This window comes from Bradyrhizobium sp. STM 3843 (genome assembly GCF_000239815.1).
Taxonomy (GTDB): Bacteria; Pseudomonadota; Alphaproteobacteria; order Rhizobiales; family Xanthobacteraceae; genus Bradyrhizobium.
In genome coordinates this window covers 1-114,254 of the sequence record NZ_CAFK01000299.1, presented here as the reverse complement: position 1 = coordinate 114,254, position 114,254 = coordinate 1, and the positions used below count along the sequence as shown (strand labels likewise).

At 62.5% G+C, this 114,254-nt stretch carries 106 protein-coding genes (1 of these 106 running past the window's edge); 57 read left to right on the top strand and 49 right to left on the bottom strand.

Features of this window, described 5'->3' with window-relative positions; all coding sequences use genetic code 11:
* From BRAS3843_RS30890 to BRAS3843_RS30865, 6 genes are all read left to right on the top strand, one after another.
* Positions 1-37 carry the 3' end of a molybdopterin-dependent oxidoreductase gene (locus BRAS3843_RS30890; protein WP_008973104.1) on the top strand. It extends 2,276 nt beyond the left edge of the window, so 37 of the gene's 2,313 nt are visible here — the last part of the coding sequence; its start codon lies beyond the left edge, outside the window; the stop codon is at positions 35-37.
* Positions 38-51: 14 nt separating this feature from the next.
* The gene (locus tag BRAS3843_RS30885) at positions 52-621 is read left to right on the top strand and encodes a peroxidase-related enzyme (protein ID WP_035983418.1); all 570 of its coding nucleotides are present in this window, start codon (positions 52-54) and stop codon (positions 619-621) included.
* Between the two features lie 260 nt (positions 622-881).
* The gene (locus tag BRAS3843_RS30880; protein WP_008973102.1) at positions 882-1,574 is read left to right on the top strand and encodes a class II aldolase/adducin family protein; all 693 of its coding nucleotides are present in this window, start codon (positions 882-884) and stop codon (positions 1,572-1,574) included.
* 32 nt (positions 1,575-1,606) lie between these two features.
* Positions 1,607-2,569, top strand: coding sequence for a sugar kinase (locus BRAS3843_RS30875; RefSeq protein WP_008973101.1), 963 nt, complete (start codon positions 1,607-1,609; stop codon positions 2,567-2,569).
* Between the two features lie 50 nt (positions 2,570-2,619).
* On the top strand, positions 2,620-3,366 hold the full coding sequence (locus BRAS3843_RS30870) for an SDR family NAD(P)-dependent oxidoreductase (RefSeq protein WP_008973099.1): 747 nt from the start codon (positions 2,620-2,622) through the stop codon (positions 3,364-3,366).
* A gap of 696 nt (positions 3,367-4,062) precedes the next feature.
* Positions 4,063-4,770, top strand: a complete 708-nt coding sequence (locus tag BRAS3843_RS30865; RefSeq protein ID WP_008973098.1) for a L,D-transpeptidase — start codon at positions 4,063-4,065, stop codon at positions 4,768-4,770.
* Positions 4,771-5,280: 510 nt separating this feature from the next.
* On the opposite strand, the gene BRAS3843_RS30860 is transcribed toward BRAS3843_RS30865, so the two are convergent.
* Positions 5,281-6,171 carry a LysR family transcriptional regulator gene (locus BRAS3843_RS30860; protein ID WP_008973097.1) on the bottom strand — a complete coding sequence of 297 codons (891 nt, stop codon included), beginning with the start codon at positions 6,169-6,171 and terminating at the stop codon, positions 5,281-5,283.
* Between the two features lie 94 nt (positions 6,172-6,265).
* Here BRAS3843_RS30860 and BRAS3843_RS30855 point away from each other — a divergent pair, with 94 nt between their 5' ends.
* The 4 genes from BRAS3843_RS30855 to BRAS3843_RS30840 all read left to right on the top strand — a co-directional run bounded on the left by BRAS3843_RS30855 (position 6,266) and on the right by BRAS3843_RS30840 (position 9,031).
* Positions 6,266-7,129, top strand: coding sequence for a pirin family protein (locus tag BRAS3843_RS30855; protein ID WP_008973096.1), 864 nt, complete (start codon positions 6,266-6,268; stop codon positions 7,127-7,129).
* 76 nt (positions 7,130-7,205) lie between these two features.
* Entirely contained in the window at positions 7,206-7,610 is a 405-nt protein-coding gene (locus BRAS3843_RS30850; RefSeq protein WP_008973095.1) for a DoxX family protein, read from the top strand.
* A gap of 76 nt (positions 7,611-7,686) precedes the next feature.
* A complete protein-coding gene (locus BRAS3843_RS30845) occupies positions 7,687-8,508 on the top strand; it encodes an SDR family NAD(P)-dependent oxidoreductase (RefSeq protein ID WP_244425513.1) in 822 nt (273 codons plus the stop codon).
* Positions 8,509-8,572: 64 nt separating this feature from the next.
* Positions 8,573-9,031, top strand: coding sequence for a nuclear transport factor 2 family protein (locus BRAS3843_RS30840; RefSeq protein WP_008973093.1), 459 nt, complete (start codon positions 8,573-8,575; stop codon positions 9,029-9,031).
* A 159-nt stretch (positions 9,032-9,190) separates the two neighbouring features.
* Here BRAS3843_RS30840 and BRAS3843_RS30835 read toward each other — a convergent pair whose 3' ends face one another.
* Positions 9,191-10,096 (bottom strand): LysR family transcriptional regulator, encoded by a 906-nt coding sequence (locus BRAS3843_RS30835; protein ID WP_008973091.1) that lies wholly within the window; start codon positions 10,094-10,096, stop codon positions 9,191-9,193.
* A 126-nt stretch (positions 10,097-10,222) separates the two neighbouring features.
* On the opposite strand from BRAS3843_RS30835, the gene BRAS3843_RS30830 reads away from it, so the two are divergent.
* From BRAS3843_RS30830 to BRAS3843_RS30810, 5 genes are all read left to right on the top strand, one after another.
* Complete coding sequence (locus tag BRAS3843_RS30830; RefSeq protein ID WP_008973090.1) at positions 10,223-11,107, top strand: alpha/beta fold hydrolase; 885 nt, start codon at positions 10,223-10,225, stop codon at positions 11,105-11,107.
* 66 nt (positions 11,108-11,173) lie between these two features.
* On the top strand, positions 11,174-11,803 hold the full coding sequence (locus BRAS3843_RS30825) for an NAD(P)H-dependent oxidoreductase (protein ID WP_008973089.1): 630 nt from the start codon (positions 11,174-11,176) through the stop codon (positions 11,801-11,803).
* A 26-nt stretch (positions 11,804-11,829) separates the two neighbouring features.
* A complete protein-coding gene (locus tag BRAS3843_RS30820; protein ID WP_008973088.1) occupies positions 11,830-13,011 on the top strand; it encodes an MFS transporter in 1,182 nt (393 codons plus the stop codon).
* A 34-nt stretch (positions 13,012-13,045) separates the two neighbouring features.
* Positions 13,046-13,480, top strand: coding sequence for a nuclear transport factor 2 family protein (locus tag BRAS3843_RS30815; RefSeq protein WP_008973087.1), 435 nt, complete (start codon positions 13,046-13,048; stop codon positions 13,478-13,480).
* A 69-nt stretch (positions 13,481-13,549) separates the two neighbouring features.
* Complete coding sequence (locus tag BRAS3843_RS30810) at positions 13,550-14,473, top strand: alpha/beta hydrolase (protein WP_347379596.1); 924 nt, start codon at positions 13,550-13,552, stop codon at positions 14,471-14,473.
* Positions 14,474-14,665: 192 nt separating this feature from the next.
* Here BRAS3843_RS30810 and BRAS3843_RS30805 read toward each other — a convergent pair whose 3' ends face one another.
* Entirely contained in the window at positions 14,666-15,148 is a 483-nt protein-coding gene (locus tag BRAS3843_RS30805) for a MarR family winged helix-turn-helix transcriptional regulator (protein WP_008973085.1), read from the bottom strand.
* Between the two features lie 187 nt (positions 15,149-15,335).
* On the opposite strand from BRAS3843_RS30805, the gene BRAS3843_RS30800 reads away from it, so the two are divergent.
* The 8 genes from BRAS3843_RS30800 to BRAS3843_RS30765 are packed head-to-tail and all read left to right on the top strand — an operon-like array spanning position 15,336 to position 24,361.
* Entirely contained in the window at positions 15,336-16,664 is a 1,329-nt protein-coding gene (locus BRAS3843_RS30800; protein WP_008973084.1) for a Rieske 2Fe-2S domain-containing protein, read from the top strand.
* A 4-nt stretch (positions 16,665-16,668) separates the two neighbouring features.
* Complete coding sequence (locus BRAS3843_RS30795) at positions 16,669-17,718, top strand: ABC transporter substrate-binding protein (RefSeq protein WP_008973083.1); 1,050 nt, start codon at positions 16,669-16,671, stop codon at positions 17,716-17,718.
* A gap of 53 nt (positions 17,719-17,771) precedes the next feature.
* Positions 17,772-18,896, top strand: a complete 1,125-nt coding sequence (locus BRAS3843_RS30790) for an amidohydrolase family protein (RefSeq protein ID WP_008973082.1) — start codon at positions 17,772-17,774, stop codon at positions 18,894-18,896.
* Positions 18,893-19,999 (top strand): amidohydrolase family protein, encoded by a 1,107-nt coding sequence (locus BRAS3843_RS30785; protein ID WP_008973081.1) that lies wholly within the window; start codon positions 18,893-18,895, stop codon positions 19,997-19,999. The genes BRAS3843_RS30790 and BRAS3843_RS30785 overlap by 4 nt, the downstream gene beginning before the upstream one ends.
* Positions 19,996-20,409: a Rieske 2Fe-2S domain-containing protein gene (locus tag BRAS3843_RS30780; protein WP_008973080.1), complete on the top strand. Its 414-nt coding sequence runs from the start codon at positions 19,996-19,998 to the stop codon at positions 20,407-20,409. The genes BRAS3843_RS30785 and BRAS3843_RS30780 overlap by 4 nt, the downstream gene beginning before the upstream one ends.
* A gap of 42 nt (positions 20,410-20,451) precedes the next feature.
* A complete protein-coding gene (locus BRAS3843_RS30775) occupies positions 20,452-21,462 on the top strand; it encodes an extracellular solute-binding protein (protein ID WP_139025018.1) in 1,011 nt (336 codons plus the stop codon).
* 11 nt (positions 21,463-21,473) lie between these two features.
* Positions 21,474-23,231, top strand: a complete 1,758-nt coding sequence (locus BRAS3843_RS30770; RefSeq protein WP_008973078.1) for an iron ABC transporter permease — start codon at positions 21,474-21,476, stop codon at positions 23,229-23,231.
* Between the two features lie 11 nt (positions 23,232-23,242).
* Entirely contained in the window at positions 23,243-24,361 is a 1,119-nt protein-coding gene (locus BRAS3843_RS30765; RefSeq protein ID WP_008973077.1) for an ABC transporter ATP-binding protein, read from the top strand.
* A 222-nt stretch (positions 24,362-24,583) separates the two neighbouring features.
* Here BRAS3843_RS30765 and BRAS3843_RS30760 read toward each other — a convergent pair whose 3' ends face one another.
* The 3 genes from BRAS3843_RS30760 to BRAS3843_RS30750 are packed head-to-tail and all read right to left on the bottom strand — an operon-like array spanning position 24,584 to position 27,474.
* A complete protein-coding gene (locus BRAS3843_RS30760) occupies positions 24,584-25,459 on the bottom strand; it encodes an ABC transporter permease (protein ID WP_035983415.1) in 876 nt (291 codons plus the stop codon).
* Complete coding sequence (locus BRAS3843_RS30755) at positions 25,459-26,322, bottom strand: ABC transporter permease (RefSeq protein WP_008973075.1); 864 nt, start codon at positions 26,320-26,322, stop codon at positions 25,459-25,461. Before BRAS3843_RS30755 ends, BRAS3843_RS30760 begins: the two co-directional genes overlap by 1 nt.
* Before the next feature lie 3 nt (positions 26,323-26,325).
* Entirely contained in the window at positions 26,326-27,474 is a 1,149-nt protein-coding gene (locus BRAS3843_RS30750) for an ABC transporter ATP-binding protein (RefSeq protein WP_008973074.1), read from the bottom strand.
* 154 nt (positions 27,475-27,628) lie between these two features.
* Here BRAS3843_RS30750 and BRAS3843_RS30745 point away from each other — a divergent pair, with 154 nt between their 5' ends.
* The 4 genes from BRAS3843_RS30745 to BRAS3843_RS30730 all read left to right on the top strand — a co-directional run bounded on the left by BRAS3843_RS30745 (position 27,629) and on the right by BRAS3843_RS30730 (position 32,737).
* On the top strand, positions 27,629-28,315 hold the full coding sequence (locus tag BRAS3843_RS30745) for a GntR family transcriptional regulator (protein ID WP_008973073.1): 687 nt from the start codon (positions 27,629-27,631) through the stop codon (positions 28,313-28,315).
* A gap of 116 nt (positions 28,316-28,431) precedes the next feature.
* Positions 28,432-29,781, top strand: coding sequence for an aspartate aminotransferase family protein (locus BRAS3843_RS30740; protein WP_008973072.1), 1,350 nt, complete (start codon positions 28,432-28,434; stop codon positions 29,779-29,781).
* On the top strand, positions 29,778-31,508 hold the full coding sequence (locus BRAS3843_RS30735) for an acetolactate synthase catalytic subunit (RefSeq protein ID WP_008973071.1): 1,731 nt from the start codon (positions 29,778-29,780) through the stop codon (positions 31,506-31,508). The genes BRAS3843_RS30740 and BRAS3843_RS30735 overlap by 4 nt, the downstream gene beginning before the upstream one ends.
* Before the next feature lie 8 nt (positions 31,509-31,516).
* Entirely contained in the window at positions 31,517-32,737 is a 1,221-nt protein-coding gene (locus tag BRAS3843_RS30730) for an ABC transporter substrate-binding protein (RefSeq protein WP_244425512.1), read from the top strand.
* 154 nt (positions 32,738-32,891) lie between these two features.
* On the opposite strand, the gene BRAS3843_RS30725 is transcribed toward BRAS3843_RS30730, so the two are convergent.
* Positions 32,892-33,782: a hypothetical protein gene (locus BRAS3843_RS30725; protein WP_008973069.1), complete on the bottom strand. Its 891-nt coding sequence runs from the start codon at positions 33,780-33,782 to the stop codon at positions 32,892-32,894.
* A gap of 480 nt (positions 33,783-34,262) precedes the next feature.
* Entirely contained in the window at positions 34,263-35,264 is a 1,002-nt protein-coding gene (locus tag BRAS3843_RS30720; protein WP_035983412.1) for an ABC transporter substrate-binding protein, read from the bottom strand.
* Positions 35,265-35,688: 424 nt separating this feature from the next.
* Here BRAS3843_RS30720 and BRAS3843_RS30715 point away from each other — a divergent pair, with 424 nt between their 5' ends.
* From BRAS3843_RS30715 to BRAS3843_RS30705, 3 genes are all read left to right on the top strand, one after another.
* Positions 35,689-36,801: a TAXI family TRAP transporter solute-binding subunit gene (locus BRAS3843_RS30715; protein WP_139025017.1), complete on the top strand. Its 1,113-nt coding sequence runs from the start codon at positions 35,689-35,691 to the stop codon at positions 36,799-36,801.
* Between the two features lie 19 nt (positions 36,802-36,820).
* Positions 36,821-37,633 carry an ABC transporter ATP-binding protein gene (locus BRAS3843_RS30710; RefSeq protein WP_347379595.1) on the top strand — a complete coding sequence of 271 codons (813 nt, stop codon included), beginning with the start codon at positions 36,821-36,823 and terminating at the stop codon, positions 37,631-37,633.
* A gap of 224 nt (positions 37,634-37,857) precedes the next feature.
* Positions 37,858-39,000 (top strand): hypothetical protein, encoded by a 1,143-nt coding sequence (locus BRAS3843_RS30705; protein WP_008973065.1) that lies wholly within the window; start codon positions 37,858-37,860, stop codon positions 38,998-39,000.
* Between the two features lie 57 nt (positions 39,001-39,057).
* Here BRAS3843_RS30705 and BRAS3843_RS30700 read toward each other — a convergent pair whose 3' ends face one another.
* Complete coding sequence (locus tag BRAS3843_RS30700) at positions 39,058-40,665, bottom strand: GMC family oxidoreductase N-terminal domain-containing protein (RefSeq protein WP_347379594.1); 1,608 nt, start codon at positions 40,663-40,665, stop codon at positions 39,058-39,060.
* Positions 40,666-40,923: 258 nt separating this feature from the next.
* Here BRAS3843_RS30700 and BRAS3843_RS30695 point away from each other — a divergent pair, with 258 nt between their 5' ends.
* Both BRAS3843_RS30695 and BRAS3843_RS30690 read left to right on the top strand, forming a co-directional pair.
* Positions 40,924-41,706: an ABC transporter permease gene (locus tag BRAS3843_RS30695; protein ID WP_008973063.1), complete on the top strand. Its 783-nt coding sequence runs from the start codon at positions 40,924-40,926 to the stop codon at positions 41,704-41,706.
* A gap of 88 nt (positions 41,707-41,794) precedes the next feature.
* Positions 41,795-42,784, top strand: a complete 990-nt coding sequence (locus tag BRAS3843_RS30690) for an ABC transporter substrate-binding protein (RefSeq protein ID WP_008973062.1) — start codon at positions 41,795-41,797, stop codon at positions 42,782-42,784.
* Between the two features lie 277 nt (positions 42,785-43,061).
* Here BRAS3843_RS30690 and BRAS3843_RS30685 read toward each other — a convergent pair whose 3' ends face one another.
* Positions 43,062-43,430 (bottom strand): LysR substrate-binding domain-containing protein, encoded by a 369-nt coding sequence (locus BRAS3843_RS30685; RefSeq protein WP_083841468.1) that lies wholly within the window; start codon positions 43,428-43,430, stop codon positions 43,062-43,064.
* Positions 43,431-43,900: 470 nt separating this feature from the next.
* Between BRAS3843_RS30685 and BRAS3843_RS30680 the strand changes: the two genes are divergently transcribed.
* The 3 genes from BRAS3843_RS30680 (at position 43,901) to BRAS3843_RS30670 (ending at position 48,117) form a co-directional block, all read left to right on the top strand.
* Positions 43,901-45,304: a cytochrome ubiquinol oxidase subunit I gene (locus BRAS3843_RS30680; protein WP_008973060.1), complete on the top strand. Its 1,404-nt coding sequence runs from the start codon at positions 43,901-43,903 to the stop codon at positions 45,302-45,304.
* 2 nt (positions 45,305-45,306) lie between these two features.
* Entirely contained in the window at positions 45,307-46,338 is a 1,032-nt protein-coding gene (cydB, locus tag BRAS3843_RS30675; RefSeq protein WP_008973059.1) for a cytochrome d ubiquinol oxidase subunit II, read from the top strand.
* 66 nt (positions 46,339-46,404) lie between these two features.
* A complete protein-coding gene (locus BRAS3843_RS30670) occupies positions 46,405-48,117 on the top strand; it encodes a ubiquinone-dependent pyruvate dehydrogenase (protein WP_008973058.1) in 1,713 nt (570 codons plus the stop codon).
* A 12-nt stretch (positions 48,118-48,129) separates the two neighbouring features.
* Here BRAS3843_RS30670 and BRAS3843_RS30665 read toward each other — a convergent pair whose 3' ends face one another.
* Both BRAS3843_RS30665 and BRAS3843_RS30660 read right to left on the bottom strand, forming a co-directional pair.
* Positions 48,130-49,149 carry a LysR family transcriptional regulator gene (locus tag BRAS3843_RS30665; RefSeq protein WP_008973057.1) on the bottom strand — a complete coding sequence of 340 codons (1,020 nt, stop codon included), beginning with the start codon at positions 49,147-49,149 and terminating at the stop codon, positions 48,130-48,132.
* Between the two features lie 706 nt (positions 49,150-49,855).
* Positions 49,856-50,572, bottom strand: coding sequence for a TetR family transcriptional regulator (locus BRAS3843_RS30660; RefSeq protein ID WP_244425511.1), 717 nt, complete (start codon positions 50,570-50,572; stop codon positions 49,856-49,858).
* Between the two features lie 51 nt (positions 50,573-50,623).
* Here BRAS3843_RS30660 and BRAS3843_RS42365 point away from each other — a divergent pair, with 51 nt between their 5' ends.
* From BRAS3843_RS42365 to BRAS3843_RS30650, 3 genes are all read left to right on the top strand, one after another.
* Entirely contained in the window at positions 50,624-50,935 is a 312-nt protein-coding gene (locus BRAS3843_RS42365; RefSeq protein ID WP_008973054.1) for an FAD-dependent monooxygenase, read from the top strand.
* Between the two features lie 20 nt (positions 50,936-50,955).
* Positions 50,956-51,762, top strand: coding sequence for an FAD-dependent monooxygenase (locus BRAS3843_RS30655; RefSeq protein ID WP_008973053.1), 807 nt, complete (start codon positions 50,956-50,958; stop codon positions 51,760-51,762).
* 64 nt (positions 51,763-51,826) lie between these two features.
* The gene (locus tag BRAS3843_RS30650) at positions 51,827-53,413 is read left to right on the top strand and encodes an FAD-dependent oxidoreductase (RefSeq protein WP_008973052.1); all 1,587 of its coding nucleotides are present in this window, start codon (positions 51,827-51,829) and stop codon (positions 53,411-53,413) included.
* Positions 53,414-53,615: 202 nt separating this feature from the next.
* On the opposite strand, the gene BRAS3843_RS30645 is transcribed toward BRAS3843_RS30650, so the two are convergent.
* Positions 53,616-56,387: a hypothetical protein gene (locus tag BRAS3843_RS30645; RefSeq protein WP_008973051.1), complete on the bottom strand. Its 2,772-nt coding sequence runs from the start codon at positions 56,385-56,387 to the stop codon at positions 53,616-53,618.
* Positions 56,388-56,697: 310 nt separating this feature from the next.
* On the opposite strand from BRAS3843_RS30645, the gene BRAS3843_RS30640 reads away from it, so the two are divergent.
* Positions 56,698-57,333 carry a class I SAM-dependent methyltransferase gene (locus BRAS3843_RS30640; protein WP_008973050.1) on the top strand — a complete coding sequence of 212 codons (636 nt, stop codon included), beginning with the start codon at positions 56,698-56,700 and terminating at the stop codon, positions 57,331-57,333.
* A 22-nt stretch (positions 57,334-57,355) separates the two neighbouring features.
* Here BRAS3843_RS30640 and BRAS3843_RS30635 read toward each other — a convergent pair whose 3' ends face one another.
* Together BRAS3843_RS30635 and BRAS3843_RS30630 are read right to left on the bottom strand one after the other, a co-directional pair.
* The gene (locus BRAS3843_RS30635) at positions 57,356-58,384 is read right to left on the bottom strand and encodes a hypothetical protein (protein ID WP_139025016.1); all 1,029 of its coding nucleotides are present in this window, start codon (positions 58,382-58,384) and stop codon (positions 57,356-57,358) included.
* Between the two features lie 25 nt (positions 58,385-58,409).
* Positions 58,410-58,661 (bottom strand): hypothetical protein, encoded by a 252-nt coding sequence (locus BRAS3843_RS30630; RefSeq protein WP_139025015.1) that lies wholly within the window; start codon positions 58,659-58,661, stop codon positions 58,410-58,412.
* 164 nt (positions 58,662-58,825) lie between these two features.
* On the opposite strand from BRAS3843_RS30630, the gene BRAS3843_RS30625 reads away from it, so the two are divergent.
* A complete protein-coding gene (locus BRAS3843_RS30625) occupies positions 58,826-62,128 on the top strand; it encodes an adenylate/guanylate cyclase domain-containing protein (RefSeq protein WP_083841467.1) in 3,303 nt (1,100 codons plus the stop codon).
* Between the two features lie 147 nt (positions 62,129-62,275).
* On the opposite strand, the gene BRAS3843_RS30620 is transcribed toward BRAS3843_RS30625, so the two are convergent.
* The 6 genes from BRAS3843_RS30620 to BRAS3843_RS30595 all read right to left on the bottom strand — a co-directional run bounded on the left by BRAS3843_RS30620 (position 62,276) and on the right by BRAS3843_RS30595 (position 69,220).
* A complete protein-coding gene (locus BRAS3843_RS30620) occupies positions 62,276-63,640 on the bottom strand; it encodes an FGGY family carbohydrate kinase (protein ID WP_008973046.1) in 1,365 nt (454 codons plus the stop codon).
* 86 nt (positions 63,641-63,726) lie between these two features.
* Positions 63,727-64,842 carry a substrate-binding domain-containing protein gene (locus tag BRAS3843_RS30615; protein ID WP_008973045.1) on the bottom strand — a complete coding sequence of 372 codons (1,116 nt, stop codon included), beginning with the start codon at positions 64,840-64,842 and terminating at the stop codon, positions 63,727-63,729.
* Positions 64,843-64,888: 46 nt separating this feature from the next.
* A complete protein-coding gene (locus BRAS3843_RS30610) occupies positions 64,889-65,881 on the bottom strand; it encodes an ABC transporter permease (protein WP_008973044.1) in 993 nt (330 codons plus the stop codon).
* Positions 65,878-66,864: an ABC transporter permease gene (locus BRAS3843_RS30605; RefSeq protein WP_008973043.1), complete on the bottom strand. Its 987-nt coding sequence runs from the start codon at positions 66,862-66,864 to the stop codon at positions 65,878-65,880. The genes BRAS3843_RS30610 and BRAS3843_RS30605 overlap by 4 nt, the downstream gene beginning before the upstream one ends.
* A complete protein-coding gene (locus BRAS3843_RS30600) occupies positions 66,861-68,411 on the bottom strand; it encodes a sugar ABC transporter ATP-binding protein (RefSeq protein WP_008973042.1) in 1,551 nt (516 codons plus the stop codon). The genes BRAS3843_RS30605 and BRAS3843_RS30600 overlap by 4 nt, the downstream gene beginning before the upstream one ends.
* Positions 68,408-69,220 carry a DeoR/GlpR family DNA-binding transcription regulator gene (locus tag BRAS3843_RS30595; RefSeq protein ID WP_008973041.1) on the bottom strand — a complete coding sequence of 271 codons (813 nt, stop codon included), beginning with the start codon at positions 69,218-69,220 and terminating at the stop codon, positions 68,408-68,410. Before BRAS3843_RS30595 ends, BRAS3843_RS30600 begins: the two co-directional genes overlap by 4 nt.
* A 185-nt stretch (positions 69,221-69,405) precedes the next feature.
* Between BRAS3843_RS30595 and BRAS3843_RS30590 the strand changes: the two genes are divergently transcribed.
* Positions 69,406-71,502, top strand: a complete 2,097-nt coding sequence (locus tag BRAS3843_RS30590; protein WP_008973040.1) for a bifunctional rhamnulose-1-phosphate aldolase/short-chain dehydrogenase — start codon at positions 69,406-69,408, stop codon at positions 71,500-71,502.
* Positions 71,499-72,797, top strand: a complete 1,299-nt coding sequence (gene rhaI / locus BRAS3843_RS30585) for an L-rhamnose catabolism isomerase (protein ID WP_008973039.1) — start codon at positions 71,499-71,501, stop codon at positions 72,795-72,797. Before BRAS3843_RS30590 ends, rhaI begins: the two co-directional genes overlap by 4 nt.
* Before the next feature lie 143 nt (positions 72,798-72,940).
* Here rhaI and BRAS3843_RS30580 read toward each other — a convergent pair whose 3' ends face one another.
* From BRAS3843_RS30580 to mdcA, 7 genes are read right to left on the bottom strand one after another with little or no spacing between them, the layout of a single operon-like run.
* Positions 72,941-73,870, bottom strand: a complete 930-nt coding sequence (locus BRAS3843_RS30580; protein WP_008973038.1) for an acyltransferase domain-containing protein — start codon at positions 73,868-73,870, stop codon at positions 72,941-72,943.
* Positions 73,870-74,718, bottom strand: coding sequence for a triphosphoribosyl-dephospho-CoA synthase MdcB (gene mdcB / locus BRAS3843_RS30575; RefSeq protein WP_008973037.1), 849 nt, complete (start codon positions 74,716-74,718; stop codon positions 73,870-73,872). The genes BRAS3843_RS30580 and mdcB overlap by 1 nt, the downstream gene beginning before the upstream one ends.
* Entirely contained in the window at positions 74,715-75,362 is a 648-nt protein-coding gene (gene mdcG / locus BRAS3843_RS30570; RefSeq protein ID WP_008973036.1) for a malonate decarboxylase holo-[acyl-carrier-protein] synthase, read from the bottom strand. The genes mdcB and mdcG overlap by 4 nt, the downstream gene beginning before the upstream one ends.
* Positions 75,355-76,095 carry a biotin-independent malonate decarboxylase subunit gamma gene (mdcE, locus tag BRAS3843_RS30565; RefSeq protein WP_008973035.1) on the bottom strand — a complete coding sequence of 247 codons (741 nt, stop codon included), beginning with the start codon at positions 76,093-76,095 and terminating at the stop codon, positions 75,355-75,357. Before mdcE ends, mdcG begins: the two co-directional genes overlap by 8 nt.
* Positions 76,082-76,999 carry a biotin-independent malonate decarboxylase subunit beta gene (locus BRAS3843_RS30560; RefSeq protein ID WP_008973034.1) on the bottom strand — a complete coding sequence of 306 codons (918 nt, stop codon included), beginning with the start codon at positions 76,997-76,999 and terminating at the stop codon, positions 76,082-76,084. Before BRAS3843_RS30560 ends, mdcE begins: the two co-directional genes overlap by 14 nt.
* Positions 76,996-77,313, bottom strand: a complete 318-nt coding sequence (gene mdcC / locus BRAS3843_RS30555) for a malonate decarboxylase acyl carrier protein (protein ID WP_008973033.1) — start codon at positions 77,311-77,313, stop codon at positions 76,996-76,998. Before mdcC ends, BRAS3843_RS30560 begins: the two co-directional genes overlap by 4 nt.
* A 10-nt stretch (positions 77,314-77,323) precedes the next feature.
* Entirely contained in the window at positions 77,324-78,970 is a 1,647-nt protein-coding gene (mdcA, locus tag BRAS3843_RS30550) for a malonate decarboxylase subunit alpha (RefSeq protein ID WP_008973032.1), read from the bottom strand.
* A gap of 191 nt (positions 78,971-79,161) precedes the next feature.
* Here mdcA and madL point away from each other — a divergent pair, with 191 nt between their 5' ends.
* The 12 genes from madL (at position 79,162) to BRAS3843_RS30490 (ending at position 90,620) form a co-directional block, all read left to right on the top strand.
* Positions 79,162-79,602 (top strand): malonate transporter subunit MadL, encoded by a 441-nt coding sequence (gene madL / locus BRAS3843_RS30545; RefSeq protein WP_008973031.1) that lies wholly within the window; start codon positions 79,162-79,164, stop codon positions 79,600-79,602.
* Positions 79,599-80,363: a malonate transporter subunit MadM gene (gene madM, locus BRAS3843_RS30540; RefSeq protein WP_008973030.1), complete on the top strand. Its 765-nt coding sequence runs from the start codon at positions 79,599-79,601 to the stop codon at positions 80,361-80,363. The genes madL and madM overlap by 4 nt, the downstream gene beginning before the upstream one ends.
* Positions 80,364-81,059, top strand: a complete 696-nt coding sequence (locus BRAS3843_RS30535) for a GntR family transcriptional regulator (protein WP_008973029.1) — start codon at positions 80,364-80,366, stop codon at positions 81,057-81,059.
* Positions 81,060-81,267: 208 nt separating this feature from the next.
* Complete coding sequence (locus BRAS3843_RS30530) at positions 81,268-81,669, top strand: PRC-barrel domain protein precursor (fragment) (protein WP_008973028.1); 402 nt, start codon at positions 81,268-81,270, stop codon at positions 81,667-81,669.
* 362 nt (positions 81,670-82,031) lie between these two features.
* Positions 82,032-83,807 carry a thiamine pyrophosphate-requiring protein gene (locus tag BRAS3843_RS30525; protein WP_008973027.1) on the top strand — a complete coding sequence of 592 codons (1,776 nt, stop codon included), beginning with the start codon at positions 82,032-82,034 and terminating at the stop codon, positions 83,805-83,807.
* Positions 83,807-84,904 (top strand): enolase C-terminal domain-like protein, encoded by a 1,098-nt coding sequence (locus BRAS3843_RS30520; protein ID WP_008973026.1) that lies wholly within the window; start codon positions 83,807-83,809, stop codon positions 84,902-84,904. The genes BRAS3843_RS30525 and BRAS3843_RS30520 overlap by 1 nt, the downstream gene beginning before the upstream one ends.
* Positions 84,905-84,912: 8 nt before the next feature.
* Entirely contained in the window at positions 84,913-85,884 is a 972-nt protein-coding gene (locus BRAS3843_RS30515) for a hypothetical protein (protein WP_008973025.1), read from the top strand.
* A complete protein-coding gene (locus BRAS3843_RS30510) occupies positions 85,877-86,545 on the top strand; it encodes a gluconate 2-dehydrogenase subunit 3 family protein (protein WP_008973024.1) in 669 nt (222 codons plus the stop codon). The genes BRAS3843_RS30515 and BRAS3843_RS30510 overlap by 8 nt, the downstream gene beginning before the upstream one ends.
* Positions 86,535-88,247, top strand: coding sequence for a GMC family oxidoreductase (locus BRAS3843_RS30505; protein ID WP_008973023.1), 1,713 nt, complete (start codon positions 86,535-86,537; stop codon positions 88,245-88,247). Before BRAS3843_RS30510 ends, BRAS3843_RS30505 begins: the two co-directional genes overlap by 11 nt.
* A gap of 27 nt (positions 88,248-88,274) precedes the next feature.
* Positions 88,275-88,655, top strand: a complete 381-nt coding sequence (locus BRAS3843_RS30500; RefSeq protein WP_008973022.1) for a sensory rhodopsin transducer — start codon at positions 88,275-88,277, stop codon at positions 88,653-88,655.
* A gap of 155 nt (positions 88,656-88,810) precedes the next feature.
* Complete coding sequence (locus BRAS3843_RS30495) at positions 88,811-89,608, top strand: Crp/Fnr family transcriptional regulator (protein WP_035983339.1); 798 nt, start codon at positions 88,811-88,813, stop codon at positions 89,606-89,608.
* 79 nt (positions 89,609-89,687) lie between these two features.
* Entirely contained in the window at positions 89,688-90,620 is a 933-nt protein-coding gene (locus tag BRAS3843_RS30490) for a cytochrome c (RefSeq protein ID WP_008973020.1), read from the top strand.
* A gap of 6 nt (positions 90,621-90,626) precedes the next feature.
* Here BRAS3843_RS30490 and BRAS3843_RS30485 read toward each other — a convergent pair whose 3' ends face one another.
* From BRAS3843_RS30485 to BRAS3843_RS30450, 8 genes are read right to left on the bottom strand one after another with little or no spacing between them, the layout of a single operon-like run.
* A complete protein-coding gene (locus tag BRAS3843_RS30485) occupies positions 90,627-91,037 on the bottom strand; it encodes a c-type cytochrome (protein ID WP_035983336.1) in 411 nt (136 codons plus the stop codon).
* Positions 91,018-91,908, bottom strand: coding sequence for a cytochrome c oxidase assembly protein (locus tag BRAS3843_RS30480; protein WP_008973018.1), 891 nt, complete (start codon positions 91,906-91,908; stop codon positions 91,018-91,020). The genes BRAS3843_RS30485 and BRAS3843_RS30480 overlap by 20 nt, the downstream gene beginning before the upstream one ends.
* Positions 91,896-92,201, bottom strand: coding sequence for a hypothetical protein (locus BRAS3843_RS30475; RefSeq protein ID WP_244425510.1), 306 nt, complete (start codon positions 92,199-92,201; stop codon positions 91,896-91,898). Before BRAS3843_RS30475 ends, BRAS3843_RS30480 begins: the two co-directional genes overlap by 13 nt.
* A gap of 26 nt (positions 92,202-92,227) precedes the next feature.
* Entirely contained in the window at positions 92,228-92,830 is a 603-nt protein-coding gene (locus BRAS3843_RS30470; RefSeq protein ID WP_008973016.1) for a cytochrome c oxidase subunit 3, read from the bottom strand.
* Entirely contained in the window at positions 92,827-94,740 is a 1,914-nt protein-coding gene (ctaD, locus tag BRAS3843_RS30465) for a cytochrome c oxidase subunit I (RefSeq protein ID WP_008973015.1), read from the bottom strand. The genes BRAS3843_RS30470 and ctaD overlap by 4 nt, the downstream gene beginning before the upstream one ends.
* A complete protein-coding gene (gene coxB / locus BRAS3843_RS30460) occupies positions 94,737-95,747 on the bottom strand; it encodes a cytochrome c oxidase subunit II (RefSeq protein WP_008973014.1) in 1,011 nt (336 codons plus the stop codon). The genes ctaD and coxB (BRAS3843_RS30460) overlap by 4 nt, the downstream gene beginning before the upstream one ends.
* Positions 95,744-96,304 carry a cytochrome c gene (locus tag BRAS3843_RS30455; RefSeq protein WP_008973013.1) on the bottom strand — a complete coding sequence of 187 codons (561 nt, stop codon included), beginning with the start codon at positions 96,302-96,304 and terminating at the stop codon, positions 95,744-95,746. Before BRAS3843_RS30455 ends, coxB (BRAS3843_RS30460) begins: the two co-directional genes overlap by 4 nt.
* A gap of 49 nt (positions 96,305-96,353) precedes the next feature.
* Positions 96,354-97,484, bottom strand: coding sequence for a DUF305 domain-containing protein (locus BRAS3843_RS30450; RefSeq protein ID WP_008973012.1), 1,131 nt, complete (start codon positions 97,482-97,484; stop codon positions 96,354-96,356).
* 138 nt (positions 97,485-97,622) lie between these two features.
* Between BRAS3843_RS30450 and BRAS3843_RS30445 the strand changes: the two genes are divergently transcribed.
* Positions 97,623-98,408, top strand: a complete 786-nt coding sequence (locus tag BRAS3843_RS30445; RefSeq protein ID WP_008973011.1) for an SDR family NAD(P)-dependent oxidoreductase — start codon at positions 97,623-97,625, stop codon at positions 98,406-98,408.
* A gap of 20 nt (positions 98,409-98,428) precedes the next feature.
* Positions 98,429-99,157, top strand: a complete 729-nt coding sequence (locus BRAS3843_RS30440) for a DUF4396 domain-containing protein (protein ID WP_008973010.1) — start codon at positions 98,429-98,431, stop codon at positions 99,155-99,157.
* A gap of 36 nt (positions 99,158-99,193) precedes the next feature.
* Here BRAS3843_RS30440 and BRAS3843_RS30435 read toward each other — a convergent pair whose 3' ends face one another.
* The 9 genes from BRAS3843_RS30435 to BRAS3843_RS30395 form a co-directional block, all read right to left on the bottom strand.
* On the bottom strand, positions 99,194-100,129 hold the full coding sequence (locus BRAS3843_RS30435; RefSeq protein WP_008973009.1) for an NADP-dependent oxidoreductase: 936 nt from the start codon (positions 100,127-100,129) through the stop codon (positions 99,194-99,196).
* Positions 100,130-100,150: 21 nt separating this feature from the next.
* The gene (locus BRAS3843_RS30430) at positions 100,151-101,137 is read right to left on the bottom strand and encodes a cytochrome c oxidase assembly protein (RefSeq protein WP_008973008.1); all 987 of its coding nucleotides are present in this window, start codon (positions 101,135-101,137) and stop codon (positions 100,151-100,153) included.
* On the bottom strand, positions 101,128-101,568 hold the full coding sequence (locus tag BRAS3843_RS30425) for a hypothetical protein (RefSeq protein WP_008973007.1): 441 nt from the start codon (positions 101,566-101,568) through the stop codon (positions 101,128-101,130). The genes BRAS3843_RS30430 and BRAS3843_RS30425 overlap by 10 nt, the downstream gene beginning before the upstream one ends.
* Positions 101,561-102,172 (bottom strand): cytochrome c oxidase subunit 3, encoded by a 612-nt coding sequence (locus tag BRAS3843_RS30420; RefSeq protein WP_008973006.1) that lies wholly within the window; start codon positions 102,170-102,172, stop codon positions 101,561-101,563. The genes BRAS3843_RS30425 and BRAS3843_RS30420 overlap by 8 nt, the downstream gene beginning before the upstream one ends.
* A complete protein-coding gene (locus BRAS3843_RS30415) occupies positions 102,172-104,109 on the bottom strand; it encodes a cbb3-type cytochrome c oxidase subunit I (RefSeq protein WP_008973005.1) in 1,938 nt (645 codons plus the stop codon). Before BRAS3843_RS30415 ends, BRAS3843_RS30420 begins: the two co-directional genes overlap by 1 nt.
* Positions 104,110-104,117: 8 nt before the next feature.
* Positions 104,118-105,065, bottom strand: a complete 948-nt coding sequence (coxB, locus tag BRAS3843_RS30410; protein ID WP_244425509.1) for a cytochrome c oxidase subunit II — start codon at positions 105,063-105,065, stop codon at positions 104,118-104,120.
* A gap of 162 nt (positions 105,066-105,227) precedes the next feature.
* Positions 105,228-105,860 carry a c-type cytochrome gene (locus BRAS3843_RS30405; protein ID WP_008973003.1) on the bottom strand — a complete coding sequence of 211 codons (633 nt, stop codon included), beginning with the start codon at positions 105,858-105,860 and terminating at the stop codon, positions 105,228-105,230.
* A gap of 1 nt (position 105,861) precedes the next feature.
* Positions 105,862-106,713: a substrate-binding domain-containing protein gene (locus tag BRAS3843_RS30400; protein WP_008973002.1), complete on the bottom strand. Its 852-nt coding sequence runs from the start codon at positions 106,711-106,713 to the stop codon at positions 105,862-105,864.
* Positions 106,697-108,577, bottom strand: coding sequence for a methanol/ethanol family PQQ-dependent dehydrogenase (locus BRAS3843_RS30395; RefSeq protein WP_008973001.1), 1,881 nt, complete (start codon positions 108,575-108,577; stop codon positions 106,697-106,699). Before BRAS3843_RS30395 ends, BRAS3843_RS30400 begins: the two co-directional genes overlap by 17 nt.
* A gap of 205 nt (positions 108,578-108,782) precedes the next feature.
* Between BRAS3843_RS30395 and BRAS3843_RS30390 the strand changes: the two genes are divergently transcribed.
* Positions 108,783-110,543: an SDR family oxidoreductase gene (locus BRAS3843_RS30390; RefSeq protein ID WP_008972999.1), complete on the top strand. Its 1,761-nt coding sequence runs from the start codon at positions 108,783-108,785 to the stop codon at positions 110,541-110,543.
* A 114-nt stretch (positions 110,544-110,657) separates the two neighbouring features.
* Here BRAS3843_RS30390 and BRAS3843_RS30385 read toward each other — a convergent pair whose 3' ends face one another.
* The 4 genes from BRAS3843_RS30385 to BRAS3843_RS30370 all read right to left on the bottom strand — a co-directional run.
* Positions 110,658-111,212: a DUF4142 domain-containing protein gene (locus BRAS3843_RS30385; protein ID WP_008972998.1), complete on the bottom strand. Its 555-nt coding sequence runs from the start codon at positions 111,210-111,212 to the stop codon at positions 110,658-110,660.
* A 184-nt stretch (positions 111,213-111,396) separates the two neighbouring features.
* Positions 111,397-112,461, bottom strand: coding sequence for a UDP-glucuronic acid decarboxylase family protein (locus BRAS3843_RS30380; RefSeq protein ID WP_008972997.1), 1,065 nt, complete (start codon positions 112,459-112,461; stop codon positions 111,397-111,399).
* Positions 112,458-113,591: a glycosyltransferase gene (locus BRAS3843_RS30375; RefSeq protein WP_008972996.1), complete on the bottom strand. Its 1,134-nt coding sequence runs from the start codon at positions 113,589-113,591 to the stop codon at positions 112,458-112,460. The genes BRAS3843_RS30380 and BRAS3843_RS30375 overlap by 4 nt, the downstream gene beginning before the upstream one ends.
* A partial coding sequence (locus BRAS3843_RS30370) for a glycosyltransferase (RefSeq protein ID WP_035983332.1) occupies positions 113,588-114,254 on the bottom strand: 667 nt, incomplete at its 5' end. The genes BRAS3843_RS30370 and BRAS3843_RS30375, both read right to left, overlap by 4 nt.

Sequence of the window (114,254 nt, the reverse complement as noted above, 5' to 3'; positions counted from 1 at the left end):
CTATCAGGAATCGCTCGTCGCGCTCGCGGCGGTCTAACAGGAGATTTGAACGTGTCTGCGCCCGCCATCAGCCGCTTTCCCGTCCCCGATATCGCGACGCTCCCCGAGGATATCCGCTCGCGGATTGAGGCGGTTCAGGAGAAGTCCGGCTTCGTCCCCAACGTCTTCCTGACGCTCGCGCATCGCCCGGACGAGTTTCGGGCGTTCTTCGCCTATCACGACGCACTGATGGACAAGCCCGGCCCGATCACCAAGGCCGAGCGCGAGATGATCGTCGTCGCGACCAGCAGCGCCAATCAATGCCAGTATTGCGTCGTCGCCCACGGCGCCATCCTGCGCGTGCGGGCGAAGAATCCGCGGATCGCGGACCAGATCGCCGCCAACTATCGCAAGGCCGATATCACCGCGCGGCAAAGGGCGATGCTCGATTTCGCGATGAAGGTCTCAGCGCGAGCCTACGAGGTGGACGACTCCGACGTTCAGGATCTCAAGGAGCACGGATTCGCGGAGGAGGACGTCTGGGACATTGCGGCCATCGCTGCATTCTTCGGCATGTCGAACCGTCTCGCCAACGTCACCAGCATGCGTCCGAACGACGAGTTCTTTGCAATGGGACGCTGAACGCCTCGGACGAAGACCGCGATGGTATCGCTTGTCATCGACAGACGATTCTGGGGGCCCGCCGAACTCCGGCAATGGAGATGTCTCGCCAAGCACGTCGCCGCAGGCGCCAAAGTGACATTGTGCGCCCTACCACCGCCGGAGCGGCCGCTTTCTGAGTTCGCACCAGGAGGTGTTGGCCAAAGCAAGAACCACTCGGCTACTGATCGACCTGCAGGTTCAGTTCGGAGCAATGGCATCAACGAGAGTGGGAGCAGCGTATGACCAGCCGGGAAGCAGAGCGCGAACTTCGTCAGTCCATCATCGACGCCTGTCGCGAGATGGCAGCGCAAGGTATCAACCAGGGAACCTCTGGAAATATCAGCGTCCGAACCGATGATGGCATCCTGCTCACGCCGTCCGGTCTTCCATACGACCGCATGAAGCCCGAGGACGTCGTGGCCATGAAGTGGGATGGTTCATGGACCGCGTCGGCCGGCAACGTTCCATCGACGGAGTGGCGTTTTCACCTCGACATCCTGAAATCGAAGCAGGAGGTCGGCGCCGTCGTTCACGCGCATCCAATCTTCTGCACCATCATCGCGATCATGAATCGATCGATCCCCGCGATCCATTACATGATCGCCGCGGCCGGCGGTAACGACATCCCCTGCGCGCCGTACGCGCAATACGGCACGGCCGAGCTGTCGCAGGCGGCCTTGGACGCGCTTCGCTATCGCCGCGCCTGCCTGCTCGCACATCACGGTCTGATCGCCATCGGTCCCAACCTGCGCAAGGCCATGTGGCTCGCGGTGGAGGTCGAGGTGCTCGCCAAGCAGTATCACGGTTGCCTTCAACTTGGCTCTCCTCCGCTGCTGCCGGACGAGGAGATCGACAGCATCCTGAAGCGGTGGGGGCAGTACGGCTTGCGCGATAGCGACGACACGCCCAAGGCTCCCCAGGACTCGAACTAGATCACGATCAAACCACTGTCCCGCGAGAATTCATGGCCCACACTCACGACGTCAGCGTCTGCGGCACTTATATCATGGATATTCTGGGCGTCCCGGTGACCGAGATTCCGCCCGGTGGCGGCCGCTTGCTGATCGAAGAAATTCGGCTCGCGGTCGCCGGCACTGCCGGCGGAACGGTCGTCCCTTGCGCGCGTCTGGGACTGAAGGCGCTCGCGGTTGGCGCCGTCGGCTCCGACGAGAAGGCAGACTGGGTGTTGAACGCGCTGGAGCGTGAAGGGATCGACATCTCTCTCATGGAGCGAATGGCCGATAGTCCGACTTCGGCCACGATCCTGCCGATTCGACCCGACGGCTCGCGTCCAGTCATGCACGCAAGAGGCGCTTCCGCTCGCTGGCGGATCGCACCCGAAACACAAAAGGCTGCTTGTCGGAGCAAGATTCTGCATCTTGGTGGGGTGGGCTCACTGCTTGCGATGGACGGAGCGCCTTCTGTCGCGTTGCTGCGGGACGCGAAGGCGGCCGGTTGCACGACGACCCTGGATCTCATCCAGGCGCGCCGCGAAACCCTGGCGCTGGTCGAGCCGTTGCTGCCCTATGTCGACTTCTTCATGCCGAGCATCGACGAGACCAATGCCATGGTCGGAACCGACGATCCCGCCGCGTGTGCGCGGTTCTTCATCGACAAGGGGGCGGGGGCCTGCGCGATCTCTCTCGGTGGCGACGGCTCATTCGTGATGACGAGCGACGGACGTCAGTTCACGGTGCCGGCGTTCGAGGTCGCGGTCCGCGATACTTCGGGATGCGGCGATTCCTACACCGGTGGCTTCATCGCCGGGCTGGTTCGCGACTGGGACCTGCTCGACTGCGCCAAACTCGCGACTGCGACGGCCGCGATCGTCGCGACGGGGCTGGGTTCGGGCGCCAATCTCGTATCGTTCGAGGAGACCGTGCGGGCCATGAACACGCTCCCGGTCCGCAAGCCTGCTCGCGCCTGATCTTTTCAGACCATCAAAGAGTTCATCCGAACAACAGGGGAGAACGCAACATGGCCCGACATGCGATCGTGACTGGAGCAAGTCGCGGAATTGGGCGCGCGATAGCCATTGGTCTTGCGGGGCGCGGCTACGATCTGGCGCTGACCGACCTGGCGGCCCAGGAGAGGTTTCTTCTTGATACTGTTGCTGAGGTCAGAGAGCTTGGCGGCCGCTGCATTCCAGTGCTGGGCGATGTCAGCGACATCGACGATTGCAGGCGGGCCGTGGCTGATGCCGTGCAGGGTCTCGGGCACATCGATGTCCTCGTCAACAATGCGGGGATCCTCAGGCTGGCGACCATCGAGGAACTGACGGCCGATACTTGGGACCAGACGTTCGCCGTGAACACGCGCGGCGTCTTCCAGATGACCCAGGCCGTAGTGCCGCATATGAAGGCGCGCAAATACGGACGGATCGTCAACATCGCCTCGCTTGCCGCCCGAACGGGCGGTCCGGGACAGTCGCACTACGCGGCGTCCAAGTCGGCGGTGGTCGGCTTCACGCGAGTTTCATCCATGGAGTTCGGGGGATACGGCATCACTGTTAATGCCGTATGTCCGGGCATCATCGCGACGGAGATGGGACTGAACAATCTCCGCGATCCGGAGCGGGTCGCCTATTTCGAGAAGGTCACGGACCTGCACCGGCTCGGGCAACCGGAGGATGTCGTCGGTCCCGTGGCGTTCTTTGCGTCAGACGATTCTGCCTTTGTGACCGGCCAGGCCTTGAACGTGGATGGAGGTATCTTCTACAGCTGACAACCGGGGGTGACTGTAACCTGTTGCGATCTCGAGGGTCGCTTTCTCGCGGCTTCTCGGAGTTCGTGTTGATCCGTGTAGCGGACTGCGCAGCTTTTGATCCCGCTGTTCGGAGGTTTGTTTAAGGCAAAGTTCCTTCCCAATCCAAGTCCTTGCAGTTGGCCTCGGTTCTTCATTTTGGAAGTCAGCATTTGGAAGCACCGCCCGGTCGGGGACCACGGCCAATGTACGGTTGGATGTTTGCTGTAGCCATTGATCTGCAATGATCGGCTCTTGCTGCAGTTGGGAAAATCTCTTGTAAAATCAACAGCGGCCGCGCGTCTCTTAATCAGCGGGTCCCAGGTTCGAGCCATGGTGCGCCCACCAAACCTTTCAAGGACTTACACGAAGCCACCGTTTGAGAGTGCCGAAGTCACGCCGCCCCCTGCACTTGGCGAGAGCCGTCTGCAACACATAGGCCGGCTGGATGTTTGGGCGCTCTCGTTCGCAACACGGTTCCCATTGCCTTCGTCATCGAGGTTCTCTCCGACGCTGGGAGTGAATCAGGACTACGATATTTGCGAGCGTTCGACAATCAGCAGTTGGATCGGGAAATTACTCGGCTCCGCGACATAAGACCATTCCGACTTCTCCTCCCTCCTACTGTATGCCAAAGTCTTCTCTAACCGCACAACGGGACAAGGGGAAATCCGAATCATGATCATGGATCGTGGAATTGCCGATCCCGACGCGATGGGCGAGGGGGCTGTGGCTGGGCTTCCGTCGCGGCTTCTCAATCGCCGGGCGTTTCTGTTCGGCTCCGCGGCTGGTCTCGCCGCATTGGGCCTGGCCGGTTGCGCATCCGACTACATGAGTCTGGCCGAGGCGGGGAAAGTGTACGGACCTGTGCCCGACGAGAAATTCCCGATCCCTGCGGTCGATGTTAGCAAGATCAATCCGAAATATTTTCGCAAGACAGTGCGCTACGACAGCAATGAGGCGCCCGGTACGATTATCGTCGATCCCGGCAAATACTATGTTTACCGCATCGAAGGCGAGGGAAACGCTACCCGCTATGGCGCCAATGTCGGCCGCGATGGGTTTCGATGGAGCGGGGAGGCTTATGTCGGGCGCAAGGCCGAATGGCCTACCTGGACGCCACCGAAGGAGATGATCGCGCGCCAGCCGGAGGCGGGAAAATATGCTCGCGGCATGCCGGGAGGTCTCGACAATCCCCTTGGTGCCCGCGTGCTCTACCTCTATCAAAATGGGGTGTACACGCTTTACACGATCTATAGCACCAGCGACCCCGAAACGATCGGGAACGGCATTACGAGCGGCTGCACCGGCCTCCTCAGTCAGGACATGATCGATCTCTATTCGCGAACGCCCGTCAAAACGAAGGTGATCGTGCTGCCGGCATAGGCAACCGTCGGCCGCCGGTCCACGTGCCACCTGCTAGTCCCCGGCACCGCCAGCATGGCAGGGCAAAGACCGGGGACTCCGTTAGGGTCGTGCGGACAAGTTATTCATTGTTTTCCGAGCGAATTCGCACCGACGGACTTGCACGCTCGCGCCGCATGCGCACGGGGGTCGTTGCTTGAGTATGCTTGCCACTCTGATGTCCCGAGCGGTGGCATCCCAATGTGGCGAGCCAAATACTTCGGTCCGAGCCCCTCGCCTCTGGCGGACAGGCCTGCATCCTAAAGCTGGATAAGTAAGCCGAATAAGATCGTAGGCTCCTTCTAGAAAAAAGAGATCACGTGCACGGTACGGCTGCAGGGTAGCCATAGCGTACAAATAGGACGGATCTGGTTGTCCCGGTGACGTGGCCAGAGAGCGCATTTTTGGTTCGTGCGTGTTTCGGCTACGCTGGCGAATGATACGAACAGAAAGAAGTGGGATCGTCACGATTCAAAACGGCGATCCCAGAACTCAAACCTGACTTGCCAATCGATCGATCAGCCATTGAGTCGCGGGACCCGGTGGCGTTTGCACGCGCCAAATTGCCTGTAATGGATACAGCGCATCACTGGAGCCCGGTATGTCCAATTCGACCAGCCGTCCTGCCTCCAGATCGCCGCGGACCACGAATTCAGGCATCAAGCCCCAGCCGACAGCGGCCAGCAGCAACGCATGCTTCACGCCGAGATCCGCCAGTCGCCATGTCTTCTTGCTGAAGACACCGAAATCCTGGCCTCGCGTGAGTGGCGAGCGATCGCTCAGAACGAGCTGGATATGTTCTCGCAGATCACTTGGCGAATGCCGCCGCGCGCGCGCCAGCGGATGCGCAGGCGACCCCACCGGGATCAGCCTGACATGCCCGATCAGCTGCCTCTCCATGTCATCCGGAAGCGGATGCATCGCGCAGTTGATCCCCAACCGCGCGATACCGTCGGCGACGAGCTGGGTCACCGCGCCAAGCGCCTCGACGTGCAATCGCAACTGAACTGTCGCGTATGCAACTTGGAATCCTTGCAAAGCGTCGACGAGGCGGGCCGTCGGAAGCATCACGTCAGTTACCAGCGAGACCTCGGCTTCCTCGCCCTCGCGCAGGCTCGCAGCCTTCGCGCGCATCTTCTCCACGCCCTGAAGGACTGAGCGTGCGTGGGCGAACAGCGCGCGCCCCGCGTCGGTCAATTCAGGCTTCTTCGTTCCGGAGCGATCGAACACAGCGACGCCGAGTTGCTCCTCGAGATTGTCGATCCCGTAAGCGATCGCCGAGGTGGCCCGGTTCAATCGCCTACCGGCCGCTGCGAAGCTGCCGCACTCGACCACTGTGGCCAGGATCTGCAGCTGATCCACTGTGGGAGTGCCAACTCTCATTTCTAATATCCTGAATAGCCTATTCTATATTATCCGCATTTCCTGAAATGTGGAAGGTGGGTATCGCTGGGTCGCTGTTCAAACGGGACCGCCCATGAATACCCTCACACCCGCCCGCGAGCGCAAAATCGCGACACTCCATGCCGCCTTCCACACTATCGAGGGGGATGGCTTCGAGGTTCGCCGCGCGATCCCGTCATCTGCCTTTGAAGCCATCGGGCCCTTTATCTTCCTTGATCATTTCGGTCCGATCGAGGTGCGCCCGGATGAGGCCAAAGGCGCCTCGGCCCATCCTCACGCCGGCATCGAAACGCTGAGCCTGCTGCTTGAAGGGCGGATGGTCCACCAGGACAGCCTCGGTAACATCAGCGCGATGGGGCCGGGCGAGGTGCAGTGGATGCGCGCTGGACGTGGCGTCATCCACGATGAATTGCCCGACGAGATCCTGCGTCGCGAAGGCGGCCATCTGCACGGCGTGCAGTTGTGGATCAACATGCCGAAGGGCGCCAAGCATATCGAGCCCGCCTATAGACATGTGAGGGCGCAGGAAATTCCGCGACTGCCGCAGGGCTCAGGAACGGTTCGCCTGGTTGCAGGGCGGATCGGCGATGTCGCCGGTCCCGTCCGGACCTCTGGCAATGCTTTCCTCGTCCACGCCAGCTTGAACGGCGGCGATAACTTGCAAATCGATGTCTCGAATCCCCGTGAGCTGGCCCTTTATGTCATGACGGGCGGGGTCGCGATCGACGAACAGGCCATAGAGCCGGGGCAGCTTGCCCGCCTTACACCGGGCAACACGCTTCAGGTCACAGTGAAGGACGAGAGTGAGCTGCTGCTGGTTGGCGGCGATCCGCTCGACGCTCCCGTCCTACGCCACGGTCCTTTCGTCATGAACACCATTGCTGAGCTCGAACGAGCGGTCCGTGACTATCACGCGGGCCGGATGGGAAAGATCTGACGTGCCCCATCGCGTCCATCTTCATCGTCGGAAACCTCCATCAACCGAACTGTCTCACAACAGAAAGGATTCATCCATGTCCACGCCTGCGTACGTTCCTGCACTCGGTCGGCTGCTCATCGCACTGATCTTCGTCATGTCCGGTCTGTCAAAGATTGCTGCACCAGCCAGCACAGTGGCCTACATCCAGTCCGCCGGTGCGCCATTTGCTCCGGCCGCTTTTGCGATCGCTGTGATCGTGGAGGTGGGATGCGGGCTCGCTCTTCTGCTTGGTTTTCAAACCCGCCTTGCGGCCGCGATACTGGCAATCTTCACACTGGCGACCGCTGTGTTGTTCCATAACAACATGGCCGACCAAAACCAGATGATTCATTTCCTGAAGAACATCGCGATCACGGGTGGCCTTCTGCAAGTTGTCGCCTTCGGCCCAGGCGCATTCAGTCTGGACAACCGTCGCAAGTCCATTTCCGTCCCGGCTTGAAGCTGTCCAGTCGTTATTTTTGTGAGGAGGATTTCTCATGTCCAGTGCATCTGTCCAAAACAGAGGTTCGGCCGCGGTGACCGGAGCCGGCAGCGGCCTAGGTCGCGACATTGCGCTGGGTCTTGCCGCGATGAACTACCGCGTATTTGGAACGGCCCTTTCGGCGGACGAAGTCGCCGATCTCGAGCAGGCTTCCAACGGCACCGTCAGTCTGACCGTCTGCGATATGACTGACCAAGCCGCGGTCAACAGCTGGGCTCGTGAGGTCGATAGCCGGACAGAAGGGCTCGATCTGCTGATCAACAACGCCGGTATCTTGACGCCAGGGCCGGTGGAGGTGCTGTCGCTTGGCGCTATCCGTCGCGAATTTGAGGTCAACGTCTTCGGAGCTCTCTCGGTTATCAATGCGTTTCTGCCGGCCTTACGCAAGGCGCGCGGCCGCATCGTCCAGGTTAGCACCTGGACGGCCAGCTTGCCGCTGCCGTTCAACGGACCGTCCGGAGCATCGAAGGCTGCCATGGAGGCGTTTGCGGCCGTGTACCGCGCAGAGCTCAAGCCGTTTGGCATCGATGTCGTGGTAGCCGCGGCCGGCAACATGAAGACCGGCGGGCCGGTCAAGACCGCCGCTGCGCTCAAGCGCATCGCCGACGGCATGACTCCTGAGCAGCAGCGCTTGTACGGACCGACTTTCGGGATGTTTGCGGACAAACTGAACAGCATGCAGGAGAGCGGGCTGGAGTCGGCTGCGGCGGCGATGCGCGTCATTGAGATTGCCGAGCAAGTCCCTGCGCCTAGCAAGGCTGGCGTCGGTCAGGATGCCGAAGAAATACTGCGCTTCGTCCGCGAACGTTCCGACGCCGAGCAGGACGCCCGTCGCCTTCAAATCGTCGGCCTGTAGCAAATTGATCCGCTCGTCGGATCGCTATCACAGCCGCCATGACAGAAACCCGAGGAGCTAACCCATGCTCGTTATTGTCGATCTCAAAGATGACCGCGCTATCAGGAACAAGGATAACATCCTCGGAATGTATGATCTGATGATCAACAAAGGGAAACCGGAGGAGGGGGCAGCAAGGTTCATGGCGCCTGCTTACATCCAGCATAATCCGCTCATTCCAGATGGTGCAGACTCCCTTGGAAAGTTCTTCGCTCAAATCATCAACGAGCGTATGCGAGCCAGGGTCGATGTCCACAAGATCATCGCTGTTGGTGATTACGTCTGGTCGCACGTGAATTTCCGCAATTTGTTCAATGACGACCCGCAAGATACCGGCATCGCCGGGGTCGACATGTTCAGAATGGACGCCGATGGAAAGGCCATCGAGCACTGGGACGTGTTGCAGGTCGTGGGCACTCCAAAAAGCGCCGCCAATTGGTATGCGCCGAACGTACCCGCTGCAAACCCGAACGGCATGTTCTAAAGCGACAACTAACCCTCAACATTCGCTTTTCGCGGCGTAGCATCTCAGCCCCGCTCCCACTGCTGCGAACTGCGTCATGCGGAAGATTGGATAAGATATCGTGCTTCTGATGATCGCGGTCGAGACTCCGGGCATGAATTGCATTCTCCGTCCGGATCTCTAAAGAGCTGCGTCTATCAATCGCTCGCGCATGCGCGGGACAACGAAATCGACGAAAGCGCGCAGCTTTAAGGGCAGCCGGTTCTGTGTGTCGTAGACGAGATGCACGGGGCGTGGCGCAGGCTCGAAGGATTCGAGGACGAGTTTGAGCCGGCCGCTGCGGACGTAGTCGACGATCTGGTAGGACACCGCGCGGACCAGGCCTGCCCCAGACAGCCCAGCGTCGATCGCCGCATCAATCGTGTTCACGCTGAGACGCGAGCGGAATGAGGCCGTGATCTCGGCGCCTTCGGACACGAAATCCCAGGAACTCAACACCGACACGCTCTGAAACGAAATCACGCTGTGCCGTGCGAGGTCGTCGGGCGTGGATGGGATGCCGTTCGCAGCGAGATAGTCGGGACTTGCGCAAATCACGTGTCGCACCGTGCCCAAACGCGTCGCGATCAGGCTCGAATCCGGTAGAGGGCCGATCCGCAGCGCGACATCGACCTGATCATCCAGGAAGTGCGCGACCCGATCGGTCATGACCAGCCCAACGGAAACGTCGGGGTACGCAGCCAGGAAGCGTGTCACCACCGGCAGCACATGCAACCGTCCGAACATGATCGGCGCGGTGACCACCAAGTCCCCCTTCGGCTCGGTGTATTCGCCCGCGGCTGCGCGCTCGGCTTCGGTCACCTGCTCGAGGATCGCCTTAGCGGCGCTGACATAGGACCGGCCCGCCGGCGTCAGCTCCAGCCCCTTTGCGGATCGGATCAGCAAGGTTGCATTCAGGTATGCCTCAAGCTCCGCGACTTTGCGACTGACCGTCGCCAGCGGAAGCCGGAGATCGCGGCTCGCTTTCGAGAGGCTGCCGCTCTCCGCCGCCGCAAGCAGCACCGACATGGCGTCCAGGCGATCCAATGGGCTTCCATAAAGCGAGAGGTTTCCTCCCAAACTTAGCGACTGCCGCAAATTTTTGGAAGGCATAAACGACAGGGCGGCGCCACACAGACTGCCCGCGGCGTCCGAACCGTCGAGGAGAGACCGATGACCACGACCCGCGCCCACCACCGCAGCGCAACCGTAAAAGGCCACAAGATCTTCTACCGAGAGGCCGGCGACCCTTCCGCGCCCACCATTCTGCTGCTTCATGGCCTGCCGACCAGCAGCCAGATGTTCCGCGACCTGATGCCGCTGCTCTCCGACCGCTTCCATCTGATCGCGCCTGATTACGTCGGCTTCGGTCATTCGGACGCGCCGTCGCGGGATGCGTTCACCTACAGCTTCGACAACCTGGCGTCTCATGTCGCCGGCCTGATCGAGGTGTTGAAGCTCGATTCGTACATTCTCTACATGCAGGACTATGGCGGGCCGATCGGCTTCCGCCTGTTCACGCGAGCCCCCGAGCGGGTGAGGGGCTTCATCATCCAGAATGCCAACGCCTACATCGAAGGCGTCGGTGATGCGCCCAAAAAGGTGCTGCTGCCGCTCTGGGAGAACCGTACGCCGGAAACGGAAAAGGCTGCGCGCGAGTTCGTCAGCCTGGAAGGCACTAAATTTCAGTGGCTGGTCGGGGCCAGCGATCCCGAAGCGATCAACCCGGACAACTGGATTCTCGACCAGGCGCTGCTCGATCGTCCGGGCACGCAGGACTACCAGATCGATCTGCTCGAGAACTACAAGACCAACGTCGCGCTTTATCCCGAATGGCAGGCGTCTTTCCGCGCGCACCGACCGAAGACGCTGATCGTCTGGGGCAAGCACGACCCGTTTTTCATCCCGCCGGGGGCGCGCGCCTACCTGAATGATCTGCCCGACGCGAAGCTGGTCTGGCTCGATGCCGGCCACTTTGTGCTCGACGAAAACGCCCCGCAGGTCGCCGCCGAGATCAAGACGGTCTTCGTTCCCGAAGCCAATTCCGCCGCCGGCTGAGCGAGCCCGTCGTCGACGTCCGTCGCCCATCTGCGATCAAACCCCCTCCAACCAAGAACCTCGACCATGACCAAATTGCTATACATCAAAGCTTCGCCGCGCGGCGCCGCCTCCAAGAGCAGCGCTATCGCCGATGTTTATGCAGCTGCGCTGCGCGAGCGGTTTCCCGATCTTGTCGTCGACACACTTGACCTTGCGCAGGAAAAGCTTCCCGACTTCGACGGTGACAAGGTCGCCGCGAAGATGGCGGTCATCGCTGGTCAGGCCCAGGAAGGCCGCCAGAAGACCGCCTGGGACGAGATCACGGCGGTTGCGGAGCGCTTCATCTCCGCGGACCGCTATCTGATCGCAGTCCCGATGTGGAACGGCGGGATTCCCTACCGCCTGAAACAGTACATCGACGTGATTCATCAGCCAGGCCTGCTATGGAGCCTTGATCCTCAGACGGGTTACGTCGGACTGCTGAAGCACAAGAAAGCGGTGCTGGCGCTGACGAGCGGTGCGTTCGGCCCATCGATGCCATCTCCGGCCTTCGGTGTCGACCATCACTCGACCTATCTGCGGGACTGGCTGAACCAAGCCGGCGTCACCGACATCGAAGAGATCCGCTTCCAGCCAACCATTCTCAACCCAGATCCCGAGGGCAGCTTCGAGGCCGCCGCAGCGATAGCTCGGTTCCTCGCGGCTCGCGCCTGACACAGCGAAAATCGAGGAGAATAACCATGGACCGCCGCCTCCTGGTATTGGCGATCGGCATGTTTGCGCTTGGCACGGACAGCTATGTCGTTGCCGGCGTGCTGCCGGAAATCTCGCGCGCTTTCGATGTGAGCATCGGAGCCGCTGGCCAAATGACAACCGTGTATTCGGTCACCTTCGCCTTGCTCTCGCCGACCATTGCCGCGATCGCAGCGGCGATACCGCGCAAGCGCCTCCTTCTTTCGGGGGCCGCTATCTTCGTGCTCGCCAACCTGGCAACTGCAGTGGCTCCGAGTTTCGGGATCGCACTGTTGGCACGGGCTTTCGCTGGTCTGGGCGCGGCGATGTTCTCGCCGACGGCCACGGGATCGGCCGCTATGCTCGTTCCCGCTGAGCGGCGAGGCTTTGCTCTTTCCGTCGTCGTCGCCGGGCTCACCCTGTCCACCGCGCTCGGCTCTCCGACCGGCGCCGTCATCGGCGGCCTCGGCGACTGGCGTTGGACCATGGCCTTCGTGGCCGCTCTCGGCACCGTTGCCGGCCTCGGCGTCTGGGTCTTCCTGACCGACGTGCCGCTGCCCCCGGCGGTCTCCTTGAGCCAGCGCCTCGCGCCGCTCGCCGATGTGCGTGTCGGATTGACGCTCGCGACGACCTTTCTTGGTCTGACCGGAATATTCACGGTCTACACCTACTTCGCCGTCGCTTTCGACCGTGCGATCGGCGGAAACGCCGTGGTGCTGGGAGCGCTGCTTGTGTTGTGGGGGGCGGCCGGCACCTTCGCGAACCTCGCCTCCGGACGGCTGATCGATCGGATCGGCTCGCGCAAGGTGATCCTGACGATGTTGATCGTGCTCGCGATCGACAGCGCGCTGATGCCGTGGACCGGCAGGGAGCTTTGGACCGCTGTGCCCGCGATCGTGATCTGGGGCGCCGCCGGTTGGGGGCTGCTGGTGCCGCAGCAGCATCGGCTGGTTGGTCTCGCGCCGTCGATCGCGCCGGTGCTGTTGGGCCTCAACACGGCAGGCTCCTTCTTCGGCATCTCCGCCGCCGGCGTTGTCGGTGCTGCGGGAATCCAAGTCCTCGGCGCGCATAACCTCGGAATCATAGGGGCTGGATTGGCTGTCATCGCACTCATCGTAGCCGAGCTCGCAACAAGCCGCATCGCAGCCGCAAATGTCTCACGCTCGATAAGGCTCTCTGCCTCGATCTGACATTCATGTCGTCAGCCAAAAGGAACAACAATCCATGAGCAAAGCAGTTCAAACCGTCCGAGCCTTTTACGACGCCGTATCACGGGCCGACGCAACTGCGGTTGTAAGCTTGTTACATGCCGATCTGCACTGGACCGAGGCCGAGGGCTTTCCCTATTACAGCGGCACCTGGCGCCACCCGCAAGACGTCCTCAATAAGCTGCTGGTCCCGCTGGCGCGCGACTGGGACAATTTCTCCGCCGTTGCTGACGATTTCATCGTTGAAGGGGATCGCGTCGTCAGCCTCGGTGCCTATTCCGGGGTCAACAAGGCGACGGGCAGGGCTATGCGCGCACCCTTCGCGCATGTCTGGCGCGTTGCCGACGGCAAGCTCGCTCGTTTCGACATGTATACGGATACGCTGTTGATTGATCGGGCCATGCAGCAGCGGCACGCCAGTGGCAGCGACGGCGCGCAGCTCAGCTCATAGCTCGCATGCAGCAATCCAATGAAAGCGAGTTGACGAGGAAGGAATACAATGATGAAAATTCTCGCTGTTGTGGCAGCTGCGGTCGCCTCGATCGTTGCCCATGCTGTGGAGGCCGCACCCATGGAGTCCACCTCTGCAACCACGACCTATCACCGCGCGACGGTCGATGGCGTCGGCATCTTCTACCGCGAAGCCGGTCCGAAGGATGCGCCAACGATCGTGTTGTTGCACGGATTTCCGTCCTCCTCGCGCGAGTTCGATACGCTCATTCCCTTGCTTGCCACCCGTTATCATCTGGTGGCACCGGACTTTCCGGGGTTCGGTCAGAGCGAGGCTCCGCCGCCATCATCCTATGCGTACACCTTCGATCATTTGGCGGCGACGACGAATGGCCTGCTCGATCAGCTCAAGATCAGCAAATGCGCCTTCTACCTCCATGACTATGGCGGGCCGATCGGTTTCCGCATGCTCCTGACGCATCCGGGGCGGGTGCAGGCTCTCATCATCCAGAATGCAAACGCCTACAAAGAGGGCCTCGGCGCGAAGTGGACCGCCATCGCGCAGTATTGGGCCGATCCAAAGGCGCATCCTGAAGTGTTCGACACGTTCGTATCACAGGCCGCGACCGGACAGCGTCATACGCTTGGCACCTCGCATCCTGACCGTTACAACCCGGATACCTGGACCGATGAGTACGCCTACCTGTCGCGCGTTGGCCAACGCGAGATCCAGGCAGATTTGCTCTACGACTACCGGACGAATGTCGCCTCATATCCTGCATGGCAAGCGTGGCTGCGGGAGCACAAGCCGCCGACCCTGGTGGTCTGGGGACGGAACGATCCCTCGTTCATCGCCGCTGGGGCAGAGGCGTACAAGCGCGACCTGCCAGACGCTGAAATACATTTGGTCGAAGCCGGCCATTTCGCGCTCGACGAGAAGAACGATGAAATCGCGGGTCTCATTCTCGCATTCCTGGCCAGTCACCCCATTTAACGGAGCGCTACGCCGTGCCGCGCCTCAAATCTCGTCCCCGATGGCCGGAAGGCTCGCAGCTTTGGGAAGACCCGATATTACTCGCTTTCGTGCGATCCGATCTTCGTGCTCGAACCCGTCTTGCATGTTGATTGGTCTCTTGGATTCGCACACGTTGAGCGGAACCGTGGATATGGGCTACCTTGCGCACGCTTATTTTTGAAACTTTTCCCAGGAATGTACGCCGATCCTGGTCTCGAACTGCCGATCGAGCTTATCGAGAAGTTGTCGCAACATTGCAGTTTCGGCCTGGTCAAACTCGGCGGTCAGCTCTTGCTCAAGACGCATGGTAAACTTCTCGACGTCCTTGTAGACCGTGCGTCCCTCGGACGTGAGGCTGAGGCTTGCGCGACGTCTATCGTCTTTGTCGACGTCGCGCCGGATGAGCTTGCGGCGCACCAATAGTTCGATGGCGCGGGTGACCTTGAAGGCATCGGTCGACGTCAGCGTCGCGAGCTCCTTCGCCGTCAACGGCTGATACCGGGCGATGACGGCAAGGCAGCGCCACGCCGGCATCGTCAGGTCGTGGCGGGCCACATACATCTGAGCAACGTAGTTGCCCACGCGAGCTGCGATACGACTGAACCGATAGCCAATCCAATGTTCGAGCGGAATGATGGGGGCTTTGCTCTTCATGGGTTGGCAGCATTCCTTTGGCTTCGTGGACAGCGATCGCGGGAAACTATAACGACGCCCGGTTTGCGTCTCAATGAGCGCGCCGCGCGCCCGAGAGCAGCGATGTCATTGACGTGGATCAAAATAATTGCATAATGCAATTAATTTGAAATCGTGCAGCGCACGCAAAAAAAATCGGGAGGAAAGCATGTCCAAGGCGACGGATGGCCATGATTTGACGCGCGTCGGGCCGGGCACGGTCATGGGCGAGATGATGCGGCAGTACTGGATTCCGGCCGCGCTTTCCTCGGAGTTGAAAGCCGATGGCGACCCGATGCGGCTGATGCTGCTCGGGGAGGCGCTGATCGCGTTCCGTGACAGCGCAGGCCGGGTCGGCGTGCTCGATCATCAATGTCCGCACCGCCGCACCTCGTTGTTCCTTGGCCGTAACGAGGAAAATGGAATCCGTTGCGTCTATCATGGCTGGAAGTTTGACGTCGATGGCCACTGCCTGGAGATGCCGAACGTTCCGCCGCCGCAGGATTTCAAGGAGAAGGTGCGCGCCAAGAGCTACCGGGTCAGGGAGCAGGCAGGGCTGATCTGGGTCTATATGGGCTCGCGCGCCGAAGCACCTCCGCTGCCGATGCATGAAGCCCTGTTTGTCCCCGAGCAGGACCTGACCATCACGATGCTGCAGCGCGAGGCCAACTGGCTGCAGGGCCTGGAGGGCGATATCGACACCTCGCATTTTGGTTTTCTCCATGCTGGCCATATCAAGGCGGAGGACTTCGAGGAGGGGCATCCGGCTCGCCATACCGTGGCCAATCGCGCCCCGGAGTACAAGATTGCCGACACTGAATGGGGCACGATGTACGGCGCTTACCGGCCCGACCCCGACGGCAGAATGCACTGGCGCATGGCGCACTTTTCTCTCCCGTTCTGGACGCAGACGCCGAACGCGGACTTCTCCGATCACGTTGTGGCGAAGGCATGGGTGCCCATGGACGACACCCATACGATGCTGATCTCGATCTATGGCGGCCGAGCCAAGGGCGCGACCTATTCGACGTCGAAACTGAAGTCGGGCGGCGGTATCGGTGGTGCGGACCCTCTGGAGTATCTTCCCAATAGCACTGATTGGTTCGGGCGCTGGCGGCCGGTGCAGAACGCCGGCAACGACTGGCAGATCGACCGCGAGGCGATGCGCAGCAACCTGATCTATTCCGGCATCCGCAACATCGTGATGCAGGATCAGGCCGTCACCGAGAGCATGGGGCCGATCGTCGATCACACCAAAGAGCATCTTGCGCCAAGCGATATCATGATCTCGCGCACGCGCCGCCGGCTGCTCAATGTGGCACGCGCCTTCGCCGAGAATGGCACTGTGCCGCCCGGGGTCGACGACACCGAGGTGTTCTGGAAGGCGCGCGCCGGTTCGTTCTATGCCGATGCGGAAATCGATTGGCTGGAGGCGTATCAGGAGCAGTTGAAATCGGCCATTCGCTGGCCGGCGCCCGCTCAGCAAGCCGCGGAGTAAGACGATGTCATTGGGCGATCGGGCGTACCCCTTGATCACCCGGCGCGCGGCTCTGCTCGGCATCGCCGCCGGGTCCGCCATGCTCTCATTGCCGCAATCGGCACGCGCGGAGGATGAGTGGGGCAAGCTGGTTGATGCTGCGAAGAAGGAAGGTCACGTGGTGCTGTACAGCGCCTTTGTTGGCCTTGCTGCGCATCAGCAGCTGAAGAAGGATTTCGAGGCGAACTACGGCATCACCGTAGACATCCTCGAAGCGCGCGCCAGCGAGGTGCGCGAGCGGATTCGTATTGAGCAGGCAGCCGGCCGATTTGTCGCCGACGTATCGGAAAACGGGCGGACGACGACCACGTTGCAGATCGCGCAGGACCACGTGTTCGATCCGTATGGCTCGCTTCCAAGCCTCGGTCATCTGAAGCCGGAGTTCAAGAACGACGAGATCCGCCTGCCGGTGTTCGCGATTATCTATGGAATCCTTGTCAACACCAGGCTCGTAAAGGCCGACGACGAGCCCAAGAGCTGGCTCGATCTCGCCGATCCGCGCTGGAAAGGCAAAATCCTCAGTGACGATTTCCGCGCCCTCGGCGGCGGCGGGGTGCTGTTCTATGTTCTTCACGAGCATTTCGGTCGTGAATTTCTCGAGAAGCTCGCAAAGCAGGACATCAAGTTCAGTCGCGAAATTCCGGCCAATGAGCGTCGGATCGCTCGCGGTGAACTCCCGATCTATGTGCCGGACAGCCTGACCTCGATGCCGGAGCTCAAGGGATTGCCGGTCAAGCTCCTCGCGCCAAAAGAGGGCATGCCCTATATCGGCTACGATCTGGCGCTGCTCAGGAACGCACCCCATCCAAATGCCGCCCGGCTGCTGATGGAATATTATCTCGGCCAGAAGATGCAGCAGGGCTTCGCCAATCTCGGTCTGCTTCCGGTCACGACGGACACGTTATCCGACGTCAATCCTGCGATGACCGAACTCGAGAAGAGCAAGCTGCTCGGCACCACCGACGCGACAAAGATGGACAAGATGTTGGCGCTTGCACGGGAGATCTTCCCGTAACGGCTGGACCGACTCGCTCGGTGGACGCTGGAAGATCAAAGAGGTGGACAGCCATGACAGGAAATGCAGCCAGCGCTGATCGCGTCAGCCGATATGCCGGTGCCATCGATTGCGATCTGCATCCCGCCGTTCCCGGGATGAACGTTCTCTTGCCCTATCTCGACGACTACTGGCGCGAGATGATTACTGTCCGCGCGCTCGACCGCCTGAACCTCAGCCTCACCAGCTATCCGCAGAATGCACCTCTGTCCTGTCGTCCCGATTGGACACTCGGCGAAGCAAACAAGCCGGGTTCGTCCCTCAGGGCCATGCAGGATCATGTCCTCGATCGTTATCAGGCACGATACGGCATTCTCAACTGCCTGTACGGCGCCCAGGTTTTTCACAGCGAGGACATGGCGGCGGCATTCTGCCGGGCGACCAACGACTGGATCAGAGATGAGTGGCTCAACCGTGATCCGCGGCTTCGCGCCTCGATCGTCATTCCCGCGCATAATACCGAGCTTGCGGTTGCGGAGGTCGAGCGCCGGGCCGACGATTTCCGCTTCGTTCAGATCATGATGTTGGTGTCGGGCGAACTCACGCTCGGTCGCCGTCAGCATTGGCCGATCTACCGGTTGGCGGAACGGCTGGGGCTTCCGATCGGCGTCCACGCCGGCAGCGCCTATCGTTATGCGCCGACCCCGGTGGGATGGCCGTCGCATTTTGTCGAGGACTACATCGCGCAGTCGGCCGCCTTCGAAAACCAGCTGCAAAGTATGATTGCCGAAGGTGTGTTCGCGAAGTTTCCTGATCTGAAAGTGGTCGCCATCGAGTCGGGCCTGACCTGGCTCAGCGGGTTCATCTGGCGCGCGGACAAGACCTGGAAGGGCGTGCGCGCGGAGGTGCCATGGGTGACGCGCGCGCCGTCCGAAATCGTTCGCGATCACGTCCGCTTCACGGTCCAGCCGATCGATGCTGCCGACGAACGCGAGGCGATTGCCCGCCTTGTCGATCACGTGAAGTCCGACAGCCTGTTCCTATTCTCGACCGACTATCCGCATTGGCAGTTTGATGGCGATTCGGCACTTCCGCAGGATCTGCCGGCTGACCTGTTCCGCAAGATCCTGAGCGAAAACGCGCTTGCCACCTATCCACGTTTAGCAAAGGCCAATCAGACCATGGAGATTGCGCTATGACCATGATGGACGTGGAACGGAGCCAATCAGCTAAATACAGGCTCCAGGTCATCGATTGCGACATTCATCCGGCGATGACCTCGTGGAAGGAGATCCATCCTTATCTGGAGAAGCGCTGGATCGACCATCTGGCAGTCTACGGCAGCCATCTTCGCCACGCCTTTTCCGAGGCACTGTCGCATCCGCGGATGTCGCCGGATGCCGCCCGCGTCGATGCCTATCCGGAGGAGGGCGGGCCTCCGGGATCAAGCCTCGACTTGTTGCGGAAGCAGCATCTCGATCCCAACGGAGTCGAGATCGGGATGCTGATTCCGTTGCGCTGGAATCCCGGTAGTCAGCGCAATCTGGACCTCGGCGTGGCGCTGACGCGCGCGATGAACACGTGGCAGGTCGAGCGCTGGATCCGGCAGGAGCCGCGCCTGCGTGCATCGGTCTTGGTTGCGCAGGAAGACACGGAAGGTGCCGTTGCCGAAATCGATGCGCGCGGCGGTGATCCCAACTTCACGCAAATCCTGCTCTTGCCGCGGACCGACGAGCCACTCGGGCGCCGTCGATACTGGCCAATCTTCGAAGCCGCCGTTCGCAACAACCTGCCGATCACGATCCACGTCGGAGGAACGGGCGGCCATCCCTCTACCGCCGGCGGCTGGTCGTCCTATTACATGGAAGAGCATCATATGGTCGCACAGGCCATGCAGGCGGTGCTGGCGAGCCTGGTGTTCGAAGGTGTGTTCGAGCGTTTTCCGACGCTGCGTATCGTCATCATGGAGGGAGGCCTGGGCTGGATCCCGTCGTTCACCGCGCGCATGGACAAGCACTGGAACAGGCTGCGCAGCGAAGTTCCCCAAGTGAAGCGGCCGCCGTCCGAATATGTCCGCGAGCAGGTGTGGTTCACCACGCAGCCGATGGAGGAGCCGGGGAGCTCTGCCGCCCTGATCGACCTGTTTGACCGGATCGGCTGGGATCGGCTGCTCTTTGCGACCGACTATCCGCACTGGGATTTCGACGATCCGCGCACCGCGTTCAAGGCAAACCTGACCGAAGCGCAGCGACACCAGTTGCTCTATGGCAATGCTCGGACCTTCTATGGATTCGACCAATGACGCGGCACGTCGTTGCAACCGTCGACCAGATTCCGCCGGGGCAGCGGCTCTTGGTGACCCTGGCGGGTCGGGAGATCGGCATCTTCAATATCGCAGGCGAGTATTTCGCAGTTGGAAATCGCTGTCCTCACAATGGCGCGTCTTTGTGCAAGGGACGCGTCGTCGGTCTCGTGGAGGCCAGTGAGCCCGGCTCTTATCAGTTTAGCCGGCGTGGCGAATTCGTGCGCTGCCCATGGCACGGCTGGGAGTTCGATCTGCGGACCGGCAAGTCGCGCTGCGAGCCTGACCGGACCAAGGTGCGAAGCTACGATCTGAAGGTCGAACCGGGCGGAGCGCTCACCGATGACACGCTGCGAGCCGAGACCTTTTCGGTATCGGTCGAGCAGCAATATGTCGTGGTCGAGATTTAGCGATCAGCGCCGCAAAAAAGATAGGGGAGGGGTGGAGAGGTGATGATGAACATGCTCCGGGTCGCGATTGTCGCGTGTTTCGCGAGCCTTGCTGTGCCGGCGTGTGCGCAAGACGACTGGCAGGGCGTCGTCGACGCGGCGAAGAAAGAGGGCAAGCTCGTCATCTACGACATGGCGCTTGGCGCGCCTTATTTCACCGCAGTTCTGAAATCCTTCGAGGCCAAATATGGAATTCCCGTCGAGAGCCTCGATCTGCGGGCCAGCGAACTGGCGGAGCGGATCCGGACGGAGCAATCCGCTGGCCGCTATCTCGGCGACCTGGAGATTATCACCACGACCATGATCGAGGAGCAGCGTCAGAACGGCGATTTCATCGAGAAGCTGCCGCAGATTCCGAATGCCGCCAATCTGCGTCCGCCATTTCGCGCGGACGAATACAGCGTCCCTGCCTACGTTCAGCCGATGGGTATCCTGATCAACACGCGACTGGTGAAGGATCAGGACATCCCGACAAGCTGGGACGATCTGATCAATCCAAAGTGGAAAGGAAAGATACTGTCCGATGACATGCGGCCGCTCGGCAGCGGCAACACCATGTTCGCCATCCTGCAGCATCGGATGGACGCCGGCTTCAACGAGAAGCTGGCCGATCAGAAGCCGGTGTTCAGCCGGGACATGCGCAATGACGCCCGCCGCGTCGCGCGAGGTGAATACCCGATCTACGTCCCACAGATCTTTGCCTTTACCTCGGACCTCAAGGGCCTCCCCGTCAAGGTCGTCATACCCAAGGAGGGCGCTCCCTATGCGGAAATGGATCTGGCGGTCCTCAAGAACGCGCCGCATCCGAACGCCGCGCGCCTGTTCATCCAGCATTTTCTGTCGCTGGAATCGCAGCTCATCTATGCGAACGCCTGGATGCCTCCTGTCGTCGCGGGGGTGGCCGAGCGCGCCAATCCTGACGCTCAACCCTTCGCCAATGCCAAATTGATCGGTCCGGCGAAGCTGTCGGAGCGGCCGTCGATGATGGCCTTGGCCAAGAAGCTCTATCCATAGAGTTCCGGCACATGGCGATCTCGACGGATGACCGGGTGAGGGAGGTAAGCGGGACAGCAGGTGGGAGCCTGCTCTCCCAGCCCCGTTGGCTGCAGTCGAATTCGGCGAGCCGGACGGCGGCCCTGCTCGTGCTCGGGTTGGTGCTCGCCTTTCTGTCCGTCTACCCACTGTCGATGCTGCTCTATGGGAGTCTCCATTCGACGCCACCGGGCATGGCCGGGACATTCAATCTGGACGGCTATCAGGACGTCCTGACCCGGCAAAGCCTGGTCACGCTCGCAAACACCATCGGCATCTCGCTCGCGAAGACGGTGCCGTCGGTCGTGCTTGCGGTGCTCCTGGCCTGGATCCTGGCGAGGACCGACACACCGTTCCGCGGCACACTTGAAGTTCTGGTCACGCTACCGTTCTTCATCCCGCCAATCCTAACTGCCATGGCCTGGGGCATGCTAGGCAATCCTCAGGTCGGGCTTCTCAATCAGCTCTATCAATGGATCACGGGATCGAGCGACTCACCGATCAACGTCTATTCGTATGGAGGCGTGGTCTGGCACATGATGCAATATTCAGTGCCATTTTTGTTTCTTCTGATTGTCGACGCGTTCCGGGCCATGGATCCGGGCCTCGAGGAGGCGGCACGGATGTGCGGAGCATCGCGGTGGCGCACATTCCGTACGGTGACGCTCCAGTTGATGCTACCCGCCCTCACCAGCGGGGCGATCTTGAGCTTCATTCGCGGCATCGAGAATTTCGAGTCGCCGCTGTTTTTCGGGACGCCGGCCGGCATCCACGTCATCACGACCGAGATCTACGATTCGATCAACCAGCGCTCGCCGCCGCAATATCAATACGCAACCGCGGCCAGCTTCGTCATCATGGCGCTGATGTTTCTGATCGTGCTGCTGCAATGGCGCCTGCTGCGCGGCCGCAGCTTTGTGGCCGTCAGCGGGAAGGGTTATTCTCCAGGCGTGATCAAGCTGGGGCGGTGGCGGTGGGTCACGTTCGGCTTCTGCGTCCTGTTCTTCGTTGCGACGGTCCTGCTGCCCGTCGGTCAGCTCCTGATCGGATCCTTCTTCAAGTTCTTCGGGTTCTATGAATGGGAGATGCTGACCCTCGACCATTACCGGGAAGTGTTTGGCAGCAGCGAGTTCTGGCGCGGATTTGGCAACACGATGCTGCTTGGCTTGACCGGGGCCACGCTGACGATGGTGCTCGGCGGCGCGGTGGCCTACGTATCCGTTCGCACCAAATGGCGCGGCCGCGCGCTGATCGACGCCATGGCCTGGCTGCCGTGGATGATGCCGGGAATTGTACTTGGCGTCGGATTCCTCTGGGGCTTTGCCCTGCTGCCGCACGCAATTCCGATCTACGGGACGATCTGGGCGCTGCTGCTGGCCTACCTCTCGTTAGGGACGCCTCTCTCCGTACGCGTGATGTCGAGCGCCTACGCGCAGCTTTCCTACGATCTGGAGGAGTGCTCACGCGTGCACGGCGCGAGCTGGCTGCAGACCATGTGGCGCATCATGCTCGCGTTGGCCTGGCCGTCCTTTGCGGTCGGGTGGGTCTTGGTCTTCTTTGGAATCATGCGTGAGCTCAGCGCCTCCGTGCTGCTTTATTCGGTCGGATCGGAGGTCCTGTCGGTCGTGCTTTTGAAGCTCTGGGCCAATGGCAATGCGGAGCAGGTCAGTGTCATCGGGCTTCTGATGATGCTGCTGGTCGTCTTGTTTCGATGGCTGCAGCTCAAGATGCTGAAGCGCGTTGTGAGGTAGGAAGTTCCACCATGTCCAACGTCGTTCTTGAAAAGGTCAGTCGGAATTTCGGGGATTTCGCTGCTGTCAGCAACGTGGATCTCCGGGTGAACGAGGGAGAGTTCGTGACCTTGCTGGGTCCGTCCGGCTGCGGCAAGACGACGACGCTCCGCATGGTCGCAGGCCTCGAGCAGAACAGCGGCGGTCGCATCAGCATCGGCAATGACATCGTCAGTGATGCCGCACGCGGCATCTTCGTGCCGTCGGAACGGCGACGTCTCGGCATGGTCTTTCAGTCCTACGCGATCTGGCCGCACATGACCGTTTTCGAGAATGTCGCCTATCCTCTGCGTGTTCGGCGGCGGCCCAATGCCGAAATACAGCAGGCTGTCGCAAAGACCTTGCGCCTTGTCGAGATGGAAGGATTTGCGCAAAGGCCGGCACCGGCATTGTCGGGCGGACAACAGCAGCGGGTCGCAATCGCACGAGCGCTCGTCTTTGAGCCGAAAGTTCTCTTGCTCGATGAGCCCTTGAGCAATCTCGACACGAAGCTTCGTCTGCAGATGGGTGACGAGTTTCGAGCGATTCAAAAGCGGCTCGGCATGACAACGCTCTACGTGACGCACGATCAGTCAGAAGCCATGTCCCTGTCGGACAGGGTCGTTGTGATGGATCGCGGTCGTATCCAACAGATCGGTGCACCGGAGGAGATCTATCGGTTTCCCGCAAACCGCACCGTCGCGGCGTTCTTCGGGACACCAAACCTGCTGGACGCCCAAGTCACTGGCTGCTCGCGGATCAATGGCCGTCGCGTGCGGCTCGAGGTCGTGGGACGGGGCTGGCGCGGTCCATGTGAAGCCGCAAACGAGGTGCAGCCTGGACAATCCGTCACGGTCATGGTCCGTCCGGAAGACGCGCGCATTGCGTCAGCCAATGTGACCAACGCAGAGCAGGGGTTGAGATGGTTCGGCCGGGTGACGCATACGACGTTTCGCGGAGCGACCCGCTCGATCATCGTGCAGACCGAAACGGGAGAGTTCAATGTCGATGCGTCGGCCATCAACAATTACGCGATTGGTGACGATGTCACCGTTGTGGTTCCGCGGCAGGTAGCGTGGGCCGTCCCCAATCCGAACGAGCTGAAAAGTTGAACGACAAGGGACATCATAAGCGCCTCTCCTTGCGGCATGCGCGGATGGGGAGCGCTCGCGAGGTACCAAATTCGGCGTTTGCCGCAAGCTAATCCATGCCGGCGCCACTTGTCGCCGGAGCCCTCGAAGTTCGACGACACCAGCACTAGTTTGATCGAAGACGACCCGACGGGCGAATATCTCGACACTGAGCCGGGTCCTACAACGGCCTTCCGGCGCAGACTACTTCGGCGAATTCACCGGGCGATCGGCGCTGCGCGAACGCAGCCACTCGACCCCAGCCATCAAGGCGAGCGAAACGACGACCATGACTGTCGAGGCGGCAGCGATCACCGGCGTTAGGTTGTAGTCGATATCCTCGAACAGCTTTCGGGTGATGGTCTTGCCCTCGACACCGGAAATGAAGAAGGCGACGGTGGCCTCGTCGAATGACGCCAGGAAGGCGAAGACGGCGCCGGCCGCAACGCCGGGAGCGATGTTCGGCAGCACCACGTGCCAGAAGGCCTGCGTACGACTGGCTCCGCAGCTCAGGGCGGCAAGTTCGAGCGCCGGATCGAAGCGCTGCAGGGCCGCGGATATCGTCAGCACCACAAAAGGCACGGACAGCATCGTATTCGCGATCGCAAATCCCGCGAAATTGCCGGTCAGGCCGATCGGAGCGAAGACGAGATAGAGCGCCACCGCCAGGACGATGTGTGGAACGATGAGCGGAGCAAGTGTCAGCGCCTGCAGCGCGCGCGCCCCTGGAAGATTGCCTCGCACCAGAGCGAAGGAGGCCAGTGTTCCGATCACCGTCGCCCCGATTGCGGTCGCGAACGCGGTCTTCAGGCTGAACCAGGTCGCGCCCATCCAGTCCGGGTCCGAGAAATAAGCGTGGTACCATTTCAGCGTGAGGCCCTTCGGGGGAAACTGGATGTAGGAGGCTTCCCCCAGCGACATGGGCACAACGATAAGCGTCGGCAATAACAGGAAGGCCAGCACAAGACCGACGAAGCCGTTCAGCAACCACCGGCCGAGGTCCGGTGAAAGATGTCCACGACTGGGGGCCGGGACGGAGCGCAGCGCGCCAGCAGTGCCGGTTTCGGATATGGTCGACATCATCCGGCCTTTCCAAAGCTCAGCACGCGCCTGAACACGGCGACGAGGCCGAGCGTCACCGCGAGGAGCAGGCCCGCCAGCGCCCCAGCGAACGGCCAGTTCAACAGCTCGGTCGTCTGCTGGCCAATCAGCGTCGCGATCGTCAGGTTCTGCGGCCCGCCGACGAGCGCCGGCGTGACGTAGAAGCCCAGCGACAGGATGAACACCATGATCGCGCCTGCATAGACGCCGGGCAGGCTGAGCGGCAACGTGACCATCCTGAAGCTGGTCCACGGGCCGGCGCCGAGATTGCGCGCCGCCCGATCGAGCTCCGGCGGAATTGAGCGCAACGAGGAGAAGATCGGCAGGATCATGTAGGGCAGCAGCACATGCGTCATCGCAACGATGACCGCGCCTTCGGTGTAGATGAGCCGCAACGGCTGATCGATCAATCCCCAGTTCAGCAGTGCGCTGTTGATGATGCCCGTTCGCTGGAGCAGCACGATCCACGCGTAGGAACGCACCAGCACGCTTGTCCACAGTGGAATAAGGACGCAGGCTGCGATCAGCATCGCGCCGCGGCCTTGCTGCCTCGACATCACCAGCGCCACCGGATAGCCGAGGAGGAATGCCAGAACGGTAACGATGGCCGCGGTCTGCACAGTGCGCAGCAGGATGCGCAGGAAGATCGGTTCCTGAACGATGCGCAACCAATGTTCCGCCGTTAGGTTCGGAGCGAAGACGCTGCCTGCCAGCAGCTTCGCGACCGGCACCACGAAGGCGAAGCCGAGCAGCAGAACCAGGGGCAGCGCGAGAGCAAGCGAAGCGGGCCGGGAGAGCTGGCCTACAAGGGATCGGTCCGTCGCGGCAGTGGCATCGGCCATCGGTCAGCCCTCGGCCCCGAACACGCGAAGCGCGCCGGGCTCGAGTCGGAGGAATGCCATGCCGCGCGGCTCGTCCGCCGCAGCCAGCCTCGCGAACGGAAGCTGGACCTGAAGCTGCGTTCCGTCCGTCGTCCGCGCGACCAGAGTGCGGTGAGAGCCGAGAAATATCGAGGTCTCGACTTCGACAGGGATCGCGTCATCGCTCGCCTGCACCAGGGCGATGCTCTCTGGCCTTGCGGCGACGCGGACAGCCTGCCCACGGCCGAGCTCGCGACGCCCGCCGAGCTGGGAACGCGCGACGGAGACCCGCTGGCCGGAGACATCGATCTCGATCCGGCCATCGTTCAGGCCGGCGACGGTGCCCGAGAGGAAGTTCATCTTGCCGATGAAATCGGCCACGAAGCTGCTTTCCGGCTCGTGATAGAGCGCGACGGGACTGCCAAGCTGCTGGATGCGCCCCTTGTCCATGACTGCGATCCGGTCCGACATCGTCAGTGCCTCTTCCTGATCGTGCGTCACGTAGACGATCGTGACACCGAGGCTGGCGTGGAGGGTCTTGATCTCGATCTGCAGCTCTTCGCGGAGCTTCTTGTCGAGAGCGCCGAGCGGTTCGTCCATCAATAGGACCGGCGGCTGGAAGACCAGAGCGCGGGCGACCGCGACGCGCTGCTGCTGGCCGCCCGAGAGCTGGCTGGGCATGCGGCCGCCATAACCCTCCAGCCGTACGCGGGCGAGCGACTGCTCGACCAGCGGCTCGGATTCGGCCCTGCTCATGCCGCGCATCTTCAGAGGAAACGCCACGTTCTGCGCGACACTCATATGCGGGAAGAGGGCGTAGCGTTGGAATACCATGCCGATTCCGCGCTTGTCGGGTGGGACACGGGTGAGATCGCGCGCACCCAGCGAGACGGTGCCCGAGCTTGGCGTCTCGAAGCCCGCGAGCATCATCAGCAGGGTCGTCTTGCCGGAGCCCGAGGGGCCAAGCAAGGAAAGGAACTCACCCGCTTCGACCCGAAGGTCAACGTGATCGACACCGACGACCGAGCCGAACCGTTTGGACAGGCCGCTGATGGTGATCGCCTCGCCTTTCAGGGCCGCAGCGGACGGAGGCGGGTCCCAGTCTGCGCGACCGATGATCGATGTCTCGCTCATGTTTCTCCTTCGAACGCCTCATCCCGCTCTCGCGGGTCGCACCAGCCGTCAGGGTCGAATTTGATGTTTGGTGCATCATTTGTCAACTCCCTCGACGGCTGGTGCTCCGGCCGACTCAACGCTAATTGGTGCATCACGCAACAAGGAAAACCCCATGTCGGAGCACCTGCTCGCCAATGTTGTCACGCCGATCGCCCGGCAGTCGAACCTCGGTGAAATCACCTATGAGCGGCTCAAGGAGATCATCGTCGCGGGCTCCTTTCCGCCGAACGAGAAGCTCACGGTGAGGTCGGTCGCCGCCGCGCTGGGTGTCAGCACCACGCCGGCTCGCGACGCGATCAACCGGCTCCTGTCGGAAGGAGCTCTCGTCAACGAGGGTCCTAAGACGGTCGTGGTGCCCTCGTTGACGCTCGATGCTCTCGACGAGATTACCGCGACCCGGCTGGCGCTTGAAGGACTCGCTGCGGAGCGCTCGGTCCTCGCCGTTTCGGCTGCCGACATTGCCACTCTCCAGCGACTGCAGTCCGCGATCAATGCCGGCCTCGACGCCGCAGATTACCGCGAGGTTCTCCGAGCCAATCGCGAATTCCACTTCCTGATCTATCGGCTTTCGGGATGGCCCCGGCTCGTCGCGATGATCGAATCGCTGTGGCTGCGCGTCGGCCCCTCGCTGAACGAACTCTACCCGGATTTCGCACAGAACCGGCGGGGCGTCTCCAACCACATGGCGGCCATAAAAGGATTGCGAGCAAGGGATGGTGGGAAGGTTCGCTCCGCGATGGAGCAGGACATCCGCGACGGCTATTCCCGGCTCAAAGCCATGATCGAAGCCCGACGCTAGGTAGCCGTTGCAAGGGCCAAGTCTGGGCTTTCCTCAAAATTTTGTTGCATCAAACACCATAATAGGCTTTATGGTTGCGGAGGTTTGGCGATTTTTGCGAACTGAGATGGGTGCGGATGACGGGGACAGAAGGTCACAACTCCATTGGGCGGGCGTCCCGCGAAGCGTTCGAGCGTTCCCGGCGAGTCTTTGTCGACGGCACAACTCGGGTCACGATCGAGCGCGATCCAATTCCCCGCTACGCTGCGCGCGGTGCAGGCGCCTATCTCTTCGACCTCGATGGTCGCCGCTTCCTGGATCTCAATGGCAACTTCACCACCCTGATCCACGGCCACGGCTTCGCGCCCGTCATTAGTGCCGTGACGAGCCAGCTCCGTTCCGGAACCTGCTTCGCCAACCCGACCCTTGCTGAAATCGACCTCGCCGAGCTGATCTGCGGGCGCGTTCCGGGCGTCGAGACGATCCGCTTCGTGAACACCGGCTCCGAAGCGGTCATGTTCGCGATCAAGGCCGCGCGCGCCTTCACCGGCCGCGCGTCGATCGCCAAGATCGAAGGCGCCTATCACGGTGCTTATGACTGGGTGGAGGTCAGCCAGGCGAGCACTCCGGACGACTGGGGACCGGAGAGCGATCCGGCTAGCGTGCCCTACTATCGGGGCATGCCGGCTTCCGTGCTGGATGAGGTCGTGCCGCTGCGCTTTAACGACGCTGCGCGGGTCGAACAGCGGATCGCCGAGCACGCCGACCGGCTGGCGGCGATCGTAGTCGATCCGATGCCGAGCCGCGCCGGCCTGATCGCGCCGACGCCGGAGTTCGTCGCCGCGATCCAACGAGCGGCGGCGCGCCACGGAATCGTGCTCATCGCCGACGAGGTGCTGAGCTTTCGACAGGGGTTCGAGGGCGCGTCGGCCCGTTACGGCCTGAAACCCGACCTCTTCACCTTCGGCAAGATCATCGGCGGTGGGCTGCCGATCGGCGCGATCGCCGGCCATCGCGAGGTGATGAAGGTGTTCGACGCTTCCGGCGGCAGGCCTCTGCTTCCGCAGGGTGGCACCTTCTCGGCCAACCCGCTCTCCATGGTCGCCGGCCTCGCCTCGATGACGGCACTCGATCAAGCGGCGTTCGACCATCTGGAAACGCTCGGCGATCGGCTGCGGACTCAACTCGGAAGCGTGATCGCTCGGCATCGGGCTCCATTCTCCGTTTCCGGAGTGGCATCGCTCTTTCGGATTCATCCCAAGGCGACCCTCCCGCGTGACTTCCGCGAAGCGACCCCGAGCGCCGCCGAGGCCCACGTCATGAAGGAGCTCACCCGTTCATTTGCCGAGGCCGGCATCGTCCTTCCTGTTGGGGCAGCGGCATGTCTCTCGACTCCTATGACGACCGGCGACATCGACCTGGTCGCGTCCGCGTTCAACGATTTCCTCGCCACCCGAACCGACCTGATCGAAAGCCTCGCAGCATGAAGCCCAGCCAAACCGTCGCGCAGGCGATCGCCCGCGCTTTGCAACGCCACGGGGTGGAGGTGATCTTCGGCCAGAGCCTGCCGTCTGCCGTCATCCTTGCCGCCGAGGCCATCGGCATCCGCCAGATCGCTTATCGCCAGGAGAACATGGGCGGTGCCATGGCCGACGGTTATGCTCGTGTCTCCGGCCGCGTCTCGGTTGTGGCGGCCCAGAACGGGACGGCCGCGACGCTGCTCGTGCCGCCTCTCGCCGAGGCGCTGAAGGCGAGTATCCCGATCGTCGCGCTTGTTCAGGAGGTCGAACGCCACCAGGTCGACAAGAACGCTTTCCAGGAACTCGATCACATTGCCCTGTTCGCCTCCTGCGCGAAATGGACTCGCAGGCTACCCGGCGCAGACCGCGTTGACGACTACGTGGATGCAGCCTTCGTCGCCGCCGCGAGCGGCCGGCCCGGCCCCGCAGTGCTGCTGCTGCCCGCCGACCTACTGCGCGAGCTGGCGACCGCGCCGGCGGTCGCGCGCAAAGCTAGCTATGGCGTCTTCCCACTCGATCGGACCCGTCCCGCACAGGCTGATATCGAGGTTGTCGCCGGGATGATCGCCGGAGCTTCCAATCCCGTGGTCATGGCAGGCGGAGGCGCGCTGTCGCGGGATGCTCCGGCAGCGCTGGCCCGTCTCCAGGATGTCGCCGCACTGCCTGTCTTCACCACCAACATGGGCAAGGGAGCCGTCGACGAGCATCATCCGCTGTCCTGCGGTGTTCTCGGCGCGCTGGTCGGCCCAACTTCGCTCGGCCGCCATAGTCGCACTCTGCTCGCCCAATCAGACCTGATCCTGCAGGTCGGCACACGCAACAACCAGAACGGCACGGATAGCTGGCGGCTCATTCCCCCGAGCGCGCGTGTAGTCCAGATCGACCTCGATCCGCAGGAGATCGGGCGCAACTACGAGGCCATGCGTCTCGTGGGGGAAGCCGTTGAGACGCTGAATGCGCTGGTTGATGCGCTGGGGAAACAAGATTTGACCAAGCGCATCATGGCGCGAAGCGGCCTTGAAGCACGAATCGCCGATGCCTGGCGGCGCTTTGACGCCGCGCGCACTCCGCTGGTTCAGCACAATACGAGCCCGATCCGGCCCGAGCGCGTCATGGCGGAATTGCAAACCCTGCTGACGCCCGACACCATCGTCGTTGCTGACGCAAGTTATTCCTCGATGTGGATCGTCGGCCAGTTGCGCGGGCTCGCCCCAGGCATGCGTTTCTTGACGCCGCGAGGCTTGGCGGGGCTTGGCTGGGGACTGCCGCTCGCAATCGGCGCCAAGGTGGCGCAACCTACGGCCCCGGTCGTTGCGCTCGTCGGCGATGGCGGTTTCGCCCACGCCTGGGCTGAGCTTGAGACCATGGTCCGCATGGGCATCCCGATCACCGTCATCGTTCTGAACAACGGTGTCCTGGGCCACCAGAGGGACGCCGAAACCGTGAAGTTCGGCGCCTTCACCACTGCCTGCCATTTCGCCGTCGTCGACCATGCTGCGATTGCCCGCGCCTGCGGCTGCGGCGGAATCCGTGTGGAGACGCCTGCCGAGATCCTGCCGAGCCTGCGCGAGGCGCTGCGGGGCGATCGTCCGACCCTGATCGAGGTGGTGACTGATCCCGGTGCCCATCCGGCGATCTCCCTTTACGACGGCACGCTCGACAAGCCAGCGCCAGCCGAGGCGGAGCTCGTCTGATGGCTGTCTTGCGGCCCGTTGCGGTCATTTCGGGCGACAGCTCCGGCCGGGCTCTTCGCTATCGGCGGCGGCATCGCGGGCCGGTTACCGATCGTCCTTCAACCAACGCAGAAGAGGGAAACTTCAGGATGACTGGGATCCAGAAGCGCCGTTGCGCGCGACATTTCATCGGCCTGGGCATCGTCGCAAGCATCGCCCGACAGATGGGGCTCGCGCTTGTGCTCGTGTCGGCTGCCGCCGCGCAATCGGGTGAGGTGGTGGTTGCCACAACCGGCGGCGCCTACGATCGCGCCTTGAAGGAGATCTGGTTCGCGCCCTTCACCGAGGCAACCGGGATCAAGGTCGGCACGGTGACTGCGACGGACGCCGAGCAACGCACGCGCGCTCAGGCCATGGCAAGCGCCGGGCGGGTGACTTGGGACGTCATCAACAACGTCGACATCATCGCGGAGTCCGCGCAAAATCGTGCCTTCACACGCGACCTCACCGCTTTCTGCAGGCAGTTCGAAGCCCGCAAGGATCTGGTCGAGAAAAGCTGTAATCCCGCTGGCGTGCGCATCTCGTTCAATGCCACCCTGCTGGGCTTCAACACTCAGCGCTTCACGAATGGCGGGCCGAAGACCTGGGCCGATTTCTGGGATACTGCTCGTTTTCCCGGGCCCCGCGCACTCCCGAGCTTCAATGACCCGTGGCGCGTCTTCGCCGCGGCGCTGCTGGCCGATGGCGTGCCGGCGGACAAGTTGTTTCCTCTCGACATCGACCGCGCACTCAAGAAGCTCGACGCCATCAAGCCGCAGATCCAGCTCTGGTGGCGCACCGGCGACCAGAGCCAGCAGGGCTTCCGCAACGCCGAGTACGTGATGGGCATGATCTGGGGCACGCGTGCGTCCGCGCTTCGAGCGGAAGGGCAGCCCGTCGGCACCTCCTATGACGGCGCTTTCTTGCTGGCCGACACCATGCAGATCCTGCGCGACGGTCCTAACTCGGCCGGAGCCGAAGCTCTGTTGAAATTCTATCTGGATCAACCGGAGGTGCAGGCGAAGCTAGCCGAGCGGCTCAACGTCACGCCGCCCAGCCTGGAAGCCATCGCTAAGATGAGTGAGGCGGCGCGCGCGAATATCCCGAACTCGCCGGAAGCCTTCAAGGGCATCGTCAAGCATGACTCTGCCTGGATCGCTGCGAACCAGGCCAGAATGCTCGAAGCCTGGAACGCCTGGATCCAGCAGTGACGCTGGCGTCGGGTCGGGCTTCCCGACCCGGCTTCGGCTTTCGTCAGATACGCCCAGCAGGCATATCAGAGTTCGATCGCCCGAGCCCTCGCCAACGCGCGCGACACGGCTTGCTGTTCCAACAACCGGACAGCTCATCGTGAAAGGGCATCGCTCATGGTAGGCCACGCGCGTCGAGCTGGCCGATGAGCTGACGCAGTCGTCCATGGAGATCGACACTCGTTCCGTCCAAATCAAAGACTGACGCCGGATTTCCCGGCTGTCCGATTACGGCAGCGCGCGGGCAATGCCCCGCTTCGCAGAGAAGTGCTCTGAACCTTTCGCTTGTGGATCTGAGATCCGGCGCATCGCTCGATGACCAGGCGAGCACGATCGGGATTTTGATATTGGATAGCCCGCGCTCGATCGAACGGTCGGACTCGCGGAAGGCCGGCGACACCAATATTAGACCCGCAATGTCCGCGCCCTTTAGTTGAAATTCCTTATCGATCACGATGCTCAATAAACGGGACGCGCTGGGCCCGCAACCGACCGGGACGATCTCCGAGACATTGGCCGCGAATAAATCGGCATTCTCGGTCAACCAAGATATGGCGGCAGCGATATCCTTTGTGCCCTCGGACCATTCCTTTTCGTTCTCGCGGTAATAAACTTGAACGGCAACTAGACCGTGCGCAGCGGCGAAGCACATAGCCGAGCGGATAACGTCGGTTGACAGCGACAATTGTTCCTCCGCTGCGGCGCGAAAGAACACAACCACCGGCCGTCTGGCGTCCGGCGGGGCCGGCGCGGTCGCGACGTCAAGGACAGTCGAAGCGTCGTCCTTATATCTTAGCGCCCGCGTGAACGTAATCTCGGTCGGGCAGGAACGATCAATCTGTCCGCCGCCTGTCCCCCGCGGGGCGACGCCATCTGGTGTGGTCTCCGACGACGTTGGGTTGTAAGACAGACCAGCCGAAAGGAAGCTCAGTCCGTCCGGGACAGGAAGATGCGTAACATTGGAAATCAATGTCGTCAGCATGATAACGGCCGAGCTTTTCATCATGGTCGACCTTTCAGAGTGGTTGAGCCGAGAATCTCGACAGCAGAGAAAAATATAGGAGCATCTGCCGACTAAGACAGAGAGCCGGCAATGCAAGCCGATCGTTCTGAGGGGAACTCCGGCAGAGCTTTATCTAGCGGAGCCGCGTCCGTTATGTTCAGTAGTGACAGTTCCTCGTTAGCAACTGCGGCAATTGATCCGACGTCGCGGCTTTAGCGAACGAAAGAACATAAAGAGCTGCTAAGTGGTGTGATTCACCGGCATGAAAAGCTTGAACTGCGAGGCAGGTGGTGCACTGATTAGGCGATGTCATCACGGTCCGCGAGGTCAAGCTGCTCATCAAGGCTGCGCGAGCTGATAAGCAGCGACAAATCAAAGGCAGCACAGGCTCCAATGACTCCTTATTGTCGCGAGCGCGGCTCAGCCGCGATATCGATGTTCCTTTCCGGCCTGCATCGCCGCCGACCCTAGTCCTTACCGATTCTAGTCCTTGGTGACCGACAAGAAGATGCTGGGATCGAAATATTGTGCCGCTGGTACGGGATTGGCGATCTTGGTCACCCGTGCGTAGAAATCGGTGACTTGCTGCAGCCATTCGACAATGGTGCCGTTGCTGTAGAGCCGGCGCCAGACCGCGGTCGGAAATACGCGCATTGCGCCAAACTGCTCCTTGATGTCGCGCAGCGGAACCTGCGGATAGTATTTGTCGTGCAGGATGCCGAGCGCCTCGTTGGTGCGTGCCATCAGCATATCATTGGCTTCGATCCAGGCCCGGACGACGCGCGCGAGCACGGGCTTGTTGGCCGCGTAGTACGTGTTCGAGGCCGCCCAGCCGTCGACCACTGCGGCGCTCGGATAGAACACGCCCGCATCGAGCAGCATTTTGGCCTGCGGCACCTTCTCGCGCACGGCGATGTTGAAAGGTACCCATAGCGCGACGGCGGGCACATTGCCCGTGATGAACGCGTCCACCGCCTGGGGCATCGGCATGCCCGCGAGATCGATGTCGGCCGCCGTCATCTTGTTCTCGCGTAGCGCGTTGTCGAGGAACACATGGGCAGTCGTGCCGGCTGTGGTGGCGACCCGCTTGCCGCGTAAATCTGCGAACTGCCGCACGCCCATGTCTTCGCGCACCCAGAGCTGGGCTGTGGCGTATTCGATTGAGTTGGCCAAAAACATCTTGCCCTGTCCACGTGCAGGAAAATTCGAGACCACCGCACCGGTCGCAAGCATGTCGATGTCGCCAGCCCCCATCGCGTTGAACAACTCGATGCCGGTCTTGTACTCCTTGAACTGCGGATCGAGCCCGTTGCGCGCCCAGGCGCCGAGATGGTCGGCGAGCCAGATCTGCTCATCCACGGCGACCGTATGAAGATAGCCGATGCGCAACTTCGTCTTCGCCATTGGAGCCGCGACCGCCGGTGCGGCGATTGCAGACGTCGCCGCTGCGGCAGATGCAGACACAATGAATTCGCGCCGGTCCATCATCACTTTCCTCCCCAGCGCCCATGATGGGGCGCAGCAATCACAGTGATCTTTTCGGCGCGCAACCAAGATCCTCTCATCGTGCAGAGCGATGCACGCATGCGTGCATTTTACCTGGAGCGGCCGCGCCACATCAAAGCAGCGAGAGTTTGGCAAAAAAGCGAGTTTCGACCGCACGCATCAAATGACGAACTACGATTTCTGAAAAACAGCATTTGTGCGATTCTTCATTGTTCGACCAGAGGGCGAGCGAAAAAAAGCCTTAAACCGAACACAGGGTTGCAACCAGAGTTCAGCCTGCGCGGGATGTTCGCCAATTCCCGCCATCGGGAACATAATGATGATGCTCCAATGGGACAGGCATGCTCTTCCGCCTTGCAGGGAGCTCACCATAAAACAATCCAAGATTGTGTGGCTGGCGCGAATGCTCGCGCTCGTCCTGGTAGTTGCGGCTGGGCCGCTTGTTCTTGCTCAGAAGGTTGCCGAGCGCACGCCCATGGTGCTGACGCCGGACCGTCCGGCCGCCTTGCCAGGCCGGTTGGAAGATCAGTGGAAGGCAAAGCTGAACGCCAACACCGTGACCATCATCGCAGGCAGCCCCGAAGAGACCTCGCTCGATGTCGCGCATGATCTTGCGGTGGTCCTCAACGGCGACGACCTCAGGGTGTTGCCGATCGTAGGTCTGGGCGGCGCTCAGAACATCCGGGACGTACTCTATCTGCGCGGTGTCGACGTCGGCATTACCTCGACCCAGATGCTGCGATATTTTGCCTCGACCGGCGAACTCACGGCGGACCTCGATCAGCGGTTGAACTACATCACTCGGCTTTATCCCGAAGAAATGCACGTGATTGCCAGTCGCAACATCAAGTCGCTTCAGGACCTCGCCGGCAAGAAGGTCAATTTTTCCGAGGCGGGATCAAGCACTCAGATCACGTCGCGGGACGTCTTCGGGCTGCTGTCGGTCGACGTGCAGGAAGTGAACATGAATCAGTCGGATGCGATCGTCGCCGTGAAGAACGGAGAGATCGCGGCGACGGTCTTCTTCTCCGGCAAGCCGTCAGGGGCGCTCTCGCACGTGGCTGCGAGCGACAACCTGCATCTGCTGGAGATCCCCTATACCCGGACGCTGGAGAACGTCTATCTGCCGGCTCAGCTTGAACACGCGCTGTATCCGAACCTGGTCGATGACGGGCAGTCGATTCAGACGATTGCGATCGATTCGGTGCTGATCACCAATAACTGGCAGCCGTCGAGCGAGCGCTATCGTCGGGTAGCCAAATTCGTCGAAAACCTGTTCGCGCATTTCGCCGACCTCCAGAAGCAGCCCCGACATCCGAAGTGGAAGGAGGTCGACTTCTCCAGAGAACTGCCGGGCTGGCAGCGTTTCCCGGCTGCACGGGAGTTGCTGCAGCAGGCCAAATTCGATCAGTTCCTCGCAATGCGGCAGGGAGGGCCTCAGGCCACACCGGCGGACAAGCAGCGCCTGTTCAAGGAGTTTCTCGAATGGTCTCAGACCGAGGCCAAGAAACATTAGGCGCTGTGTTGTGACCTCCGTGAAAACCGCCCTCGCCAGCTTCGATCGGGTCTCGCTCGATTTCGATACGCCCAACGGTCCTATGACCGTCGTGGAAGATGTCAGCTATGACATCCACGGCGGGGACTTTGTCGCGGTGATCGGCCCATCCGGCTGCGGGAAGACGACGATGATGAGCATGCTGGCTGGATTCCAGAAGCCTACCAGCGGTGCCCTCACCTTTGAGGGCCGGCCGATCACAGGGCCAGGCTCTGAACGCGGCGTCATCTTCCAGGAATATGGGGTCTATCCGTGGCTGACAGTCCGAGACAATATTGCCTTCGGGTTGGGGCTGAAGGCCAACCGCGTCCCGGGCAAAGAGTGCGACGAGATCTGCGAACATTATCTCTCGCTGATGGGCCTTTCGGATTTCGCCAATTCGTACCCCAAGCATCTCTCTGGTGGCATGCGCCAGCGGCTCGCAATCGCGAGAGCCTATGCGGTCAAGCCGAAATTCCTTCTCATGGACGAGCCGTTCGGGGCGCTTGACGCGCAGACCCGTGCGAACATGCAGAACATGTTGCTGGGTGTCCTCGCCGCGGAGGAGAAGACGGTGATGCTCATCACGCACTCCGTCGAGGAGGCGATCTACCTGGCTTCGCGTATCGTCGTCGTGACGGCGCGGCCGGCAAGGATCAGGGAGATCATCGACGTCAAGATCCCCTATCCGCGTAGCGAGGCGATCCAGGAATACCCGGAATTCGGCGAATTGCGCAAATATGTGCGCGGTTTGGTGATGAGAGAATATCGGGCGCAGCAGGTCCAGAACCGGCCGGCGTCGTTCTCCGAATAAGCAGAAAGTGCGTCGCCAAGATGAGTCATCGTCAAGAGTATAAATCCGGTCATGATGCTCCGATTGCATCGGTACGGATGAACGGACATGGGGTTGCGCCTCGGCGAGGAAACGCGACCGGAGGGCCGTCGACGGCATGAGCAAGTTCGCCGGGAAAAGGTGCCCGGCGTAACCAAATGATGGCCGACGTCGCTACAGAATCGAGAGCGAGTAGGGGGTTCAGCGTGAATGACATCAAGCAGAATCACGATCCCAACAGCCTTGCCTACTATGCGCCACCGGGATCGGACGCCAGAGGCGCATCGATAGCGCCTCGTCAAGACGATGGCGTGTCACCGCTGCGCCGGGCGGATGAGCCGGCGCCGCACCTGCGCGTCGTGGAGACCAAGGAAACGCGCGCTGGCGACACGTCCGATGCCTTTAGCGCCGCCGTTGCCGCGGCGATGCGGCAGCAGATGGAAGCCGAAGAGCTGAACGCATCCATGCTGCAGCGAGGTAAATCGGGCTCCAGCCTGGCGACATTTGCGATCGCGATCATCGGCGCAGCCGCGACCGCGCTGACCTATGTCGTTCTGTTTCCGCAGGCGCAGTCGACGTTCGAAGAGCACGGTTGGGCCCCAGCGCGGCTTTTCACGGCTGCGCCGCGCCGCCCGGCGCCGACATTGGTCGTTCGCAATCAAAGCGGAGCGATCAACGAGCCGCTCGAGCTCGGGGTCGCCATCGACAAGGCCGAGCCGGGGTCGACCGTCACCGTCAAAGGTCTGCCGATCGGCACGCGGCTTACATCCGGCACACAGACGAGCCTGGGCGAGTGGCGCGTCCCGGCGGAGGCCGCCACAGATGTCGTCGTGACGCCGCCGGCCGACTTTGCAGGCGAGGTCAAGCTCCTGGCCGAGTTGCGGGGCGCAGACGGGACCGTCTTGGTCTCGGCCGTGGTCCAATTGGGTTGGAAAGCGCCTCCTCCTCCCCCTGCGCCGATTGTCGCCGCCTCGGCGCCTGAGCCCGCCGCGCCTTCGGCCGCTGCGCCGCCGGAGCCCGCCGCAGCAGCGCCAGCGCCCGTGGAAGTCGCGAGAGATCTCACCGCCAATGAGGTTGGCAGCCTGATCCGGCGCGCACAGGAAATGCTCGCGACCGGTGACGTAAAGGGCGCGCGTGTTCTCCTGCTTCGGGCCGCCGATGCGCATGATCCACGCGCTGCTTATGTCCTGGCGAAGACCTACGACCCGATCCTATCGCGGCAATCCGGCGCCGCCGACGCTGGCCCCGACTTGGCACAGTCCCGGACGTGGTATCAGCGGGCACGGGAGTGGGGGGCGCCGGAAGCGCAGCGCCAGCTCGATGCGCTTGCGACCACCTATGGACGCTGAGACGAGTGATCTTCGAGGCGTCCGCTCTCAAGCTCGAATCGCAAGCTTCGGGTGGATTTAGGCTGGCGCCCGGTGGTCCTGCATCAATGCAGCGCCCCGCTCGCCGATCATCAGACTGGCTGCGTTGGTGTTGGCCGATGTGATCAGTGGCATCACCGAAGCATCCACCACACGGAGGCGGTCGGCACCGCGGACGCGCAATTGCGGGTCGAGGACGGCGCGCTCGTCGCTACCCATGCGGCAGGTGCCGCAGCAATGGAACACGGTGCCCCCGGTGGTTCGCGCGAACTCCCACAGCGCTTCCGGACTGGTCGCGGCATCACCCGGCGCGATTTCGACATCCCAGAGCTGACGAAACGAGGTCTGCCGGAAGATGTCGCGCAGCATCCGCATGCCGCTGCCGATGGTCTTGCGGTCGAGTTCGGCGGCGAAATAGTTCGGCTCGATGCGCGGTTGGTCGAGAGGATCGGTCGACCTGATCGCAAGCCGGCCGCGTGACTGCGCGTGGCATTGCCAGACCGAAGCCGTGAAGCCTGAGAAGCGGTGCAGCGGATCTCCGGGCTTGTCGACCGACAGCGGCATCACGTTGAACTGCACGTCGGGCCGGCCGCCCACCGCATGTTCAGTGCAAGCGGCGCCGCCGACCTGTCCTGCTCCGACGGTCAGCGGGCCGCTGCCGCTGATCGCCCATTGCAGGCCCATGCGTGCAAGGTGGAATGGGTTGCGGACCTGGTCGTTGAGCGAGACCGGCCGCTTCAGCCGCACGATAATGCGCGCTTGATAGTGATCCTGCAGGTTCGCACCCACCTCGGGGGAATCCGCGATCACGGGAATTCCCATGCTGCGCAATAACTCGGCTGGCCCGACGCCTGACAGCTGCAATATCTGCGGCGATTGCAGCGCTCCGCCCGACAGCACCACCTCGCGATCCGCCGTTGCGCTCAGGCGCTGACCTCCCTCGATCCATTCGACGCCGACCGCGACCTGGCCAGCAAACAGCACGCGGGTAACATGGGCTCCCGTGATGATGGTGAGGTTCTTGCGACCGGCGATCGGACGCAGGAAGGCTGATGCTGCGCTGGTGCGCCAACGGGAGCCGATCCCGAGTTGATAGGTACCGACTCCGAAGGTTGTCTCGCCATTGAAGTCCGGATTGTGCGGCAGGCCGAACTCCACGCCGGCCTTCACCCAGGCCGAGGAGGCCGGATTATTGTTGCGCAGATCGGAGACGTCGAAGTCGCCCAGCCCACCATGATACTGGCTTTCGCCGCCGCGGTAGCGCTCGTAACGACGGAAGTACGGCAGCAGTTCACGATAGTTCCAACCTTTCGCACCCAGGCGCTCCCAGTCGTCGAAGCCATCCTTCTGGCCACGAATGAAGATCAGGCCGTTGATTGACGAGGAGCCGCCGATCACGCGGCCTCGCGGCCACACGATCGCGCGGTTGCCAGTGGTCTCGTCCGGCTCGGTCACGAACAGGCGGGAGAATCTCTGATTGTAGATGGTGCGATAGTAGCCGACGGGAAGCCTGAGCCAGAGATTGCGATCCGATCCTCCGGCCTCGAGCAGCAGCACCCGGCACGCCGGATCAGCCGACAGGCGGTTCGCAACAAGACAGCCAGCCGAGCCCGCGCCGACGATGATGTAGTCATAGCCTTGAGCCATCATGGGCCTTCCGTCGTGCATAAGATCTATCGGACATCATGGCCGGCCTCACGCATCTCACAACGATCGAGCTGCAACGAGGCTCATGGATGCACGGTTTGGCCAGCATCGAACAGCTTTTTCTGCCGAGCGACGGCGATTTTGAATACGAGGGTTGCAGGGTCGTTTCGCTCTGGTACGCCAATGCGCGATCGTTGAATGATCGAACCATCTCGACTATCACGTCGAGCAGAGCAACCGTGCGGCGGGAAAGATGGCATGGCAAAGCGCGGACAGGTTCTGAGGCAATTGTCGCTTCGGGCGGCACCCTGGATCGGCGCGGTTGTGCTGTGGTACGGGATACACGCGAGCGGTCTCGTAAGTGCCTCGCTGGTCCCGGCTCCGCATCAGGTCGGCGCAAAATTTGTCGAACTGTTGCGCAAAGAGGGGCTGTTGTTCGACATCTACGTATCAACGCGGCGCGTTTTTATTGGCGTTGCGCTCGGTATTCTCGCCGCTGTTCCCGCCGGATTTCTGCTCGGCTGGTACAAGTCGGCTCACGCGCTCGCAAATCCCATGATCAACTTCTTTCGTGCGCTGCCGCCAATCGCCTTGATTCCGCTGGTGATCGTCTATTTCGGCGTCGATGAAGTCGCCAAGCTGGTGATCCTATTCTACGCTGCCTTCTTCTCAGGCGTGATCGTGATGTACGAAGGCGTGTCCCAGATCACGCCACTCTACATTCGGGTCGCACAAACCCTGGGTGCGAGCGAATGGGAAATCTTCCGCAAGGTCATCATCCCGTTGACCTTGCCGCATATCCTGACCGCGCTCCGGGTTGCCCTCGGGGTTGCGTGGGCCACCCTGGTCGCCGCGGAGCTGATCGCGGCGCAACGCGGCCTCGGCGCCCTGATCCAAAATGCCGCAGCCTATTTCCTTCTCGACGTGATCTACGTCGGCATCATCTGCATCGGAGTGGTAGCGCTGATCATGGATACGATCTTGCGGCGGATCACTGCGCGGCTTCTGGCTTGGCAGGAGCGCGCGAGTCCATTGCGATAGCCGATGGGGCGGTCCACCGGACCGCACCTGACGGGAAGTTCAGTTCACTGGCGATCAACGGACCGATCGGAAAACGGGAGAGCAGACCATGCATCGGCGAAAATTCCTGAAGACGACACTGACGGCGGCAGTCGCAGGCCTCGCCGCTCCAGCGCTCGCGCAAAGCAAGACGAAACTTCGCGTCGGCTACCTGCATACGGTCGCGGTCGACGGCCAGATCTGGACGGGCGTCGACCGGGGCTTTTTCGACAAGCAGGGCCTCGAGCTCGACTTGCGTCAGTTCAACACCGGCCTCGAAGTCTTCCAGGCGATGGTCGGCGGCAGTCTCGATGTCCTTGCAACCGGCGCGGTGCTCTCGAACTTTCCTGCGCGCGGACAAGGCAAGGTGTTCCTGATCAACGACATCGAGGTCGCGACCGCGCAACTCTGGGTGCACTCGGACGCAGGCATCAAATCGTATGCCGATCTCAAGGGCAAGCGCATCGCGACGTCGACCGGTACTACGGCCCACGTCTTCCTCGACCGCGCCCTGCGCGCCAACGGCGTCGATCCCAAGGAAGTCGAGCTCGTCAACCAGCCGATGCCGGCGGCGGTAACGGCATTCATATCCGGCGCTGTGCCGGCGGTCGCGCTATGGGTGCCGTTCAACGTCGCGGTGCGGGACAAGGTGCCGGATGCCGTGAAACTCACGGACGCATCGGCCTATTACCCGCAAGCTGCCATCATCGATGGCTGGGCCGCGGCCAACGGCTTCTATGACACGAACAAGGAAACGCTCGCCAAGCTGATCAGGGGCTGGAGCGAAGCCAACGACTATATGATCTCGCAAAGCGACGCGGCTCTCGAAGCACTGCAGAAAGGTCATTATAGCCAGACCCCGATCGCGGATATCAAGGAGCAGTTCAAAGCTCAGAAGATGTTCACGTCGCAGGAGTGGAAGAAATACTATACCGACGGTACGGTCACCAAATGGCTGCAACAGACAACTGATTTCTTCATGGCCAATGCGGGAGTCAAGGACTTCACTCCGGCCAGCACCTATTTCGATCCGAGCCTCTACCTCAAGACGTTGGCTTGAAGTGCGGAGCGCGGCGGTACGCCCCCGGGGGGTGCCGCCCGTGGCCTTCGTCGCGCGGGCCTTGCAGGCTGCGTGCCCTCGGGCGCGGTCTTCAACGGGCGTGAATATGCATGAGAGTGGGAGTAGACCTTCTACTCGCGCCGGCGCCCGGCGGCAGCGACCTAGGCAATCTTGATTTCGACTTCGGCTGCGCGCCGTCGTCACCTCGAATTCCGAGCAGGCGCGCTGGCCGAGGCGCGTATCATTTGTCGCGATCAAGCGAACGCGACAGCAAAGACTAGAGCCGCTTGAAAAATTGCGATCTCACGACGTCTTTGTTCCAGCTGAGATGCAGATTGAGCATCGGGCTGTTCTCTATGCGGACGACCGATATCGGCAGCTCCCAAGTGTCGACGACCGAGAACTCGTCGACCAGAGCTATTCCGACGCCGTTCGCAACGAGACCGACCGCTGTCTCGACATGCCTGATGAGAAAATCCACCTGCGCAGGGAGCCGTTCCTTCTCGAACAATTGCGAGACCATAGCTCCGTGTGGCGTCTCGGGTTCGAAACAGATCAGAGGCTCGCGAGCCAAATCATGCAGCGGGATTTCATTTTTTTCTTTGCCAGCCCATGCGGAACCCCATGCTGAGTGCGCAACGTCAATTCCATTTCAGTCCCCGTGCCTGGTCGCTCTGGCGCAGCGCGGTCGTTCCAAATGATTCTCGAAGCTTTCAACGCATCTGAGTAACGCTCGAAGTATACGGCTTGGCGGGTTGCACATGCGGTCGGTGATCACGATCGCAATACTCTCGCACGGGCGGCGATCCGCTGCCGGATATCACAAACCGAAATTGGCTTGGTCGTCGTCATTTTCGAAAGCGCCAAGCGTTGCAACGATCTCTTGATCACGCGGCACCGTGATCAGGATTCAACAAAGAGCTGAAGAACTTTCAGCGTTGACAGTCGTGTCGCTTCTGCACGAAACGTCGGCCAGCGACGTTCTCCTTGCGTCAGACAGATGGAAGCGTCGGTCGGAGCTTGAGCGACAGGGCGTTCACGACATCGCGCTCCGTTCGATCACTGCCAATCAGCCTATTACGATCGCCTTCTCACGAAAACGACGAGAGACATTCGATGTACCTGACGGCGTTACTGCTATCCCGTTTGCAGTTTGCATTTACGGTGTCGTTTCACATCATCTTCCCGTCGTTCACCATCGGGCTCGGTGCTTGGCTGGTCGTGCTAGAGGCAGCGCATCTGATGAGCGGCCGGGCCGTCTATCGCAGGCTGTTCGACTTCTGGCTCAAGATATTCGGCATCACCTTCGGACTCGGTGTCGTTTCCGGTGTCGTGATGGCATTCGAGTTCGGCACCAACTGGAGTCGGTTGTCGGAGGCCACCGGACCGATCCAGGGGCCGCTCCTGGTCTACGAAAGCTTCACGGCCTTTGCCCTGGAGGCGTCGTTCTTCGGCGTTCTGATCTTCGGCAGAAATCGCGTGCCTCCGCTCGTTTATCTGTTCTCCACCTTGATGGTCGCGCTCGGAACCACGTTCAGTGCATTCTGGATCATGGTCAACAACAGCTGGATGCAGGCACCGGTCGGCTACGTTTTGCGCGACGGTCTCTACGTTCCCACCGACTGGAGCGCCATCATTTTCAGCCCAGTCGTCTGGGTTCGTTTCCCGCACATGCTGATCGGCGCTTATCTCACCGGTGCCTTTTGCGTCGCCGCCACGGGAGCCTGGTACGCGCTTCGGGCTACCTTCGTTGATGAAGCACGGATCATGCTGCGGATGGGTCTTGTGCTTGCTTCGCTTCTGATGCCGATCCAGTTGCTCTATGGGCACCTCAATGGTGAATACGTCCACGAGCTGCAACCGGCGAAATTCGCCGCCATCGAGGCGCGATGGCACGATGAGCAACCTGCGGGCGAAGTCGTACTTGCCGTTCCCGACGATGCCGCGGAGACGAACCGCTACGAAATGAAGATTCCCTGGCTCGGCAGCTTGGTCGCGGTCGGCAATTTCAGTTCGAAGGAGATCGGCATTGCGGATTTTCCGGTCGCCAAGCGGCCGCCCGTCCTGATCCCGTTCTTCGCGTTCCGCATCATGGTGGGCTGCGGTCTGATCATGCTGGCGCTCGCCTGGGCAGGCTCTTTTCGGCTGATCAAGGGAACGCTCGAGCAGCGGCGCCTGCTGCTATGGGGCATCTTTCTGAGTTTTCCGCTGCCGTTCGCAGCCATTCTCACCGGCTGGTTCACCGCCGAGGTTGGCCGGCAACCCTGGGCCGTCTACGGCCTTCTGAAAACCGCAGATGCCGTTTCGCCGGAGCTGACCGTCGGCGCGACGGTCGCGTCGCTCATCTTCTTCGTCTCGATCTATCTCCTCATCTTCAGCTTCGGAACGCTCTACATCTATCGTCTGCTCAAGACAGGGCCCGCGCCGCGATCTGGCGAGCTCGTGACCAATCCGAGGCGCCCATTGGCAATTGCCGAGGGCACGCCCGCGTCCGCGGCGAGCTCGGGGGTGGGGCTGTGAGCATGCTGTTCTGGGTCGCGGCCCTGGCCGTGAGCACCTTGCTTTATGTCGTGCTCGACGGATTCGATCTCGGCGTGGGCATCCTGTTCGCCATTGCCGGCGACGAGACCGATCGCCGCCGCATGCTGTCGGCGATTTCCCCGGTCTGGGACGGCAACGAGACCTGGCTCGTGGTGTCCGGCACCGTGTTGTTTGGTGCGTTCCCCAGGGTCTATGCGACGCTGCTATCGGCGTTCTATCTCCCGATCGTCCTGATGCTCGGTGCGCTGATCCTGCGCGGGGTCGCATTCGAATTCCGCCACAACACGATCAGGTTTCGGTGGATATGGAATTGCAGCTTTGTTGCCGGCTCTCTCGTCGCGACCTTCGTGCAAGGCATGATGATCGGTGCGCTGGTTCGAGGCCTGCCGATGACGGCCGGCCGCTATTCCGGCGGAATGTTTGGCTGGCTCGGCGGGTTTGCATGTCTGTGCGGCGTCGGTCTTTGCTTTGGCTACGCGCTGCTCGGGGCTGCATGGCTCGTCGGCAAATCGCAGGGCATGCTGCGCAAGCGCATTTATGATCTCCTGCCGCCGCTGACGTTCGGTGTCGGGTGTTTTCTCGTCGTCGCATTCGTCTACGCGCTAACACTCGATCTTCGCATTATGGGGCGTTGGCTGGAACGGCCGTACCTGCTGCTGTTTCCCCTGATCGGCGCTGTCGCGGCATACTACCTGATCAAGGGGATCGCGGATCGCAGCGATTTCCAGCCGTTCCGCATGGTTGCGTTCATCTTCCTGGCCGCGTTCGCGACCCTTGCCATCTCGTTCTGGCCCTACATGATCCCGTTTTCGATCACGGTCGAGCAGGCGCTGGCGCCGGAAAGCAGCCTGCACTTCATGTTCTGGGGCGCTGGACTCCTCGTGCTGCCGCTGACGCTCGGCTACACCGCGGTCGTCTATTGGATGTTCCGCGGCAAGATTGCGGAGGAGACGGAGCCGGCCCCGGCGCACGTCACCTTCGATTACAGCTCCACCTATCCCGAGAACGACTAGCGGGCCGCGGTCGCATCGGCATCCCTTTGACCCAGCAATCCGAAGCCTCCGAGAAGGAAAACGCCTATGGCTAAGAAAGTCGCAGACGCGATCATCGAGACACTGCAATCCGCTGGCGTTGAGCGCTGTTACGGCATCGTCGGCGATACGCTCAATGATATCGCGCATAGCATCGACAAGAGCGACATCCAGTGGGTTCACGTTCGCCACGAGGAGGCGGGTGCATTCGCGGCCGGTGCCGAAGCGCAGTTGACCGGCAAGCTGACGGCCGTGGCCGGAAGCTGCGGTCCCGGCAGTCTTCATTTCGTCAACGGCGTCTACGAGTGCAATCGAAATCGGGCCCCGGTCATCCTGATCGCGAGCCAGGTGCTGCGCAGCGAGCTTGGTTTCGATTTCATCCAGGAAGTCGATTTCAAGGAAGTCTATCGCGGTTGCAGCGTCTATTGCGATATGATCTACACGCCCGAACAGGCTCGGCGGAAGACCGTGATTGCGTGCCAGGCTGCGATCGCCAAGCGCGGTGTGGCGGTGCTGATCGTTCCGGTCGACGTCTCCAAGGCGGATATCCCTGACGATGTTCCCTATGGCGTGCACGTCAGCAAGCCCGTCATTGTACCGTGCGACGAAGAACTTGATCGCATGGCCGATATCCTCAACGGCGGAAAGAAGATAACTATCTACGCCGGATCAGGCTGTCAGGGCGCGCATGCGGAGGTCATTGAGACCGCCAGACGACTGATGGCCCCGGTGGCGCACACCACGCGCGCGAAGGATTTCCTCGAATACGACAATCCGCACAATGTCGGCATGACGGGCCTCATCGGCGGCGAGTCCGGCTACCACGCGGTGCGCGACTGCGACACGCTGCTCTTGCTCGGTGCCGACTTCGCCTGGCGTCAGTTCTATCCGGACCAAGCCAAGATCGTTCAGGTGGATATCGAGCCGACCCATCTCGGCCGGCGCCATCCGGTGACGATGGCTTCGATCGGCAGGATCAAGCCCACACTGGCGGCGTTGCTGCCGCGTCTCGCCCAACGTCACGATTCCTCTCATCACGACAAATACGTCGAGCGCTACAAGCACATGATGCAGGAAAGATATGCCAAGGCCACGCCGGTCCACAGTGACGTCATCACTGGGACCTATCTCACGACCCTAATCGATCGCTACGCCGCTGAAGACGCCTTGTTTTCTGCCGATGACGGAACGCCGGTGGTCTGGTTGCACCAATATTTGAAAGTCAATGGCAAGCGGCGCACGTTCGGCAGCCTGCTTCACGGAACCATGGCCACGGCGCTGCCGTCGGCGCTCGGTCTGCAGGCGTGTCAGCCAGGCCGTCAGGTCATTTCGCTGTGCGGCGATGGAGGACTCTCCATGCTGTTCGGGGAACTGATGACGGTGATCCAGGAGAATCTCCCGGTGAAGATCGCCGTATACGACAATGGAAAACTCGGTTTCGTGGAGATCGAGCAGAAGACCGAAGGTTTGCTGCCGACGTTCACCAGCCTGAAGAACCCGAATTTCGGCAAGGTCGCCGAAGCGATGGGTCTCTGGGGCCGCACCGTCACGAAGGGCGCCGAGCTCGAGCACGCCGTTCAGGAGTGGCTCGCTCAGCCCGGGCCGGCGCTTCTTCATGTCAAGGTCGCACCGATGCAGCTCGTGATGCCTCCGACCATTGAATTTGAGCCGGCCGTCGGCATGGCGCTCTATGCGGCGCGGGCCGTGCTCCACGGCCGGGGAGGGGAGATCTGGGAGATGGCAAAGGAAAACTTTATCTGACTTGGTCTGAAATCACGTGCGAGGGACCGGTTCGGCCGGTCCCTCGGCGTGGTCGGCGGTCGCCATTTTCAGATCCGCCGCGGCCGCCGGCAGGATTTCGTCGAAGAACCATTGCAATCCAGGATCCTGGTTGGCGCGCTCATGCCAGACGGTTTCGACCATCACCTGCAGCGGATCATAGGGCAGCTCGAGAATCACAAGCGATTCGCGGGCCGCTTCTCGGATTGCGATACTGCGGGGCAGGGTTGCTACCATGTCGCTGCGGCCCACCAGATTCGCGACCGCGGAGTAATGCGGCAACGAAATGGCGACCCGTCCGACCAATCCGTTCCTGTCGTTCTCCTGTTCCAGCAGCAGACGCTCGATCCACACGCGCCGTTCGACGCCTTGTTCTTCGATAAAGCCGTCCGCGGGGCGTGCCTCGCTGCCGGTCAACTCAACCACGACATGTGGAAAGGCGAACAGCCGCTCCATCGTGATCTCCGATGCCGTCAATGGATGGCCAACGCGGACCACCAAGGCCTCGGATTCGGCAAGCACGGGCATGCGCCGCATCCGTCTTGGGAGATTTCCGAACCAGCCGACAGCCATCTCCACTTGACCGCTGTCAAGGTTGGCGACCAGATCGAGGCGGCTCAGCGGAAAGATCCGCAGGTTGATGTTCGGCCCCATTTTTCCAACCTTGTCCGCGATCAATGGCAGCAACGTCATGCCGGCGTAGTCCGACATTGCGATACGGAAGGTTCGCGCGGACCGGAGCGGATCGAAGCTCCTTGACGTGACTGCCTCTGCGAAACGTCGCAAGCCCTCATTGATATCAGGCGCAAGTTCGAGCGCCCGAGCGGTCGGCGTCATGCCGGTCTCAGCCAGGATAAACAATTGATCGTCAAGCAACTGGCGGAGACGGGCCAGGGCGTGGCTGACCGCCGAAGGGGTAATGTTCAGCTCACGGGCTGCCCCGGCAACGCTGCGGTGGCGCATGATCGCTTCGAATACACGAAAGAGGTTGAGGTCCACCCGACGGATCGCCAATCCAAATTCTCCACCTGTACTGTCTCACCCCATACCATGAAAGCATCGAGCGGGCATCGCCGTTGAAGGCGGTTCATCTCACTTCTGAATGATCTTCATCGAATTGACAATGACAGGACGGCATGCGCCGAGAACTGGCTCGGATCACCGGCGCGGCGCCCCAACCTCCCGGGCAGTGTTGATCCGCCGCCTGTCGGCCCTGAGCCTTCACTCCGTAGCAGGTAGGTGTAGTTGGATTGGCACGATAAAGAAAACAGGGCTTCCGAAATAGTCGGTTTCGCGATGTCGCGGACTCCCGCTACTGTCTTCCGCACACTCCGTTGACGCAGTTTTGGATAAGTGTCCTCTCCCAGCAGTGATGAAACTACCGAAGACCTTCGGGCGGCAAATGCCAGAAAGTTGTCGAATGCTCCAAGGACTGGCGCTACGAGATGCTCAGATAGGAGAGGGGAGCAATGGAGCGCAGCGCCACGCTCCCTACTGCTGACACCAACAGATGCGTCAGCTCATCCACTTCGACGAACTATCCGTCCAGGCGGTCTCGCCAAGGACCACTGCTCACTACGCGGCTCAATGCAGACTTGCACCAAGGCGGGACAATTGACCAGCATCTCCTGACCAGCATCGAGCGATCGCGATCGTGAGAACCCGCATCAAGCCCACGTCCTGCTACGCGCGGCTTTGTTGGCGGGGCCGGGAAGCACGCCTATTGGACGCTTTCCATGCCGGCGAGGATAAGATCGATGCCAGCAACAAATTGCTCGCGATCATCGTGCTCGGGCAGCACTGTTGCCAGCTGCCGCACGAAGGGATGCTCCGTCGGATCGAGCTGCGCCCATTTCGCGGCAACGGTCTCAAGGAATGCTTTGCGGAACGCTGACCGATCCGTGTGACGCGGGAAGACGCGGGCGCCTGCAGCGTACTGGCCGGCAAGGCCAAGGATGAAGCTCATGAGCGCGGTGGTGGCGTTGAATTGCGCGCGTTCGGGAACGCCGAGCGCCTGGACCTGACTGCCAATGCGTTCCAACATTCTCAGGACTGCATCCTGCCAGGGGTTACGGGAGAGTTGTCCTCCGACCCAAGGGTGAGCGTGGATGGCGTCGAAGACGCCCAGCGCGAGTGTGCGGATCACCTCCTGCGGCCTTAATCCCCTCACCGCATCAGCCGTGACGCCGGCGATGACGTGGTCTGTGGCCGCGGCAAGGAGATCGTTCTTGTCGGCGACGTGCCAGTAGATCGCTCCGCTCCCGGTCGAAAGCCGGGCAGCGAGCGCGCGGAAGGTCAGGGCGTCCTCGCCTTCGCTGTCGAGGATTTCGATCGCGGCCTCGACGATCCTCGCCTTCGAGAGAGCGTCCGTGCGCCGTTCAGTCCGAATCTTGGTTGCCATAACACTCAACTTGACACGGTTGGAACGATGTTCCAATAGATCAGTTACAATGGAACGGCATTCCAGGCCGCTCTGAAGGGAACGATTATGACCCCCGTGACGATTGTCGGGGCAGGTCTCGGCGGCCTGGTCCTAGCGCGCGTCTTATTTCTTCGCGGCATCCCCGCGACGATCTACGAGGCAGAGCCTTCGGCGGAAGCCCGGGCGCAAGGTGGCCAGCTCGACATTCACGAGCACGGCGGGCAGGCCGCGCTTGCTGCGGCCGGTCTCATGAATGAATTCCGCGCCATCATCCACGAGGGCGGCCAAGCTTCGCGGGTGCTCGACCGCTATGGCAGAGTGTTGTTCGAGCAGCGCGACGACGGTACCGGCGGCCCGAGGTCCTTCGAGGGGACCTGAGGCGTATCCTCATCGACTCCTTGCCGCCGCGGACGATCTGTTGGGGAAAGAAGGTCAGCAGTATCGCAGCGATCGGCGGTACCCGGCACGAACTAACATTCGCCGACGGGTCGGCCACCACCAGTGACCTCCTCGTGGGAGCCGACGGTGCCTGGTCGAACGTCAGGGGGCTGCTCTCCAAGAGCAAGCCTGAATACGTCGGAACGTCGTTTGTCGAGACCTACCTGTATGATGCCGACATGCGGCACCCCGCGGCGGCTGAAGCGGTCGGCGGTGGCGCGTTGTTCGCGCTGGCCCCCGGACAGGGAATTTTCGCGCACCGCGAGGCTGGCAACGTTATTCATGCGTACATCGCGCTGAACCGTCCCGCCGCGTGGTTCGCCGGCCTTGATTTCAGCGCCGCGACCGCGGCAGCAAAAATTGCGGCCGAGTTCGATGGATGGGCGCCGGCGCTCACCGCGCTCATCACAAACAGCGAGACCACGCCGGTCCTGCGCATGCTCCACGCTCTTCCGACCGGACATCGATGGAAGCGCGTACCTGGGGTGACGCTTGTCGGGGACGCCGCGCACCTCGCGCCGCCGGCCGGAGAGGGCGCAAACCTCGCGATGCTCGATGGCGCCGAGCTCGCCTCCGCGATCGCGACGCATCCTGACGCGACAGAGGCGGCGCTCGCCGCCTACGAAGCGGCGATGTTTCCGCGCAGCGAGTCGGCTGCCGCAGACGCGCACCAGACCCTGGCGCTCTGTCTCGACGACGGCACTCCCTTCCGCCTCATCGAGTTCTTCACGAACGCGCTTGCGAGCGACCGCCCCGCGCAACCCTGACGCACCCGCCGACCTCTCCTACGCGTTCCACGCTTGGCGTCCCGACTGCTTGAGGATTTTGTCGATGATCTATGATGTCGTTATTGCCGGAGCTGGGCCGGTCGGCCTGTTTCTCGCGTGCGAACTGCGCCTTGCTGGCCGGTCGGTCCTGGTGCTGGAGCAAGCTGAACACCCCGAGACCCATTTGAAGGGAGCACCATTCGGCCTGCGGGGCCTTTCGGCGCCCAGCCTCGAAGCCTTCTATCGTCGCGGGTTGCTGGACGACATTCAGAAGATAGCGGCTACCAGCCCGATCATCGAAGCCTTTCGTCGCGAACAGCGGGACGGGAGTGGTGGGGCGCGTCGCACCGACGATCGTACTTCGGCCGCCGCCCCGCATTGGATGCAACAGCCGCGCCGAGCAGCCGGCCATTTCGCCGGCATCCAGTTCTTCCACGAAGATATCGACACATCGAAATGGACGTATCGCTTGCCGAGCCCTGCGGGCACCCGTATGGCGGTCTACATGGACGCTCTCGAATCTGTCCTCGCCGCCCGGGCCGACGCAATGGGAGTCGAGATCAGGCGCGGCCACGGCGTTGACGACTTTGATCAATCAGACCAAGGCGTGACCGTTCGCGCCGGCGACGAGACCTTTCGCGGAGGCTGGCTCGTCGGCTGCGATGGCGGGCGCAGTATCGTTCGCAAGCTCGGCGGCTTCGATTTCGCCGGCACCGATCCCGAATTCACTGGCTATTCGGTGGACGTCGAACTGGCCGATCCGGACAAGCTCCAAACCGGCCAGCACTATACGCCCGCGGGCACGTACACCTTTGCCCGGCCGGGGACGATCGCCATGGCTCACTTCGACGGCGGCGCCTTCCACCGAACCCAGCCGATCACGCGCGAGCACGTGCAGGCAGTCCTGCGCCAGGTCTCTGGTGCCGATGTCACCGTGAGGGCGCTCAAGCTTGCGACCACCTGGACGGATCGCGCCAATCAGGCGACCGCTTACCGGAACGGACGAGTGCTGCTTGCCGGCGACGCTGCGCATATCCATTCTCCCCTTGGGGGCCAAGGCCTCAACCTCGGGCTTGGCGATGCGATGAATCTCGGCTGGAAGCTGGCTGCCGTCATCCGTGGCGACGCGCCGAACGATCTGCTCGACAGCTATTTCAGCGAACGCCACCCGGTGGGCGCGGCCGTCCTCGACTGGTCGCGTGCCCAGGTCGCGGTGATGCGGCCAAGCCGAAGCTCGCGCGCGCTTGAAGCCATCATCCGCGATCTGATTGGTACGCGCGACGGCGCGACCTATTTCGCCGAGCGCGTCTGGGCTGTCTCCCTCCGCTATGATCTCGGTGGCGGCCATCCGCTCATAGGCCGCAGCGTTCCTGACTTCGAATTGGCTGACGGGCGAAAAATCGGCGGGTTCTTCAGGACGGGCAAAGGGCTGTTCCTTGACTTCGAAGCGCACGCGCCGCTTGAAACGCTCGCGGGGCGTTGGGGTGACCGGATCACCTATGTCGGCAGTGACGCCAAGGAACGGCTGGGCTTGAGCGCTCTGCTCCTGCGTCCCGATGGAATCGTGGCCTGGGTCGGCGAGGGCACTCCCAACCTCCAGGAGGCGGCTCAGGCCGCATCGCGATGGTTCGGTGAACCGAGCAGAAGCTGATCGCGAACATAATGGCGGGCACGCACGATTCGTCTTGAGTGGACAAGGCGCTGCGCCAGCTGAACTGCGAAGGTCTCGATTGAAAGCCGGGATGATCGGCGGTGATCTCCCGTCAGCCATCTCGGGCAACAAGTTAACAACATCGGCCAGCGCTGGTCCTCTGCGTGTACGTTTCGGCAAGGAGAGGCCTTATTCGACCGATCTAGCGCTTCGACTTGCTGGATTTCTGCGACTTGGCCGCGCCGCGGAGCTGAGGTTTTGTTTTCACCGCCTTCTTGGCTTTAGTCACGAGTGGATAGGACATTCCGCCCACCAATATCCCATCGGCGCGTGCTTCGATCCGAATCACGGGCTCCTCTTCCTTGTGGAAGTCGTCAGGATTGAAATCCTTGCCAGGCAGAATCCGCATCTTGATCTCTCGGGCATTGCCTGGTTCGAGGGTAAACGCATCCGAGCCAGCATTAGCGAATGCGATCCGCCAGTCACGTTTCACGAGAGTCAAAGGCAGCGAGGCCGTAAGGGTCATACGAGCTCGTTTGCGGAGCGGGTTCTTCACATGGAAGCTCATTCGATCAAATCCCGCCACCAGCAACTTGCGAGTGGCGCTGACCGGCGCGACATTGCGCTGGCCGATATTGTTGTCGTTCGGGACTAACCGCCACTCGGCTATCGAGTCAGTCGCGGTAAAGTTGTCGATATTGCTCGGGTCGTTGAACGCCGATACAATCATGAACATGCACTCGTGACCAATCTGGGAAGGAACCCATTCGAATGGCCCAACCAGAATTTCCGCGGACGAGTTGGGCGGCACATTTGCGCACGGGAGCTGTGCCGTCGTCATCGGCTGCCAATCGTCGGGATAGGTGAGCCCAGCGGATGGTTGGCAATGAAAAGCCCGCACGGTCACGTTGACGGCGGTCTGTGTTCCTCGGTTCTTGACCTTCACATAAGCGTAGTTTGTGACCCCAACGACGGGCTCTTCATGAACGGCGCCGCCGTCATTCAGGCGGCGATTCCAAATCGCCTGGCAGCTCCAGTGGTTGGGTTGAAACTGATATTCGCCGCCTCGGCCATCTTCGATATAGACATCGACGTCCGGCGGCGTACCCACATTGTTGTTGGGTTTCGAGACGCCGTTAGGCTGGTACATGCCCTGTTTTTCGAATCCCCAGCGGATTACCTTTCCGTAGGCCCCGCCTGACAATCCCTCGGACAACCAGTCGGCCGCGTCTGCCTTTCTCAGCGCGTCCGCAAAATATTCAGCTGCTGGTGGATTGGTGGCAGCGTCCAGGCCGCCGATCGCCGTAAGCATCAGGTAGCATACGACGCGCGCAGCGAACTGCTTCATGGCGATATCGGTGGAATCGCCTCCGATCGACTGGTAAATGCGAAACATCGTCGTCGAAAGGATCTGTTCGTTACCATAGCCCTTGTAGTCCAGCGTCGGATCGAACGGGTGCAGTGCGATGTTGCCGCTCCAGCCGAAGCCGGCGGCAACGGCACGGTCGTGTCGACGGCCGGCAGCCGTGATCCATGGAAATGACAGATAACGATCCTGCGCCTGGCTTCCCGGATCGTTCAGAACGGTGGCAAAGCTGTCGCCTGCGCTGTGCGAGAAGCGGAAATTCGCCTTGCCCACGTGATTGAAAAGGACGCCATGGCCAAACAGCTCGTGCATTGCCACGCGCAAATCGCAGGCGAGACCAATCGGAGCGTTAAGATCTCCGAGATCGGCCAGGGCGAAGCTCGTATAGCCAATTCCCACTCCTCCCGCATTGCCGACACAATGCGCGTTGATCTCAATGCCTTGTGGGTCATTGGGATCGGCGTGGCCGCGGTGGTCTACCGGACTCGGGAAGATGGTTCCCGGCAGATAGCTGGGAGGATCAAAACCCAGATCCTCCAGCAAACGGTAGAACCGATCGCAATTGTGGTAGGCGTTGACGGCAGCAAAATCGTTGCTGCGGGCGTCGAAGTCGAAGCTCATTCCATTCGAGATCTGAGGGTCCGCTATCGTCGGCGCCTCGATTTCGGTCAGGATGACGTTGCTCCCACTCAGGGACTGGCTGCCGTTTACCGGGGGCGAGAGCCCCGCGAGCGTTACGGAGCTGCGCACCGGGTTAAGTACCAAGCTGGCCGCATTTGGCAACGGGCCCCCCGCCAGGGTAACCGGATCGGTCATGAAAACCATGCCGGTCACACTGTCAGCAAAGGGCAGCAGCAGGAGCACGGAGCCCGTCTCGATTTCGACCAGCGCGACCCAATGCAGCGGTTCCATGCCGGACGTATCAAACCGGAAGTAGACCGCCGTAACGACATAATGCTCTCCCTCCCGAATCGAGCCATGAACAGGTGGAAGCGGAAGACCGGGACCGGCCGCTTGTAGTGCGGGCAGGCGTTTGGCTGCGGGGACCGAGAGGTGGGTACGCTTGGCTCCGTCATACCGGTAAATCATCAACCTCTGATGGTCGATGCTAAACGATGCTTCTCGCGCCGATCGGGCATCAAGTCCCAGACTTCTCGCCAGGCCTGTAAGGTCGATGGCCTTCGACCGGGAGAGGGCGTCCGGTGACGGCCGCTTGACCTTTGGATCGGGATGTTGCGTTGTTTGCGCTCCGACGATGCGCAACGGGTTCTCTTTCATCGTGACTGCGAGACCTGCTTCCCAGACCGGCAGTCCGAAATAGGTCTGGCTAAAGACCATGGTGACGAGATCGAACTGATGCTTTTCACTGCGCAGCCGGAACTCGATTTGATCCGAGGTTGGATCTTGCGCGAGGGGCGCAAACAACTGTTTCAGTTGGCTCGCTTGCAGACCAAGAAGCTCGCCGTATCGATTGAGATAGTCGCCTGCAGCAAGCTGCGCTGTCCGCGCGTCGGTTCTGACATAACGGTCGTGAGAAAGCGCACGGGCAACTCCTGAATCATCCCGCAGGATCCTGGTTTGGGAGTGCGCATCGAATTCCTCGAACATGGCTGCCTCCTGACGGCTCGCAGAAATCTACTCTCTCATCAGACCTTGGTGCTTTCGGTTGCCGCAGCGCAAAATGGCCGCGAATAGTCAGCGTTGATCAAAACGGTACGCCTGCTAAGCTATGATCAATTTTGCGGACCCCCTTGTGGGGTGGTTCACACATCAAGCTGTTCAATTCGGGTTATTCCTCGCCCATCCAGCTATGGAAGACCTCGAAATGGCGGGTGAGCACCTACGGGTCCGACTGCCTCGTTAGGGAAAGTTCTCAGGCTCACCGGTGTCAGACGATCGAACAAACAACAGCAGGAGCATGGAAGCGTATTATCGCGAACGTGCCGCGGTGTATGACGAGTTCTACCAGGTCAGCCGACGCCAGGATGACCTTGTCGCTCTGAGATCCTGGGTTGTCGAACGGGTGCAGAATAGCACAATTCTCGAAGTCGCGGCGGGCACCGGCTACTGGACGGAGGTTGCGGCGCCGGCCGCGAAGACAATCACGGCGACCGATTGCAATCCCGAAACGCTGGCCATAGCAGCGCAGCGAAGTCTTGGTTCGCACGTGAGCCTGATTGTAGCCGATGCCTACCAGCTACCCGAATTTCCAGATACCTTCAGCGCGGGGATGGCAATGCTCTGGTGGTCGCACGTCCACAGGCAGCGGCGCCAGGAATTCTTGAGCCACTTCGCGAGCCGGCTGGCACCAGGCGCGTTGATCCTCATGTTCGACCAATTTTACATCGAGGGCCTCAGCAGCCCCATTTCACGGCGGGACGAATGGAATAACCTCTACACCGAGCGCGTTCTACCCAATGGCAAGACCTTTGAAATCGTCAAAAATTACCCAACCGACGACGAGATCTTCGAGACGTTCTCGGACCTTTGCGAGCACGTAGAGATCGCGCGGCTTCGTGAATTCTGGACTGTCAGCGCGCGCCTGCGTCGCTAATTGATGGGCGCTCGAAAGTGATTTACGGCGGAAGGCCTTTGCTTCCCTCCCGCGCCATGTTGATGGCGGGTATGCCGCACAGCTTCTCGGTTCTCTGTCGAAGCGTAGGTGTGTCCGTGCACAGGCCGGTGATGAGGTCGACTGAGAAGCCCATGTCATACAGCGTCAGCTTGCCGCCCAAGGCTCCTAACGCATCTGATGCCGCCAGGATGATCTTGCCGTCGGAGCGCCTGCTCCGGAGACGTTCAAGAAAGACCGGTACGTTGGCACCCAGAAAGTCGCCACCGCATTCAATCAGAACCGCGTCGGCCGCCATTGAGAAGCAATAGTCGAGCGCCCGGTCAAACACGCTCTCCATGCCGGCGCGACCGGACGGATACGTCGTCGGCAGCCCAAAATCGACGCAATCCAGTACGTGCGTTGCTCCAAAGTCTCGATAGGCGAGCAATTCACTGATGGATGAAGTGCCCGTGGCTTTCAGAACGACCAAGTTTCTCATGCCACTCTGAAGCAGAGAACGAATCGTTGCGATGCCCGCCGTGGTTTTTCCAACCTCCGCTGAGGTGCCGAGCACAACATAAAGCAGCGCCCGGTCCGGTTTGCCGGGATCCGAGTTGAGCGCGAAATCTCGAATGTTAAGGTTTTTGTCGCCGCCCATGCGCAGGGCACCGACGTATCTGACTTCGCCCAGATGGCCCTTGCTTACGGGTGAGTCGCCTACCAGGTTTCCGACGATGCCTGCTTGCGCCAACACCCAATACAGGTTGCCGGGGAGCAGGCCTTCAGTTGGAATGTCACCAACAACCCAGCGCGTCGACTCCCGGTACCCTGGTGTTGCAAGAAAAAGGTCACCAGGAGCCAACATCAATGACCGGCCCGAAACATCCTCAACGATGATGGGCGTGGTGTCCTGTGGCAGCTCAAAGGCGCATACGTCGCCTTCAAATGCAGCCACAGCGACACAGGATGCAGAGTCCAATCGTGGCACCCGCCGCAGGACTGATGTTCGCTTGATGTCCGGGCGAAGCTCCACGTTGTCCAATACACTCATGGGCATCGCGCTCTGCTGCGATTTGCTACTTTTTCTTGGTTGGTGGCTTTCTGCCGCCCTGGTCGTTTACGATCAGGATCTTGCCGGATCCAAACTTTTCAAACTGTTTAGGTGGAATGTTGAGCGCCTGCGCAAGCGCGGCGATCTGCTTTCGGTTTGACGGTATGGTCACGATGAATTTCTTTAACACGTGCCTATAAGTATCTGGCTTGCCGGGAACTGGAACGAAACACATCAACGCCTCCCTGGAAAAAAGGTAGGCACCCACTGGCGCCATTGAGAATCTCAAAAGTTTACTCAAAGCCCGCGAGGCGTCCATCCGAATTTGCAATAATTGCGACGTCGGCGTGCTACGGTCCAGCTAGCTTCGGCCGTCGACCTTGATTTGTTGAAGCGGAGTCAGCAGGATACGGCTTTTCGGCGGCTATCTCGGAAACTCGCATGATTTGCATGCACTGCAGGGCTTCCGTTGAGGAAAACAAGAAATTCTGTGGCGATTGCGGGGCGCCATTGCCATGGCGGTGCCACGTCTGCAGCTCGGAAAACGCGCCGGACAAGCGGTTCTGCGGGGAATGTGGCACCAGCTCGCTGCGCGTACCGTCTGACCTGCCGGTTGCTGCGTTGCCAGAAACCGGTTTGGAACGGCGTCATCTGACCGTCATGTTTGTCGATCTGGTCGGGTCCACGGTCCTTGGTAGGCAACTGGACCCCGAAGATCTGAGACATGTCATTGCCGGTTTCAACGGCGCCGTCATAACAGCAATCAAGCAGTATGAGGGGTTTGTCGCTCGCTATTTAGGCGACGGCATTCTTGCCTATTTCGGCTATCCCCAGGCGCACGAAGCCGACGCAGAGCGTGCAATCAGCGCAGGGCTCGCAGCCGTCAGTGCAGTTGGCGGTCTTGCCAGCAAGGCAGGGCCTCCCGGTACTCTGAGTGCGCGCGTCGGCATCGCCACTGGCCTGGTCGTCGTTGGCGATCTATTGGGCGCATCGCAGGAGGCCGCGGCAATCGGCGATACACCCAATCTCGCTGCTCGCCTGCAGTCCGCTGCCAGGCCCGGCACAGTTTGTATTTCCGAGGCAACCAAACGCCTCGCCGGAGGCCTCTTCGAGTACCAGCAGTTCGATACGGGAATAATGAAAGGACGGCCGCCCGGAGAACCAGCGTGGCTCGTCCTTGGCCAAAGCTCGGTTGACAGCCGCTTCGAGGCACTACACCCGCGACAGCTAAGGTTGGTCAACCGCATCGAAGAAGTCGAACTGCTTCAGAGGCGATGGCAGCAGGTCAACAGTGGCGAAGGACGGGTCGTGCTGCTCTGCGGCGACCCGGGCATCGGAAAATCGCGCCTGGTCGCTACGATCGAGCAAGTGGTCCGCGATGCCAGACACTTTGCTTTCCGTTTTTCTTGCTCGCCGCTACACCGTCACACGCCGCTCTATCCCGTTATCCACCTGGTCCAGCGTATCGCAAGCCTTCACGGCACGGACTCTGCGGATGTGAGGCGCGAGAAACTGAGGCGGTCACTGCCGGCCGATGCCTCTGTGGAAGACGTCGTTCATCTCGCCGACCTGCTCTCGATCCCAAACACCGCCGAGGAACAGGCGAGCAACGTATCCCCGCGCGCGAAGAAGGAGATGACATTTACCGCGATACTTCGCCAATTTGAAAGCTCCGCCTGGCGGTCGCCGATCGCCGTGACCTTTGAAGACATCCATTGGGCTGATGCAACAACGCTCGACTTATTGGCGCGCTTGATCGATCTGGCGGAGCAGATCCCGATACTCGTCATCATCACGTCGCGTCGCGTCGATCCTCACCCCGCATGGTCGTCGCGCCCGCACGTTACCGTTCGCATCTTGAATGCGCTTGATCGGCATTTGGCGGCGGTCCTTGTCCAGGAAGTCGCCGGCAATCTGCATTTGTCCAGTCAGTTTGTCGATCGCATCGTTGCTAATTCCGACGGCGTGCCGCTGTTCATCGAAGAGCTGACCAGGTCAATATTGGAAAGAGACCGACAGCAAAAAGACGGTTCGAACGATTCAACTGAATGGCAGTTCGCCCCCGGCACAATACCGGCGACGCTGCACGCTTCTCTCATGAGCAGGCTTGACCGCCTTCCTCTTGGAAAAGAAATCGCGCAGACCAGCTCAGTTATCGGGCGTGAATTTTCTTTCGACATCCTGCAAGCCATTTCTGATTTATCCCATATCCAGATCGAACGCTCGCTGAGGGAACTGATAGAAGCCCAGCTCATTATCCCTCATGAAGCCGTTTACCTGTTCAAGCATGCCCTTGTGCAAGAAACTGCTTACGCCTCGCTGCCACGTGAGCGGCGCTCCGCCATCCATCGCAAGATCGCTGAGGTGCTTGAGAAGGCTCCGGCCGACGTCGAGGCGACCCTTCCTCAAGTAACAGCCTGGCATTTTGCCGAAGCTGGCATGCCCGACAAGGCGGTGACGTACTATCTGAGGTCGGCGGATCTCGCGACCGGGCGGTTCGCGCTCGCAGAAATGGTGAACCACCTTCGAAATGCTTTGCGCCAGCTCGAGCTCCTGCCGGATTCGCCTGAGAGGAGACGACGTGAACTCCCAATTCAGGTCGCACTCGGTCGCGCCTTGATCGACCACGAGGGATCCGGCAGCGAGGAGGTCCGCACGACGTTCGAGAGAGCTCTCCGGCTGTGTCTGGAGTTCGACGACACTCATCAAATGATTCGCGTGCACGACGGTTTGATCAATTACTATTTCACTCATTCGGCGTATGATAAGATGCTTTTGTCCGCCCACGAGCTTCGTGATGCCGGCCACAAAGCGGGGAATCGGCAGGCCCTGCTGGTCGCTAAGCGCTCGAGCGGTTTCGCGCATCTACTTTCGGGCAGCTTCGCGAAGGCGCACGACGACCTCAGGTCCTTCCTCGATATGTACGAGGCTTCTCGAGATGGACCTGAAGCGGCGCTAACCACACGAGATCCAAAGGTCTCGGCCTGCACTATCCTTGGAATCTGCCTTACTGCTATGGGTAATCCAGACTCGGGTGCTGCCATGAGCACCGAAGGGATCAAGCATGCGGAGACACTGAATCATCAGGTCAGCCTGGTTCTCGGCCTGCGCCGCGCATGCGTGCAACGTATTATGCAGAGGGACGACCAGGGCGTGCGCGACCTTGCCGCCCGAATTTTCAAGATCACCTCGGAATACGAAACATTCAAGGGTGCGCGGGACGGGATGATTTTCCATTGCTGGGGACAATTTCGCGCCACTCGCGACCCGTTCTTTCTCAACGAAATGCAGGTCACGATCCGACATTTCGAAACCACCGAACACTGGGCGTTTCTACCATTTTTCATGGCGTCTGCGGCAGAGTTACGGGGCGAAATAGGCGATCGCGCCGGCGCAATGGATTTGCTTGATCGCGCAACGAAGCTGGTTGAATCGATCGGAGAAAAATGGTGTGCCGCGGAAATCATCCGCCTGCGAGGGTTATACGGCGCGCGCAACAACGAAGAAAAGCGAGCCTTGCTACAGGCGAGTCTTGTAATGGCGACTGATCAGGGAGCGAAGCTCTGGCAATTGCGCGCCGCGATCAACCTGGCCGAGCTACTACAAAGCGAAGGAGATGAAGCCGGCGCACATGCTCTGCTGGCGCCGATCAGCGACTCGTTTACGGAGGGCACCAACACGAGCGATTTGATTTCGGCGCGGACCTTGCTGGCCGGGCTCGGCGAGCGATCGCTCCATCATTGAGGAGAGACCGGCAACGACGATCGTCGGCGCCTCTGGCGTTGCGACTAGCGTCCACGCAATGCGACGGCTCCTGAGGATTCCCGTCGTTCAGGGCGGCAACCCATTGAGGTGCGGGACCTTAGACCGCAACAGCTCGTGCGAGCTCGCTCAGCGCGCGATCAGGTTGATCGCCGTCTGCCAAGCCTCGCGATAGACTTCAAGACCTGGGATCAGAGCCGCGGTCACGGCCGTCGGCATCGCGATGGGATAGGCGGGCGGCCAATCCGCCAGCATTGCGGCGCCGCGGGCCGTGCCTGCGGTGTCTCGCGCTGCAAAGACAGGCTGCTGCGGCCGCAAAGCGCCAAGCGTCTGGCAGAATGCGAGATTGCCGGCGAAGCTTCCTTCGACGATGAGATCGCCATCGTTGGCTCCCATGCGCGTGAGCATCAGGTCTGTGACAAGCGCGCAATACAGCGTCGCCAGTGCGCTTCGATCGCGCGGCTCGACGTCACCACGGATCGCGCCTTTGGTCGCCGCATACGGTCCGCCCTGACCAGAGAAGCAGGGCAGGGCGATGGTGCCCGAGGCGATGACGCGCGCGATGGAAGCAAGATCCGGATTGCCGCTGCTGCCGGCAATAGCGGCATATTCGCGTCCGCCCATGAAGCGGCCGCAGGCAGTCGGCCGGCCGAGCGCGTCGACATTGGCGAGCGTGTCGTCACGCGGATCGAGTTGATCGAGCGAAAGCCCGACGCACATCATGATCACCCAGGTGCCGGTGGATACGACTGTGAACGGCGCTGGACGCGAGACGAGATAGGGCAGCAGCGACGCGTTAGAATCGTGGATGCCGCAAACAACCGGCGTTTCCGGAGCGAGCCCCGTTACTGCGGCGATGTCGGGTCGGATCGGGCCGAGCCGATCGAAGGCATGGCGCAGCGGTGGAAGCAGATGACCGACGCCGAGCGCCTCGACCAGGCTCGAAACACGTCCCTGCCGCGGCATCCAGAGTTCGGTGTGAGCGGCGAGCGAGGTGACTTCCGAGACCGCGACGCCGGTCAGGCGCCAGGCCCAATATTGCGGATAGGGGACGAAATACTTTGCCGTTGCGAACAGATCCGGACAGCGCCATTTCTGGTAGGCGAGCTGTCGCCCGAGATTGAGGCCTCCGGGTACTTTCGGCGACAGGCTCTCCACGAATGGCGGACGGATCGCCGCATAGTCCGGTTCGATTGCATCGACGTCCGGCCATTCGTAGTCCATCACCGGCGCGGCGAGGTCGCTCGTGCCGATCAAGGCGCCGGCCGCACCATGGGCCGTCGGGACCAGCGCATCGATGTCGTGGGCGCGCGCCGCATCGCGGAGCGCGCCCAGGAAGAACGTCCAGGCGCCGTCGACATCTTCATGCGGATAGGGTGGGCCCGGTACGATGCGGTTGGGCGCGGATGTCTCCCAGAGCAGCCGGCCCTGCGCGAACAGCGCCAGCTTCAGGTTGGTCTTGCCGATGTCGAGCACCGCGACCGTTTGGCTCATCGTTCAACACCGTGGTGCACGCACCGATACAGGTGGCCGCAGAGCGTTCCGGCCGCGGTACGCAGCCGGGACGCTGTCAGCGGCGATCAGAAGTCGAAGTCCTTGATGTTCTGCTTGGTGAAGATGAAGGGGGCCCCGAGCAGAATCTCGCTGCCATTGACCACGTTCAGCTTGCCGAGTTTGCCGGCGTCCACCGACGTCGCGCCGGGCTTCAGCTTGCCGTCCACGACGGCGCGCGCGACGTAGGTCGCGGCATAGCCGAGATCGACCGGGTTCCACAGCACCACCGACTTGACGCAGTCGGCGTTGACGTAGGGCTTCATCGCGTTCGGCGTGGCCAGGCCGACGACCGCGACCTTGCCGCACAGCTTGGCTTTGGTCACGGCTTCCGCTGAAGCCGGCGTCGCGACGGAGGTCATGCCGAACAGGCCGGAGAGCCTGTCACCGTATTTGTTGATCAGCGTCGTCGCCTGATTGAAGGAGAGGTTGTTGTCCTCCTGCGCCTCGACCGTCTCGAGCCATTTCAGCTTGGGATGGCACTTCTCGGCGTAGGCCCACATTTCGGCGATCCAGCGCGCCTGGTTGGGGGTCGTAAAGGTGGAGGTGACGATCGCAAAACCCTTGTCCTCGCCGGCCTCCTTCGCCATCGAGTCGATCATCGCCTTGGCGATGCCGTTGAACTCGGCCTGGTTGACGAACCATTCACGCGCATCCGGCGTCGAGTTGGCATCGTAGCCGATGACATGGATGCCCTTCGACAGCGCCTTCTTCAGCACGGGCGCGATCGCCACCGGATCATTGGCGGCGAACAGGATGCCATCGACGCCGCTCGTGATGTAGTTGTCGATGAACTTGATCTGCTCGTCGATTTTGGCTTCGGTCGGGCCGTCGGTCTTCACGGTGACGTTGCCGAGTTCCTTGGCGGCGTCCTGCATGCCTTTCGAGGTGGCGTTGAAATAGCCGATGCCGATCAGCTTCGGCACATCGACCAGCGAGATCGGCTTGCCGGCCTTGTCAGGGGCGTTCGTCGGCTGGCCGCCGTCATACGGCTTGGCCGCGGCAGGAGCGGCGGCTTCGCCGGCCGCGCAGGCCAGCGGATTGACGGGCAGGTCGTCCGCCCCATCCCATCGCTTGTCCGCCGCATTGGCCGTCCCGGCCAGCAGCGTCGCGCCGAGCAGCGCTCCAGCTAATCCGAGTCTCATGCTCTTCCTCCCATTCTTACGCCGCTTTCCGCGGCTTGAAGCCCCGTCAGACGCCGTCGCGGCGCCTCTGGAGCGAACTCGCAACGAGGGTCGAAAGGATCAGCACCGTACCGATCACCACGATGGTCGCATCACCCTTGACGCCAGTCAGGGCGAGCCCGTCCTTGAGGAGCTGGATCATCGCGAGCCCGACGACTGTGCCCCAGATCGAACCGACGCCGCCGAAGATGCTGGTGCCGCCGAGCACCACCGCCGCGATCACGTCGAGCTCGTAACCGCTGCCCATGTCGGAGCGGGTGGTCGTGACCCGCGAGACGAGAACCACCGCAGACAGGCCGGCCATCAGACCCGACAGCGTGTAGATGATCAGCTTGGTGCGATCGACCGGCAGGCCGGAAAAGCGCGCCGCAATCTCGTTGTTGCCGATCGCATACAGCGTCCGGCCGAAGGTGGTGCGATCGAGCGCGATGCCCGCGATCACGATCGCGATCAGCAGCAGCCAGAGCTGCGCCGGAATGCCAAACAGGTTCTCCTGTCCGATGACATAGAACCATTGCGGATAGCCGCGCACCGAACGCGCCTGGCTGATGCCCTCCGCGAGGCCGCGATAGAGCGCGAGCGTCGCGATGGTCATGATCAACGGCGGCACCTTCACGCGGGTGATGACGAGCCCATTGAGGAAGCCGGCCGCTGCGCCGACCAGCAGCGAGAAGCCGATCGCGAGCGGCAGCGGAAAGCCAAAACTCTTCCAGGAATAGCCGAGCAGGATCGCGCAGAGCCCGACGATCGAACCGACCGAGAGATCAATCCCGCCGGTGATGATGATGAAGGTCATCGGCAGGGCGATCAGACCAACCTCGGTCGTCAGGCGACCCTGATTGAGCAGGTTGTCGAGCGTCAGGAAGCGATCATTCAGCGAGCCGAGCACGACCAGTGCGACCAACAGGATCGCCGCGAGCATGGTTTCGTGGCGCAGCAGCCACCAGGGTGCGGCGCGCCTTGCGATGGGTGGCAGCGGGATTTCGCTCATCGCGCTCATGCTCCGGTCATGCGCCGGCGGCGCAGGATATCGGCGATCACGGTTGCGAGGATGAGCATGCCCTGCACGGCGCGGATCCAGTACGGCGACAGGTCGATGAAAACCAGGGCGCTGGCGATCTCGGCGATCAGGATCGCTGCGAGCGTCGAGCCGATCACGGTGCCGACGCCGCCGAGGATGCTGACGCCGCCGACCACGGAGGCGGTGATGACGGTCAGTTCAAGGTTCGGCGGCACCGTCGACTGAATGACCCGAAGCTGCGTCGCATACAACAGCGCCGCAACGCCGGCGAACAGTCCGTGCAGCGCAAAGACCATCACCACCGTGCGCGGCTGCGAGATGCCGCACAGCCGCGCCGCCTCCGCATTGCCGCCGACCGCGTAGATGGCCCGGCCCGGTGCCGAATCATGCATCCACCATGCGGCGAGGATGGTCGCTGCGATCATCAGGAACACGGGCATCGGCACGCTGCCGAGCAGTTCGAGATCGGCGAGATGGAAGCTGTCCGGCAGGTCGGTGATCCATTTGCCCCCGGTCACGCTGATCAGCCCTCCCTTGAGGATCGAGAGCATGCCGAGCGTCACCACGATCGCGGGAATGCGCAGATAGGCAATGACGACGCCCTGCAGGCCCATGATGAGGATACCGGCAACGAGCGGGGCGAGCCACGTCACGATGATCGGCACGCCCTTCACCGCCAGGGTGCCGCTCAAGGTGGCCAAGACGCCGATCAGTGCGCCGACCGAAATGTCGATATTGCCGGAGATGATCACCATCGACATGCCGATCGCAGCGACCGCGATGTAGGCGTTGCCGAGCAGCACGTCGGAGAGGTTGCGGGCGGCGAGAAAGCGCGGGTTATAAAGACCGACCGCGATCGCAAGCCCGATCACCGCGATCGCGAGCAATGCCTCCTGCGAGGCGAGCGCTTTGAAGATCCGCCGCGGATCGGCCCTGGACGAAGGCACGGTCATGACACTCATGCCGCTTGCTCCACGCTCTTGCGGCTGCCCATCATGGCGGTCCCAACCGTCTCCTGGGTCGCCTCCGCCCGCGAGAACTCCGCTACGATGCGGCCCTCGCGCATGACGAGGACGCGATCGCTCATGCCCAGCACTTCCGGCAGCTCGCTTGATATCATCAGCACGGCCAGCCCCTGCGCCGCCAGTTCGCCCATCAGGCGATGGATCTCGGCCTTGGCGCCGACATCGATGCCGCGCGTCGGCTCGTCCAGGATAAGCAGCTTCGGCTGATTGGCGAGCCACTTGCCGAGCACGATCTTCTGCTGGTTGCCGCCGGACAGCTTGCCGGCGACCTGTTCGAGCGAATGGGTCTTGACCGCGAAGCGTGCGACGCCGTCGGCGGCGAGCCTGCGCTCCGAGGTGCGATCGATGAAGCCGGCGAAGGCGACCTTGGCCAAGGCGGCGAGGCTGAAATTCTCGCGTACCGTCATCGGTCGCACCAGCCCTTGCGTGCCGCGGTCCTCGGGGACGTAGGCGATGCCGAGCGACCGTGCCTGGGCCGGCGAGCGGATGTCGACCTTCCGCCCTGCGATCCGGATCTCGCCGCCTTCGGCCGGCGTGACGCCGAAGATGGTCTGTGCCAGTTCGCTGCGGCCCGAGCCGACCAGTCCGGCCAAGCCGACGATCTCGCCGGATCGCACGTTCAGCGAGACTGTCCTCGTCAGCGGCCGGCGTTCGAGATCGGTCACCTCCAGCACCGGCTCGCCGATCGGAGCGGCGATCTTCGGGAACAGGCTCTCGATCCTGCGGCCGACCATCAACTGCACCAGCGCAGCTGAATCGGTCTCGGCAACCGGCTTGGTCGCCACATGGGCGCCGTCGCGCAGCACCGTCACGCGATCGGCGATGGCGAAAATCTCATCGAGCTTGTGGCTGATGTAGATGACGGCAACACCGCGCGCCTTGAGCTTGCGAACGATCTCGAACAGCCGCGTCACGTCATATTCGGTGAGCGCCGCCGTCGGCTCGTCCATGATCAGGATGCGGGCATCCTGCGACAAAGTACGCAGGATCTCGACGCGCTGACGGTTGCCGACGCTGAGCGAGCCGACGATCTGGTCTGCCTGCAGATCGTAGATCTCGAGCGAGGCGAGCAACTCGTTGGTCTTTTCACGCATCGTTCGCCAATCCACGCGGCCGAATCTGGTGCGCGGCGCGTGACCCATGAAGACGTTCTCAGCGACGGTGAGTTCCGGGAACAGCAAGAGCTCCTGGTAGATGGTGGCGATGCCGGCACGCCGGGCGTCGTCCGGCCGCGCGAGATTGACCGGATTGCCGTCGACCATCACCTCGCCGCGATCAGGCGGAAACACGCCGGAGACGATCTTGATCAAGGTCGATTTGCCTGCGCCGTTCTCCCCTAACAGCGCGTGGACCTCGCCGCTCGCGACGTCAAAGGACACGCCGGACAGCGCCCGGACGCCCGGAAACGACTTTTCGATGGCGCGCACCGACAACAGCGGCGTTGCGCGAGTGTCGTCCCGGTGCATCTCCGTCGTCATCGTCATGCGGCCGCGTTGGATTCGGCGGCCGCGTCGACCACGATCACCTCCACGCCGTGTTGGCGCAGCATGTCAATGGCAGTATGCGGCGCCCCAGAATCGGTGACGAGCGTGTGGATGCGCGAGAGCGGGCAGACTACGAGACTGCCACGTGCGGCGAATTTGGAGGAATCGGCGAGCACGATCAGCTTTTCGGCGCGCTTGAGCAGCTTCGATTCGGCGCGGGCGAGCAGGGGATCGCCCTCGATCACGCCGAGCGGACCGATCGAGATCGCACTCATGAACATGCGCGTCGCCGAGTAGTGCTGGATTGCGTCCTCCTCGAAGGGCGAGACGATGACGCCCTGCTCGCGATAGATCTCGCCACCCGGCAGAGCGACGCGGCATTTCGAGTGGTGGATCAGGATCTCGGCGAGCGGATATGAATTGGTCAGCACCTTCAGCCGCCGGTCGCGCAGATAGTCGCCCATCTGGTAGGTCGTGGTGCCGCCATTGATAATGATGGTGTCGCCGTCGGTGCAAAGGGCGACGGCTGCCTTGGCGATCGTGCGCTTGGCGTCGATATTGAGTGTCTGGCTGACGTCGAACGAGCGCGTCGCAAGCGTGACGACATCGCCTGGCGTCGGGTGCGGCGCGGCTAGCGCCTCGAGCCCGCCGCGCACCCTGCTGGCCACGCCCTGTGCGGCGAGGCTCGCGAAGTCGCGCCTCACGGAAGCTTCGGAGGCGCCGGTCGCGCGACACGCATCCACGATGCGCACCAGAGACCGCTCCCGCAACAGCGTCTTGATGACCTGCCAGCGTTCCCGCTCGTGCACGCCGTCATCCTCCCATTTTTCTTTTCAGCAAGTAGGTCATGCGTTCGGCAACCGGTCAACTACAAACTTCCATGATCGATCAATATCGCGCTGCATCAATCAAGTTCCGGTCTCGCGGCTCGCCGGAGTGATTGACCGTGATCGAATGAGTGACATAAGCTGAAAGAAAAGCAGGGAGGTTCCCGATGAGAGAGGCTTCGGTCGCGCCTTTGCCCAATCTGTGGGACGACGTCGTTGCCGCCGCGCTCGATGAGCCCGGCCAGCTGCTGTACCGGTCGAACCTGCTCGGAGCCGATCTGCGCATCACCAATTTCGGCGGCGGCAACACCTCGGCCAAGATCGAGATGGAGGACCCGCTGACGCGCGAGCAGGTCCGCGTGCTCTGGGTCAAGGGTTCCGGCGGCGATCTCGGCTCGATGAAGCGCGACGGCTTTGCAACCCTGTATCTCGATCGGCTGGAGAGTTTGAAACGCCTCTATCGTGGCATCGCGCATGAGGACGAGATGGTGGCGTTGTTCAACCATTGCACCTTCGATCTCAATCCGCGCGCGACCTCGATCGATACGCCGCTGCACGCGTTCGTGCCGCACCGTCATGTCGATCACGTCCATGCCGATGCGGTGATCGCGATCGCGGCCTCAGTCGATGCCGAGCGGCTCACGCGCGAGGTGTTTCGTGGTCAGCTCGGCTTTCTGCCCTGGCAACGGCCGGGATTCGACCTCGGCCTCAAGCTCGGTGAGATGGCCGCGCGCCATCCGGAACTGGTCGGCGTGGTGCTGGGGGGCCACGGGCTTTTCACCTGGGCGGAGACGTCCAAGGCTTGTTACAAGACGACGCTGCGCGTGATTCAGCAGGCGGCCGACTGGCTCGCCGCGCACGAGCAGCGACCGTCCTTCGGCGGCGCCAAGGTCGAGACGGTCTCGCCGGAGAAGCGCCGCGCGGTCGCGGCCCGCATCATGCCGCTGATCCGCGGCAGGATTTCCGCCGACGAGCGCAAGATCGGCCATTTCACCGATGCGCCGGACGTGCTGGAATTCGTCAACTCCAACGCGCTGGCTACGCTTGCGCCGCTTGGGACGTCCTGTCCGGATCACTTCCTGCGCACCAAGATCAGGCCTCTGGTGCTGCCCTATGATCCCGCGCGTGACAATCTCGACGAGGTGATCGCCGGCCTCGACGACAGTCTTGCCGCCTACCGCGCTGACTACGCCGGCTATTACGAGCGTTGCAAGCATCCGGATTCACCGTCGATGCGCGATCCCAACGCGGTCGTGCATCTTATGCCGGGGATCGGCATGTTCACCTTTGCCAGGGACAAGGCGACCGCTCGCATTGCCGCCGAGTTCTATGTGAACGCGATCAATGTGATGCGCGGCGCCTCGGGCGTCAGCAGCTATGTCGGCCTAGCCGAGCAGGAGGCCTTCAACATCGAGTATTGGCTGCTGGAGGAGGCAAAGCTTCAGCGCATGCCCAAGCCGAAGTCGCTCGCGGGGCGTATCGCTTATGTCACCGGTGGAGCCGGTGGCATCGGTGAGGCGACCGTGCGGCGGCTGCTCGGCGAAGGTGCCTGCGCCGTCATCGCCGATATCGATGAGAAGGCGCTGGACGAGCGCGTCGCGGCGATCGTCAAGCGCCATGGCCGCGACGCGGCGATCGGCGTGAAGCTCGATGTGACCGACGAGGCCGCGGTGATCGCCTCGTTCGAGGAGACCATTCGCGCCTTCGGCGGTGTCGACATCGTCGTCTCCAATGCCGGCATCGCCTCGGCCTCGCCGGTCGAGGACACCAGTCTGGCGCTTTGGCAACGGAACATGGATATCCTTGCCACCGGCTATTTCCTGGTCTCGCGCGAGGCGTTCCGGCTGATGCAGCAGCAGAAGATCGGCGGCGCGATCGTTTTCGTCGCCTCGAAGAACGGGCTCGCCGCGTCGGCGGGTGCTTCGGCCTACTGCGCCGCCAAAGCGTCGGAGATTCATCTGGCGCGATGCCTGGCGCTGGAAGGCGCGGCGCATGGCATCCGCGTCAACACGGTCAACCCCGATGCGGTGCTGCGTGGCTCGAAAATCTGGGAAGGCGAGTGGCGCCGGCAGCGCGCGGCTTCCAACAAGGTGTCGGAGGACCAGCTCGAAGAGGTCTATCGCCAGCGTTCGATGCTGAAGCGGTCGGTGTTCCCCGAGGACATTGCCGAAGGTGTCTACTTCTTCGCCTCCGACCTTTCGGCCAAATCGACCGGCAACATCCTGAACATCGATGCCGGCAACGCCCAGGCCTTCACGCGATGAGCGCGCCGTTTTCGATCAGCGCGGATTTCGTCGCGGAGCGCAATGCGCAGCTCGAAAGCGCGACATTGGAGGACTACCACGCGCTTGAACGCAAGTTGGCCCGGCGCGGGATCGACACTGAGGCCATCGTCAACAAGGTCATGGCGTTCGCTGTCGCGATTCCGACCTGGGGCGTCGGCACCGGGGGCACGCGTTTCGCCCGTTTTCCCGGACCGGGTGAACCACGCAACGTGTTCGAGAAGATCGACGATTGCGCCGTGATCCAGCAGCTGGCCCGCGCGACGCCGACCATCTCGCCGCACTTTCCGTGGGACAAGGTCGACGACTACGGGGCCTTGCGCGAGAAGGCCGGAGCCCATGGGCTGGCCTTCGATGCGGTCAATTCCAACACCTTTCAGGATCAGCCGGGACAGCAGCTGTCCTACAAGTTTGGCTCGTTGTCGCATACGGACCGCGCGGTGCGCGACCAGGCTGTTGCTCACAACGTCGACTGCATCGAGATCGGCCGCAAGCTCGGCTCGAGGGCGCTGACTGTCTGGATCGCCGACGGGTCGAACTTTGCCGGCCAGTCGAACCTGACCGGCGCCTTGGACCGCTATCTCGATGCGATGGGTGAGATCGTTGCGGCGCTGCCCGAGGACTGGCGCGTGTTCATCGAGCACAAGCTGTATGAGCCGGCGTTCTATTCGACCGTGATCTCCGATTGGGGGACGAGCTTCGCCGTCGCTCAGGAGCTGGGGCCTAAGGCGCATTGCCTCGTTGATCTCGGCCACCATGCACCCAACGTGAACATCGAACAGATCGTTGCCCGGCTCATCCGCTTTCAGAAGCTCGCCGGCTTTCATTTCAACGATTCGAAATACGGTGATGATGATCTCGACAGCGGCTCGGTCGAGCCGTTCCGGCTGTTCCTGGTTTTCAACGAACTGGTCGATGCCGAGCGCCGCAAGGCGGCGGGCTTCGCACCAGCCTACATGATCGACCAGTCGCACAATGTGACCGATCCGATCGAGAGCCTGATGCAATCGGCGATGGAGCTGCAGCGTGCTTATGCGCAGGCCCTCATGGTCGACCGCATGGCGCTCGAGGCGGCGCAGCTGGCGAACGATGCGCTCGGCGCGCATCTCGAATTGAAGCACGCCTTCACGACCGACGTCTCACCGCTGCTCGCGGTCGCCCGCCTGCGTGCCGGCGGTGCGATCGCGCCGCTCCAGGCCTACCGCGCGTCGGGCTATCGCGCGCAAAAGGCGAGAGAGCGTCCCATCATGGACGGCAGTTCCGCCGGTATCGTCTAGTCTTACGGCGTCATAACGCCTGTGGCATCGACCTCACCGCGTCATTCCGGGGCGATGCGACAGCATCGAACCCGGAATCTCGAGATTCCGGGTTCAGCCCTGACGGGCTGCCCCGGAATGACAGCTTTTATGAAGCGGTAGGACTAGGCCCGCTCTGCGGAGGCAATCCAGTTTCGCAAGCCATCGAGGGTGCGAAACGCATCCGCAGCATAGCACCGAATGGACGGAGCAAAGGCCTGCATCATGTCCGCGAGCGCATGTCCCGGTCCTAGGTCAAGCACCCTGGTTACGCCCAACTCTACGAGGGCTTCCAGAGTCGCGCACCAGTCGACTGGTCGCGCGATCTGGCACGCGAGCTTTGCTGTTTCTTGGCTTGCAGAGAAGATGCGCTCGCCATCGCCCCCCGCCAGCAGAGTTCGTCGACTATCGACGGCTGTGCGTTGGCTGGCATCGAGCGCCTGTTGCAGCGGTTCGCAAGCCCGCTCAAGTCGAGACGTGTGCGACGCCACTCTCACGGCCAGAAGACCAGTGCGCGCGGCGCCCTCCGCTGCGGCCTCATGGCAAAGGTCGATCACATCCTGCTCCGCGCCTCCGACCACGAAGAGCTGATCCGGATTCTTAATCGCGATCTCGCAGCGGTGTTTTTCAAGCAGGCGTTCGAGCCTGCTTCGATCGAGCCCGCGGACATAACCTAGCCGGCTATCGGGTCCTGCAACTCGTTCCATGAGCCGGGCGCGAACATCCGTCAGTCGCAAGGCCTCTTCCGCCGTCCATATTCCGGCAATGCTCCACGCCGCCATTTCGCCGACGCTGTAGCCTGCGACGGCGGTCTGGTCGGCGAGCAGATCGACAATGCAGGCGTGGATTGCCAAAGCTGACGTCACGGTCAGAACCTGGCTCGGTTGGTTCAGGGAGAGTTCGTCCGCGCTTCGCTGGCGGACAAACTCCCGCGGATCTTGTCCGAGATAGCCGGCAGCCGCGGCAAAGACCGGCTCTGCGGCGGGTTGACCTGCGATCAGATCGAAGATCTGTTGCGAAAGGGTCCCTTGTCCGCCGCAGAGCAGTGCAAGCATCAGTGATCCAGCCGGTCGATGAACAGGGTCATGGCAAGCAGATCCGCTGAGCCGCCCGGGCTCAGATTGCGCGCCACGAATCCGCGATGGATGGCGACGGCTCGCTTGTGCCACCCGGGAGATCCGACGCCGCCCGTGGCAAGGAAATCAGATGTGCTGTCTTGCGCAAACCGCAATCCCTCCGTTCCGCCCCGATGCAAAAGGTTGGTGTCGGTAACATTGGCGATGAGCGTCATGCAGGCCTGGACGCGAACGGCTTCCTCGTCACCGGGAGCGAGCTTCCGCCCAAAATGCAGAGCGGGAAGGCCGATGTCATAGATCGACGGAAAGCCGTGGGCTGCTTCCGCTCTGGCGCCGCCGGCGCCGTAGCGTCGCGACGCCACCGCGCCATGGCTGCGAAGCGAGATCGGACCGGAGAGGATGGCCTCGCCCCAATGTTGCGAGACCAAGGCGCCAAGCGGCTTGCGAATTCCGAGAGTGCGCCGACGTCCGGCTGCGGCGCAGAGCAGACCCAATCCGAAGATCGCGCCGCGATGCGTGTTCACGCCGGAGGTCGCGGCCAACATCGTGCGCTCCGCAGCAACCCCGATCGCACGCAACCGGCTCATGCCGGCGCCTTCGGCGCCCGCGACCGCCAAGTCCCGGAAATAGGGTGTCAGGGTGTCGGCGCTACGACACAGCAGTTCGGCATCCATGTCGCGGTGCGAGCCGTTGTCGACATGGCTCACGAGCCCCGGTTTCGGATAGGTCTCGACTTCGAGCTTCAAGCAGAGCGATGCCAGATCGGCGAGCTGCTCCGCATGGAGCTCCGGTCCCGGCAGCGATTGCCATCTCAGCGCAACGGTCATGGGAGCAGGCCGCCGAGAAATGCCGCCTTGGTCATGGTGTGGACGACGGTCGGCCCTTTCACGAGCACCTCATCGTCGTCATCGCCCGCCAGCTCCCGCCATTGCACACCGCCCGCCGCCGCAACGATTTCGCCATCCAGTCGCACCGGCGCCTGTTGAGCGATCTCGGCAATGCGGGAGGGCAGGGTGTTGGCCTGCCTGACTGCCGACACTGGCCAGAGCAGATCGAGGTCCGAGCCTTGCGACAGATACGGCAGGCCGGTGAGATATTCCCAAGCCAGGCTGCCGAAGGTGCGGGTCTCCGGGCAAAGCTCGAGGAGGCGATCGATCGTTGTCCGCCAGGCGGAGGGAGCTGCTGCTGCCGCCTCCGCCAGCAACGGTGGCGGTTTGTGTTCGATGATCTCGCGGGGAGCGAGCACGATCGCGATGCGCCGCTTGCCGTGCGCGGGCGGCAGCGGCAAGCCGAGCGGAATGGTTCCTGCGGTATCGCTGCAACCTGGCCGGCGAACGACCAGCGGATGGCCGGCACGCGCCCAGCCCTCGATGACCGGCTCCTTAGCAAGCTCGTGATGCTGGATCATCACCGCATTCCATGCAGCTATCGACGCCTTCACCATCGTATGGCGTTCGAGAACTTCAACCATGTTGTGACGCCTGCTGTGAGCTCGTTGCGAGTGCGACGACGCGATCAGCGATATCGGCCGCCTTGCGACGTCCGCCCCGCTCGGCCCCGAGCCGGCCGCGATCGTCCTGTGTCGCTGGCCGTTCCAGCACGGCCGCAAGCTGTGACGCCAATGGTGCATCTGCGTCCCACACGACGTGAATGCCGCCGGTCTGCACCATGTTGTCGAGCCCCGGCGCGAACACCGGCGTCGCTTCCGCCTTGGCCTTCAGAACATCGATCGGAAGCTTGGTCACCCGCGCCATCGAGGGCAGATCCATCACCGCGGGATGTGCGCCGGGAAGCGCCACCAGCGTGCCGGTGGCAAGGGCCGTGGCGATGAAGGCGCCGGCCGCGCTGCCGCCGTAGAGCAGGCCGATCGTGCGATGTCCCTCCGCTTCCGCCAGCAGCAGCGCCTTGGCCAAGTGAGACAGGTACTCGCTCAAGCCCAGCAGTTCGTCGCGCCGGCTCATCCGTTGACTGGCGGAATCCACCAGGAACAGGATCGGAGCCCGGTCGCCAGATCCGATGATCTCGATCACACGTCCTGCAAGCGCGATCGCTTCGTCGACGCCGAGGGGCTGACCCTGCGTGATACCGAGCACATGGATTAGCTTTCCATCAGGCAGGATCGCCTGTCCGGCGATCGTCGCACCGGTAGTTTCGATCTCGCTGTCGTTTGTGAAGAGCCCGGCCAGGATGTCATCGAGCGTCATCGGCATTCTCCCGTTTATCGGCCGCGCGCCGCATAAACTCCTTGGTTGGAAGTCCAGGAATCTCTGTCGGCGCCTCGATGCCGAGGGTTTGCCAGACGTCGATGGCATCAGCGGCAGGGGAGAAGCGCGTCAGGCGCCGTTCAAGGCGCTGCTGCTCCGCTGTGAGAAGAGGGAGATCGTAGCGCCCGTTCATCTCAAGTGTGTTGATGGCAGCTTGGCGAAACGCCAGCGCCTCGTCATCGACGAATGTGTCGGCGCCGCCGATCAGGTAGCGGTGCTTGCCGCCCATGGTGCGCCAGACCAGAGCGCGGTCGCGCGAGTCGAATTCCTCGACGCCCTTGTTGGTTTCGATGACCTCGGGGCCGCTGACACTGATGCGGCCTTGCTCCGAGATGATCAGGCGCGAACAGGTGCCGGCGATCAGGCTGCCGCCGCCATAGCATCCGGCGCGGCCGCCGATCAGTCCGACGACCTTGATCCCGGCCCGCCGGGCCTCGATCACCGCGCGCATGATCTCGGCGATCGCGAGCTCGCCGGCATTGGCTTCCTGAAGACGCACGCCGCCGGTGTCGAACAGGACCAGTACGTCCTCCTTGAGCATGCGAGCCGCGCGCAACAGCCCGGTGAGCTTCGCCCCATGCACCTCGCCGAAGGCGCCTCCCATGAAGCGTCCCTCCTGTGCGGCGATCAGCACCGATGATCCTTCGAGGCGGCCGCGGCCGATGACGATGCCGTCGTCAAACTGCTCCGGAAGATCGAAGATCGAAAGATGCGGACTGGCTTCCCGCTGCTCCGGCCCGATGAATTCGCAGAAGCTGCCGCGATCGAGCAGCGCCTCGACGCGCTGCCGGGCGCTCGCTTCATACCAACTCAGTGAAGCCGCATTGCTTTGGGCGGTTGTCATGCTTCGGGCTCCTCGATCATGCGAACGCCTTGCGCAAGCCGCAGCGCCACCGTGTCGGGGCGGGCTCCGCCGTCGTTGATGGAAATGCGCAAGCCCCCGGCAGAGCGGCGGGCAACGAAGTCGCGGACCACGGCTTCCCACACGGCGCCGAAACCATGCGCGGCCGTGGCGATATCGATCGTGCAGAGATCAGGCGGGGAGGCTCGTTCCAGCAAGACCTCCAGGTTGCCCGAGGCAACGACGCCGACGATCGCCTGCTTGCGACTGCCGCCCGCGGATGTCGGCGCGTCCAGTTTGAAGCTGAGCTTCTCCATGCGAAACTCCTCACCAGTTACGGAAGCGGCTGGGCGGCCGATAAAGCCCGCCGGATGTCAGCATGAGATCCTTGATCGAACGCGCCGCCAGCAGGCGGCGATCGGCATCGAGCGGATCGATGCCGAGATCTTCGGGCCGCCGGATCACGCCGCGCTCACGCAAGCGCTCGACCATTTTGGGATCGCGGGCCCGGCCGATATCGGTATATCCCGCAACACCGCGGATCGCCTGCTCGCGCTCGTCGGTGTTGCGGCAAAGGAGCAGATTGGCGATTCCTTCTTCGGTGACGATGTGGGTGACGTCGTCGGCGTAGACCATGACAGGCGCGAGATCGAGATTGAGCTCGCGTGCCAGCGCCAGCGCATCCAGTTGTTCGACGAACAGCGGTACATTGTTGTCACCGAAAGTCTCACCGATCTGCACGACGAGCTTGCGGCCCCGGCGAAGCGCAGCGTTGGCGTCGGGCGCAGCCTCGGCACCCGCCTTGAGCCAGGGTTCGCTTGGGTGACGGCGGCCGCGCGGATCAGAGCCCATATTGGGTGCACCGCCGAAGCCGGCGATACGATTCGTCGTCACCGTCGAGCTGTGGCCTTCGAGGTCGATCTGGAGCGTGGCGCCGATGAACATGTCGCAGGCGTAGAGGCCTGCCGTCTGACAGAAGGCGCGGTTGGAGCGCAGCGATCCGTCCGGCCCGGTGAAGAAGATGTCCGATCGTGCCGCGACGTAGTCCTCCATGCCGACTTCGGATCCGAAGCAGTGGATCTGTTCGACCCAGCCGGATTCGATCGCCGGAATCAGTGTGGGGTGCGGATTGAGCGCGAAATGCGTGCAGACCTTGCCCTTCAGCCCGAGCCGCTCGCCATAGGTCGGCAGCAAGAGTTCGATGGCGGCCGTGTTGAATCCGATGCCGTGGTTGAGCCGGCGAACGCCGTAAGGCGCGTAGATGCCCTTGATCGCGAGCATCGCGGTCAGGATCTGCGTCTCGGTGATGGCGGCAGGGTCGCGTGTGAACAGCGGCTCGACATAGAACGGCTTGCCAGCTTCGACCACGAAATGCACGAGGTCGCCGGGAATATCGACGCGCGGCAGCTTGGCGACGATCTCGGTGACCTGCGCCACGACGAGGCCATTCTTGTAGCTCGTCGCCTCGACGACCGTCGGGGTGTCTTCAGTATTGGGCCCCGTATAGAGGTTGCCATCCTTGTCGGCACTCACCGCCGCGATCAGGGCGACATGCGGTGTGAGATCGATGAAATAGCGGGCGAACAGCTCCAGGTAGGTATGCACGGCCCCGAGCTCGATCTTGCGGCCGAACAGCATACGCGCGATGCGGGCCGACTGCGGGCCTGAGTAGGAGAAATCCAGCCGTCGCGCGATGCCCTTGTCGAAGACGTCGAGATGCGCTGATAGCACCACGCCCGACTGGACCATGTGCAGGTCGTGAACCTCGCGGGGATCGAGCGCCGCGAGCGCCGAGGCGAGGATATCGGCCTGCTTCTGGTTATCGCCCTCGAGGCATACCCGGTCGCCGCTTCGGATCACCGCCTTCAGAAATGCGGGAAGGGCGGGGATCGGAACGATCTTCCCCTTGGCGTGCCGCTGTCCCGCGGCCAGGCGCTCCCTCAACGCCGCCCTTTGCATACCCCAATGGCTCATTTTCGCTCCTTGGCATGCCGGAAGTTCATTTGATGGCCGGCATCGTATGCGTATTGCATTCGATTGTCAATTAGTGTATGCATTGTTCCGTCAATAAGCATAAATCGCATACATAGGAGGAAATTGAAGATGCTGATGCATACAAGGCGTCCGACCCCAGCTGGCGGCCTGCTCGCGGAAAGGGGGCAGCCGTGACCATCTCCGGAGTGGCATTGCTTTCAATCTGCACCTTGCTCGGGGTTTGGTTGGGCGACCTGCTTGGCGTGGTGCTCGGCGTCAAAGCCAATGTCGGCGGCGTCGGCATCGCGATGATATTCTTGATCGCAGCACGGCTCTGGCTGGCGCGACGCGGCCTGCTCAGTCACGGGCTCAAGACCGGCGTCGAGTTCTGGGGCAGCTTCTACATCCCGATCGTGGTCGCGATGGCCGCACAGCAAAACGTCGTGGCCGCAGTCAAGGGCGGGCCGATCGTGATCATCGCGGGAGTAGGCTCTGTCGCGGTGTGTTTTGCGATGGTGGCCCTCATCGGCCGGCTCAGCGGTCCTGTCGAGACGATCGACGAGATTGAAGCGCGCGAGGCCGAGGAACTCGTTCGCCCCGTGCTCGGGCTCAAGTCCGGGAGGATCGGATGAACATGATGTCTCACGTGCTTACCGCTAATACGCTTCTCACCGCGTTCGCCGCAGTGGGAATTCTGATGTGGATCTCCGGAGCGATCTCGAAATACCTTACGCTCGGGCGCATTCACGGATCGGCGATTGCGATCATGTTGGGCCTCGCGCTGGCCTTCTTCGGCGGCATTGCAACCGGCGGCGAGAAGGGTGTGGCCGACCTGCCGGCGCTGGCCGGGGTCGGCCTGATGGGAGGTGCGATGCTGCGAGACTTCGCTATCGTGGCCACGGCCTTCGAGGTCGATGTCGTCCATGCGCGCAAGGCCGGCCTGATCGGTGCGGTCGCGCTCGGGTTGGGAACGGTCGTTCCGTTCATTCTGGGTGTGTTCGTCGCGTTGGCGTTTGGCTACACCGATGCCGTCTCGCTGACGACGATCGGTGCCGGCGCGGTCACCTACATCGTAGGACCGGTCACGGGTGCGGCGATCGGAGCGTCGTCGCCGGTTATTGCGCTGTCGATCGCGACCGGTGTATTCAAGGCGGTGATCGTCATGATCGGCACGCCGTTCGTCGCGAAGATGATCGGCCTCAACAATCCACGCAGCGCGATGGTGTTCGGCGGCTTGATGGGGACGGTCAGTGGCGTATCCGGAGGGCTGGCCGCAACCGATCGACGTCTGGTTCCTTACGGTGCATTGACCGCGACGTTTCATACCGGTTTGGGATGTCTGGTCGCACCGTCCGTCCTCTACTTCACGTTACGCGCAATCACGGGGAGCTGAATGGCAGGTCTGTTCAAAGTCGCAACCGAAGCCGAAGACGATGGAGGGCTGCTCTCCGATCGTATCCGAAACGCGCTCACGGACGAGATCGCGTCAGGCTCACTGGTTGCCGGCTCGGCCCTCGAAGAGCAACAGCTTGCCGATCGTTTTGGCGCCTCCCGCACGCCCGTGCGGGAGGCGCTTCGACAACTCGTGGTCAGCGGGCTGGTCGAAGTCCGAGGACGTCGCGGGGTCGTCGTTGCCCGGATGACACCCGAGCGCATCATGGACATGTTCGAGACCAGTGCCGAAGTGGAGGCCATGTGCGTCAGGCTCGCGACCTATCGCATGACGCCGCTCGAGCGCAGTCATCTGATCGAACTTCATGAGGCTTCGCTGAAGATGGTCGAGGCGAACGATGTCGATGCCTATGACGCGTTCAACCGCGAGTTCCACGAAGCCATTTACCGGGCGACGCACAATTCCTTCCTTGCCGAGCAGGCCCAGGACGTCCGTGCGCGGTTGAGCGCCTTTCGCCGGACCCAACTGCGCCAAGGCGACCGCATCCGTCGGTCGCGGGAGGAGCATGATGCGATCATGCAGGCGATCGCCGAGGGCGATGGCGAGGCGGCCGCACGCCGCATGCGCGCTCACATGTTGAACGCGGCCGCCGCGCTCCGGCGCTACATCGATGATCGCTTCGGCCGCGACGGATAGTGTCTGGTCGCCGCATCAGTCCGTTTTCCGTTCCGCATTACGCCCGCCGTTTTTTCCATCACATTGCTCGCGCGGACTGTGTTCCGGTGGGCTGGTGAGCCGTCCGTCGGCGTACAAAGTTCGGCGCGTCTGTTCGCGCGCGCGAGGAACGTTGCAGCAGGCTTCCTCGCTATAGGTCTGTAGTCTCTTCAGACGAAAGGACATGCAGATGAGAAACGTGCTTGTGACCGCCTGCGCTATTGCGGCCCTTGCGGTCGCCGCCCCGGCATTCGCCCAGGGTACAGGCCAACCCTCCACCCAAGGTACGGGGCAAGCCACGACCGGCGCGCAGAGCTCAGCGCAGCAATCGGGCCAGTCGGCGACGCAGAAGCTCGCGGCGGCGCAACAGATCCAGCAGGATCTGAAGAATGCCGGATTCACCGATGTCAAGGTGGTCGCCGAATCGTTTGTGGTTCAAGCCAAGACGAAGGATGGCAATCCGATCCTCATGACGATTGGACCGCATGGGATGTCGATGTTTGAAGCGGAGCAGACGACGGGCTCGAACTCCGGAAGCGCGTCTCACGCCACGACGGGCAGCAGCTCTGCGGCGCAAACTCCGTCGAAATGAAGTGACGGTTCCGGCTGAAACCGAGGTGCGTTCCTGCTGGTCGCCGCTTCCTTGCGCGAGCTGGATGACCGCATTTGTGGTTGAGCGTGCCTGCTCATCGGCCGATTGAGACGATGAGCATTCTCTTCTCGCCGTTCGGACGAACGGCGTTCCAGCAGCTTTGAGCGATGAGCCGCGCTGCGCATTCCGCGCTCGGAAGATGCCTCTCTCTTCCGGGCGCAGAAGCGTGCCGCGGGAGCGGTGGTCTTTGGCGAGGCTATTAGTTGGCGATGCCAATCTAAACAAACATTAAGGGCGCAACATTTGGCGCGGTCGCACGTTGGCTCGACAGAGTAGCGATGCGGCTATCGAGGATCACGCCTATGAACGTCAGCGAATTCGTTTGGCACCGATTGTCCGAATGGGGATTGAACCGCGTCTATGGATATCCGGGCGACGGTGTGGGCGGACTCGACGTCGCCCTCGAGAAGGCCAAGGAGACCATGACCTATGTCCAGGTGCGGCATGAGGAGATGGCGGCGTTCATGGCCTCGGCACATGCCAAGTTCACCGGCCAGGTCGGATTGTGCTACGCGACATCCGGGCCCGGCGCGATCCATCTGCTTAACGGGCTCTATGATGCCAAGATGGATCACGTGCCGGTGGTCGCGCTGGTCGGCCAGGCAGCCAGAACATCGATCGGCGCCAGCTACCAGCAGGAGGTCGATCTCAAGACCCTATTCAAGGACGTCGCCGAATATGTCGAGCAAGCGAGCGTACCCGAGCAGGTCCGGCATTTGATCGATCGCGCGGTTCGCATCGCGCATAGCAAGCGTGTGGTGACTTGCGTCATCCTGCCGAAGGACGTGCAGGAGCTCGACTATGAGGACCCGCCGCTGGCGCATGGTGCGACCCACACCGGGGTCGGTTATGCGGGTCCGGCGCGTCTTCCCGATCAGGCGCAGCTGCGCGCAGCGGCGGATGTTCTCAACAGCGGCCGCAAGGTCGCTATGCTGGTCGGCGCGGGCACGCTGGAGGCGACCGATGAGGTTATCGCCGTCGCTGAACGGCTGCAGGCCGGTGTGGCTAAGGCGCTGCTCGGCAAGGCGGCGGTGCCGGACGATCTGCCCTTCGTCACCGGCTCGATCGGTCTGCTCGGCACCAAGCCGAGCTGGGACCTGATGAAGAGCTGCGACACCTTCCTGATGGTCGGGTCGGCCTTTCCTTATAGCGAGTTTCTGCCAAAGCCGGGCTCAGCGCGCGGCGTCCAGATCGATATCGACAGTAGCAGGCTCAGCCTGCGCTATCCGATGGAGGTCAACCTCGTGGGCGACAGTGCGACGACATTGCGCGCGCTGCTGCCGCTGCTCGAGCAGAAACAGGACCGGAGCTGGCGCCACGAGATCGAGGGAAACGTGCGCGAATGGTGGAAGACGCTAGAGCGCCGCGCGATGGATTCGGCCGAGCCGCTCAACCCGCAGCGGGTGTTCTGGGAGCTGTCGCCGCGTCTGCCCGACAACGCGATCCTCACGGCCGACTCCGGATCGGTCGCCAACTGGTATGCGCGCGATCTGAAGATGCGACGCGGCATGAAAGCCTCGCTCTCCGGCGGCCTGGCGTCGCTCGGCGCCGGCACGCCTTACGCGCTCGCCGGCAAGATGGCGTATCCGGAGCGGACCGTGATTGCCTGCATGGGCGACGGCGCCATGCAGATGAACGGCCTCAACGTGATGATCACGATTTCCAAATATTGGAAGGAGTGGTCCAACCCGCGCCTGATCGTGCTGGTTCTCAACAACCGCGATCTCAACCAGGTCACCTGGGAAGAGCGCATCCAGCTGGGCTCTGGCAAGACGCTGTCGACGCAGAGCATCCCGGATTTTCCTTACCACCGCTACGCCGAGCTGCTCGGTTTGAAGGGCATCTTTGTCGACAATCCCGACCGTGTGGGCGCGGCGTGGGACCAGGCGCTCGCCGCAGATCGACCGGTGATTCTGGAGGCCTATACGGACCCCAATGTGCCGCCATTGCCGCCGCACATCACGCTGAAGGAGGCCAAGAACTTCATCAGCATGATTCCGTCCGAGCCTGAGCTGACCAGCGTGCTGAAGAACAGCGCCAAGGAACTGGTGACCAGCGTTCTGCCCGGGAAAGACTGATGCCGACGGCTGTTCCAATCGGGAGAGTGCGCGCGCGGGCGTTCGAAATCCCAACCGATGCGCCCGAGGCCGACGGCACCATGCAGTGGAATTCGACCACGTTGGTGCTGGTCGAGATCGCCGGCAGCGGCAAGGTGGGCACCGGCTACACCTATTCGCATCGCTGCATCGTCGGGCTGATCGAAGAGAAGCTCGGGCCATTGATCGAAGGTCGCGATGCGCTCGCTCCAGAGGCAGCTTGGCTGGCCATGCAGCAGGCCGTGCGTAACATCGGACGGGAAGGTCTGGCCGCAACGGCAATTTCGGCGATCGATACCGCGCTTTACGATCTCAAGGCCCGGCTGTTGGATCTGCCCCTGGTTTCGCTGCTGGGGAGCTATCGCACCGAGGTGCCGATCTATGGGAGCGGTGGCTTCACCTGCTATTCGGACGAACAACTGCGCCAGCAACTCTCTGGCTGGGTGACCGAGCAGGGCTGTCGTTACGTCAAGATGAAGGTCGGCTCGGAGCCGGACCGCGATCCGCATCGGGCGGAGGTCGCAAGGCGCGCAATCGGCGATCAGGCTCAGCTATTCGTCGATGCGAACGGTGCTTGCACGGTCAAGCAGGCGCTTCAGCTCGCCGAGGTGTTTGCTGAGCTCGGGGTGAGCTGGTTCGAAGAGCCGGTCTCGTCCGACGATCTCACAGGGTTGCGACGCGTTCGCGAGCGTGCTCCTGACCGCATTGAGATCGCCGCCGGAGAATATGCCTATTCGGCCGATTACGTGCGGACGATGTTGCAGGCCGGCGCGGTCGACGTGCAGCAAGCCGATATCACCCGCTGCGCCGGTGTCACAGGCTTCCTGCAGATCGCGGCGCTGTGCGACGCCTTCCATATCGATCTATCCGGCCATTGCGCGCCGTCGCTGCATCTGCATGCGGCGTGTGCGGCGCCGCGCTTGCGACATCTCGAATGGTTTCATGACCATGTGCGCATCGAGCACATGTTGTTCGACGGGGCTCCTGAGCCGAAGCATGGGGAGATAAGTCCCGACCTGTCTCGCCCGGGCCATGGGCTGACGTTCAAACATGCCGATGCGGCGCGGTACGCGGTGTGAGTAACGAGATGAGCAGAGCAGTCGAACGTGATGTGCTTGCCGGGGCCGGTCTCGCGCTGTCGGTGCTGGCCGCAGCCGCGGTCCTGGCTCCGAAGGCTGGGAGTTCGCGAATTCGCTCACAAAGAATAGCAGCGCTGCCAAGATCCGGTCCGCAGCCGCGCACCGCAGTGCGGGCCGCGCGCCGGCTGAACGGTGCTGCGGGGATGCTGGCCGCTTCGGTGCTCGCCGACAGCAGCGTCGAACATTACCGAGGCTCATTCAAGAACAGGGCGATGTACACGCCGCTTGTCGTCTCGGCCTTGACTTTGGCGACGAGCCTGCACGGCACCTCCGACATGCGGCCGCTTGCGCACAGGCTGCGCGATGGTTGCTATCTGCTAGCAGCTGCCACGGGCCTGCTTGGAACAGGCTTCCATTTCTACAATGTCACCAAAAAGGTCGGCGGCTTCAGCTGGCAGAACCTGTTCTATGGCGCCCCGCTCGGCGCGCCGATGGCGATCCTGTTGTCGGGGCTGCTCGGCTTTTGCTCGGAACGGGTGCGGGAAACCGCTCGATCACCACGACCGGAGATGTTCGGCCTGCCGGCCGCGCGCACCATTGCGGCGGTGACCGGCGCAGGGCTGCTGGGCACGAGCGGCGAGGCAGGGCTGTTGCATTTCCGCGGCGCGTTCCACAATCCGTTCATGGCCGTTCCGGTGACGCTGCCTCCGATCGGCGCCGCGCTGCTGTTCAATGCGGCCGCGCGCGGCCAGGGCCGAGCCCATCCGTTCACCCGCGCCTGGATGTGGCTGCTGACGGCGATGGGCCTCGCCGGCGTCGGCTTCCATGCCTATGGCGTCTCCCGCAACATGGGCGGTTGGCGCAATTGGAGCCAGAACGTGTTGAACGGGCCGCCATTGCCGGCGCCGCCGAGCTTCACCGGGCTTGCTCTGGCAGGGCTCGCAGCGCTCGGCCTGATGAGGGAGCATCGAGATGCATGACCGGTCGCGCAATCGCATCACTCAGGATCGGTATCCGGACTACGACGTGCTCGCCAAGCGCAATGGGCCGTCGTGGAACGACAAGACGCGCGAGGTCATCGCGCGGCGTCTATCAATCGATTCGCAACCGCTGTTCTTCGCCGCGGAGGAGTTCGAAACCTTGACCGCGATCGCGGCGCGGATCGTGCCGCAGCCGGCCTCGCGGCCCCAGATTCCGGTGGCGGCGCTCATCGATCGCAAGCTGCACGAGGGCGTGTCCGACGGCTATCGCCTTGCCGGAATGCCGCGCGAGCGTGAGGCGTGGCGGCGTGGCTTGCACGCACTCGACGCTGAAGCACGCCTCGCCTTCAGTGAACGCTTCGCGGGACTGTCTGGCGCGCAGCAGGACGAACTGCTGCATCGTGCAGAAGCCGGACGATTGAACGCGCCGGAATGGGGCAGCATGCGTTGTAGCGACTTCTTCAAGCGCCGTCTGCTGCATGACATCGTGCTCGCCTACTACTCGCATCCCGTCGCCTGGAACGAAATCGGATGGGGCGGCCCGGCGAGCCCCCGTGGCTATGTGCGGCTCGACTACAATGAGCGCGACCCATGGGAGGCGGCCGAAGCCAGACCGGGGCACGAGAGTGAGGCCGCCAGGACCAATCGCCATGTACGATGATGCGCTACATATGCCGCGCGCGCGGCAAGGCCAGGCCCCCGACGTGTTCCGCCCCGGCGGCTGGGTGCCGATGCGGGAATACCGAAATGACGAGCCGGTCGATTTCGTCATCGTCGGCACCGGTGCCGGCGGCGGCACACTGGCCTGTAAGCTCGCCGAATACGGTTTCTCCGTCGTCGCCTTCGATGCCGGTCCGTACTTCCGCCCGCTTGAAGATTTCGCGTCTGATGAAGCCGAGCAGACCAAACTCTACTGGACCGATGATCGTATCGTGGACGGCGCCAATCCGTTGCAGCTTGGCAGCAACAACAGCGGCAAGGCGGTGGGCGGTTCGACGGTCCATTTCGCCATGGTGTCGCTTCGCTTCCGGCCCGAATGGTTCAAGTCGCGCACCGTGCTCGGCTATGGCGCCGACTGGCCGCTCGATTGGCGCGAGATGTGGGACTACTACACCGAGGTCGAGCAGGCGCTCAAGATCTCGGGTCCCGTGACCTATCCGTGGGGACCGCCGCGACCGCGCTATCCGTATCGCGCGCATCCGCTCAATGCCGCCGCGCGCGCGCTTGCCAAAGGTTGCGAGGCGCTCGGCATCGACTGGACCGAAACGCCGCTCGCCACGATTTCAGCCCCGCGCGGGCTTGCGCATCCCTGCGTCTATCGCGGCTTCTGCGTCACCGGCTGTTCGACCAATGCCAAACAGAGCGCGTTGGTGACGTGGATTCCGCGCGCGCTCGCGGCCGGCGCTGAAATCCGCGATCTCGCCATGGTCGGGCGCATCGAGGTCGATGACAACGGCCTCGTCTCAGGCGTTCACTATCATCGTGACGACGGCTGGCACTTCCAGCGCGCGCGCAACGTCGTGGTTGCAGGCTACGCCATCGAGACGCCGCGGCTGTTGTTGAATTCGGCGACTGACCGATATCGCGACGGCCTCGCCAACAGCTCAGGCCTGGTCGGCAAGAACCTGATGACGCAATCCAATCAGGCGGTCTGGGGCGTCATGGACGACGAGGTCCGGTCCTACAAGGGCCCGCCGTCGCTCGCGATCACCGAGCACTGGAACTACGCCGATAAGGGCAAGGATTTCTTCGGCGGCTACGCCTATATGAGCCAGGGCCCTCTGCCGCAACTCTGGGCCAATACCCAGGCCAGCGCGCACGGATTGTGGGGCGGGCCGTTGGTCGAGGAGATGAAGAACTACAATCACGTCGTCGGCCTGAAGATCGTCGGCGAGATGCTGCCGCAGGAGACGAGCCGCGTCACGTTGGCGGACGAGGTGGACCAATATGGCCTGCGCATCCCGCGCGTCACCTATTCCTGGTGCGACAATGACAAGCGGCTGATCGATCATTCGCTCAAATTCATGAGCCGGGCGCTGCAGGCCGCCGGTGCAAAGGATCTCTGGATCCAGGAGGATGACACCTGTCATCTCAACGGCACCGCCAGGATGGGGGATGATGCCGGAACCAGCGTCGTCAACGCGGACTGCCGCAGCTGGGATATTCCGAACCTGTGGATCTGCGACGGATCGGTGTTTCCGACCGTCGGTGGAGTCAATCCGTCGCTCACGATCCAGGCCATCGCCTGCCGTACCGCGGATCGGATTCGCGCGATGGCGCGCCGAGGCGAGCTCAACCGTTCGGCCCGCAGAAGCTCGGCACCGATATCGGCGACCACGGATGCAACAGCATCAACAGCATAATGAGAGGGCCGGCAGTGGAGGCGTGAGATGGAAGCGGTCGGATGCACAGTGTGGGCGATCCCGGAGGGCTACATTCCAAGCGGCAGCGTCAGCCAGGCGCATGACCTTGTCTCGCACGAGGCGGCCTGCTTCCTGAACGCGAGCGACAGGGACGCCGAGATCAAGATCACGCTGTTCTTTCGCGACCGCGAACCGATCGGCCCCTATCGGCTGACAGTTCCGAGCCGGCGCACCGTCCACATGCGCTTCAACGACCTGACCGATCCGGCGCCAGTGCCGCGCGACACCAGTTATGCCTCTCTGATCGAGGCAAGCGCTCCGGTGGTGGTTCAGCATACGAGGCTGGACTCGCGCCAGCCCGCCATGGCTTTGCTGTCGACCGTCGCATACCCGGTCGCTGCGTCCTGAGACGTTGTTCTCGCGCTGGCCGGCCCTCGCGGCGACACGACAGAAGGAACCGAATCTGAAGCCAGAACTTAGCTTGAGGGGACCTCGGCGTCGCCCCGGTCTGCGCTTGCGACCGCAGATGCGTCAGAGTGGTGATCGTGGGGAGCGTGCTTGAGATGACGAAAGCTCAGTCGGCAACCGTCCATCCGCGTGGCGGCCAGCGGGTCGTACCGGTTTTGGCCGCTGCCGCCGTACGCAACAGATTGCTGCAACTCGTGCCTGCGCGGGAGCTTGCTGTGATCCTGCAGGCCGCTGACAGGGTCGAGCTCAAGCCACGTCAGGTGCTGCATCATTGGCGGCTGCCGATGGACTACGTCTATTTCGTCGAAAGCGGTCTGGTTTCCGTTTCGGCCAAGGTCGATGACGGGCGCTTCATCGAAGCCTGGCTGATCGGCGCCGAGGGGATGGTCGGTGCGCCATACTTGCTGGCCCCGGACGACACCAGCCCACCGCATCGTCGCGTGGTGCAAGTGGGCGGGATGGCGCTGCGAATACGGACCACCGCTTTCACCGCAATCATGGAAAATCTGCCGGCACTTCGCGAAGTGCTGCTGCGCTACATCAACGTCGTCCTGTTGCAGACCTCGCAGGCTGGCGCGTGCAACTCGTTGCATTCGGTGAAGCAGCGGTTGGCCCGCTGGCTGCTTCTAGCCGAACGCGCGTTGGACTCGCCCGAGTTGCCGCTGACGCATGCTGTTCTTGCCCAGCTGCTTGGCGTGCGCCGCGCCAGCGTCAGCGAAGGCCTCGATGCATTCGAGCGGGAAGGCGGCATCGTCAATGCGCGGGCAGCGATCACGATTACGGACCAGGCCATGCTAGAGAAGGCGGTGTGTTCCTGCTTCGGTTTGATCCAGCGCGAATATGATCGGCAGATCGGAGGTTTTTGCTCAAGGCATGCGGGTGAGACACGTTAGGCGAGCGTGCTAGTTCCCCTCTGGAACAGCTGGGTCCAAAGTGCGTTTGGCTCGGGAGTGTCAGGAGAGTGCGGGCCACATGCGAAGCTGGAAATATCGGCTGGTCTGGCTGGTCGGCGCGGGTTGTGTGGCCGTCATCGGGGCCGCCGCGATCGCCTGGTGGATCACAGCTCCGCGGCCCGCCTTCTCATCCGATGCGACGTCCCTCTTCGATCAGGCCGGCGATGCCAGACGCGGTGAGCAGGTGTTTCTAGCAGGCGACTGCTCGTCCTGCCACGCCTCGCCGGGCCAGCCGGATCGGCTCCGGCTCGGCGGCGGGCTCGCGCTCGAATCTGCCTTTGGAACGTTCCGTGCCCCAAACATTTCAAGTGATCCCAAGGACGGCATCGGCGCCTGGACCGTCAAGGATCTCGCCAATGCTTTGTTGAGCGGCGTCTCGCCGGCCGGCAGCCACTATTATCCAGTGTTTCCTTATCCAAGCTTTGCACATCTTACTGTCGAAGACATCGCCGATCTGAGGGCGTATTTGCGGACCCTGCCGCCTGTCGCCGGCCGCGCCCCTCCGCATGATCTGCATCCGCTCTACAGGGTCCGGCGCTTTGTCGGATTCTGGAAGCTGCTCTACTTCCGGCCGGGCGAGATCAAGCCCGATCCGGCGCGAGACGAGCAGTGGAATCGCGGGCGTTATCTGGTCGAAGCGGCAGGCCATTGCGCCGAATGCCACTCCACGCGCGATCTGTTCGGCGGCATCAAGGACAAGACCCGCTTTGCCGGAGGAATGGATCCGGTCGGCACCGGCTTTTATCCGAACATCACGCCGGAGCGGATCGGCAACTGGTCGGAAGCCGACATCGCCGAAATCCTGAGATCAGGCAAAACGCCCGATCATGGCCGGGTCGGTTCTTCTATGGCCGATGTCGTCAATAACACCTCGAAGCTGCCGCAAGAGGACCGGGAGGCGATTGCGACCTACATCAAGTCGCTGCCTCCCCGGCCGACCGAGAAGCCATGAGCCACCTCATTGCGAGTAGAGGTAAGCAGCAACGTCGCGTGCCTCGGCCTCGGTGATGCCGGTGGCCGGCATTGCGGTGCGCGGTGAGAACGTCTGCGGCGACACCATCCACTGTACGAGATTGTCGGGCGAATTGTTGGCGACGCCGCCGATATAGACGCGGCGGCTGAGGCCGGTGAGCGGCGGCCCCACTTCGCCATCGGCGCCAGCCAGGCCCGGAATGGTGTGGCAGCCGCCGCAGCCGTAGCGGCGCATGATCTCAGGCGCGTGTTTCGGATCGCCCCCGGTCATTGCGCGCGCGATCTGCTCGGTCTTCTGCCGGGACGACCAGGCCATGGTGCTGCCGACGACAGTCGCCACGCAGACCACCACGACGACGGCGCCGATCCATATCGATCTAGACAGCATTGAGGACATCGGCTTGCCTCGCTTTCTCGCTGGAGCGTCGGATCCATAATGCGAGCAGGGTCAGCGCCGCTCCGGCGTAGATCGTGCCGGCCGGCACCCACATGATGATCCCGGCGAGCTGCTGGTCCTCGAGCGGCGTAAGACCCCAGTCTGCGGCCGTCGCGGTCTGCACGCCATAGAGCACCCGCGGCGCCAGCGCCATCAGCGCGCCCAGCACGCTGGTGTGAAACATGGTGACGATGACGTGCCAGGCCGCTTGCCCGGTCGGGCTGCGCCAGAGCACGGCCCACCAGAACAGAACGGCGGTGACGAAGAAGCTCACATGCTGCAGCCGGTGCAGCGTGACGTTCTCGACGGCGGCATCGAACAGGATCGGCGCATGCCAGACCCAGATCGCGATGCCGTGGAGCAGGGTGGCCGTGCCGCCGCTGGCAAGCGCGCTCCAGGTAGCACGCACCAGCGCACTGCGCAGCAGCGTGCCGGCCTGCCGCCGCGCGGGCTGCGGGAGCGCCCACAGCATCACGCCGATGGGCCGGGCGGCCACGATCAGCGGCGCCGAGACCGCCATCAGGATCTCATGCTCGATCATGTGGAAGGTGAAGAGATGCTCGCCCAGCCAATGCAGCGGCGAGACCAGTGCAATCGCCAGGCTCACCCAGCCCGACCAGAAGGCGAGCGCGCGCCAGCTTGCGCGGCGGCGCTTGCGCCGCCTGGATAGAACCAGGCTTCCCGCGGCGTAGAATCCCGCGATTGAAAGCAGCGGTGAGAGGATCCAGGGATCGAACGTCCACGAAGCGGTCAGTTCGTCCGTCGCAGCGCCATGCGCGAGCGCTGTGCCGCTCGCGGCGGCAAGGAGAGCGATGGCAATCAGCGTTCGCATCCGCTCAGCACCAGCGAGGCGGCGCCTTGTAACGCAACCGCAAAGGCAAACACAAGCGCGGAGAGCGCGCTCAAGCGCGAGGCAAACGGCAAGCTCCGATCGTCGCCGATCGACGGGCGGCTGTCGAGGCGCCAGGAGATCGTGGCCGAGGCAAGCATGATGAGCATGCCGGCGAAGGAGATGAGGGTCGACGGCCGCGCTGTCGCGATGCAGTCACGCGTCGAAAGGATATCGCCGAGCTGGGTATTGGCAGCCCAGATCACCCCGCCGATCACCAGGCCGGCCCAGGCCATCAATTTCGCCGAGGTGCTTGGTAGCCTCATAGCCGTGCCAACCAATAGATGCAGCCGTAGATGGGAAGCCACGTGGCGACGACAAAGTTCCAATACATTGCGTTGTCCTCGACATCGCCGAAGCGACGCGGATTGTCGGCGTGTCGGCTGAACATCAGCGCCGCCAGTACCAGCGTGTCGACAAGATCGGTCAGGATATGCGTGGTGTGCAGCCCGAGCAGGGTCCAGACGATCGAGCCATAGGCATTGGTGTCCCATTTGACGTTGAGCGCGGGGAACTCGAACGCGCGGACGATCAGCGGCACGATGCCGAACACCGACATCACGACCATGCCGATCTGCACCTTGCGCAGATCCTGCTGCCTGGCCCAGCGCGAGATCAGCACATTTGGAATCACGCTGATGAGCAGGATGACCGTGAGCAGCGTTCCCGGCAGCAGGGCCGGCGGCGGCGCGTTGAGCGGCCAGATCGGCGCCAGGCTCATTAGATAGAGATAGACGGCGATGACGAGGGCGAATCCAGTGCCTTCGATCAGCATGAAGCCGAGCGTGCCCCACCAGGTGACGCTGGCGCTGCCAAGTCCGTGCAACGGCAGCTTGGAGAGATCGAGAACGACGCGCTCCCTCATGCCTCGTCCTCCGGCGTGCCGCTCGGCCAGAACCAGCCGATCAGCGTGATCGCGACCGGGATCGAGCCCCACACGACGGCCCATGGCGAGAAGATCGACCAGATCAGCATGATGGTGGTGGTGATCGCCGTGAGCAGCGGCCAGATCGAGTTTTGCGGCGAAGACTCGCGTGCCTGCGGCTCCGCGATGGTGATGGTCGTGATCACGATCTCGCGCCGGTCGCTATGCAGCCCGCTCGCGACATTGAGCGATCCCGGCTGGTCCCACAGCGGATAGGCGCTGCCGACAACCGGGATATGCGCGAAATTGTAGGCGGGCGGAGGCGAGCTGGTCGCCCATTCCAAGGTCGGCGCATCCCAGGGATTGTCGCCGGCCGGATTGCCGGACCGTGCGCTGATGATCGCGTCGATGAAGAAGATCAGGAAGCCGGCGGCAAGGATCAGCGCGCTTGCGCTGACGAACAGGTTCAGCCCATGCCAGGGTAAATCCGGCTGATAGGTGTAGATGCGCCGCGGCATTCCTTCGAGGCCGAGGATGTGCATCGGGAAGAAGGTAAGATGGAAGCCGATGAAGATCAGCCAGAACGCCCACTTGCCGCGGCGCTCGCTCATCATGCGCCCGGTAAATTTCGGAAACCAGTAGTAGACGGCGCCGAGCAGCGGGAACACGGCGCCGCCGATCAGCACGTAGTGGAAGTGGGCGACAACGAAATAGGTGTCGTGCACCTGGGTGTCGAACGGCACCGAGGCCACCATGACCCCGGTCAGCCCGCCGATCACGAAGGTGACAATGAAGCCAATCACGAACAACAACGGCGTCTTGAACACCGGCCTGCCGTCCCAGAGCGTGGCGATCCAGCAGAAGATCTGAATGCCGGCCGGAATCGCGATCGCCATGCTGGAGGCGGTGAAGAAGCTCTCGCCGAGCCGCGGCAGGCCGGTCACGAACATGTGGTGCACCCACAGGCCGAAGGCGAGAATGCCGGTCGCAATCAGCGCCATGACGAGCGCGAGATAACCGAATATGGGACGCCGGGCGAAGGTCGCGATCAACGTCGACACCATGCCGACCGCCGGCAGGAAGATGATGTAGACTTCCGGATGGCCGAAGAACCAGAACAGATGCTGCCACAGCAGCACGTCGCCGCCCTCGGCCGGATTGAAGAAATGGGTGCCGACCAGGCGATCCAGGATCAGGCTCGTGCTCGCCACCATGATCGCCGGCATCGCCATGATGACCACGAAGGAGGTGACCAGCATCGACCACACGAACAGCGGGATGCGGTCGAGCGACATGCCGGGCGCGCGCTGCTTGAACACGGTGACGACGATTTCGACTGCCACCGCCAGCGCCGCGAGCTCCGTGAAGGTGATCATCTGCGCCCAGATGTCGGCGCGCTTGCCCGGCGCATATTGCGGGCCTGACAACGGTACATAGGCGAACCAGCCGACATCGGGACCCATGTCGAGTGCGAAGGCGATCCACAGCAGCAGGCCGCCGGCGAGGAAGATCCAGTAGGAGAATGCGTTGAGCCGCGGGAAGGCGATGTTGCGGGTGCCGACCATCAGCGGCACCAGATAGACCCCCATCGCTTCCATCACCGGTACCGCGAACAGGAACATCATGTTCGCGCCGTGCATCGTGAACACCTGGTTGAATCGATCAGGCCCCAGCACCCGCGCCTCGGGTTGCGCAAGTTGCAGCCGCATCAGCAGCGCCAGCACGCCGCCGAGCACGAGGAAGACGAACGCGGTGACGATGTAGCGGCGACCGATGATCTTGTGGTCGACCGTCGTCAGCGCGCCCCACAGCCCGCGCTCCGTCTTCCAGGTCTGCGCCAGTGCGGTGGCGAGCCTCGTGCCATCGAGCTCCGTGTCCAGTGTTTCCGCGCGCGCTATTGTCTCTGTCATTTCAGGCTCGCCAGATAGGCCGATATCGCGCGCAGCTCCTCGGGCGCCAGCGGCACCAGCGGCATGTTGTTGCCCGGCTTCAAGGTCTGCGGATCGGCGATCCAGGCCGCGAGCGAGCCGCGCGTGGTCTCGAACAGGCCGGCGCCGATGGTCTTGCGACTGCCGACATGGGTCAGATCCGGGCCGCTCGTGCCCGTTGCCTTTGTGCCGCGGATGCTGTGGCAGGCGGCGCACGGTTTCGACATGAACGCATCGCGGCCGGCAGCGATTTCCTCGTCGGACGCCTGCGTCGCAGGCGCGCGCTGCGCGGCCGCCCAGCGCTCGAAATCCTGCGGCTCATCGGCGATGACGAAGAAAGACATGTGCGCATGCTGCAAGCCGCAGAACTCCGCACATTGGCCGCGATAGATCCCAGGGCGCTCGGCGCGGATCGTGATCTCGTTGATCCTCCCGGGAATGAGATCCTGTTTGCCGGCAAGGCTCGGCACCCAGAAGGAATGGATCACGTCGTCGCCTTCGAGCACCAGGTGCACGTTCCGTCCGGCCGGGATATGGATCTCGTTGGCGGTGTCGAACGCCTGCTTCGGATTGGGTCTGAGATATTGCACGCCCCACCACCATTGCATGCCGCTGATGCGGATGGTGAGGTCGTCGCTGCCGGCGACGCTGAGGGCTCGGGTGGTGAAGAAACTCGCGAGCGTGAAGATCGAGATGATCACCACGGTCAGCCCGACGCAGGCGGTAACGATGCGGCCCATGCGGCGCTCGCGCTCAGGAATGAGCTCCGTCGGTGCTCGCCAAGCCGCACGCCGGCGCGCCAATGCGTAGATCATGGCCACCATCACAAGCGCCCAGACGATCGAGCACACCGCGACGATGAAGATGATCAGGTGCTTCAGACTGATCGCGGACGCGCCATGCGCCTGCAAGGCAGACTGCCAGTTCTCACAGCCGGCGAGCGATATCGCGGCGAGCAGAGCTAGTAGCCGCGCAACGCGCCGGATCACGGCGTCGGCCCCTGATCGGGATGAACGGGGGTCGGACCCTGGTCGAACAGGATCGCAGCCGGCGCGCGGTTTTCGGACGGACGCACCTGCTTGTCGTCGTTCCGTGAGGGCGCCGCGGTCTTGGCCGAGTAGGCGCCGATGGTCTGGACATAGCCGGCGAGCTGCCAGATCTCGTCGGTCGTCATCTTGTTCTTGAACGCCGGCATGCCATGCGGGCGGCCATCGCGGATCGAGGCGAAGATCGAGACCATCTCCGGGCCGTAGTACCACCATCCGTCCAGGAAGGATGGTCCGATGCCGCCTTGGCCATCGCCATGGCAACCCTTGCAGCCGAACCAGGTGTAAAGCCGTTTGCCCTCACTCAGGTTGTAGGCGTTGGTCTCGAACGGCCTGTCGAGCGCGAAGTAAACCTGCGGCGGTGCACCGGCGATGCGGTTCTGCATCAGCGCGATCTTGTCCAACGCAGCCGCGACCGGAGGATCGAGCCGCAGCTCGCGCTTCTCCCGCTCACATCCTCCCAACGTCACGATGCAGATCAACAGCACGACCATCCGCATGGTGAGATCCTGAAACGGAACGTACAATCTTCGAACGGCCGATCGGTTCCTAGTGAGTTCCAGCTTGATCCATTCCGTTCACGTTGTCGGACGTCATGTTGGCGATGGCGGTTCGGACCGCGGCGATGCCTTCAACGCCGTTCATCAGCGCGATCTCGCCCTGCTGCTCGTGGCGGATGGCATGCGCCATGATGCGCAGCCTGAGGTCACCCTGGCCGTGCCATTCCTGATCGGCCATCGCGACCGCGCCCCGGTGATGAACGCTCATCAGTTGAATGAAGACGGCATCGAACTGCTCAGGACTGGCGTCGCGTGCCTCTTGCATCTGCGCTTGCGTCAAATAGCCCGGCATGTCCGCGCGTTCCTGCGCGCTGCAGTCCGGCATTGGCGTGCCGAACCAGCTTTGCCACCAATTGTCGAAGATGCGGTTCTCGCCGGCCTGCCTCGCGACCATCAGACGTGCAAGCGATTGCAGAGAGGGATCGCGTGCGCGCTCAGTGCCGAGCAGTGCCAGCACGATGCCCTGGCGGTGATGCGTCGTCATATGGCGGATGTAGTCCTGGTCCGCGACGCGATCCATTCCTAGCCACGGGAACTCGCGCACCGACGCACCAAAGCCTGCCATCGCACCGAGGATCGCGACCACGGCGGCGCCACCGCGAGCCCAGGCCTTGGCGAAGCGGACCTCAGGCGATCGGGGTGCGGCGCCGAGCGGGAACCGCAACCACGCGAACAGCGGATACATCGCAGCCGATGACATGTGGACCAGCAGGCCGATCCAATAGGGCTGCTGCAAGGTGAAGATCGGCTGGAAGAACGGAAACAGGGGCACCAGCAGCAGCCACTCGGTTGCCGAGGTGAAAACGGCCCAAGGCATCGCGACCGCGAAGATAGTGAGTGGTCGAAGCTCTGCAGTCCAGCGGCCGAACAGGCCGAAGAACACCAGCGCCCAGGAGAAGTCGGCCCATTGATGGAAAGCGATCCCGCCTGCGATCGCGCCCCAGCTCGGCTCTGCTGTGATCACGCCGTCACGCAAGGGAATGGCGGCGACCGTCATCCAGTCGACCGCGGCATCGCGCCCGATTCGCGCCGCGGCGAGCTGACTGACCAGCGTGGAGAAGGTGCTGCTGACCAGCCCCAGCTTGGCGGCCGCGATCCAGTTCGATTGAGCTGACAACATGTCGCCGACAACAGATCAGTTCGGAACCTGAGCTCCAAGCCGACATGCACCAAAACGTTCCGATGCACAGCGACCAGGAACGATCAGGAGCGGCCGCGATTGGACCGATGCTTGCTAACAGCCTGAAAGGAGAATGTCGTGGCATCACAGGGCCAATTCGCAATCGTCACGGGCGCGTCGACCGGTATCGGTCTGGAACTGGCGCGCTGTTGCGCGAAAGACGGTTTCGACCTCCTGATCGTCGCCGACGAGCCGGAGATCGAGCAGGCGGCGGCATCGTTGCGCGCAAACGGAGCAAGGGTCGAGGCGATCCAGGCCGACCTCGCGACCAGCGAAGGTGTCGAGAAGCTCTGTACCGCCACGCAGGGGCGTCCCGTCGATGCTCTGCTCGCAAATGCCGGCCGCGGTCTTGGACGCGCGTTCCTCGACCAGGACCTTGGCGAGATCCGCCGGGTCATCGATACCAATGTCACGGGCACCGTGGAGCTGATCCACAAAATCGGCAACGACATGCGCCGCCGCAATGCAGGTCGCATCCTCATCACCGGCTCGATCGCAGGCTTTACACCCGGCGCCTTCCAGGCGATCTACAACGGCACGAAAGCGTTCCTCAACTCGTTCTCCTTTGCGATCCGTGAGGAGTTGAGGGACACCAAGATCACGGTCACTTGTCTGATGCCCGGCGCCACCGAAACCGAGTTCTTCCGCCGCGCCGACATGATGGACACCAAGATCGGCACCGAGGACAAGGACGATGCTGGCGACGTGGCGCGCCAAGGGTTTGATGCGATGATGGCCGGCGAGGGCGACGTCGTGACCGGCTTGAAGAACAAGGTCCAGTCGTCGGTTGCGAATGTAACGCCGGCCGCTGCGCTCGCCAAGCAGCATCGCAGCCAGGCCGAGCCCGGAACGGCGAAGCACTAGGCCCGCGACAAGGCCCGAAGATGCCCTTCCTTGTCAATGTGCTCGCGAGCCTGTCGCTGGCTGTCGCGATTGGCTGCGCGCTGTGGATCGCCGCTGACGAAATGCGGCATCCGCAGCGCATGCGCATCATGAACGTCGTCTGGCCAATCACAGCCTTATATGCCGGCCCGTTGGCGCTCGCGGCCTATCTTTCGTTCGGGCGAAACATCGGGGGCGGAAAGCATTCGGAACATTCGGAAGGAAAGCATCGGAAATCCGAGCACTGGCCGCCTCCGACCTCAGTCGTCAAAGGCGCAACGCATTGCGGCGCAGGCTGCACGCTGGGCGATGTCATCGCCGAGACGCTCCTGCAATTGGTTCCCGGGCTTGCGGTGATCCTGGGCTGGCACGTGCTCTGGCGGGACAAGATCTTCTCGGCCTGGGTCCTCGACTTCATCCTCGCGTTTGGATTTGGCATCCTGTTCCAGTATTTCTCGATCAAGCCGATGCATCCTGAATTGAGTCGTGAGACAGCCCTGAAGCGCGCGTTGCAGGCGGACACTTTGTCTCTGATTGCCTGGCAGATCGGCATGTACGCTGTCATGGCGTTGGCGCATTTCGTCGTCTTCCCACGCCTTCTCGGGACCGCGTTGCCCGAGGGGAGCCCGGCGTTCTGGTGGGTGATGCAGTTTGCCATGCTTGCAGGTCTCGCAACCTCTTACCCGGTCAACCGCTGGCTGATCGCGTCAAAGCTGAAGGAAGCGATGTGACACAGGAGGCGCTGAGCGATGCAGCGCCCGAGACGACTACTGGACCGTCAGAACAATCTTTCCGACCGTGTGGCCCTTTTCCACCGCTGTCATGGCCGCAGCGGCGGAGTCCAGCGCGAAGCTCTGCTGCAGATGCGGCCGCATCTTGCCCTCGGCTACCAGCGATGCGATCTCGGCGAGCTCAGCGCCGTCGGCCTCGACGGTGTAACGTGTCGCGCGCACACCATGCTGCTTCGCCGTCTCCTGCGAGGGCGGGGTCAGGGTCGAGACCAGGATGCCGCCCCGCTTCAGGAGCAGCCAGGACCGCTCGCGCGTCTCGCCGTCGATCAGGTCGAACACCATGTCGAGATCGGCTGCGTGGTCCTCGAACCGCTGCGTTCTGTAATCGATTGCGACGTCGGCGCCGAGCGATCGGGCGAAATTGACGTTGTCCGCTGACACGGTCGTCAGCACCCTGGCGCCCTTGGCCTTCGCGAACTGGATGGCAAAGTGACCGACGCCACCTGTCCCGCCATGGATGAGCACCGACTGCCCGGCCTGCAGCCGGCCATGGCGGAACAGGCCTTGCCATGCCGTCTGGCCGGCGAGGGGGATCGCTGCGGCATGCACGTGGTCGAGCATAGTAGGCTTCAGTGCCACCGCACGCTCGTCGAGAACGACCTGCTCCGAATAGCCACCGCCATAAATGTTGACGATGCCGAACACCTCGTCGCCGGGCTTGAAGCGGGTCGCCTGCGCGCCGCAGGCGAGCACGGTGCCGGAGAGGTCGCGCCCCGGCGCATATGGCAGGCGGTCGTTCTTGACGGCGGGATATTTGCCGGAGCGGATCTTGAAGTCGACCGGATTGACGCTGGCCGCACGCACGGCAACCAAAATCTGGCCAGCATCCGGCTGCGACGGTTCGACCTGATCCGACTGGATCACATCCGCACCGCCAAATCTGTGAAATCGCATGCGCCGGATCGTGGCCATGGGCATCTCCTTAGCGCGAGATCAATCGCTGGCGATGCCAGGCGTTCCTTGCACCTGGGGGCGAGCTTGAACCACAGCGCCGCGTCGCGCGGTCCGCAGCGCCCGCGCTTCGGCTTCATCGAGCCAGCTCAGGAACACCAGCGCGGCAGCAAGCACATAGGCACCACCGGCTGGGATCCACATGATCAGGCCCGCCAGCTGCTGGTCCTCCATCAAGGTCAGGCCCCATTTCATCACGCCCGCCGCGTGACCTGGATACAGCGGGCGTGGCGCGAAGATCATCAATGCCCCCGGCAGGCCGCTCAGCACCGCGGTTGACACGATCAGCAGCAGGGTCGACCCGTGCGCCAGGCGACGCGCGTGCTGATGGGGCGGCAGCACGATCGACCAGAACATCAGCGATGTCACGAAGAAGCTCAGGTGCTCGACGATGTGTACGGCATTGTCATCAAGCGCCCATTGGTACGGTCCTGGCGCGTGCCAGAACACGAATGCGCCTGTGAACAGCACCCAGACCAGGAGCGGATGCATCAGCATATGGTAGGCGCGGCCGAAGCCGAGCGTGATCCACAGCCGCACGATCCGCTTCCGCGCCGGGCGCGGGAACGCGCGCAGAAAAATGGCGGGGCAGTCGCTCCAGACCAGCAGCGGGGGCGCCCCCAGCATCAGCAGGAGATGCTGGATCATGTGCACCGAGAACAGGTCCTCGCTGATCGTATCGATGGGCGAATTCAGTGCCAGCAACAGGATCACGATGCCGCCGGCAAATGCGATGGTGCGCGCAGGTGAGAGCAGCTCGGTTTTGTTCTCGCGCATTGCGCTGATAATGCCGAAGGCATACCAGCCGGTGGCCAGCGCAAGGGGAATCATCGTCGACGCATCCAGGCTCCAGCCGGCCGCCGACAGCCGCTCCGGAAAGCCTGGCGCAGAGCCTGCACTATGCGCCATGGCTCGTAGCGGCAGCGCCATCGCGACCAGCAGCAGACCTGCGCGGATGTTCAGCTGCATGTCTTCAATATCCAGAGCGCCGCGCTGTCCGATGCGACGGTCAGAAAGAACAGGCTGCCAATCAGCAGCGCCCAGACCGCCAGAAAACGCGTGCGGCCTTCGCCGGTTTCGACCATGGGCGATTCATGTTGGGCCATTTCCCGGATACTGGCCTGCCAGGCGCGGTAGGCGAACACGATCGCGGCCAGCGATATTGCGAGGCTGACGACGTCGATTGCAATCAGAAGCGCCCAAAGCCCTGCCGGCGATGTCGGGGACTTGGGCACGCTGCCGGGATAGCAGCTGTGACTTGCCAGCGCATAGTTTGCGATCAGGTGCAGCGACCAGCCGATCGGTGGTGCAAACAGCGCCGCGAGCAGCCAGCCGATGCTGACGCGGTTGCGGTGCGGGGCGGGATGTCCGGCGCGCCGGAGCGAGGCTTCGTCAGCCATGGCGCAGCCCCAGATATGGCGTGATGTAGAGGCTGAAGAACACCACCAGCCAAACCGCGTCGACGAAGTGCCAGTAGATGGCGCCGATCGAGATCGGCGCGTCGCGCCCGGGGCCGAAATATCCGAGCGCCGACCAGAGCGTGAGCGGCAGCAGCATGATCAGGCCGAGCACGACGTGGCCCATGTGGAAGCCGGTCACGACGAAGAAGATCGAGCCGTAAGGGCCCGAATTGAGGCTGAACGACTTCGCCTTCCACTCGAACACCTGGATGGTGACGAAGATCACGCCGAGGACGAAGCCGATGCCCATGCCGGCCGTCTGCTTCCAGCGTACGCCCTCGTGCCCGCCGCGCTCGCCGAACCACACGGCGACGCTTGAGACCAGCAGGATGACCGTATTCGGGGCTGCGAGCTTGAAGGTCGGCATTTCCGCCGGCCACATCTCGCCGCGCCGCTGCACGGCGAAATAGTAATAGGCAAACAGCAGATAGGCAAACAGCGACGCTTCGGTGATGATAGCCGCGATCATGCTCCACCAGCCGACCGTCCGAGAGGTGACGCTGCCGATCGGCAGATCATCACGGGATATCGTGACGATCGTCATCAGGGCCTCCGTTCGGCAAGCTTGGCCCGCGGCCAGAGCCAGATCAGCTGAAAGATGAGGCCGACGACGAGGGAGGCGATCACCAACCACCACAGCTTGACGATCAGCCCGGCGAACAGGGCCGTGAGTGCGAGCGCCAGCAGCAGCGGCATCAGCGAATCCTCCGGCATTCTCAGGATTGCTTCCGGCTGGGCATCCAGCGTTGTCGTTGCCAGCGCCTCCTTGCCGTGATCGAGTGGAAAGCCCTTGCCGAGATCGGAATGATAAGGCGATTCCCTGAGCCGTGTTTCCCACAGCGGGGTCCGCGTCGCCAGCGTCGGCAGGACGACAAAATTGTAGGGTGGGGGCGGTGACGGCGTGGTCCATTCGAGCGTGGCGGCGTCCCAGGGATTTGGGCCGGCGTCCTGGCCATGCCTGAGGCTGAGTACGACGTTGATGATGAAGAGCAGGAAGCCGACCGCGAAGACATAGCTGCCGATCGTCGTGATCAGATTGATGGTGTCGAGGCCCATGCCCTCGGGAAAAGTGTAGATGCGGCGCGGCATGCCCAGCAGGCCGCTGATATGCATCGGGAAGAAGCCGACGTTGAAGCCGACGAACATGAACCAGAAATTCCAGCGGCCGAGCCGCTCGTCGAGCAGCTTGCCGAACATTTTCGGAAACCAGAAATAGCTCGCGCCCATCACCGGAAACAGGTTCCAGCCGATCAGCACATAATGGATATGGGCGACGACGAAATAGGTATCGGTGAGCTGCCAATCGACCGGGACCGAGCCGGTCATGAAGCCCGATACGCCGCCGATCACGAACACGACGATGAAGCCGGCGAAGAACAGGAAAGCGGTGTTGAAGACCGGGCGTCCGGTCCAGATCGTACCGAGCCAGGCGAAGGCCGACACCGCGCTCGGAATCACGATGAGGATCGACACGGCGCTGAAGAACGACAGCGCCAGTCCCGGCAATCCCGTCGCGAACATGTGGTGCAGCCAGACGCCGAAACCGAGCACCATGGTCAGCACCGTCGCCAGCGCCACGGCAGTGTAGCCGACCAGAGGGCGGCGGCACAAAATCGGCAGCGCTTCCGACACCATGCTGATGGCCGGTAGCACGATCACGTAGACCCAGGGATGCCCCCACATCCAGAACAGGTGCTGCCACAGCAGCGGCTGTCCCGTCGGGGGCCGATAGAAATGGGTTGCGAACTGACGGTCCATCCACAACAGGAAAAAGGCCAGCGTGACGCTCGGCATCGCGAACAGGTTGCCGACCGAGATGGTCAGCGTGCCCCAGCTCAAGATCGGCAGCCGGTTGATCGACATGCCCGGCGCACGCATGTGCAGGAGGGTGACGACGAAATTCAACGAGCCAAGCGTGGTCGAAATCCCCAGCAGGATGTTCGATAGGGCATAGAAATCGATGTTGAGGCCCGGATTGAACGGGCGCGAGGCGTAAGGCACGTAGTTGAACCAGCCGTCATTCGGCGCCTCGCCGATCGCAAATCCCACATAGAGATAGATGCCGGAAAAGAGAAACAGCCAGTAAGTAAAGGCGTTCAGCCGCGGCATCGCCATGTCGCGAGTGCCGATGACGAGCGGTTGCAGGAACACGCTGAAGCCGGTCAGGATCGGAAAGGCGTACCATAGGATCATGGTCGCGCCGTGCATCGTGAACAGTTCGTTGTACTGCTCGGGCGTCAGCAGGGTCTCATTGGGTTGCGTGATCTGGAGGCGGAAGATCAGCGCTTCAATTCCACCCACGATCAGGAAGATGAACGATGTGACGATGTAACGGAGCCCGATCTCCTTGTGGTCGACCGAGGACAGCCAGCCGATCACGCCCGGCTTGGTTTCCCATAAAGCGTTGAGCTTCTCCGCGAGCGGAGACGCATAGTCGCGTACGGCGACCCGGGGAGCGCGATCATATTCCGTCGCGGTCATGCGTGCTCCTACTTAAGTGTCTCGACATATTGCCGGATCAGCGTCAATTGCGGCCCGGAGAGATCGAGGCGCGGCATCAGATTGCCAGGCTTGGTGTGCTGGGGATCGGCGATCCAGGCGGCGAGATTGCCGCGATTGTTCGGCAAGGTCGCCGCACCGATCGCGCGCCGGCTCATGATGTGGGTGAGGTCAGGCCCGACGATGCCGCCCGCTGTGGTCCCGCGGACGCGGTGGCAGATGCCGCAGCGGCTATCGAACAGCATTTCGCCCTGCTGGAGCGCGGCACCGGAGAGGGGTGGCGCCGATTGGAGCTGTTGCTGGCGCCATTGCTCGAAGTCGTCTGCCGAGGACGCCACTACCTCGAAGGCCATGTGCGCATGCTGCTGTCCGCAGTACTCGCCGCATTGGCCGCGATAGACGCCTTCTCGATCGGCCTGCAGCCAGGTCTGGTTTTCCTGTCCGGGGATCATATCCGTCTTTCCGGCGAGCTTCGGCACCCAGAACGAATGAATGACGTCGTCGCCGCGCAGCTTGACCTCGACCACCTTGCCGACCGGGATATGGATTTCATTCGCGGTGGTGAATTCATCGGAAGGCGTGTCGGCGAGATAGCGCACTTCCCACCACCATTGGTGACCGGTGATCAGGAGCCGCACGGCCGCAGGGCCGGGTTGCGGTCCGGTCCTGGCGAGGGTGGCGAAGGTCCAGAAGGTGGTGATCAGCAGCACGACGGTGGTGATGCCGACGCCGACATAGATCCACGATATGCCGTCTTGCGGTCGTGCAATCGCAGCCAGGCCGGGAAGCGCAGGCGGCGGCAGGTCGCGGCGGCGAAACATGCCAACCAGCAGCAGGGCTGTCACGATGAGGATCACCAGCACGGAGACCGCAGTCGAGAACCAGGCCAGGTGAGCAATGGAATCGGCGCGGGCACCGTGGGTGATCAGATAGTCCAAAGGCGTTTCGGCGGAAGCGACTTTGGTCGACAGCAGGAGGCAAGGCAGCGCAAGCGCAAGGATCGACCGAGTGGCCGGACTACCGCGACCTTGGGCCGTCCTCGGGCTCGGCAGTATTTGCTCTCCATTCGACACTGCGCGCTCCAATCGTCTGCGCATCTGCTATGGCTTCTGGCCCTGCTTAAAGGTCGTTGTTGCCGCCCATGGATCAGGTGTGGCGGCCTTTTCCGCAGGGATTTGTTCGACGGCCGGCGACAACGGCGACGCCGAGAAGGTGCGTCCCCACTCAGGCGTGGGCTCGTTGCTGATCTTGCCGATGTAGGTGACGAGATCCCAGATCACCGTGTCCGGCAGTGTGGCCCCCCAGGCCGGCATGCCGTTCGGACGGCCCTGATAAATCGAAAGATAGATGTTGGCGGGCTGCGACCCGTAGATGAAGAAGTTGTTGCTGAGCGCGGGACCCATGCCGCCGCCGCCGGCTGGTGCATGGCAACCGACGCAGTTGAACTGGATGAAATAGCGCATGCCGCGCTCGGCCGACTTCGGATCGCCCTGCGCCGGGTTCTTGATGTCTGGCGCGCTGCGGATGCCGTTCGGGGAAAGATGGCTGACCGGCACCTGTATGAATCGCCCCGGCTGGCCACCGCCGATCGACGCACCCACATCCGGCTGCGGCTGCATAGAAGGCAATTGCGCTTCCTCGGATGATGGGAGTGCCTGCTGCGCCAGCGCGGCGCAACCGCCCGTCGCCGCGAGTGTGAGGACAATCAGCGCAGTTCGACCGCTCGCATGCATCTCAGTGTCCTCCGGATGCGGCCTGTGCCTCGTCGACGAGCGGAACGCCGAATTCGCGCAGCAGTGCTGCAATAGCGTTGCGATTCCCGTCGATGAATGCCTGCAACTGGTCGCGTAGCGCGTCATCGCCCTTGCGTACGCCCATCGCGATCGCAAATTGGAAGCGTTGTGGCGCAAAGTGGCCGGCATCCTCAATTGGCGTGATCGTCAGTGGAACGGCGGATCGCTTGGCGAAGTAGCCGGCCAGCGGTCCCCAGGCTGCGGCAACATCAATATCGCCATTGGCGACCGCTTCGATCAGGCGCGCCGGCGGGTTGGGCTCGCGATAGTCGCCATAGATCGGAAAGCCCCTGACATTGTCGATAATTCCTTCTTGCCCCAGCGCATGCGCTGGAGGCGGGTTGTTGCCGTCGTCGCCGATCAAATGCACGCCGATTGTGAGCGAGCGCAATCTCGGATCGTCGAGTCCGATGAGATCGAGGTGGCGGTCGGCGCGGCTGACGAGGACATAGGTCGAGCGGTAATAGGGCGTGGTGGTCTCAACCAGGTCGTAATGTGCAGGCACGCCGATCACGACGTCGCAAAGGCCGGCTTTGAGCGTGTGCCGGATGAAGCCGCGACGCTGTGCAAACCAAGTGTAGCTGACGGTCTTGCCGATGCGCTGCGCGATCATTTCGGCGAGCCTGTTTTCGAAGCCTTGCTGCGCCCGATTGGAAAACGGCAGGTTGTTCGGATCGGCGCAGACCCGGAGCTCGTGGGAGGTCGTCTGCGCACGCACAGCGCCTGGCACGCCGATCGCAAGGGCCGGGGCAAACGCGAACAAGAAGGCCCATGATTCAGTGCGACGGCGCATTGGTCGTGCCTTGCGGATTCGCGCCGGCTGTGCCGGGCCCAAGCCTGAACACCAGAAGCTCGCTGCCCCCGGTGGTATAGAACGGCAGGTCCTGGGTGGCGCCGGTGAAGCCGAGTGCACTGTTGCGAACCCTCGGATCGACCTCGGCGTTGGCGACCACGCCCGGCCAGCCGCCGACCCCGGAGAGGATCGCGATATATTGCTGCCCATCCGTGCCGCGATAGGAGACCGGCTGGCCGATGAAGCCGGAGCCGGCGCGGAATTGCCAGAGCACCTCGCCTGTTTTCGCGTTCACCGCTTTGAAGAGGCGGTCCATCGTGCCGTAGAAGGCGACGTCGCCGGCGGTCACCAGCGCACCCGACCACACCGGAAGCTTCTCATGGATTTCCCAGACCTTCTTGCGGGCGACCGGATCCCAGGCCATGAACTCGCCGCGATAGCCGCCGGGGCCGGCATACATGTCGACATCGGCGCCGACGAACGGTGTGCCAGCGATGTAGCCGACTTCGGATGCCTTAAAATCCATACAGAGATGCTGGTGCGGAACGTAGAGCAATTTCGTGCGCGGCGACCACGCCGTCGGCTGCCAATCCTTGGCGCCCGGCGCGGACGGGCAGATGTTCTCGATCGTCTTGCCGAGAACCGGAGTCTTCTCCTCATTCGGGATGATCTTGCCGCTTTTGAGGTCGACGCCCTTGTAGGCGTTGACGAACTCATAAGCATCGGCGGACAGCACTTCGCCGCTGGTGCGATCGATCACATACATATAGCCGTTGCGGCCGGGATGGATCAGAACCTTGCGCGGCGCGCCGTTGATGTCGAGATCGACCAGCACGTTCTCGTTGATTTCGTCATGGTCGAACAGATCGTGCGGGTTGACCTGGTAGGCCCATTTGGCGTGGCCCGTGTCGATGTCACGGGCGAAGATCGTGGTGCTCCAGAGATTGTCGCCGCTGCGCTGATTGGCATTCCACGGGCTTGGATTGGCCGTGCCGTAGTAGATCATGTTCAACGCCGGATCATAGGAAATCCAACCCCACATCGTGCCGCCGCCGTTCTGCCAGCGATCTGCGGGCCACGTCTTCACGCCGAGATCCTTGCCTTTGAGACTGGCGTAGAACGGCTTGAAATCATCGCCGATCAGGACATCCTTGTCGGGGCCGGTGGCATAGGCGCGCCAGGCGACCGCTCCGGTGTTCTCGTCGAGCGCGGTCACCCAGCCGCGAACGCCGAGCTCGCCGCCGCTGTTGCCGACCAGAACCTTTCCCTTGGCGACCACCGGCGCCATGGTGATGGTCTCGCCCCTGTTGATCTCGCCGAGCTTCGTATGCCACAGCTCCTTGCCGGTCTTGGCATCGATCGCGACGGTGTGGTCGTCGAGGGTGTTGAGGAAGACCTTGCCGCTGTCGAAGGCGAGCCCGCGGTTGACGACGTCACAACAGGCCACCCCTGCCGCCGCTGGCTCTGGCTTCGGCGCATAGGACCATTTCAACTCGCCGCTGGTGGCATCGAGCGCGAACACGCGGTTCGGATAGGGCCCGGCATAGGGCCCTACGACATACATGGTGCCGTCGACGATGATCGGCGCCGCTTCCTGGCCGCGGTCGGCCCCGACCGAAAACGTCCAGGCGAGCTGCAACTGTGAGGCGTTGGAGATGTTGATCTGATCGAGATCGCTGAAACGGGTGTTCGCGTAATCGCGCGCCGGCATCGGCCATTGCGCAGGGTCCTTCATGCGCTCGGCCAGATCACTGGTACCGGCCGCGGACGATTGCTGTGCATCACATGGATGAAGCGGCGAGATCGCACTGGCGATTGCGACGAGACTGATGGCCAGGGACGTGCGACGCGCCAGTGCTAACATGGATGAATCGTTCCGCGACAATTGGCACGCGGGCGTGACGAGACTTAGGCCCGGCGACCTGCGACGTACAAACGTCGGTGCGAAGGTTGGTTCCTAATAGCCTGGCAGCGCCATCTGTCCGGGACCGTACGTCGCAGACAGCCTTGAAACCAAGCCCTCGCAAACGGGTTCTCTGCGGAAACATCCAGCGGCAGCGGACGGGACCATGCATAGCAAACAAGAGCAGGTGAAGCCGGTGGCGGAGGGTGTCTGGGTTGTCGATGCCGGGCGCATTCATGCGGCCGGCCTGCCGCTTCCGGTCCGGATGACGGTGATCCGACTGAAGAGCAGCGACCTGCTGCTGCACTCGCCAACCCAATATTCCGATGACTTGCGGCGAGAACTCGAGCGGCTTGGCCCGATCAAATATCTGGTGGCTCCCAACATCGCCCATTGGATGTTCCTGCCGGAGTGGCAGGCCGCCCTCCCGATTGCGAAACTGTTCGCCGCGCCCGGGCTCGCGGAGCGCGCCCAAGTGCGTCGCTCCGGACTGCGGATCGATCATGAGCTCGGCGAGAGGAGCCCTGATGAATGGGCCGAGGATATCGAGCTCGTTCTGGTCAGCACGTTGTTGTTTTCGGAGGTCGAGCTCTTTCACAAGCCGAGCCGGACCCTGGTCCTGACCGACCTGGTGCAGAATCTTGCGCCGGAGGGGCTGTCGCCATTGTCCCGTGCAGCGGCAAGTCTGCTCGGGATCACGGCGCCCAATGGCAAGGCGCCGGCCTATTTGCGGCTGCTATTGCGTTTGGGAGGCCGTCCGGTCGAAACCGCGGTGTCGCGGCTGATCGAGCTCGCGCCAGAGCGCGTGATCTTCGCACATGGCCGGTGGTTCGAAAGTGGCGGCACCGAACAGCTCCGTCGCTCATTGTCCTGGCTGAGGCGTTCCGCGGGCGCGCGCGTTGCTCTGCCCGCTACGCGGGAGCTGAGCGCGGTGCGCGTGGTGGTGACGGGCGCCTCCAGCGGTATCGGTCGTGCGACCGCGCTGGCGCTCGCGCGGAGAGGCGCAAGCGTTGCGCTCGCCGCCCGGCGCGCGGATGTGCTCAACGATGTCGCGGCCGAATGCGATGCGTTGGGTGGGCATGCGCTTGCCGTGCCGACCGATGTCACGGATGCGCAAGCCGTACAGCGGCTCGCGGATGCCGCGGAGAAGGCGTTCGGCGGCATCGACGTCTGGATCAATAATGCCGGGACGGGCGTATTCGGCGCTTTTGGCGAGGCCGACATCGCCTTGCACCGACGGACGATCGAGGTGAATCTGCTGGGAACGATGAACGGCGCCTATGCCGTGCTTCCGATCTTCCAGCGCCAGCGGCGCGGCATCCTGATCAACAATATTTCGCTCGGCGGCTGGGCGCCGACCCCGTTCGCAGCCGCCTATACGGCAAGCAAGTTCGGCCTGCGTGGCTTCTCGGCGAGCCTGCGCCAGGAGCTGACTGCACATCCTGACATTCACGTCTGCAGCGTGTTTCCGGCAATGGTCGACACTCCCGGCTTCGTCCATGGCGCCAACATGTCCGGCCGAAACCTCGATCCGGGGCCGCTGTTGTATCGCCCCGACGACGTGGCCGAGACCTTCCTGCAACTGATCCGGTCCCCACGCGACGAGGTCGCGGTGGGATGGCCGGCGCGTCTGGGCCAAGTCTCATATGCGCTGGCGCGAGGACCGACCGAGCGTCTGATGGGAGCCGGCTTCCGCTTCCTGCTCGCGCGTGCGAGACCTGCACCGCGCAGCGAGGGCGCATTGCTTGCGCCGGTGCCGGCAGGCAAATCCGCAAGCGGCGGATGGCTGGCACGCAAGCGGTTGCCTCCGGCCGACCAGTTGAGCAAGATCGGACTCGCTCTTGGCATCCTCGTTATTGCATTTACCGGATTGGCCATGGCGCGCGGGCCGAGCAGCCGCTCGCACCGTCGACACCGGCGCGCCTGAGCAGCGTTCCCCTTCGCTCTTGATGCGTCATTCTCGTCGACCTCGACGCTGCGCGGCTTCATCAAAAAAAATGCCGGCGAGAACGCCGGCATTTTGACCCGATCGTTCGGGGCTTTATTTGTTAGACTGGCCCACGCTCGGCGCCTTGTTCAATTCTTGCGCCATGTCGAGGTGGTGCCGCAGCGTCGGCAGCGTCTTGCCGGCCCAGTCCTTCAGCTCGGCGTCGTCGCCGCCTTTGGCATAGCGCTCGAACAGCGAGACCGCATCCTTGTGCGCACTGACCTGGTCGGAGGCGAAAGTCGAGCTGAAATCCTTGCCCGTCTCGCCCTTGAGCTTGTCGAGCTTGCTCTGGTGGGAGCTGTCGAGCGCAGTCGGCAGCTCGGCCTTGACCTTGCCGGACGTGACCATGCCCTTCAGTTCGGTGCTGGTCTTGGTGTGGTCGGTGACCATCTGCCTCGCGAAGGTTTTGTCCTGCGCAGTTCCTTTCTCTTCGCCCAGCTTGTTTGACTCGATCTCGAACATATCGCTGATTGCGACCTCCTTGACGAAATCGGCGGTCGATGGTGCCACTCCGAGTGCGGAATTGACGCCGGTCTTTTCTCCTACCGATTGAGCAAGAGCCGGACCTGCAAGGAGAATGCAGCCCGCAACAATCATCAGGCGTTTCATGATGTCGTCCCTCCGGGGGTTCACTGCCGGCCCGCTGAAATCGCCGGCCGTAATCCGCTCTCCAACCCTTGGTGGAGAGCGTTTGTTCCTACAGCGTAGGTTCCAACCTCCGGGGACGGCGTCGGCGACCGGAACTAGCTGCGGGACCCGCAACGTGGTCCGCGCGCTCGACGCCGCAATGACGTCATCGCACCTCCGCTGCGGCGGTGCTGATCGGACGCTGGACCTGCTTCCTGCGCGCCGGCGTGGCGCTCGGTTTGGAGGCCTCCGTTGCCAGCGACAATGTGAAATAGGCGATGGTTGCCTCGATGCCCTTTTCGATCGGGATCGAAGGTTGCCAGCCCAGCACCCGGCGCGCCGCCTCGATGGTGGGCTTGCGACGCTTGGGATCGTCTGCCGGCAGAGGTTTGAACTGCAAGGGGGACTTCGACTTGGTCCGTGCGAGCACTTCGCGCGCGATGGCTTCGATGGTCATCTCCTGCGGATTGCCGAGATTGAAGGGGCCGGTGACCGCGGCAGGGCTCTCCATCAACATTTCAAGGCCGCGGATCAGATCATCGACGAAGCAGAAGCTGCGCGTCTGCTGCCCGGAGCCATAGACGGTGATCGGCTCGCCGCGCAGCGCCTGCACGATAAAATTCGAGACGACGCGCCCGTCGTTTTCGAGCATCCGCGGCCCGTAGGTGTTGAAGATCCGCGCGACCTTGACCTCGACCCCATGGAGCCGATGGTAGTCGAAGATCACGGCTTCGGCCGCGCGCTTGCCTTCATCATAGCAGGCGCGAGGTCCGATCGGATTGACGTGGCCGACATAGGATTCCGGCTGCGGATGCACTTCGGGATCGCCATAGACTTCGCTGGTCGACGCCTGCAGGAAGCGGGCGCTCTTTTGCCGGGCCAGCTCCAGCATGTTGATGGTTCCGACCACGCAGGTGCGCATCGTTCCCACTGGGTCGGCCTGGTAGTGCGGAGGCGAGGCGGGGCAGGCGAGATTGTAGATCCGATCGACTGAGCCTTGAAGTCGCAGCGGAACGCGGATGTCATGCTCGATGAAGAAAAAATTGCGGTGATTCAACAGTGGACGGACGTTACGGACCGAACCGGTATAGAGATTGTCGACGCAGATCACCTCGTCACCACGCTGCAGCAGCGAATCGCACAGATGTGAGCCGATGAACCCGGCGCCGCCGGTGACAATGACGCGGCGAGACCGCCGATTGAAGGAGAGGGTCGGTTTTTGCACGTTCATGGGTTGACCTGCATCTCTGCAATTTGAAGAGGGCGACTTGCGACGCGCGGATCGGACGGGCGCCGCCTGTTCTTGGCTTCAAGGACGCAGGCTTCGAGCTGACGGGCGCGATGGTCGGGCGTGTGCTCCCGCAGGATCCGTTTTCGCGCCCGCTCCGCGATATTGCGCCGCGTGTCCTCGGGCATGTCGCGCAGGATCTCGATGACGTCCTCCGGCTTGGAGACCAAAAGGACCTCGCTGCACGGTGTGAAGATGGTTTCGATCCCCGGCCAGCGGTCGGAGATGATCGGCGTTCCGCAGGCGGCGGCTTCGAACAGCCGGACGCTCGGCGAAAATCCGAGCGTGCGCATGTCGCTGCGGGTGAGGTTCAGCGTAAATCGCTGCGCTGCGTAGAAGGCGGCATGGTCCTGCGGCGGCACGTGATCGATCCGCTGCACATTGGCTGGCCAGCTGATCTCGGCAGGATACTGCGCACCGGCGACGACGAATTCGTCGGAGGCACGCGTCCGGGCCGGTCTGAGCAGAAGCGTCTCCAACGCCGGCTGCCGGTCGGAACTATACGTTCCGAGATAGCCGAGCGCCCAGCGCGGCTCGACCGGATGGGGCCGATACTGATCGATATCGGCGCTGCAGTAGAGCGCGCGCGCGAGCGGACTTCCATAAATCTCTTGAATCATGCCGGGCACCGGCCCGCCCGAAAAGGACAAATACAGGTCGAAGCGCGGAATCATCTTCGCTGAGAGATAGTCCAAGCCCTTGTCGAGGCCGGCGAGCGTCACGGGCGTGTCGATGTCATAGAAGGCGGTGATTCCGCGGGCTTGCGAGGTGACCCATTCGGCGATCGCGATCCCGTCAGGGACGTAGGAGCCGATCATCACGAGATCGGCGTCGCAGATGTCGGAGCCGAACCGGCGCGGGATATCCTGCAGCGAATTGTAAAGCTTCACGTTCCAGGTCTTCGGCGGCTTCAGATCGCGATGCGCGCGATACCAGGGCACGTCGCGTTCGAGGAAGGTGACCCGATGCCCGCGCCTGGCGAGGGCTTCGATCAGCGCTCGATAGGTGGTGGCATGTCCATTCCCCCATGAGGAGGTCACCGACAGTCCGATAACGACGACGTCAAGTTTCATTCCGCGGCCTCTGTCTTCGTGCTGATGCCTTCGATCAAACGGCTGAACTGGAGCGCGCGATGGCGGTAAGTGTGATGTGCCAGGATGCGCTTTCGCGCACGCTCGGCGATTGCGCGGGCCCGGTCGGGCCCGAGCGCGGCGAGATGCTCGGCCACCTCGTCGCCGCTGGCGGCGACAAGGACTTCCTGGCCTGGTTCGAGAAATGAATCGATGCCGACCCAGGCATCGGTGATCAGGCAGGCGCCCGCACCGGCTGCTTCGAAGACGCGGGTCGGCGGCGAGAAGCCGTAGCGCGCCATGCTGTCCCGGTTGACGTTCAAGGCCGCGAGACCGGAGGCGAAGAACGCATTGTGGTCACCGGTACCGACGTGACCGACCTTGCGCACATTCGACGGTGTTCCCTTCGACTCCCAGCCCGATCCGCCCAACACGAATTGCCGTTCGGGCATGCGTGCGGCAACGTCGAGAAAGAACTGCTCGATGCGGGCTTCGCGATCCGGCAGCCGGTTGGCCAGTAAGCCGAGATCGCAGCCGAACTTGTCGATCGGCGTGACCGGGAAGTGTGTCTGCGGATCAAGCGCGTTGTAGATGGGCACGCAGTCGCGCGCGCCGACGCCCTTGTAGGCCGTGACGACGGGATCACCGCCGCCATAGGTCAGCACC

Coding starts and splice junctions, on each gene's coding strand:
- BRAS3843_RS30880 (WP_008973102.1), top strand. CDS start 882: ATGACCAGCCGGGAAGCAGAGCGCGAACTTCGTCAGTCCATCATCGAC.
- BRAS3843_RS30875 (WP_008973101.1), top strand. CDS start 1,607: ATGGCCCACACTCACGACGTCAGCGTCTGCGGCACTTATATCATGGAT.
- BRAS3843_RS30870 (WP_008973099.1), top strand. CDS start 2,620: ATGGCCCGACATGCGATCGTGACTGGAGCAAGTCGCGGAATTGGGCGC.
- BRAS3843_RS30865 (WP_008973098.1), top strand. CDS start 4,063: ATGATCATGGATCGTGGAATTGCCGATCCCGACGCGATGGGCGAGGGG.
- BRAS3843_RS30860 (WP_008973097.1), bottom strand. CDS start 6,171: ATGAGAGTTGGCACTCCCACAGTGGATCAGCTGCAGATCCTGGCCACA.
- BRAS3843_RS30855 (WP_008973096.1), top strand. CDS start 6,266: ATGAATACCCTCACACCCGCCCGCGAGCGCAAAATCGCGACACTCCAT.
- BRAS3843_RS30850 (WP_008973095.1), top strand. CDS start 7,206: ATGTCCACGCCTGCGTACGTTCCTGCACTCGGTCGGCTGCTCATCGCA.
- BRAS3843_RS30840 (WP_008973093.1), top strand. CDS start 8,573: ATGCTCGTTATTGTCGATCTCAAAGATGACCGCGCTATCAGGAACAAG.
- BRAS3843_RS30830 (WP_008973090.1), top strand. CDS start 10,223: ATGACCACGACCCGCGCCCACCACCGCAGCGCAACCGTAAAAGGCCAC.
- BRAS3843_RS30825 (WP_008973089.1), top strand. CDS start 11,174: ATGACCAAATTGCTATACATCAAAGCTTCGCCGCGCGGCGCCGCCTCC.
- BRAS3843_RS30820 (WP_008973088.1), top strand. CDS start 11,830: ATGGACCGCCGCCTCCTGGTATTGGCGATCGGCATGTTTGCGCTTGGC.
- BRAS3843_RS30815 (WP_008973087.1), top strand. CDS start 13,046: ATGAGCAAAGCAGTTCAAACCGTCCGAGCCTTTTACGACGCCGTATCA.
- BRAS3843_RS30805 (WP_008973085.1), bottom strand. CDS start 15,148: ATGAAGAGCAAAGCCCCCATCATTCCGCTCGAACATTGGATTGGCTAT.
- BRAS3843_RS30800 (WP_008973084.1), top strand. CDS start 15,336: ATGTCCAAGGCGACGGATGGCCATGATTTGACGCGCGTCGGGCCGGGC.
- BRAS3843_RS30795 (WP_008973083.1), top strand. CDS start 16,669: ATGTCATTGGGCGATCGGGCGTACCCCTTGATCACCCGGCGCGCGGCT.
- BRAS3843_RS30790 (WP_008973082.1), top strand. CDS start 17,772: ATGACAGGAAATGCAGCCAGCGCTGATCGCGTCAGCCGATATGCCGGT.
- BRAS3843_RS30785 (WP_008973081.1), top strand. CDS start 18,893: ATGACCATGATGGACGTGGAACGGAGCCAATCAGCTAAATACAGGCTC.
- BRAS3843_RS30780 (WP_008973080.1), top strand. CDS start 19,996: ATGACGCGGCACGTCGTTGCAACCGTCGACCAGATTCCGCCGGGGCAG.
- BRAS3843_RS30775 (WP_139025018.1), top strand. CDS start 20,452: ATGATGAACATGCTCCGGGTCGCGATTGTCGCGTGTTTCGCGAGCCTT.
- BRAS3843_RS30770 (WP_008973078.1), top strand. CDS start 21,474: ATGGCGATCTCGACGGATGACCGGGTGAGGGAGGTAAGCGGGACAGCA.
- BRAS3843_RS30765 (WP_008973077.1), top strand. CDS start 23,243: ATGTCCAACGTCGTTCTTGAAAAGGTCAGTCGGAATTTCGGGGATTTC.
- BRAS3843_RS30760 (WP_035983415.1), bottom strand. CDS start 25,459: ATGTCGACCATATCCGAAACCGGCACTGCTGGCGCGCTGCGCTCCGTC.
- BRAS3843_RS30755 (WP_008973075.1), bottom strand. CDS start 26,322: ATGGCCGATGCCACTGCCGCGACGGACCGATCCCTTGTAGGCCAGCTC.
- BRAS3843_RS30750 (WP_008973074.1), bottom strand. CDS start 27,474: ATGAGCGAGACATCGATCATCGGTCGCGCAGACTGGGACCCGCCTCCG.
- BRAS3843_RS30745 (WP_008973073.1), top strand. CDS start 27,629: ATGTCGGAGCACCTGCTCGCCAATGTTGTCACGCCGATCGCCCGGCAG.
- BRAS3843_RS30740 (WP_008973072.1), top strand. CDS start 28,432: ATGACGGGGACAGAAGGTCACAACTCCATTGGGCGGGCGTCCCGCGAA.
- BRAS3843_RS30735 (WP_008973071.1), top strand. CDS start 29,778: ATGAAGCCCAGCCAAACCGTCGCGCAGGCGATCGCCCGCGCTTTGCAA.
- BRAS3843_RS30725 (WP_008973069.1), bottom strand. CDS start 33,782: ATGATGAAAAGCTCGGCCGTTATCATGCTGACGACATTGATTTCCAAT.
- BRAS3843_RS30720 (WP_035983412.1), bottom strand. CDS start 35,264: ATGGACCGGCGCGAATTCATTGTGTCTGCATCTGCCGCAGCGGCGACG.
- BRAS3843_RS30715 (WP_139025017.1), top strand. CDS start 35,689: ATGCTCGCGCTCGTCCTGGTAGTTGCGGCTGGGCCGCTTGTTCTTGCT.
- BRAS3843_RS30700 (WP_347379594.1), bottom strand. CDS start 40,665: ATGGCTCAAGGCTATGACTACATCATCGTCGGCGCGGGCTCGGCTGGC.
- BRAS3843_RS30695 (WP_008973063.1), top strand. CDS start 40,924: ATGGCAAAGCGCGGACAGGTTCTGAGGCAATTGTCGCTTCGGGCGGCA.
- BRAS3843_RS30690 (WP_008973062.1), top strand. CDS start 41,795: ATGCATCGGCGAAAATTCCTGAAGACGACACTGACGGCGGCAGTCGCA.
- BRAS3843_RS30680 (WP_008973060.1), top strand. CDS start 43,901: ATGTACCTGACGGCGTTACTGCTATCCCGTTTGCAGTTTGCATTTACG.
- cydB (WP_008973059.1), top strand. CDS start 45,307: ATGCTGTTCTGGGTCGCGGCCCTGGCCGTGAGCACCTTGCTTTATGTC.
- BRAS3843_RS30670 (WP_008973058.1), top strand. CDS start 46,405: ATGGCTAAGAAAGTCGCAGACGCGATCATCGAGACACTGCAATCCGCT.
- BRAS3843_RS42365 (WP_008973054.1), top strand. CDS start 50,624: ATGACCCCCGTGACGATTGTCGGGGCAGGTCTCGGCGGCCTGGTCCTA.
- BRAS3843_RS30650 (WP_008973052.1), top strand. CDS start 51,827: ATGATCTATGATGTCGTTATTGCCGGAGCTGGGCCGGTCGGCCTGTTT.
- BRAS3843_RS30645 (WP_008973051.1), bottom strand. CDS start 56,387: ATGTTCGAGGAATTCGATGCGCACTCCCAAACCAGGATCCTGCGGGAT.
- BRAS3843_RS30640 (WP_008973050.1), top strand. CDS start 56,698: ATGGAAGCGTATTATCGCGAACGTGCCGCGGTGTATGACGAGTTCTAC.
- BRAS3843_RS30635 (WP_139025016.1), bottom strand. CDS start 58,384: ATGAGTGTATTGGACAACGTGGAGCTTCGCCCGGACATCAAGCGAACA.
- BRAS3843_RS30630 (WP_139025015.1), bottom strand. CDS start 58,661: ATGGCGCCAGTGGGTGCCTACCTTTTTTCCAGGGAGGCGTTGATGTGT.
- BRAS3843_RS30625 (WP_083841467.1), top strand. CDS start 58,826: ATGATTTGCATGCACTGCAGGGCTTCCGTTGAGGAAAACAAGAAATTC.
- BRAS3843_RS30620 (WP_008973046.1), bottom strand. CDS start 63,640: ATGAGCCAAACGGTCGCGGTGCTCGACATCGGCAAGACCAACCTGAAG.
- BRAS3843_RS30615 (WP_008973045.1), bottom strand. CDS start 64,842: ATGAGACTCGGATTAGCTGGAGCGCTGCTCGGCGCGACGCTGCTGGCC.
- BRAS3843_RS30610 (WP_008973044.1), bottom strand. CDS start 65,881: ATGAGCGCGATGAGCGAAATCCCGCTGCCACCCATCGCAAGGCGCGCC.
- BRAS3843_RS30605 (WP_008973043.1), bottom strand. CDS start 66,864: ATGAGTGTCATGACCGTGCCTTCGTCCAGGGCCGATCCGCGGCGGATC.
- BRAS3843_RS30600 (WP_008973042.1), bottom strand. CDS start 68,411: ATGACGATGACGACGGAGATGCACCGGGACGACACTCGCGCAACGCCG.
- BRAS3843_RS30590 (WP_008973040.1), top strand. CDS start 69,406: ATGAGAGAGGCTTCGGTCGCGCCTTTGCCCAATCTGTGGGACGACGTC.
- rhaI (WP_008973039.1), top strand. CDS start 71,499: ATGAGCGCGCCGTTTTCGATCAGCGCGGATTTCGTCGCGGAGCGCAAT.
- BRAS3843_RS30580 (WP_008973038.1), bottom strand. CDS start 73,870: ATGCTTGCACTGCTCTGCGGCGGACAAGGGACCCTTTCGCAACAGATC.
- mdcB (WP_008973037.1), bottom strand. CDS start 74,718: ATGACCGTTGCGCTGAGATGGCAATCGCTGCCGGGACCGGAGCTCCAT.
- mdcG (WP_008973036.1), bottom strand. CDS start 75,362: ATGGTTGAAGTTCTCGAACGCCATACGATGGTGAAGGCGTCGATAGCT.
- mdcE (WP_008973035.1), bottom strand. CDS start 76,095: ATGACGCTCGATGACATCCTGGCCGGGCTCTTCACAAACGACAGCGAG.
- BRAS3843_RS30560 (WP_008973034.1), bottom strand. CDS start 76,999: ATGACAACCGCCCAAAGCAATGCGGCTTCACTGAGTTGGTATGAAGCG.
- mdcC (WP_008973033.1), bottom strand. CDS start 77,313: ATGGAGAAGCTCAGCTTCAAACTGGACGCGCCGACATCCGCGGGCGGC.
- mdcA (WP_008973032.1), bottom strand. CDS start 78,970: ATGAGCCATTGGGGTATGCAAAGGGCGGCGTTGAGGGAGCGCCTGGCC.
- madM (WP_008973030.1), top strand. CDS start 79,599: ATGAACATGATGTCTCACGTGCTTACCGCTAATACGCTTCTCACCGCG.
- BRAS3843_RS30535 (WP_008973029.1), top strand. CDS start 80,364: ATGGCAGGTCTGTTCAAAGTCGCAACCGAAGCCGAAGACGATGGAGGG.
- BRAS3843_RS30530 (WP_008973028.1), top strand. CDS start 81,268: ATGAGAAACGTGCTTGTGACCGCCTGCGCTATTGCGGCCCTTGCGGTC.
- BRAS3843_RS30525 (WP_008973027.1), top strand. CDS start 82,032: ATGAACGTCAGCGAATTCGTTTGGCACCGATTGTCCGAATGGGGATTG.
- BRAS3843_RS30520 (WP_008973026.1), top strand. CDS start 83,807: ATGCCGACGGCTGTTCCAATCGGGAGAGTGCGCGCGCGGGCGTTCGAA.
- BRAS3843_RS30515 (WP_008973025.1), top strand. CDS start 84,913: ATGAGCAGAGCAGTCGAACGTGATGTGCTTGCCGGGGCCGGTCTCGCG.
- BRAS3843_RS30510 (WP_008973024.1), top strand. CDS start 85,877: ATGCATGACCGGTCGCGCAATCGCATCACTCAGGATCGGTATCCGGAC.
- BRAS3843_RS30505 (WP_008973023.1), top strand. CDS start 86,535: ATGTACGATGATGCGCTACATATGCCGCGCGCGCGGCAAGGCCAGGCC.
- BRAS3843_RS30500 (WP_008973022.1), top strand. CDS start 88,275: ATGGAAGCGGTCGGATGCACAGTGTGGGCGATCCCGGAGGGCTACATT.
- BRAS3843_RS30495 (WP_035983339.1), top strand. CDS start 88,811: ATGACGAAAGCTCAGTCGGCAACCGTCCATCCGCGTGGCGGCCAGCGG.
- BRAS3843_RS30490 (WP_008973020.1), top strand. CDS start 89,688: ATGCGAAGCTGGAAATATCGGCTGGTCTGGCTGGTCGGCGCGGGTTGT.
- BRAS3843_RS30485 (WP_035983336.1), bottom strand. CDS start 91,037: ATGTCCTCAATGCTGTCTAGATCGATATGGATCGGCGCCGTCGTCGTG.
- BRAS3843_RS30480 (WP_008973018.1), bottom strand. CDS start 91,908: ATGCGAACGCTGATTGCCATCGCTCTCCTTGCCGCCGCGAGCGGCACA.
- BRAS3843_RS30475 (WP_244425510.1), bottom strand. CDS start 92,201: ATGGCCTGGGCCGGCCTGGTGATCGGCGGGGTGATCTGGGCTGCCAAT.
- BRAS3843_RS30470 (WP_008973016.1), bottom strand. CDS start 92,830: ATGAGGGAGCGCGTCGTTCTCGATCTCTCCAAGCTGCCGTTGCACGGA.
- ctaD (WP_008973015.1), bottom strand. CDS start 94,740: ATGACAGAGACAATAGCGCGCGCGGAAACACTGGACACGGAGCTCGAT.
- BRAS3843_RS30455 (WP_008973013.1), bottom strand. CDS start 96,304: ATGCGGATGGTCGTGCTGTTGATCTGCATCGTGACGTTGGGAGGATGT.
- BRAS3843_RS30450 (WP_008973012.1), bottom strand. CDS start 97,484: ATGTTGTCAGCTCAATCGAACTGGATCGCGGCCGCCAAGCTGGGGCTG.
- BRAS3843_RS30440 (WP_008973010.1), top strand. CDS start 98,429: ATGCCCTTCCTTGTCAATGTGCTCGCGAGCCTGTCGCTGGCTGTCGCG.
- BRAS3843_RS30435 (WP_008973009.1), bottom strand. CDS start 100,129: ATGGCCACGATCCGGCGCATGCGATTTCACAGATTTGGCGGTGCGGAT.
- BRAS3843_RS30430 (WP_008973008.1), bottom strand. CDS start 101,137: ATGCAGCTGAACATCCGCGCAGGTCTGCTGCTGGTCGCGATGGCGCTG.
- BRAS3843_RS30425 (WP_008973007.1), bottom strand. CDS start 101,568: ATGGCTGACGAAGCCTCGCTCCGGCGCGCCGGACATCCCGCCCCGCAC.
- BRAS3843_RS30420 (WP_008973006.1), bottom strand. CDS start 102,172: ATGACGATCGTCACGATATCCCGTGATGATCTGCCGATCGGCAGCGTC.
- BRAS3843_RS30415 (WP_008973005.1), bottom strand. CDS start 104,109: ATGACCGCGACGGAATATGATCGCGCTCCCCGGGTCGCCGTACGCGAC.
- BRAS3843_RS30405 (WP_008973003.1), bottom strand. CDS start 105,860: ATGCATGCGAGCGGTCGAACTGCGCTGATTGTCCTCACACTCGCGGCG.
- BRAS3843_RS30400 (WP_008973002.1), bottom strand. CDS start 106,713: ATGCGCCGTCGCACTGAATCATGGGCCTTCTTGTTCGCGTTTGCCCCG.
- BRAS3843_RS30395 (WP_008973001.1), bottom strand. CDS start 108,577: ATGTTAGCACTGGCGCGTCGCACGTCCCTGGCCATCAGTCTCGTCGCA.
- BRAS3843_RS30390 (WP_008972999.1), top strand. CDS start 108,783: ATGCATAGCAAACAAGAGCAGGTGAAGCCGGTGGCGGAGGGTGTCTGG.
- BRAS3843_RS30385 (WP_008972998.1), bottom strand. CDS start 111,212: ATGAAACGCCTGATGATTGTTGCGGGCTGCATTCTCCTTGCAGGTCCG.
- BRAS3843_RS30380 (WP_008972997.1), bottom strand. CDS start 112,461: ATGAACGTGCAAAAACCGACCCTCTCCTTCAATCGGCGGTCTCGCCGC.
- BRAS3843_RS30375 (WP_008972996.1), bottom strand. CDS start 113,591: ATGAAACTTGACGTCGTCGTTATCGGACTGTCGGTGACCTCCTCATGG.